Here is a 115343-nt window from a genome sequence, read left to right as displayed (position 1 = left end):
CATCTCGATCCATATAGTCAGCGATCTGTAGGTCAACCAGATTTTTGAATTTACGACCATTTTTCAAATGATCGACGACCAGAATGTCTGTGATACCGCGCTCATTAAGCGCTTTGATAATGTTGCTGCCAATCATGCCAGCGCCGCCAGTTACGATAATCATTATGAATTCCTATAGATGCGAACAGTTGCACGCATTATAGCCCGTCATTCTAATGCTGTAATCACAAAATCTATCTCGTCTCTTTCCAAAGCTCGCCCGTCACAGCGTTTTGGTTTAGACTCGTGCAATGAAAATTCGTCGATCACGCTATTGGGAGCATTACCCAAGGGCGGTAGCGTTCCTGTAAATGTGTATGCAGACGCATCGTAATAAGCCTCTAACAAAAAATGGACGTAGAATGAAGATATTAGTTACAGGTGGCGCCGGTTTTATTGGCTCTGCTGTTGTTCGTCATATCATCCAGAACACTCAAGACAGTGTCGTAAACTTAGATAAATTGACTTATGCAGGCAATTTAGAATCTTTAGCGTCAGTGGCTGGTAGCGAACGTTATGCTTTTGAGCAAATCGATATCTGTGACCGTGCCGAGCTAGACCGTATTTTTGCAGAGTATCAACCCGATGCGGTTATGCACTTAGCGGCTGAATCTCATGTTGACCGCTCTATTGATGGTCCAGCTGCCTTTATCGAAACCAATATTATTGGCACCTATACCCTCCTCGAAGCGGCTCGTCATTACTGGAGCCATTTAGAGAGTGAACGTAAAGCCGCGTTTCGTTTTCATCACATTTCAACCGATGAGGTGTATGGCGATTTAGAAGGTACGGACGACCTCTTTACCGAAACGACCGCCTATGAACCAAGTAGTCCTTATTCTGCTTCCAAAGCATCCAGTGACCACTTGGTGCGCGCTTGGCTACGTACTTATGGTTTACCCACTATAGTCACCAACTGCTCAAACAACTACGGCCCCTATCATTTTCCAGAAAAGCTCATTCCATTGATGATTTTGAATGCACTGGAAGGAAAAGCCCTGCCTGTGTATGGCGATGGTATGCAAATTCGTGATTGGCTGTTTGTCGAAGACCACGCACGAGCACTGTATAAAGTGGTGACCGAAGGTCTGGTGGGGGAAACCTACAACATTGGTGGACACAATGAAAAAGCCAATATTGAAGTCGTCAACACGCTCTGTGCATTACTTGAAGAGTTGGTACCGAATAAGCCCGTGGGTATTGCCCATTACGCCGACCTCATTACTTACGTGAAAGACCGCCCAGGGCATGATGTTCGCTACGCGATTGATGCGTCGAAAATCGAGCGAGAGCTGGGCTGGAAGCCAGAAGAGACCTTTGAATCCGGCATTCGCAAAACTGTAGAGTGGTATTTACATCACCGTGAATGGTGGAGCCGAGTGTTGGACGGCTCATACAGCCGTGAGCGTTTAGGAGAAGGAGAATAAGATGAAAGGTATTATTCTAGCTGGTGGTTCAGGTACACGTTTATATCCGATTACGCGTGGTGTCTCGAAACAGTTATTACCTGTTTACGATAAGCCAATGATTTACTATCCACTATCAACGCTGATGCTGGCAGGAATTAAAGATATATTAATTATTACTACGCAAGAAGATAATGACAGCTTTAAGCGTCTACTGGGCGATGGTAGTGATTTTGGTATTCACCTTCAATATGCAGTTCAACCTAGTCCAGATGGTTTAGCTCAGGCTTTTCTTATCGGTGAAGAGTTTATAGGTGAAGAATCTGTGTGTTTGGTTCTTGGTGATAATATCTTCTGGGGACAGGGATTTTCACCTAAGTTGCTTAACGCAGCTAGAAAAACAGAAGGTGCAACAGTCTTTGGCTATGAAGTTAAAGATCCTGAGCGTTTTGGTGTCGTTGAATTTGATGAGAATATGCGAGCTGTTTCAATTGAAGAGAAACCTGCTCATCCTAAATCTAATTTCGCTGTGACAGGTCTGTATTTTTATGACAATCGAGTAGTGGAGCTTGCTAAACAGGTGAAACCATCGCATCGTGGTGAACTGGAAATTACGACCTTAAATGAAATGTATCTAAACGATGGTTCTTTGACAGTTGAATTGTTAGGGCGCGGATTTGCCTGGTTGGATACAGGGACTCACGATAGTCTACTTGAAGCAGCTACGTTTGTTGAAACAATTGAGAAAAGGCAAGGATTTAAGATCGCCTGCTTGGAAGAAATTGCATGGCGTAATAAGTGGCTTAGTGATCAGGAAATCGCTGAGCTGGGATCGAATATGTCGAAAAACAGCTATGGACAGTATTTATTATCATTGCTGAAGGGTGAACGATGAGCCTAGTTAAGCTTATCAAATTTAAATCGCTAGGTGATGCCCGTGGCGAGCTTGTTGCTTTGGAATCAAATAAAGACATTCCTTTTGACGTAAAACGTGTCTACTACGTTTATGGTACGCATCCAGAAGCTGTCAGAGGGTTGCATGCTCATCGAGAACTCAAACAAGTTGCGATAGCTATACATGGTTCCTGCCGTTTTATTTTGGATGACGGCGCAACTCGAGAGGATGTAGTGCTTAATAAGCCAGATGAAGGATTATTGATCGATTCTTGTTTATGGCGGGAGATGCACGATTTTAGTCACGATTGTGTATTGGTGGTTCTAGCGAGCGAACACTATATGGAATCTGATTACATTAGAAATTACGACGATTTTGTGAAGGAAGTAAAATGACAACTATTCATCCCACAGCAATTATATCTAATAAAGCTGAAATCGGCGAAAACGTTTCTGTTGGTGCCTTTACAGTTATCCATGACAACGTGGTAATTAAGGCAAATTCGGTGATCGAGTCCTATTGTGAGTTGGGGGTTGCGAACCACTTATCGCAAGGTGAGAAATTGGTTATTGGTGAAAACTCCCACATTCGTTCTCGAAGTACCTTCTATGAAGGTTCTACATTTGGTCCGCGTTTGGTGACAGGTCATAATGTGACAGTAAGAGAGAAAACAATAGCTGGCGAAAATTTCCAACTAGGTACACTTAGCGATATTCAGGGTCACTGTAAGATTGGCGACTTTGTTAGAACACACAGTAATGTACACATTGGTCAGAAGAGTGAGATTGGTAATTTTGTATGGCTTTTTCCATATGTGGTTTTAACTAATGATCCTCATCCACCAAGTAATGTTATGCAAGGTGTTACTATTGCAGACTTTGCTGTTATCGCAACGATGTCTGTGGTTTTACCTGGTACTGTTATTGAGAAGGGTGTATTTGTTGGTGCTCATTCTTCTATTGGTGGTAAGACAGAAAAAGATATGCTTTATGCTGGTTCACCAGCTAAAAAAATTGGTCCAGCAGCAAAAATCAGACTTAAAGATGGTACAAGAAGACCTGCTTATCCTTGGAGAAAGCATTTCCACCGTGGTTATCCTGAAAATGTGGTCACAGAATGGGTTTTAGAGGTGTCAGAGAATGTATGATATTGGTGATCTTGAAATTGGAATGAGTGCATCCTATTCACAAACGATAACAGATGCGGATATAAAACAATTTGCTGGCTTATCAGGGGATCGTAACCCAGTGCATCTAGATGAAAACTATGCGAATCAGTCTAGGTTTAAAAAACGTATTGCTCATGGAATGATAAGTTCAAGTTTTTTTTTCTGCTTTATTCGGGACGAAACTGCCTGGAGAGGGCTGTGTCTATGTATCGCAATCTTTAAAATTCAGAAAGCCAGTATATATCGATGATACTGTTGTCGCGACAGTTGTCGTCAATAGTATTGATAAAGAGAAAAGAAGAGTTTATTTCGATACTTATTGTAAAGTTGGTAAGCAAAAAGTTATTACTGGCCAAGCTGAAATATATATTCCTGAGAAAATATGATGATTTCTTTTTTAGATTTAAAACAAATTAATAACCAATATCAGAAAGAGTTGAAAGAAGCTTGTGCACGAGTCATCGATTCTGGTTGGTATATTCAGGGAAAAGAGCTGGAAAGCTTTGAAACAATGTTTGCTGAGTATTGCGGTGTTCAATATGCAGTAGGCGTTGCAAATGGTCTCGATGCTCTGATTTTAGTTTTACGGGCTTGGAAAGAGTTAGGTAAGTTGCAAGATGGTGATGAAGTCATTGTTCAGGCAAATACATATATTGCTTCTATACTGGCTATCACAAACAATAATCTGGTTCCTGTGCTGGTTGAGCCAGATGAAAATACGTTTAACTTATCTTCAGAAACATTGGAACAGTATATTACAGCTAAAACTAAAGCGATTTTACCTGTACACCTTTACGGACAAATCTCAGATATGAAAGGGATTATGGCTGTTGCAGAAAAATACAACTTACTGGTTTTGGAAGATAGTGCTCAAGCTCATGGCGCAGAGTTAGAGGGTAAGAGAACGGGTAACTGGGGACATGCAGCTGGATTTAGCTTCTATCCTGGTAAAAATCTGGGGGCTCTTGGTGATGCAGGTATGATAACAACCAATGATGCCGAACTTTACCAAGTTCTGAAAGCGTTGAGTAATTATGGTTCCCACAAAAAATATCAGAATGAGTATCAGGGGACTAACAGTCGTTTAGATGAAATTCAGGCTGCGATGCTGTCTGTAAAACTTAAGTATCTACCTAGAGAAACTCAAGTCAGACAGAGCATAGCAAGCAAATATCTCACGGGCATTGATAACCCTCTTGTGACTCTACCGCAGAATAAAGTGGTTGCAGAACATGTTTGGCATTTATTTGTGATAAAGACACAACACCGTGATGCGTTAATCAGACACCTGGCGGACGCAGGTATTGCGACGTTGGTTCATTATCCGATCCCACCACATAAGCAGATTGCATATAAAGAATTTAATCATCTGTCACTGCCCACTACGGAGAAGATTCATGAACAAGTATTGAGTTTACCCATAAGCCCAGTGATGACCAGTGATGAAGTTGAGTCTGTAATTGAGGCAGTCAACCGTTTCCAGGTAAATTAATATGGCCAAGGTTCTGCTTTCTTTCTCATCACATTTGTTTGTTAATGGCGAGTTCAAACTAATTAGTTACTACGAAGGTCTGATAAAAGCACTGGAAAAGAGTGGCAATCAAGTGATGGTTGTTAACTGTGCTGAGTTTCTACTTAAATCTTGGAATAGTAATAACCAAGAATCTAGTTTTGTAGATTCGGATAAATTGAAGGCTGATATTAAAGACTTTCGTCCAGACTTAGTTATTAGCTTTAACAATACGAAGCCCTCGTTTATTGAAGATCAGTTTGATTGTCCTATTGTAATTTGGGAAGCTGATTCGTTTACATTCTACAATGATAAAGAAAAGATCCTTGCTAATCCTGAGAGGTATCACTTTTTTTGTTTGTCCAATGATGCAAGGGAGCAAATAAAATCGAATGGGGTCTCTGAAAATTACATTCATATGATCAATTCTGGTACTGCGGTGGAAGCCGAGCCAATCGATAAGTTGCATAATATCAGTTTTATTGGCAGTAATTTTAAAGGACCGCATGGTCTGAATACGCTATTACAAGCTCATAATACGCCAGATGTTAAACGAGCGGTACAATACCTATCGGAAAACTTTTATGCCGATCCAGAAGCATATCTGAAGGAGAAGAATCTAAGTTTTATTCTTGATTATCTTAAGCCTCAGGATTTTGGTGCGATCAGTAGTGCACAAAACCGTATTTGTACATTGAGTTTAATGTCTGATTTAGGTTTAGCTCTTTTTGGAACTAGCAGTTGGTTGGATACTGTAGAGGCTTGCCCGAATTTGGCGATGGCATTTCATCCACAGGCTGTTTACAGCCTTCGCCATAATCAAGACATTTACAATCGTAGTCACCTTTGCTTAAGTGTTTCTCATGCGCAGGCGGTTGATGGATTCCCTTGGCGAATCATGGATATTATGGCGTCAAATGGATGTTTAATATCGAGTTATAACTCTGGTATTGAAAGGTTCACAAAGGGGTATGTTGATATCCCAATGTTCCGTTCATCAGCAGAAGCATATGATATAGCAAGAAAATTGCTGAAAGATGATGCTCATCGAGCGGAAATTATCGCTGGTTCACAAGCCTGTATTCAAGCCAAAGGCCGTTGGGAACATCGTTTTCAGGAAATTGAGGACGCTTTGGGAATCTGTTTAATTAATCTTGAGTCACATGGTTCTGCTATGATGCTCAGTCGAAAAAGTTACTTGAAAGCCTATTATACGCTGTATGCTAACACGATTGGCTTTACGGCAAGTATGCTTCCTAAAGCTGCACGTAGGCCATTATATTTTTTGGCGACGAAGCTTGGTTTCAGTATTGATTATAATTTGGTTAAGTCAGTTATGGAAAAAAAGTAGGGCATGTTTAAACTTTTTTTTGAATTTGTAGAAAAATACGGCTCTGATTTCAAGTTTCGAATGGTATTGGTGCTGCTCTCCGCAGTGGTATCCGCGTCATTTGAGGTTATGGGAGTAGCACTGTTATATCCCTTGGTTACTATTTCGATGAACCCCGATATTGTTACTGATAATGGGGCAATAAAACAAGTATATGATACTTTGGGATTCTCTGATACTCGAACTTTTGTAATATTTATCGCCGTTTGTGTTGGCATGTCTTTTATTATCAAGAACATTTACATGCTATTTCAGCAGAAGTTCCAGTTTGATATGGTTAGAGATTGGCGCAATGATATTTGTAAAAATCTTATGTCCGGGTATATCCACGCGCCGATGACTTATCATTTGACTAAAAATTCATCTAACATTATCAATAATCTGACTGCAGTCGTCAGTAGGGTTGTAAATTCTTATCTTATCCAGTGCATAATGTTTATATCTAACGCTATGGTCTGTTTTTCTTTGATTATGATATTAATGATGAAATATTCAGGTATATCTATGATTACAGCTATAGTGGTTGGTGGATTGTTATGGATTCAAATGAAAGTAATAAGACGTGTTACGCATGAAATTAATGCTAAATATGTTAAGGCTAATCAAGAAAATATTTCAATTTTGACAATGTCACTAGCTGGAATTAAAGATACCAAATTGATTGGTAAAGAAAAAGTATTTTTAGATAAATATGATAGTTCTAATAGAAAAGTAAGCGAAATAGATAAAAAAAACATGCTAGTTCAATATATACCTGTATATTTGAGTGAAGCAATTCTAATGTTCGGGATTGTTATTTTTATTTGCTATATCTTAATTACATCATCAGATCCTTCAGAAGGAATTGCGAGCATTACTTTGCTGGCAGCTATTGCTATTCGTCTTGCTCCAATGATGAACAGGCTCTTGTATTGTTACTCTCAAATTAAATCATCCAGTAATGCAGTTGAAACAATTATTGAAGAGTTTCAGTCCTTGGAAAAAAATAACGATAACATATCGAAAAAATTGACATTCAGCGATAGTATTGATTTTAGAAATGTTAATTTCTCTTATCTTGGCAAAGAAGGCAAAGGAATTAAAAATATAAATATTAAAGTTAATAGAGGGGAGTTTATAGGAATCGTAGGTACTTCTGGTGCAGGTAAAACTACCTTCGCTGATGTGTTATCTGGGCTGCTTCCTATAGATTCTGGTGAAATTATGATTGATGGTAAAGCAATTTCTTTAAATGAGTATAAAGGTATTCGCAACAGCATCAGTTATGTAAGTCAGGCTCCTTTTATTCTTCATGGGTCGCTTCGCGAGAATGTCGCATTTGGCGTAAATTCGACCGAAATTGATGATCTGATCGTTATCGATGCTTTGAGTAAAGCTGGATTATCTGACCTTTGTAATGAACGTGGTATAGATTTTAATCTTGGGGAAAATGGTAAGAATTTATCCGGCGGGCAACGGCAGAGGGTAGTAATTGCCAGAGCGTTGTATTTTAACCGAGAAATTATTGTCTTAGATGAAGCTACCTCAGCTCTGGATGCCACGACCGAACATGATATATCTAATGTGATTACATCTCTCAAAGGAGATAGAACGATTATAGTGATCGCTCATCGTCTTTCTACGCTAAAAAATGCTGACCGATTGATCATTTTTGATCATGGAACTGTCACGGATAATGGAAGTTTTAATGATCTACTTACCCGTAACGATGGATTCCGTAAGATGGTGGAGTTATCTAGGTACTAAAAGATATGACTGAACAACCCAAAGTAGCAGTATTAATTGGCTGTTACAACCACGAAAATTTTATTATACCGTGTCTAGAGTCAGTTCTGAGTCAAACATATTCTAAAGTTGATATTTATATTGCAGATGATGACTCATCAGATAAAACAAGAGATGTAATTCGGAATTATATTCAAAAAAAAGGTCTAAGGCTTCACATCATTTTTAACAAGGAAAATAAAGGCATATCTGATAATTATAATTCTTTGATTGAAAAAGCTCTTAAAGATAGTGAAGTTGAATATATTATTCCATTTGCAGGTGATGACATGATGAGGGAGGATAAGATAGAACGGCAGGTAAGAGCATTGCAGGCTCAACCTGAAGTTCAACTTTGTTACTCTAATATGATATGGTTTGATAGTTGCACAGGGAAAAAAATAATCAATCATTTTAATTTTATATTTAAACCTACTTTGTCGATTGATGAGATTATATCTGATGCGATAATTCCTACTCCTACTCTTTGTATCCGAAGAAAAGCTCTAGAAATTGTACGTTATAATAATGCCTTAAAATATATTAACGATTATTTACTGTCAGTTGAACTAGGTATTCTTGGAAATGGTGTTATTTATATTGATGAAACATTAGTTTTTTATAGAAAGCATGGTTCAAGCATAATGGACACCAAAACTTTCTCTGAAGAACGTAGATTAGCAGCTAGAATTATTATTGAAAAGTATGGTTACATCCAGGCTGCAAATCGATTCTCAAGGACAGCACTATACGATGAAATATTAGAGTCTATTTATAAAAAAGAGATTACTATCTTTTTAAAAAAAATAATCTTTATTTTCCCATATTTCTTTTCATCAAAAAAATGGTTTTTTAGGTTTTTGAAATTATTTTTTCTAATTAATAGAACTTTCATAACTAAAAAACAAAAATGTTAATCTAATCTATATTAATTAACTGATTTTTAAATGATTTAAAAATATGAATTTTAAATTATAATATCCGGATGTCAATATGATTAAATTAATAAAGAGATATATTCCAAAAGGAATTAAAATCAAAATAATAAAATTTAACCAAATTCTGTCAAATCCTACGTTTATTTATTTAAGATTTAAAAATAGTATTTTTTCCAAATTAGAGGAAATGGCTTTTTTTTATCAATTAAAAAGAATGATATATATCTACTCTATACGGAGTAAACATAAAGAATTTTTAAAGAAAATAGAGAAAAAAAGTAAGGTTAAAATTGTTTTCTTAGTTACGCACAGGAGTGTATGGAAAGTAGATTCAGTTTTTAGGAAGATGTTACTAGACCCGTTTTTTGAGCCAATAATTTTAGTTTGTCCATATATACAGTATGGTAGAGATAAAATGTTGGAGGAATTAAACCTAGCATATGAATATTTTGAAAATAAAAAATACCCAGTAATAAATTCTTATGACGAGTTAAATGACTCCTGGATAAAAATAAAAGATCTTAAACCGGATCTTATTTTATTTACTAACCATCATAATATAACTAAACCTGAGTATTATACAGAAATATATGAGAAATATTTAAGCTTTTATATTCCATACTATTATATGGCAACAGATCACGCTGGTGATAAAAATGAAATATATAATTCAAAATTTATATTAGAGATGTTCAAAGTTTTTTGGCCGGATAGTTACCATTTAAAATGTCAGAATAAAGTAGCAGGATATCATATAAAGAATGGTTTCGCTCTGGGTTACCCTGCTTCAGAAATTTTTATTAATGATAATTTTAAGTATTTTAATGTGTGGAAACCGCAAAAAGTCTTAAAAAAGAAAATAATATTCGCTCCCCACCATACTATCGAGAAAAATAATAATTCCTTATCTTCTTTTTTAGTGTTGGCAGATTTTATAAAAAAGTTAGCTATTAAATATTCCGACAGTGCTCAATGGAGTTTTAAACCACATCCTATATTAAAGTCAAAATTGTACGAACATGAGGATTGGGGGGTTGATAAAACCAATGATTATTATAATTTTTGGAAAATGAATGACTTTACACAATTAGATGAAGGTGAATATGAAAGTCTCTTTTACTATTCAGACGCTATAATTCATGATAGTAGTTCATTCCTTGCTGAGTATGTTTTTACTAATAAGCCAGCACTTTATTTGATGAATCCTGAAAAGATTAACTCACTGGTAAATGATTTTGGTAAGATTTTCATTTCATATTATATTATAAGTGATAAAAAAGAAGTAATTAGCAAGTTTGTGCATGATGTGATAGAAGGTAATGTGTTGATAAAGAAAAATAAAGAGCTAAGAAAATATATACAGCAATACTACGCTGATAAAAAACCTTCAGATTTAATTGTTGAAGAAATAAAAAAATCTCTCACGGTCTCTTTATGAAAAAAATAGTAATCTTAGCAGCAGGTTTACCTCACTTAGGAATTGATCCTACTCTGTCAAAAGTTGTAAATGGTACCACAGTTTTAGACTGGCAACTCAATAGCCTCAGATCACTATCAGCAGATGTTGACGTTGTTCTTGGATTTAAAGCAAATGAAATAAAGCATGATTTTCATCTCCCAGTGAATTTTTTGGAAAATAAGGATTGGGAAAAGACTAAAAGTGCAGGTTCATTACTAATGGTTGATTTAGCACAAGTAGATGAGTTATGGATAAGTTATGGTGACGTTTTATATCATTCTCACATAGTGGATATTCTCTCTAGAATGGGTATTGAAACCGCTATTGCCTATGATAGTGATTGGCGAACTCGCTACTTGGCTCGAGAGCAGAAAGATATTAATGAATCAGAAAAAGTTATTGTTTCAGAAAATAGAGTACAGAGTTTAGGTAGTAATATAGAGCTCGATTGGGCTACAGGTGAATTTGTTGGGCTAGTATGTATGCGAGGTAAAGCCCTGAATCTCTTAAAATCAATTCAATCTGAAAACAATAAAATTTATAAAAATTTTACTTTACCGGATCTTCTTGAGTTAATTCGAACGAAAGGTATCGATCTAATAGGGGTTGATGTAAAGGGGCAATGGGCAGAATTGAATGAACCGCGTGATTTAGCTCATTTTGTAATGGGTACTAAAGCAGAAACCCTCGCCCGATTGAGAATGATGTTAAAGACTGCCGTTATACAAGATCAAGTATCGTTTAGTGTTGCTGACTGGAAATGTAAGAAAAATATTTTTATCAATAAAATACAGTTAATGTTCAAGTGTGAGAATTTAGTCGTCCGCTCTAGTGCGTGTAGTGAAGATTCATTTAGTCAATCAAATGCAGGAGCATATACGAGTTTATTAAATGTTAAAAATGATGCAAAGAGCTTAGATAGTGCAATAGAGGCTGTTATTGCTTCGTATCATAATTTGCAAGATGAAGATCAGGTTCTAATACAGCCAATGTTGACTGATGTAATCATGAGTGGTGTTGTTTTTACACGTACCTTAGAACATGGCTCTCCATATTTAGTTATTAATTATGAAGAGTCTGGTTCTACAGAAGGTATTACATCAGGAAAAGTAACTAAAAATACTGTCTTTTATTTTTATAAAAAAACAAATATTGATTTAGTTTCATGTGCAAAAATTAAAAAGTTACTTATTGCAATCCAAGAAATAGAAGCATTATTAGGTTACGATGCGCTTGATATTGAATTTGCAATTGATAATCAAAATGATGTGCATATTTTTCAGGTTAGGCCTATTACTTTAAGTCAAGAGTTTTCTGAACATTTAGATATTCGTGTGACTGAAAAAATTAAACAAGCCCGTGATTATTATTGCCATTTACAAGTTTCTGATTCTTCCCTATTAGGTAGTAAAATTATTTTTGGAAACATGCCAGATTGGAACCCGGCAGAGATAATTGGTACCAATCCTGGAGAGCTTGCATATTCACTATATAAGTATCTAATTCTAGATGATATATGGGCTGAACAACGTTTTGAATATGGCTACCGAGATGTGCGTCCCTATGGCTTGCTCAAACGTTTTGCTGGTAAACCATATATTGATGTTCGAGCCAGTTTTAATTCCTTTATTCCTCAAATATTACCTAATGAACTCGCTACTCGATTAGTTGACTTCTATATAGATTGGCTTGTGACTCACCCGCATTTGCATGATAAAATTGAGTTTGATGTTATACCAACATGTCTTAGCTTGAATTTTGGACGTTGGGAGAAACGCTTAATCGAACAAGGTGAATTTTCATTAAAAGATGTCAAGTTGCTCAAACAAGGTTTGATTAATATAACGAATAATGGAATTTTGAGAGTTGAATCTGATCTTAATAAAATAGAACTACTCTCTAGTAAGCTTAATTACCTATTCTTGACTGAAACCACCTCACTTGACCAGATTAAAGCCTTACTAGATGATTGTAAGCGTTTGGGCACTTTACCATTTTCTCACTTAGCGCGAGCTGGCTTTATTGCCGTAAATTTTCTAAAAGATGCAGTGTCAATTGGCTTAATCACACTAAGAGCTCAGGAAGAGTTTCTATTATCGCTCAATACGGTTTCACATACACTATCTGAAGATGCTAATAAGGTTCTTCATAAACAACTCTTGTGGAGTGAGTTTGTAAAAAAATATGGTCACTTAAGACCTGGAACATATGATATTACCTCACAAGCTTATCATGAAGATCCTACTAGTTTTCTAGCTCCTATAGTTGAGCATACGTCTTTATCATCCCAGAAAAAAGCTAGCACACATTTTTGGGATAAAGAAAAGATTCCATTTTTTAATGAATTGCGTAAGCTAGGCATTAATGGTTCAGACAAACAATTAGAAAGTTTTATGCGTTCAGCGATTGAAGGTCGAGAGAAAGCAAAGTTTATCTTCAGCCGAAGTCTGTCTAAAGCGCTGGATGGGATTGTGATTTGGGGAGAAAAAAATAAATTATCGCGACAAGAGTTAGCAGAGTTACCAATTACATATTTACTGAGTTTCCTTGATCAGAAAATAATGTCGTATGAACAGTCGGACATACTACGTAGTCAAGCAAAATTAAATAAATCTGAAAGAATGCTTAGCCAAGCTTGTGAACTGCCGCCTTTAATTACTTCTGAACAAGATTTTTTATTTTTTACTCTAAATGAAAGCCATCCTAATTATATAAGTTCAAAAAAAGTTTGTGCTCTAGTTTTAAATTTGAAAAATCATACTAAAGAATTAAATGTCAAAGATAAAATAGTGATGATTCCTCAAGCAGATCCTGGGTATGATTGGTTATTTGGTCAAGGAATAGCAGGTCTTATTACAATGTATGGTGGAGCAAATTCTCATATGGCAATTCGTTCTGCTGAATTTGGCCTACCTGCTGCGATAGGGATTGGTGAGAATTTGTATAGGAGATTATCTCAAGCACATAAGCTAGAATTAGACCCTTCCAACTCATTAATCAGAGTGATTTATTAATTATGAAGCGAATAGGAATAACACAACGACGAGATATTATTTTGGGTGGTAAGGAAGTGAGAGATGCGCTAGATGTTAATTGGGCATCTTTATTGTATAAAATAGGATTGTTACCGATTCCCCTTTGTAGTGAGATAGAAAATCACACTCATTATTTTCAGGCATTGGGGTTAGATGGTTTCATTCTTTCTGGGGGCAATGATATTGGAGAAATGCCCAAGCGCGATGAATTAGAACTGGCCATACTCGAGTACTCCAAACAAAATAGTCTTCCTGTTTTAGGTGTATGTAGAGGTATGCAATATATTAATAACTATCAAGATGGCTTATTAGTTAAAGTTTCAGGGCATGTTGCTATTGATCATACTTTATTAATTGGGCTGTTGCCTGTACAACTGGGTATTACTAAGATAAATAGCTTTCATAACTTTGCAATAAAAATAGAAGGGCTAGGCAAAGATTTGATACCACTAATGGAAACAGAAGATGGTGTTATTGAAGCGATTAAACATAAAATATATCCATGGCTTGGTATTATGTGGCATCCTGAGCGAAAAAGTACACCCGATAGTTGGGACGTACAAATTATAAAATCCCATTTTTTATTGGAGGCAAAATGAAAATTATCATTCTAGCCGCAGGTCAGGGTACTCGGCTTCGTCCTTATACAAACGACAGGCCTAAGTGTATGGTCGAGTTAAGTGGAAAACCATTATTACACCATCAGTTAGATATCATGTGTATGTTAGGCATAGACAATAAGGATATAGCTTTAGTTGGTGGTTATCTGCAAGATAAAATTATTGCTCCCAGTATCAAACAATATCGCAATGAAAATTTTGCAGAAACTAATATGGTGGAAACTCTATTTTGTGCTGAGAGTTTCATGAAAGATGATGAAGACTTAGTCATCGTCTATGGTGACATAGTCTATAAGTTAGAAGTGTTACAATCCTTACTCAATACATCCGGTGATGTAGTTATTACAGCTGATTTAGATTGGGAAAAACTATGGTCACTCAGGATGGAAAATCCATTAGATGATGCAGAAACTTTTAAAACAAACAGTATGGGATTTGTCTGTCAGCTAGGGAAAAAGGCCAAGTCTAAAGATGAAATTCAAGCTCAATATATAGGCCTTGTCAAAGTCTCTGCCGGAAAAATTAAGGATTTTATAAATTTCTATCATTCGTTAGAACGTGCGAAAGTCTATGATGGAAAAAATTTTGAAAACATGTATATGACTAGTTTTATTCAAGCTCTAATTGACAATGGCTGGAATGTTAAACCTGATTTTATTAATAATGGATGGGTAGAGGTAGACACAGTGGATGAGTTAAAACTGTATGAAAGAATGGGTCTTTTTAAGAATTAATTATGTTCTTTGTAAGCATAAAAATACAAATGGGAGTTGAGTGTTATTAATTTTCTCTCTTGATTATTCTAATCTTAAAATGAACCCTTAAATAAAGCAATAGTTTCCATAACATTCCTTATAAAGGTTTGATTATATTTAAGAGCTTGGATTGATTTTTGGAATGGCGTTAATGTTTGTTATGAAAATCATTTGTTTTTTTGATTTTTATGGAAAATTGTATGAGTTATTTTAAATGTGATGATAAATACCAAATACTTTTGGTCTTGATTTTTTTTATCCTTTACTTTGTTTGTGTTTTAGGGAATGTAAGTTCTGTTGAGTTTATGGGAGTTGATGAACATTCCATTATAGATTCTATTAACGGTCTGACATCACATTCATACTACAATATGAATGCTAATTACCATTCACAATACTATGGATGGACTTACTTTTCTCTAAACTTCTTTATTGTAGGTTTTGCGAAAATAGTTGGAGTTTCTGAACCTGTTGCTATTAACATTATTGTAAGAGCAACTCACTTTATTATTGGATTGTTTTGTGCGATATCGATGCTATTTTTAAGCAGGAAAATATTTGATTCTTTCTTTATCGCCTTTATCATAACTGTTGCATTTATAACAAATCCAATGTTGTCTCATTTTCTTAATGAGATTCATCCAGAATCGTTGGGTCTATTTTTACAGATTGTCTCAATTCTATTATTTGTCGATATTTACCAATCAAAGTCGATAGGTGGTAATAAATTTATTTTGGCAATTATATTTTTATCATTGTCTAGTTTATGTAAACAGGCATTTATTATTTCCAATTTCTTCGTTGGTATAAATTTCTTGTTTTTATACTTTATTTCTATATATGAAGTCGAGAGGAAAATTGGATTTTTTGAAGTAAGAAAATCGATTATAAAGGCATTTGTTACTTTCTTTGTCGTTTTTTTTATTGTACATCCTTTTGCTTTTATTCAACCAGAAAGGTTTTTATCGGCTCAAGCTTATATAAGCGATGAGCATTCTAGTAAAGCATTCTCAGATGTATTTCCTCTTTGGATGGACGTGTTATCTAACAATCCTATTGTTGTATTGAATGCACTGTTGGTTTTTTTTGTGCCATTTTTTTTTAAAAAGCATAGTATTTTAGCACTTAGTCTGATATTTTCGAATTTAGTTAGCGCTATCTATATTTATAAGGCGAGGCTTTGGATTGCTGACACCTATTTATTGCCAGTCTTTCTTTTTTCATTTTTAAATGTAGCCTATTTTTTTAGCGAATTCATATTTGTTAAGTTATCGAAGACTTTTTATTTTATTAAGGTTTTTGTGCTGGTAATAATATTGTTAATTCTTTGTAATAATATTGCATTCTCAATTTATAAGCAACAGTCTAGATATTTCAAAGAAGAATTAAGAACGAAAAATTTAAGTTGGAACTTTCTTGATAAATTTAATCAAGGCATTAAAGTGGCTTACTCACCAAATGTAGCAATGCCAGATAAGTTGAAGAAGACAGGATGCCATGCCTGGCAAGGATGTAATGATATTGATAGCTTAACTAAATATTCTCCGGATTTAGTTGTGATGAGCCCTGATTATCCCCATTATAATCGCTCTGATTATGAGCGCTTTGTTCGTGAGAATGGCTATAATTTAGTTCAAGTTTTTGATAAAGAACCGATTGAAAGGACTGTATGTGCAATACCAAATTATAATGAAAAAAGATTATATATTCTTGCTGTCTTAGATATTTTTAACTCAACAATAAATTGTGTTAATGCTTATCTTGAGATGTTGGATGATTACAAAAAAAATCGAATTATTGATGGTGAGAAAATTTTAATTTATGCCAAGCCTGAGTGATTAGAATATGTCTATTAGTGTATCTATTGTTGTTCCGGTTTACGCCGGAGAAAAATACCTAGATTCTCTCGTTTATGAAATAGAACAAATTAGAAAGAAATGGATATCAGAAGAATTCCCTTGTTATATTTCTGAATTGATTTTCGTCGATGATGATTCTAAGGATGGTTCATGTGAGGTTTTAAAAAAATACGAACAAGTCGAATGGATTCATATTATTACGCTAGCTAGAAACTATGGTCAGCATCCAGCGACTGCTGCAGGCATTTCTTATTCGTCTGGTGATTGGATTGTCACCTTGGACGAAGATTTGCAGCATCACCCCAAGCATATTTTAAATATGCTGAAGCTGGCAGTCGCTGAATCGGCAGATGTTGTTTATACCAATTCTACTGAAGCGATACACAAATCTCCCTATCGAGATTTGTCGTCTAAATATTATAAGAAATTGATGATGTATCTGACAAAGAATAGGTATATTGGTAATTTCAATAGTTTCCGATTAATTCGTGGTAGTGTTGGTCGCTCTGCCGCAGCAGTGTGTAGCCATGATGGCTATCTTGACATTGTGATTTCTTGGTTCACAAATAAAGTATCTGTTTATAAAACGACTATGCTTGATAAGCGATATGTTGAAACTGGTACTTCTGGTTACAATCTAAGTCGCTTAGTTTCTCATGCAAGACGGCTAGTCATGACGTCTGATGCTAAATTATTACGTTTTGCGGCTATTTTTGGTCTAGTTATGCTTGTTGTTAGTGTGTTGATGGCTTTCTATATTTTGTTGAATAAAGCTTTTGATCCCGAAAGTATTGGTGTTACAGGATGGACATCTCAAATTGTGACTACGTTATTCATTGGTTCGGGCCTTGCGATTACATTGAGTGTTATTGCGGAATATCTGGCAGTAATTGTTCAACATATTCACGGTAAACCGACTTACTCTGTTGTTGACCGTTCTAAAGATGAAATAATTCGTGAGTTCTTCAAGGAATTGTAATCGTGTATTTCATGTTTTCAGAAAATCGAAATAGTGCAGTTATTTTGGTAGGAAAAGGCCTAGTTGGTGATTCTATTTATACTAATCTTATACAACAGGGGTATTATCTTGAAGAATCTCATAGGTTAGACTGGTCTAAAACGGAATGTATCAAGCTTATTTCAGCATTCATCAGTCATAAAATATCTATTATTGATAGGGAGTGTCAGTTGACCGTATTATGGTCAGCAGGCAAGCTAGGATTCAGTGCTACTAATGATGAAATAGTGTCAGAACAGAATGTTTTCATGAATTTGTGTCAGTCATTGTCTAGGTTGAATTTTGTAGAAAAAGTAAAACCTCGGTTTGTTCTCTTCAGTTCTATTGGTGGTTTGTTTGAGGGACAAAGTGCTATCAGTGATTGTTCTTCACCAAATCCTCTTCGTCCTTATGGCGTCCTTAAACTTTATCAGGAAGAAACCGCGCAACGAGTGATGACAAACTTCCATGTTATCGTGTTACGGTTATCTTCGGTGTATGGCCCTATACGTAAGAACTTACGTATGGGATTGATACAGGTACTGATTTTAAACGGACTACAGCGAAGTAACTCGATGATTTTTGGTACACTAGACACGTTGCGGGATTATGTATTTGTCGATGATATTGCCCGCTTTACTGTTGATCTCGTAGGTCGTCGTTATTTTGAAGGAAAAGTGTTTCATCTGGTGTCTGGGAAACCTAGCTCAATATTGCAGATCCAGTATATTGTTGAGCGTCTGATCTGCAGGCCATTGTTGCTATCCTTTTCTAAGGAGAAGCAAAATGCTTTGGATATTCCTTGTGTCAAGAACAGCTATGCAGGCCTATGGCTACCTTCTTCACTGGAGGTTAATATTAAGAAGATTTACGTTGAATGGTTAAGTCACAATGATTAGTATCGAGAGTAAATTTATAAGATTTGTCATTGTTGGGATTACAAATACAGCGATATCTTATGTTTCATTTCTTTTATTAAATATGATATTTGACTATCAGGTGTCTTATGCACTTTCTTATGGTTTAGGTCTGATATCATCTTACATATTGAATGGTAAATGGACATTTTCAGCTAGGTTAGGTTATTTAGCTTTGCTATGCTATCCATTAGCTTATCTGTGCCAATTCTTTGTGGGATTTTTTTCTATGAAGTTAGGGGTGGAAAGCTATTCTTTGCCTGAATGGTTGGCATACGGTATTTCATTGTTAACTTCAGTTCCGATTGGTTTTATTATTACCAAATACTATTTTAAAGTGGCAAATAATTGGTTTAAGTTTTGATATGTATCGTAAAAAAATACTAATTACAGGGGCTAGTGGATATATTGGTTCTCATCTAGTTGAGCATCTCAAAGCTCGTGCCAATGTTATTGCAGCATATCGTCAGGCACCTGACAATATGGAAGGTGGATCTTTTGTTGTGGGTAATATTTCAGGGAGTACTAATTGGGGGACAGCTCTTGAAGGGGTTGAATCAATTGTGCATTTGGCTGCCTTAGCTCATAACAGGCTACCTAAAACTTTGGATTGCACGAAGTTGCTCATGGAAGTGAATGTTAATGCTGTGGTTAATCTATTTAAGCAATCTGAAAAGGCAGGAGTAAAGCGTTTTATCTTTGTTAGTTCAATTGGTGTTATTGGAAATCAGACAAAAGATATTCCATTTGATGAAGAATCAGAATGTAATCCAAATGAACCTTATGCGTGTTCTAAATATGAGGCTGAGAAAGTATTAAGGAAACTAGCTTCTGAGTCTACTACAGAACTTGTTATTGTTCGACCTCCATTAGTTTATTCACCTTCAGCACCTGGAAATATCGCTAAGTTGACTAGGTTTATGAAGATTTTTCCAATACTGCCGTTTGGCTCTGTAAATAACAAAAAAAGTTTTGTATCGATCGAAAATCTTATTACCTTTCTTGAACTATGTATTTTCAAGCCTGAAGCCGCTGGACAGATTTTTGTCATTTCTGATAATAGAGTTTGGAGCACAAAACAGTTGATTCAGGAATTAGCGCATGCCCATGGAAGAATGGTTATTTTAATCCCTGTCCCGGTAGCTTTACTGCGTATAGGATTGAACATTATTGGTAGAAAATATCTTTCTAATCAAATTCTTGGAGACTTATTGGTAAATAACGCTAAAGCTCGTACAGTATTATCATGGATGCCGCTTGAATGAAGTGACTCGATAAAGTGCTTACATTCTAGTAGGTGCTTTATTTATTAGATAAAGTTATATAGCCTGTGGGAGCTTCTAGAATCACTTTTTTAATTCCATCTAGGTCAAACTTGTGGCAATAATCTTCCAACTGCGATAGTACTATTTTCATCTCTTCCCAGTTTAATTTTTCTTCACATGCCGTCATTATTTTTGGATGAGACGTTCCTTGTACGTTGCCTCCAATTAATAATTCCTCATAGAGTTTTTCACCGGGACGAAGACCTGTGAATTTAATCTCGATATCACCCTCATCACCTTTTCCATCATAAAACTCTTTCATACCCATTAGATGGATCATACGTTTCGCGAGATCAATAATTTTAATTGGCTCTCCCATGTCTAGAACGAATACTTGTCCATTTTGCCCCATAGCACTTGCTTGGATAACGAGTTGGGCTGCTTCCGGAATTAGCATAAAGTAACGAGTTATATCAGGATGAGTCACCGTAACTGGGCCACCGTCTCGAATTTGTTTTTTAAAGAGGGGTACAACGGAGCCTGATGAACCCAAAACGTTACCAAAGCGTACCATTGTAAAATTTGTATCCGTTTTATTTTCCGCTAGAGCTTGGAGCACTAGCTCAGCCAGCCTTTTGCTAGCTCCCATAATATTAGTGGGACGAACTGCTTTATCAGTTGAAATTAAAGTGAAATTTTTTACGCCTGCATCAATAGCTGCATAGGCACAAGCATACGTACCAAATACATTATTCTGTATTCCTTCGATGATGTTGTCTTCTACAATCGGTACATGTTTATAGGCTGCTGCATGGTATAGCGTTTCTACGTTATAGGTAATAAGTAACTTATGTACTCTATGTTTCTGCTGCACGGATCCTAAGGCCGCAATGATATGCGTATCAAGTTTCAGACTTTGCTTAATTTTGGCTAATTCTTGGTCGATTGTATAAAGATTAAATTCATTTAATTCAAACAAGACAAGAGTCTGTGGCCGCTGAAGAATGATTTGGCGACATAGCTCTGAACCAATTGAACCGCCAGCTCCTGTGACCATCACAGATTTTCCTGTGATATTTTTCTGTAGAAGTTGAATGTCAGGATCGATAGGAGCTCGACCAAGTAGATCTGCTACATCTAAATCTTGTACATCAGTTGCTTTTGCTCGTCCAGCAGCAATGTCTTCAACCGATGGGACAGACTGAATTTCAATTGGCCAGTGTGAAATTCGCTCAAGCAGTTTCAAACGAGAACTTTTTCTAATGTTATTTATTGCTATTAGCAGTTTTACTGGTTCATAAAGATTTCTGAGAGAGTCAAACTCACGGCTGTGATGTACTCGAACACCAAAAATAATTTGTCCCGCTTTAGCTGGATCATCATCAAGGAAAATCACAGGATGATACTCGTCACCTTGTATTAAGGCATAGGCTAAATCGCGCCCTGTGGCTCCAGCACCATATATAAATACGTTGGGTTTTTGTCGTTTATAATGGTGGTAGTAAATAGTGCGGATAAAAATCCGTGGCCCGCCTAAAGTCAGTGTAGCCAGTCCAGCATAAATAAACGGGACACTACGAGGAATGAATGCCTGAAAGAAAAAACCGCTAAGTGCAAGAGTTACTGCCGAGATAATAACTGATAAGAAGATATAACCGATTGCAGGAAGCATCATGTAACGCAATATCGCTCGATACATGCCTAGTTTTATAAAACAGTATAAAGTAACACATATAGTGGTCGCCATGCTAAGTAATTCAGGCCAACCAAAAACAAGTGATAAAGTGTCTAGGCGTAATGCAAAGGCAGCATAAAGGGAAAACATCAGTGCGAGTACATCGTAAAGTAGAGTAATTATACGCTTATGATGACGTTGGGCATTTAAGAGTAATTGAATCGGAGTAAACATTGCGTTGCAGCTTGCCTTATAAACCTGCCAACCCAGTAGGTTGATCTTGTTTGGTGTTATATTATATTGTGCGAATTGTAGTTTGCTTGCGAGACGTTTACCAGACTCATGATGTCGTGCGTTGACGTAGCTCTGTAAAATTGGTGGTTATTGTATGGTTCATGATGTGTTGCCATCACCCCAAAGCTGCAGGGGAGATTTTTTAAGTTTCAGATAACCACGACGTTTCTTTGACCACTCTTCTTAGAACTATCGCCCAAGCAATGCAGATTCGACCCCGATTATTACCCATTCCACAAATCGGACTGCAGTGGTTACTGAGGCTATTGGGTAAGCCAGAGCTGGGGCAGCGCTTATGCGATAACCTACAACTGGATATCACTCATACCCAAAAAACACTACACTGGTCGCCACCTGTGAGTTTCGAACAGGGCATAGCGCGCACGGTAAATTTCTACTTATCTCAATCATCTAAGTGATAAAGACATGGTTATTCGATTTCTTGATTTTATTTTTGCTCTAGTTGGGCTGTTGTTACTCTGGCCTGTGTTACTGATTGTGTGCATTTTGGGCTACTTTGATACTGGCTCCCCTATTTTCTGCCAACAGCGAGTCGGTAAGAATCAGCGCCCATTTACCCTCATTAAATTTCGAACCATGCCAAAGAATACGGCGTCGGTGGCAACCCATTTGGTTGGCGCTTCTTCTGTGACTAGGCTTGGTCAGTTTCTGCGCAAAACCAAGCTTGATGAGCTTCCACAATTGATCAATGTGCTTAAGGGGGAAATGAGCTTAGTTGGGCCTCGACCTTGCTTGTTTAATCAACAAGATCTGATTGTTGAACGAGAATCCCGTGGGGTGTTTACCGTTCTCCCTGGCATTACGGGGCTGGCTCAAGTAAACGAAGTGGATATGTCGACACCGGTAAAGCTTGCAGAGCTTGATCAACAGATGATTCAAACGCTGAATTTAAAAAACTACTTTACGTATATCATTCAGACCGTTTTAGGCAAGGGAGCGGGTGATCGTGTTAAACCATAACAATCAAGCCGTCCAGTTGGACGGCTTGGATATCGAGATGCGGTTCGGTTACTCTTGAACAGAAAGAGGCGATGGGGTTGTTTTTGCGAGTTGCTCCGTGTCATCCCCTCCCTCTAACCGCCACGTCAACCTTTGGTTTTGTCCGCCGTAATATTGATTGACGGCGTTATCTAGCCATCCTCGGACATAGTTAATGGAAATAAACAGGCTGAGTCTATCGTAAGGAAGAGCCTCACCGTTGACTAAGCGAGTGCTGTCTTTATCAGCCATCGCAGCGATAATGCCTACCAAGTCACCGCGGTTATTAAATGTGCCACCACCGCTCATGCCTGCTTGTACGGGAGCGTCCATTACACTCGCAGGGCAGTCTTTAAAATATCGGTAATTTACAAAATTTAAGTCCATACGATAGTGGCCATAGCCAGAAACCACAGCACCACTGCCGTTTACTCCGTAAGTCGTGACTGGCTGATCTTGATAAACTAACCCCATTTTAGGAAAGTTCTTTCCGCGGTTATCGGATTCTACCAAGGCGATATCACAGGTGGGGTGATAGGCGATCACGCGGTCATAATTAAGTTTGGCGACATGAGCTGCAGTTAAGCTTAGGTTTTCTGTGATTGGTACACTCGATCCATAGCCAAAGTAGATGAGTGGTATCCCTGTCATTTCGAAATCAATTGCAGGCGCTTTGTTGTGCTCTGTTACCTGCAATGGACCATTACTGGAGGCGCAACCCGACAGCGATAATATTGTCGCAAGAGTAACGATAAATTTGGATAAAAATGGTTTTGATGAAAACGCATCAAGATTGAGAAGGTGCATAAAGCCCTCCTGAAAATTCTCATTGTGATAGTGAGATCAAGATGCGCATTCAAGATCGATTTTTACTGCTCCTTAATGAGTATAGATTTCCTTTTGTTAGTTGCATAATGTCACACTTTTGTTTTGTTTTATTGATTTTATGGTCATTTAATTGTCAATTAATAACCCTATGAAATAAAGATAAAATTATTAGTTACATGTCATAAAAATGACGGTTTTTGTCGCAAAAAAAATCTTAGTTTTAAGGTAATAAAAAGCCCCGCTTGAAAGCAGGGCTTAAAACATCAGGGTTTAGGCTTACTCGGCAATCGGCTGAATAGGGCGGGTAAACCAAGGTGCGCGAGCATCGGTCATATCAAACAGAGTATGTTGACGTCCTAACATCTGTCCGCCATCGCGTTGCAGTGGCAGCCAAGAAATGTTCACGCGCTCAGTACTTGGGCGAATGGTCATCAAATCCAACGGAATTGAAATATAGAACCCTTTGGAGAAACTCCCTTCACCAAACTCTTCAGCGGAGAGATCCGTCTTAGTCGCAAAGGCTCCTGCTACGACACCGCTGGCGAACTGCTTAGAGAAATCGATCGTAAAGCCGATATCCTCTGTCAAATACCGTCCCGCACTCAGTTTAAGCAAGGTGTTATCCAGCAATGACCAAAATTGTGGCTGCCAGTAGAGGGTCGCATGTCCAGTCACCGTACCCGTTTGCACTCGATAATAGCGGCCAGTTTGTGGATCGTACTGACGCTCTTGCTCATACAGACCAAAAGTCGAGCTAGGATCGCGCTGCTTAACATAGTTACCGTCCACTCCGATCGCCCAATTCTTACCAAGTGGACGATACAAAATCTCGCTACCTACACCAGCAAACATGGTTTCCAGATAGCCGGCATACGCCTGACCATAGAATTGGTTCCATTGGTCAAAGTAAGTCAGTTGCAAATTATCCACCCGTACCACTTCTTCATAGTATTGGCGCGACAAGGTACGCACACGTTTCACATTAGTACCATCGGGTGGCACCGTGTATTTGTACTTGTCGTAGTTATCGGTCAGGTTGCCATAAAGCGTGCCTGAAAATAGCCAGTGATCGCCGGCTTTATAACGGGCATTCGCATTCACCCCAATCGCGTAGAGGTAGAAATCTTCTGAACCACCGAACGACTGCTGTAACACAGGAGAAAAACCAAAACTCCAACGCTCGATTTGCGCGGCTTTTAGGTCACCCGAAATCGGGGCTGGGTTACCGGTCTGTTTGGCATCATCCAATTTGGCATCCGGATAATCGCGATCAGCAATGCGCTTGAAGGAGGTGCTGTTTAAGCGAGTCTCAGTTAATGGCTGATCTTCACCCGTTTCAATAATGCGATAAGTTCTGGCATCAATCCCCGTATTGGCAATCAAAGTGGCGGCTCTTTGCTCTGCCTCTTGGCGGTCACGGTATTTCACCTGTGCCCCTTTCACCGTAACGCTATCTGCCGCTTGATACACTTCCACCGATTGATAGCCAGCTACCGTCGCCAAATCTTGGCTTAAGCGTTGCCATTCTTCATCCGTGAGTTCGGTTTTGCTTGGTGCAGGCTGGTAAGCTGGCGCGGGAGAATCGACCCATGTGGGGGTGAGAGCTGCGACGTTAGTACCGAAAGTCACCCCCGCAGTAAACGTATTGCCGCGTTCATAACTCAGGCGCAAATCTGCCCAGTCAGTGAGCGCGTAAACCACCCCAAAGTTCCAAGGTGTATCGACGGGCATCGACTGCTTATTTTTTGCATTAGAAGCGCGCGTGACCGGAAAATCACTGCGGTAGTCATTGCCATCGTATTCCACCTTTAGGCGTAGCGGTTCAAAAGGTGTTTGATATTCCACGCCACCAAACAGCGCAGTACACCCCGTAAACATTCGGCCGAGATCAAACATCCCGCCTTTGCCGCCGTAGCTACCATCACGCCCACAGTCGGGTGTTTTGGATTTATCGCCGGTTAGATTGGCGCGATTACCTAAATAACCCCAGCCAACACCCAAAGTAAAATCGAGCGAGCCAAAATTCTTACTTGCCACCAAGTACTCGCCATCAAACAGGCCAGTACCGCCGACATCGCGCAGACCCAGCGAAATCTCAGGTAGCCAGTAGCTCTCTTCCCATAGGCGCAATTTGGCATCAATCGATTTATCCGTGTACTCAGTGTCACCGCTAAACCCTGAATCTCCACTGTACAGCAGCTCATGCACTTGGGTGTAACGTACCGTTGTTTCTAGCCACGGGAACAGTTGCAGCGAAACTGCGTAGTGAATGTAATCATCATTGTTGGTCACCGCGAGGCTCAGTTCGCCTTCGGGCATCATGCGCGCACTCGGCATTTGAATCAGCCCCGCGCCGCCAAAATCTGTTTGCGAATGACGCAGTTGTGGATAGCTGAATTCATCGGCGTTGGCATACCTTGGCACCAACAACGCACTGCTGACCACAACGGCAAGCAGTGAGAGAGAAGTATTAAGTTGAGGACAGCGGCCAGTTTTCATAGCGGTAATCTATTTCTCAGCAGTTCGATCACTAACTGATTAGCGTCAGTGCTTGGAGTATCAGGATAAAAAGAAGAGTCGTGCAGCGGCATGGGCACGTACACAATGGCCCCGGGAGCAACCTCAGCAAAGGTCATATTCCAATACGCCACCGAATGTTTTTGCACCACGCCATCGGGTTGAATCACCACAATTTCGCTGATCTGCTCATCGACTAAACCGGCGGCTTGCGCATAATCCTTAGCCGATTGACGACCTCGCCACGTGACATCTCCGGGCTTTTTCACTGCCCCGTAAACGGAAACTTCCGCCACTCTCGGATTGAGCGTTAATAACCACTGACCGTTTAGGCGCGGGTTATCTTGCGCGGCTAGCCGTGTCCAATCAGGATCGATAGGGGTAAAAATACGCTTTGCAAACGCAGAAAGGCGTAATTGATCGCGCAGCGTTTCCCATAACACTTTTTGCGCCATGGGCGCGGCAGATTGCTGATGCGCTAACACCAACAGCACATGCTGCTTAAACGAGAACGGATGACTTAAATCGAACAGCCCAGCGCTTGACCACTCCACATCCAACGTGCTGAGTTGATAATGTTCCAGCGTTTGCATGACCGCTTGATCAAGGCGAATCGGCTCCTCAAAGCGCAACAGAGTGGCGTTGCCAGCAAAACGAGTTTCTAGCGTAGTCGCCAAAGGTGCGGCAAACAGTGAGTGAGCACAGAGTCCGCCGACCAAAGTAATCAAGGTTACCCAACGTTTCAGCATTAGATGCCTCCTTGATTCAAATAAGATTTACCCACCGCGAGGGCATAACGGTTCAAGCCCGGAGCCAATTGCTGCTCGGTGGCGACGACCGCCCCTGAAGTCGGGTCGATCCAGTAATAGTTGTGATACTGCTGATCCAGCGCTGCAATCGTAATCTGCTCATTGAACAGCAGCAGAGAGCGAGATTCGCCATTGGGCAACTGCTTGATTTGCTCGCCTTCACTCACAAAACGAGATTGCGCCAAATAGTGAAAGTGATAGCCGGGTTGCCAGCTCAAATAGAACTCCCAATAGCGCGGCGTACTCGCGTTATGTAGCCCTAATAGCAAAGGATCGACAGAGTGAGATTCAATATTGACTAAATTCCCACCACCTAAATTAAGGGTTTTGGTAATTCGCCCCCCTTCAGTCACCACCATTTCTTGCCCAGCCGAGATCCATTTCAACGCGGTATGTGTATTATTTTTTGCTGGTTCAGCCCAAGCTAAAACCATTAAAGCCAGCGGGTTATCATTTTGCTGAATATAGATACTTGCGTAAGGAATACTGGCGACTTTTTCTGCAGAAATAACCGATTGTTCTGGTCCGAAAATGGCGAGTTGCAAAGAGTCAGATAAATGCTGCGCATTCTTTGCACATCCGGAAAGAAGGAATAACTGACAAAAAAATAAATAATATATTTTGCGCATGAGAGGTTGGTCTAAAAGTTTATAAGAAAACAACCGCAATATGCGGTTGTTTTAAAGGTCAGATTACTGCGCCGCTGTAACAGTGGTCGTAGTGGCTGTACCTGAGTTGCTTGATGCTACTGCTGCGACTGCAACAGCTGCAGCAGTGATACCCACTGCGGTTGCTGTTACTGTACCGACTGCCGCTGCACCAGCAGCACCGCCGCCTGCTGCAGAGGTAGTTGCTGCAGTGGTAGTCGTAGAAGTGCTAGAAGTTGTCGCTGCCGCTTCTTCTGTTGCTGCTACTGCTACACCACTAAATGCAAACATCCCCAACAACACAAGTGCTGTTTTTTTCATAGTCTTCTCCATGAAAGATATTAATTACATCGATGTATATCCGCGTTAATCGCGGACGACGCAAAAGATAAACAGAATTGCTTTTAATGTAAACAAAATAAAGGAGTCTACAGTGAAAGATATTAATAATAACGATGTAATTTGCGAGTAGAAATGAACTAGTAAATTGACAAAATATAAGCTTCACAATCCTAGACAACCTCTGTATGATTCCGCGTCAAATTAGGTCATTAAGATGACATTTCGACTCGTTCGAAAAATTATATTTTGCTGATGTTTTAATCATTAATTGAGGCTTTTTGTGAAATTGCTCGCAATAAATAGGCCAGACTCATAAAAATAAGGAATAGCCGCGTTGGGAGGAACGACACCTCAGGGCGGTAGCATAGGAAAAAGCTGCAAACAGCTTCAAGTTATTAAAATCGGAATCGCAAGGTTGTTCGCGTGTCAAAGAAGTCCCTACTTTTACTCATTCTCTCTGCTGGGCTAACCGGTTGTAGCATTCCCGGCGCTCATCTTCCTACGGGCGATAAAAATGTTGCTTGGGAAGCGGAAGAGCAGGAGTCGCTCTCGGCGTTAGTTAACGTTTATCCGGTCACACCGACGCTGATCAAAGAGCTTAAATACCAACAACAAGCTGTGGCCACTCAACCTAACCTCACTTTAGAGCAAGATATTGCCCACTACGAATACCGTATTGGTGCGGGTGATGTACTGAACGTCACGATTTGGGATCACCCAGAGCTGACCATTCCTGCTGGTTCATACCGCAGTTCTGCTGAAGCCGGTAACTGGGTACACGCTGATGGCACCATCTTCTATCCCTACATTGGCCAAGTCAGTGTTGCGGGGAAAACCGTGACCGAAGTTCGTACCATGCTGGCGGAAAAACTCGCCAAATTTATTGAAGCGCCGCAAGTGGATGTCAACGTGGCGGCTTTTCGCTCACAAAAATCCTACATCACAGGTGAAGTGACAAGCCCAGGCCAGCAGCCAATCTCCAACATTCCGCTGACTTTACTCGATGCCGTTAACCGTGCTGGTGGCATCACGAAAGATGCTGATTGGCGTAACGTCACCTTGACTCGTAACGGCGTGGAAGAACAAATTTCACTGTACGCATTGATTCAAAAGGGTGACTTAACCCAAAACCGTTTACTGCGTGATGGCGATATCGTGCATATTCCACGTAACGATGCGCAAAAAGTATTTGTTATGGGCGAAGTGAAACAGCCACAAATGCTCAAGATTGACCGCACTGGCATGAGCTTAACCGAAGCCCTAAGCACAGTAGGCGGCATCAATGAAGCGGAAGCCGATGCTACGGGTATTTTTGTTATCCGTAGTAACCAAGAGCGCAGCAATCAAAACGGTATCGCGATGGGGCAAGACGAGCCAATCGCCAGCATTTACCAACTCAACATTCAAGATGCGACCGCGCTAGTAATGGGCACCGAGTTTGAACTGCGTCCTTATGATGTGGTGTACGTGACTGCTGCGCCAATTTCACGTTGGAACCGCTTGGTGCGTCAGCTAATCCCAACCATCAGTGGCTTCAATGAAATCACCGAAGGTGCGCTACGCGTTAAAAACTGGCCTTAATCTCTTTAGGTAGGTTACTTAGGTCCCTCCCCTTCTAGGGGAGGGGAAAGCATGCACAGGTATCAAAAAATCGCGGTGTGGCGGTTGAGAAAATAACAAACACAATTAGACTCAACAGCCCAATTTGTTCACAAAACCCAAGAAACACGATGTTCAACAACATATTAGTCGTCTGCGTTGGCAATATCTGCCGTTCACCGATAGGTGAACGATTACTAAAACAACAACTGCCTCATAAAAATATCGCTTCTGCTGGTCTCGCCTCTGAAAAAAGCCGACTTGTCGGCAAATCGGCTGATGATATGGCAATCCAAGTTGCACAAGAACACGGTGTCTCGCTGGATGGCCATCAATCACAACAGCTTACCCCACAGCTTTGCAGTCAATTTGATCTCATCCTCGTGATGGAAAAAGGGCACATTAACGCCCTGAGTGACATCGCGCCCGAAGCGCGTGGTAAAACCATGCTTTTCGGACAATGGATTGGTCAACGCGACATTCCCGATCCGTACCGCCAAAGTAAAGAAGCGTTTGATCACGCCTACGCGCTGATCGAACAAGCGGCCGCGGCTTGGGTAAAAAAACTCTAACCGAACGGGATACTTAACCTGCTCATTTACACCCTTTGTTGGGTGTAGCGGCGTTTTGACCCGAAAACAGACAACCCTAAACAGAAACTCCCTAAAAACAGCAAAAACTATGACAGCACAAACATCAAAGCGCACCATCGACTCCGCCTCTGACGAAATCGATCTGGGCAAACTTTTTGGCTTACTGCTTGACGGAAAATGGATCATCCTCGTTACCACAATGGTTTTTGCCGTTTTTGGGGTCGCGTTTGCCATTCTTTCCACTCCCATTTATAAGGCGGATGCCTTAATCCAGATCGAAGCCAAAAAAGGCGGCGGCATCTCATCACTGGTAGGCGGAGATATGGGCGAACTGTTCAGTTCGGACTCCACCGCGACCACGGAAATTGAAATCATCAAATCGCGGATGATTTTGGGCGACACCGTTGAAAAATTTAACCTCACCACCCTTGTCACGCCGGATTATTTCCCCGTCATCGGTAAAGGCATAGCCCGTTTAAGCGGTCGAGTGAATCAACTGCAAGTCAGCCGTTTTGAACTGCCGGATTTTGCGACTACCTTAGAACACCAAATCCTGGTGCAAGATGCCGAGCAAGGCACTTACCAGCTGGTGCGTGGTGATGGCAAAGTGATTTTGCAAGGCGTAGCGGGTGAGCTGGCAGAGCAAGATGACTACCGCCTGTTTGTCACGGGGATGGAAGCAGAAAGCGGTTTTGCGTTCAATATTGCCAAAATCAATGAACTGGATGCGATTAACGAACTCAAGCAAAACCTCTCGATTACCGAAAAAGGCAAACAGACAGGTATTGTGGAGCTGTCACTGACCGGTGAAAACCCAGCGCAAATCCGTACGCTGCTGGATAACATCAGCCAAAACTACTTTTTGCAAAACGTAAAACGTAACTCGGCCGAAGCTGAAAAAAGCCTGAGCTTTTTACAAAGCCACCTACCGGATATCAAAACCGATTTGGACAGTTCGGAAGATGTACTGAACCGCTATCGTCAAGACAACGAATCGATTGACCTAAGCCTAGAAGCGAAAGCCACGCTGGATGTGATGGTTAAGCTAGAAGCTCAACTTAATGAACTGACCTTTAAAGAGAGTGAAATCAGTCAGCGTTTTACCACGGATCACCCTGCTTACAAATCGCTGCTGGATAAGCGCCAAGTGCTGCTGAAAGAGCGTGAGCGTATTAACCAGCAAGTACAAAAGCTACCGAAAACCCAGCGCGAAATCCTACGCATGACGCGTGATGTGGAAGTCAACCAACAAATTTACGTTCAGCTACTCAACAAAGTACAAGAGCTGAATGTGATTAAGGCGGGCACGGTTGGTAATGTGCGCATTTTGGATAACGCACAAGCCTATGCCCAACCGGTCAAACCGAAAAAACCGCTGATCGCTGTATTAGCGACCTTATTGGGCGCGATGGCGAGTGTCGGTTTTGTACTGGTGAAAGCGGCGTTGCACCGCGGCGTTGAAAACCCGGATGATATTGAAGCGTTAGGGCTTTCGGTGTATGCCAGTGTCCCGAAATCAGAAATGCAGCAAGGTTTTGACAAGCTGATGAAGCGTCGGAAAAAGGATGAGATCACACTATTGGCCGAATACAACCCAGCCGATCTCTCGATTGAAGCGCTGCGTGGCCTTCGCACCAGTTTGCACTTTGCGATGATGGAAGCGAAAAACAATATCCTGATGATTTCTGGCCCAGCGCCGGGTATTGGTAAATCGTTCGTTTCGACCAACTTTGCTGCGGTCGCCGCGAAAACTGGCCAAAAAGTGCTGTTGATTGATGCTGATATGCGTAAAGGCTACCTACAAAAGCCGTTTGGTTTGCAGTGGGAAAATGGCCTTTCTGATTACCTTGCCGGCAAGTTAGCCCTAGAAAGCTGCATTAAAACCAGCCCAGTGGAAAACCTAGCGATTATCACCCGTGGCCAAGTGCCGCCCAACCCTTCAGAACTGCTGATGCATAAGCGCATGGAAGAGTTACTGCAATGGGCCTCTGAGCATTATGACTTGGTGATTGTGGATACCCCGCCGGTATTGGCCGTAACCGATCCAAGTATTGTGGGTGCCCACGCCGGCACGACTTTAATGGTGGCGCGTTTTGGCCAAAATACCGCGAAAGAGATTGATGTGGCCCGTCACCGCTTTGAGCAATCCGGCATTGAAGTAAAAGGCGTAATTTTTAACGCCGTTGAGAAGAAAGCATCAAGTACCTATGGCTATGGGTATTACAACTATCGCTACTCAAATGATAACTAACGATAACTGATTTGTGACTTAACTATCTTGCTTTGGCGGTATGTTAGGGTAGGAGAGCTGAATTGTGCTATTACATCTTGTATTAGCTTTGTTGCGTAAAAGGATAATCCGCTTCGCTTGTTATTCCTCAATCGGTGATAAGTTCACTAAAGTCTTATCACTTGGTAGATACCAGAAGTGGACTAATATTTTTATTCTGAAATTAGATATCGATTCTTCGTTAATTCAATATTGCACAATAATACCGTAAAATATGAGATTAGATTATGATGGATAATGTAAAATATCTTCCTAGTGCAATGTTGTTTTTTTTATTTGGTTTTTTTTATTATTTAATCTTACCTGTGGTATCTATTCACTTTCTTGGTGATAATCGCCAAGTTGAAATTGTTCAGACTTATGTTGATAGTGCTCTATATGGTGAAGAATACTATATGGTTTCAATTTTTGGTCTTTTGTTTTTTTATTTTTTCTTAAAGTTTGGCGAGAAGATAAAATTCAGGGCTGTATCAATCGGGCAAGATGTTTGTCATTATAAATTAACTCCAATAATTATTTCTTTAATTCTATTGTTCATATTGTTTGTATCAACAATAAAAGGTGTTATGGATGGGGTGGTGTTATTTTCTGGATATTCAGACTACAATATTTCCATTCTTGGTCCATATGCGACCACGGTGTTTTGTTCAGTGATTTTTGTGAATTATTTCGAGAGTAGAAAAAATAAGTTTATCTTTTTAAGTATTTTTTTAATATCAAGTGTCCTTCTTCTTGGTTTGGGTTCTAGAATGTTCTTTCTCCTTGGGGCTATATCTTTGCTACTTAACATTATATGTGTTAATCCAAGGGTTATAAGGAGTCCATTATTTATTTTTAGTATTTTTAGTATTTTTATCCTAGTTTTGGTTGTCGGTGGTTGGAGAAGTAAAAGTGATATTAATCTAGATGGAATAGTTGGTATATTTATCGCTGAGCCATTATTTACGTCAGTTAGTAGTGTTAATTATTTTAAAAGTATTGATGACTTTTTTGTGTTTAAATTTCCCTATGATATTATAGCTTCAATATTTAACTTTACGCCATCCATACTGATGCCAAATAAAGGGGATCTCGTTGATTCGATAGCGTACGATATAAAAGAATATAGCCCATTTGGTGCAAGTAGCTTACTTGTTAATGTGCATATAAATTTTGGTGTTTTATTTTTTATATATTTTTCGTTAATTGGATTTGTATTTGGTTTTATGAAGAGCTTGGCTAAGAAAAATAAACTTTTCTATGCTATTTATCTTTCTTCATTGCCATTGCTGATGTTCCACTTTTTTAGAGAAGGTTTTATCACTTACATTAAGGTTCAATTTTTTAATGCTATTATTATGCCATTGCTATTAGTATCTATCCTTGGCTTTCTTCTGAGGTCGATTCGTGATTAAAACTATTTTTATATTATTGACGAGTAGCGTTGTTAGCTCATTGGCATCATTTTTGACACAAATGTATATAGCAAAAAGCTTCAGTCCTAATAGTTTTGGTGAGTTTAATTCTGCTATTTCTCTTGTGATGTTATTGACACCATTAATATCTATGGGGGTGGATGGGTATTTACTTAAGTATTACATGGAAAATAAAGGTGAAATTAAATTTTTTAATTTCCAGTCTGTTAGGTATTTTTTTTTAACTCTGGCTCCATGTTACATATTGTATATTCAGCTAAGTTCTAGTTATGGTTTTTTATTTTTTATAATAGTTTTATCTCAGGCTATTATTAATATCGCTGTTGCTCATAGCCAGATAAGGTTTCGTTTTAAAATGGTGTCAGTGCTTTTAGCCGCACAACCAATAGCTAGGTTAATGGGCGTTGTATTATTATTAATATTTAATTTTCTAACGCCTGAAAAAATTTACTATCTATATTCCTTAATTTCTCTATGCTTGTTTTTTCTTTCTTTGGCTTTTTTAATAAGAATAAATAATAATGACATAAGTGGGGCAGAACAGGAAGTTACTCTCTGGACATTTGTTAAAAATGCTTATCCTTTTGGGCTTTCAGTATTTTTTCATTTGATTTATTTTCAGAGTGATATATTTATTTTAAATAAGCTATATTCATCAGAATATGCTGGTTATTACAGTGTGGCATTTACTATATTAATATCTGCTTATATAGTTCCATCTGTGATATATCAAAAATTTCTGCTTCCTAAAGTGCATTATATAAATGTTAATGAACATGGAAAAGAGAGAGGCTTATTTAATAATGGTTTTAAAGTGATGTTTTTACTTGGTTCTATAGGAACATTGTTCTTTTATGGTTTTTCTAGAGATCTTATTATCCTCATTTTTGATGAACAGTATATAAACGCTGTCAATTTTCTTAAAATATTATCTTTTTGTGTGTTTTTTAGATATCTATCTTCAAATGCAGGTGTGTTTCTTGTTACGGAAAATTTGATAAGTATTAAGAATAAATATATGGCACTCTGTGCTGTTTTAAATTTAGTGTTAAATATTATTTTCATACCAAAGTATGGTGCTTATGCTGCTGCGCTTACAACAGTTTTAACTGAGATTGTTTTATGTTTATTATTTCATTATGGAGTTAATAAATATAAATTCAACATATTTAATTAAATGAGTGATATTATGTTATGTAGTAAATTAAAGCCTCTAGGTAGATTGATAAAGTGGTTATGTGGAGCATCATATGATTTTCTTAGATTCATTAAATATGGGGGGTGGAGAAATCAATTATCTTGTGAAAAAAAAAGGAATTACTATTCAGTAAAGGTCTATCATAGTTTAGAGAAAAGCATGAGCTTTTCAAATAGAAATCCTGATTCTGGGTGGGGTAACGCTGCGATTTTAGCTAATATTTTAGAGTCTGCCTTGCATTATAATAATATCGGGTTTCATGATCACTTAGGATTTGATGTTTTAAATAAATTTGTGATTTCTAATAATGGAGTCACAAAGACAAAATTATCTGATAAAGTTAGAAAAAAACTTGAATTAATAAATGCAAGCTGGCCTAAGATAAAAAATCATCAGTATAATGAATCAGGTATTATTAATTTAAGTAGGGATGAACTTTTGTCAGGGGTTCTTGACGAGCCCAAAAAGTTTTTTGAAAGTCGCTATAGTGTTCGTGAATTTTCAAAAGAAAGAATTGAACGTGGTTTATTATTGGAGGCCATTGAACTTTCGCTAAAAACTCCATCAGCGTGTAATAGACAACCATGGCACGTATATTATATCTCAGATAGAAAAAAAAATTGATTTAGCACTAAGTTATCAATCTGGAAATAGAGGATTTACACAAGAAATTCATGATTTACTAATTGTTTGTTCTGATGTCAGAGCATTTAATTCTGGTAGTGAGCGATACCAGCATTGGATTGATGGAGGAATGTATTCCATGTCATTAATATATGCATTGCACTCAAAAGGTATAGCATCATGTTGTTTAAATTGGAGTCAACAAGGGCTTCAAGATAAACACTTTAGAAATGCATTTCAAGTCATCGATAAATCACATACAATCATTATGATGTTGGCAATCGGAAATCCTAAAGCAGATAATAAATTATGTGTTTCTCCTCGTCGCCCAATAGTTGAAGTTTACTCAGAGATATAAAATGAATGTAGGTATTATTACTATTCACAACGTTAGTAATTATGGGGCTGTATTTCAAGCCTATGCATTGAAAGAAATAGTCAAGAAAAAATATGATGTGAATATTATTGATTTCGACAATCGCCATGTTTCAAAAAGTTTGGATTATGTTCGTTTTGGAACAACTATTCATTCTTTTTTAGGAACGGCGAAAGATATTTGCCGAATTTTGCCACGACTGAGAGTTATTCCTAAATTTAAAAAATTTATCAGAGATGAAATGGATATAGTTCCTTATAATTCTGATCAAATTGGTAAATTTGATATATTAATTTCTGGGAGTGATCAAATTTGGAACCCTGCTTGTGTTTCGCAAGACAAACAATTCATACCAGAGTATTTCCTCTCATTTGCAACCGCAAATCAAAAGAAAATTGCATACGCATCAAGTTGTGGATCCTATGAGTATTCTTCTTCGGAAGAAACTATTCTACGTGAATATCTTAGTGACTACGATGCATTGTCAACTCGTGAGAGTAAAGCTAGCAAGTATTTATCTTTATTAACAAAGCTTGATGTTGAACATGTTTTGGACCCAACCCTTCTTTTAACTAAAAATGAGTGGCTAGACCGACTTGGAGACAATAATTTTCGAGAAGATGACTATATTTTACTTTATGTTATAAAAAAGACACCTCTTTTAAAGAAGGTTATCCACAAGTTAAAAGAAGATCTAAAAGTAAAGGTCATATTATGCGAGCAGGGCTTATACTTTGATACTATTGTCGACGAGCACATCAGAGATGCTGGACCAAGAGACTTTATTAGCTTATTTAATAATGCAAAGTTTGTTGTAACAGACTCCTTTCACGGAACAACATTCTCTTTGATCTTTAACAAGCCATTTTTCTCAGTTTCTCCTGGTGCTAATATTAACCGTATTAGTAGCTTACTTGAAGTTGTAGGGCTTGACTCACGAATAATTCACGATGAGAGTTTTTTAAAATCGATTGACTTAAGCAACTATACATTAGACTTTACTGATGTAAACAAGCGTTTGGAAATAGAAAGGAAAAAGTCCAAGGATTACTTGTTCTCAAGCCTAGAGATGTAAGGTTATGCACGTTTTTGTAAGCGCAACTTCTATTGTTAGTGGTGGAGCTCTCAATATATTAAAGCAGTTTATAACAAATTGTAAGTCGAGTATTAATTTTGTGATTGCTATTAATAGCAAACTTAATCTAGAGCTAGAATATATTAATAAGGAAAATGTATCTTTTATTAGAGTTGTTGAAAATAGTCGACTAGACCGTGTGAAATGGGACTTTTGGATGGCAAGAAAAGAAATATCAAAGCTAAAACATAAAATTAGCTTAGTTATTTCTTTACAGAATACAACTTTGAATGTTCGCGGCGTACGGCAGATAGTTTACCTTCATCAAGGTTTGTTTTTACATAAAAGATCTTGGAATCCGTTTTTATCCCGTGAACGAAAATATGCATTCTATAAATATATATACCCAATATTTGTTTTCGCATTTTCCAAGTCTACAACACGATTTGTTGTTCAAACAGAATGGATGAAAAATGCTCTAATTGATAATTTTAGAATATCAAAATCCAATGTGTTTAACATTAAGCCTAATATTACCCCTTGGTCTCGGGATAATTCAATAGTCGAGGGGGGGCAAAAAATAATGAATTAATTTTGTTTTATCCAGCTACAGGTGAGTTATTTAAGAATCACTTGTTACTTTTGGAATCAATTCGAAAGCTACATCTTGATTATTCGGCCTCTAATAGGAAGCTTCAGTTAAAAGCAATATATACTCTTGATGTAAACTCAGAGATTAATACACATATTTATGACTATCTTAGAGACAACCCGAGTATAAAGCAGTATTGTGAGTTCATCGGGACAATTTCTTACGAACAGGTCAAGAACTACTATGACTCATGTGATGTAGTTACCTTTTCAAGCTCTATAGAATCATTTGGTTTGCCTTTGTTAGAAGCTGCAATGCTTGGCAAACATGTACTGTCTTTGGATACAAGCTTTGCACGGGAGGTTTTAGAAGGCTATGAAGGAGTCGACTTCATAGAATATAACCCTAATTTATGGGCTGAACATCTAAATCGACTTTTAGAACATGGCTGTACCTATAACTCACGATTTGTGCCAAAGTATCAAACAAGCTGGTACGACTTTTTTGAATTAATGTAGAAATTAAATATGTTTAAAAATAAAAATTTGCTTATTACAGGTGGTACTGGTTCTTTTGGTAACGCAGTACTACGTCGGTTTTTAGATACTGATATTGGTGAAATTCGTGTTTTTTCTCGTGATGAAAAGAAACAAGATGATATGCGAAAGCACTTTCAGTCTAATAAGCTAAAATTCTATATCGGTGATGTCAGAGACTACCAGAGTGTTGCTAATGCAATGCGTGGTGTTGATTATGTCTATCATGCGGCAGCATTAAAGCAAGTGCCATCTTGTGAGTTTTACCCGCTAGAGGCAGTAAAAACGAATGTGATTGGTACTGAAAATGTTCTTGAAGCAGCAATTAACCACGGCGTTGAGCGCGTGGTTTGTTTAAGCACAGATAAAGCAGTTTACCCAATTAATGCAATGGGCATTTCAAAGGCAATGATGGAAAAGGTTATCGTGGCTAAAAGTCGTAACCTTGAGAGCACTAACACAACTATTAGTACTACCCGTTACGGTAATGTAATGGCTTCACGTGGTTCTGTTATTCCTCTATTTATCCGTCAAATCGCCAATGGTAAGCCTATAACCATTACTGATCCTAATATGACCCGCTTCATGATGACATTAGATGATGCAGTCGATCTTGTATTACATGCCTTCCAAAATGGTACTAATGGCGATATTTTCGTTCAAAAAGCGCCTGCTGCGACAATTGAGGTTTTGGTGAGAGCGATCCTAGAGATTATGGATAAGCCAAGTCATCCAGTAAATATTATTGGTACACGACACGGTGAAAAGCAATTTGAAGCACTCTGTAGCCGTGAAGAAATGTTTGTTGCACAAGACCAAGGAAATTATTATCGAGTTCCTGCTGATAATCGGGATTTAAATTATGCTAAGTACTTTGAAGAAGGCGAAAAAGATCTTTCTTCTGTCGTAGATTATAACTCTCATAATACCGAAAGGCTTGATGTTGAGGGAATGAAGCATTTACTACGTAAATTAGATTTTATCCGTGAGATTGAAGCGGGTAATTTAGTCGTTCCAGAAGGTGTTTAACATGCGAGTATTGATTCTTGGTGCAACAGGGATGCTCGGTTATAGCTTGTTTACGAATTTGTCAAACTACAAAGCACTGAGTGTATTTGGTACTTTGCGCACTCTTAAAGGTAAAGAGAGGTTTTTCCGAGGCTATGAAGAAAAATTGCTCCTTGATGTTGATGTTTATAATATCGCTTCGCTAGAAAAAGTATTCGGAACAATTAGGCCTGATGTTGTTATTAATTGCATTGGACTTATCAAACAACATAGTATTTCAAAGCAACACATTGATGCTATCAAAATCAATTCCTTACTCCCTCATGAGTTGGCCAACCTGTGTGATCGTATTGATGCTCGACTGATCCATTTTTCAACGGATTGTGTTTTTACGGGGAAAAAAGGAGGGTATTCCGAAAATGATCTTCCCGACGCATTAGATTTATACGGTAAATCAAAATGCCTTGGTGAAGTTACCTATGGGAATCACCTTACACTGCGTACATCCATTATTGGTCACGAACTTACGTCATCTGTCAGTCTCGTCGATTGGTTCCTTTCTCAAGAGGGAGTCGCCAATGGCTTTTCAAAAGCGGTTTTTTCAGGATTGCCAACGTGTTATATCGCTAAGCTGCTTGTAGAAATGATTTTGCCAAATTCCAATCTTTCTGGGTTGTATCATCTTTCGGTGGAGCCCATTGACAAGTTCAGCTTGCTTACTCTTGTGGCAGATGTATATGGAAAAAGTATTGAGATTAAAGAGTCTCAAGATTTAGTGATTGATCGCTCCTTAGACTCTTCAAGATTTCGTGAAGCCACTGGGTTTCAGCCACCTTCATGGAATGATCTAATTAAATACATGCATCAAAATTATTTGGAAAGGTATAGCGCATGAATAAGCTTAAAGTTGTAACCGTTGTTGGTACTCGCCCTGAAATTATTCGGCTCTCACGCACTATTGCAAAATTAGATCAGTACTGTGAGCATATATTGGTTCATACTGGCCAAAATTACGACTACGAATTAAATCAAATATTTTTTGATGATCTTGGTATTCGTTCACCTGATAGATTTTTAGAATGTGCAGGTGCTTCCGCAGCTGAAACTATGGCACAGGTTATTAGTAAAGCAGATAAATTATTCGAAGAGATAAAGCCAGATGCAGTTCTGATTTTAGGTGATACGAATAGTGCATTATCCGCGATTCCTGCTAAACGTAAGAAGATTCCAATATTTCACATGGAGGCAGGCAATCGCTGTTTTGATCTGCGCGTTCCAGAAGAAATTAACCGCAAGATTGTTGATCATATTTCTGATGTTAACATGCCATACAGTGATATCGCTCGTGAATATCTACTGAGTGAAGGCATTAAGCCAGATTTGATTGTTAAGACGGGTAGTCCTATGGATGAAGTACTTTCTTTCTATGAAGAAAAAATTGCTGAGTCTACAGTTCTTGAAAGACTTGAACTAATAAAAGAAGAGTATTTCTTAGTCAGTGTGCATAGAGAGGAAAATGTCGATTCAGAAAAAAACATACACAAATATGTGCACGTGCTGAATACATTGGCTGAAAAATATCAATTACCTATTATTGTTTCGACACATCCTCGCACACGTAAAAAAATTGAGTTACTAGATCTTAAGTTTCATAAATTAGTTAATCTCATGAAACCGCTAGGCTTTAGCGATTATGTTAATCTGCAGAACAATGCTAAAGTCGTGTTAAGTGATAGCGGAACGATTACCGAAGAGTCATCGATTCTTAATTTCCCCGCTATTAACATTCGTGATGCTCAAGAGCGTCCCGAAGGTTTTGAAGAAGGTGCTGTAATGTTTACAGGAATGAGTATTGAGCGAATTCTTCAAGCTATTGATATTTTGGCCAATCAAACTCGCGGTGTTGAACGTTCTATCAACAAGGTGAAAGACTATATTGCTCCGAATGTGTCAGATAAAGTATTAAGAACGATATTGAGTTATACCGATTACATAAACCGTGTTGTTTGGAAAAAATATTAATGCGTTTAGCCTTAATTATTGATGACTATTTGCCCCATAGTACACGTGTTGGGGCAAAAATGTTCCATGAACTCGCCTGTCATTACGTTACTTTAGGTCATGAGGTGACTGTTATCACACCAGCTAACGGCCAAAAAAGGCCTTTAGTCAAGGCTCGGATCGATAATGTCAATATTTGGTATTTTTCAAGTGGGGCGATTAAGGATGTTTCTAAGGTTAAACGCGCGATCAATGAGTCGCTCCTTTCAGTGCGTGCTTGGTTCGCCATTCAGTCTGAAGTAAAACCAGATAGTTTTGATGGTGTAGTTTATTATTCACCTTCAATATTCTTCGGTTATCTAGTAGAAAAAATTAAGGCTCGTTGTCATTGTAAATCCTACTTGGTTTTGCGAGATCTCTTCCCTCAGTGGGTGATTGATTCTGGCATGATCAAAAATGGTTCATTGATTGAAAAATATTTCCGTTTCTTTGAGAAATGCTCATATAAACAGGCCGAAACAATAGGTTTAATGTCCGAAAAAAATAAAGAGTTATTTGATTCACTAACGAATGAATCATATCCAACCGAGGTATTAAGAAACTGGGCTCAGTTGCAACCTCATAGTGTTGGATCTGAATATGTCGGAATAAGAGAAAAATTTAACTTGAAAGATAAGCTGATTTTTTTCTACGGTGGTAACATTGGGCACGCCCAAGATATGTCTAATTTAATGCGTCTTGTTAAGTCAATGAAAGAATATGCTAATGCCCATTTTTTGTTTGTGGGGCAAGGTGATGAAGTTAATTTAGTTAATGAACTAGCTCAAAAGTGGGGACTTCATAACTTTACCTATCTGCCTTCTGTGGATCAGGATGAGTTTAAAAATATTCTTTCAGAAGTCGATATCGGTCTTTTCTCTCTTTCGGCAAATCATACAGCTCATAATTTTCCAGGAAAACTATTGGGCTATATGGTTCAATCTATCCCAATTCTTGGTAGTGTTAACGGTGGCAATGATTTACAAGAGATAGTAAACCACAATAGTGCTGGTTATATTTCTATAAATGGTCAAGATGATCTGCTTTTTGAAAATGCTTTAAGACTTTATCAAAACCCACAGTTAAGAAATGAACTTGGTACTAATGCTTACAAACTGCTTGAGAATGAGTTTTCTGTCGCTGCGTCGGCAGAGAATATATTGCGAAAATTATAAATGCTTTTATTTATAATTAAAAAAGGGAATGTTGTATTCCCTTTTTTTGTAGCTGATAAAAACATGAGGTGTTTGTCAAAATTAGAATTGGTTTACAGATTCTTCCACTTGCTCCCCTCGACCAAAGATTCTGCGCAGGAAGCGGGTGATTCGCCAAACGTACGCGAGCAGTAGCGAATACACCAAGAAGCAGAGCATAAAGCTAAAGAACATCACAGGTTCTGGGATCTTTTTCATTTCGCCGTAAATACCAAACGCAGCAAATAAAGCAGCGAACGCACAAATTACCGCTAAGGTTTGGTGTGAGCTTAACCCTAAGCGTTGGAAAATGTGGTGCAGATGTTCGCGATCGGGTTTAAACGGAGAATGTCCGCGGCGAATACGGCGGATCATAATCGCGGCCATATCCATCAGTGGAATCGCAATCAACCATAATGCGGTAATTGGTCGCATGGTATGTTGGTTTTCATTCTGGCTGAGACCGATCAGTAACCAGATTGCGGTAAAACCAATCATCATACTGCCCGCATCTCCCATAAACACTTTGCGTTTACGGCCAAAAATGCCCAAGTTGAACATGATGTAAGGCAGCATAGCGATGACGAGGAGTGTACAGAGTTGGCTAAAGCCGACGCTTCCATTCACAAACGCCAGAATACCAATCCCGCCGAAGGTCACCATTGAAAGGCCGCCAAGCAACCCGTCAATACCGTCCACCATATTAAATGCGTTTATCGCGCCAATTACGGCCAATATGGTGACGACCGCAGCAAACATGCCAAGGTGGATATCACCCATCCCTAAGAGATTGCCAAGGTAGTTTAGATCGATCCCAGTCTGATACATCATCAAAATAGAGAGTAGCGCTTGTACCGTCATGCGGGCTTTAACACTGAGATCGTATTTATCATCTAACGCACCAACCAGAGTCAAAATAATAATCGACATCAGGTAGAGCGCTTGGTGCGGGAATAGATTAGGGTTAAACAGTAAATAAAGGCTCAGTGTGGAGCAGATCGATATTCCGCCGACAAGGGGGATAACGCCTTGATGGAGTTTTCTTGCATTCGGCTTATCAACGAGCCCGATTCTTTTGGCGATTTTTCTCATTACAAAAAGTAAGGTAGTAGAGAGCGCAAAGATGATTGATATTTCCATGAACATCGATTCTGCCAACTGGTTTTTATAAATTTTTAAGTGGCGCGATTTTAGTCTAATGCTTTTGGTTGATAAAGAGTTTTATCATCTATTAGTTATTGATTCTGGTGTCATTTTTGTCAGTTATTTTTGATTAAAATGAGACTATCGCTAAGTTTTTTATTTGAACTCAAGTTTTTTTTATGAACTTGGATTTTTTAGCTCAAAAACTAACCGCTTTGACGGTCGTTTGGTTAGAACCTAGTCTAAATAATGCGATGAATTTCATTGTTTACTGTTGTTTGTACGTAAACTGTTTCAAGATGGAGTCATTAATTGGGAAATTGATTTTGGTGTTATCTGTGTCGAAAGAATGAGCATTTCTATATTTTCAGTATTCTTGAGATTAATTTGTTTGGCTAAAAACTCACCACAACGAATGATTGTTGGTTGATTTCAGTGCTGCTCTACGGATGTTTATGAATGTGGGAATTAATGGGCTTCAAAAATCGAATTTTTAATATTAACGGTTCTAAACTTGCTCGCTACCTCGGTATTCTCGTGTTGGCTGCGGTGTGTTATCTCTCCTTTTCTCCGTCTTTAGTTAAGGTGATCGATGTGCCCTACATTGATAAAGCGGAGCACACTTTGGCTTATTTGGTGCTGACGCTGCTCGGGTGTGCAGGATTATCACGCCGAGTATGGATTGCGCCGCTGCTGCTGTTTGGTTTTGGTGTGGTGGCGGAGTTTGTTCAAGAATCGATTGGGCGTGAGTTCTCATGGGCAGATATGGCCGCCAATGGCGCGGGTGTGCTGTTGGGTGTGGTGATTTACGCACTGTTTTGTCGATGGGCTGTTGCTTATCGCTGAGTTTGTGGTGATTGGCTCGCAGTTTGGTGGCTCGGTGCGTTGCTGAGGCGAGCTAACCACGGCAAGGTGGCGCAAAAAGTGTGGCGCAAAACAGGAGAAACAACATGGAAGTGGTTCATCACGGAGGGAAGGCGAGTGTCACGGGTTCATGTCATGAATTGCGAGCCGATGGGCAAGCGCTGCTGATTGATTGCGGCCTGTTTCAAGGGGCGGATGAACGCCCGTTGGCGGTGGAGTTTGCGCTGGGGCATGTGGATGCTCTGATCTTAACCCATGCGCACATCGACCATATTGGCCGTTTGCCTTGGTTATTGGCAGCCGGTTTTAAGCAGCCGATTTACTGTACGGCGGCAACGGCGGAGCTGGTGCCATTGATGCTGGAAGATGGTTTAAAGCTGCAGTTAGGCATGTCTCCCAAGCAGAGTGAGCGCGTACTTACCGAGGTGCGCCGTTTGCTGCGGGTGCAAGATTACCAGAAGTGGTTTGCTGTGCAGCCTAAACGTGCCGATTCGCTCTGGGTGCGCTTTCAGCCTGCGGGGCATATTTTAGGCTCGGCGTATGTGGAAATTCGGCGTCCGAATGGTGAGGTGGTGGTGTTTTCGGGGGATTTGGGGCCAAGCCATACGCCTTTGTTGCCTGATCCGCAGTCGCCAGAGCGGGCAGATTATCTGTTTATTGAAACCACTTATGGTGATAAGCAGCACGAGGATGTACAGAGCCGAGGGCAGCGGCTGCGCGCGATGATTGAGCGCTCACTGACTGACGGTGGTGCGATTTTGATTCCGGCGTTCAGTGTCGGGCGCACGCAAGAGCTGCTCTTTGATATTGAGCAGCTTATCTTTTCTCAGCAAATCGATGCTAATTTGCCGATTATTCTCGATTCGCCGATGGCGCAGCGGGTGACGCGTTCTTATCGTCGCTTTAAGCAGTTATGGGGACGAGAAGCCAAAGCGCGGCTGCAAATGCATCGGCATCCTTTGGCGTTTGAGCAGTGTATTACGGTGGAAGATCACCGAACCCATGAGCGTTTGGTCAACCGTTTAGCCTCAACCGGAGAGGCCGCGATTGTGGTGGCGGCTTCGGGGATGTGTCAGGGCGGCCGCATTATGGATTATTTAGAAGCGCTGCTGCCGGATAAGCGAACCGACCTGATTTTGGCCGGCTTTCAAGCAGAAGGTACGCTTGGGCGCAGTATTCAAAGTGGTCAACCTTCGGTCTGGATTGAGGGGACTGAAGTGGAAGTCAACGCGCATATTCATACGATGTCCGGTTATTCCGCCCACGCCGATAAGGCCGATTTGCTGCGCTTTATTACTAGCATTCCTGAAAAGCCCAAGCAAGTGCATCTGATCCACGGTGAAGCCTCAGCCAAGCAAGCGTTCGCGGCTGAGCTTACTCAACTCGGATATTCGGTGCTTTGAGTGGGAAGCTTGGTGGGGTATTTGGCGCTTGCGGATGCTTAGGTTGTGTAGCTTCTGTTTGGCTTGGTGTGAAATACCCCCTCCCGCCCTCCCCCTAGAAGGGGGAGGAGCAAGGTTTGATGTTCGCGAAGGGAGGGGAGTAAGAGCAACTGCTCTCGAATGGAGGGCGGTGTTTAGCCTCTCAGAGTGCGAAAGTCATTGCCTGTGGGGGCTTGCGAGACGCGCAGGTCAAACTCGGGCAGTACCGCGTAAATATGATCAAAAATATCAGACTGAATACGCTCATACTCCACCCAAACTGTGGTGCTGGTAAAGCAGTACACCTCTAGCGAAATGCCATCGTGAGTGGGCGCTAACTGACGTACCATCAGCGTCATATCTTGGTGAATATTGGGGTGAGTACGCAGGTAGCGCTCTAAATAAGCGCGGAAACTGCCGATGTTGGTCAGGCGGCGGCCATTGATACGGCAGGCCAAATCCCAATGTTTTTGTTGGTTGTAGCTGCTGATCTCTTGCTCTTTCTCGGCCAAGTACGGCTCAAGCAGTTGCGCTTTTTTCAGCGCTTGTTTCTCTTCTTCTGTTAAAAAATGCACGCTGGTGGCATCAATCAAAATGCTGCGTTTGATGCGGCGACCACCGGACTCTTGCATCCCTTTCCAGTTTTTAAATGAATCTGAAATCAGGGCGTAACTTGGAATGGTGGTGATGGTTTTATCCCAGTTCTGCACTTTGACTGTGGTTAGGCTGATATCAATCACTGAGCCATCTGCGCCATATTTGGGCATTTCCAACCAATCACCGACCGAGAGCATTTTGTTGGCCGAAAGTTGAACCCCCGCAACTAAGCCGAGGATCGGGTCTTTAAACACCAACATAAAGACGGCGGTCATCGCACCTAAGCCGCTGAGCAGAATCACCGGCGATTTACCGATCAAAATTGAGGTGAAAAACAGCGCCGCGATAATAAACACAATCAGCTTGATGCTTTGCAAAATGCCGCGTGTTGGCAGGTTTTTTCCCACTTGGGTTCGGCTGATCAGCAGTTCCAGCACGTTGAGTACGGAATAAGTGGCCAGCATGCCAAACACCACAATCCACAGTGAGGTCAGGGTGTGCAGAACATCGTAAGCAAAGGTGTTAGGGCTTAGCCACAACTGGGTTTGCACCGCAATCACCACACCTTGGATCAGTAAGGCAACGCGGCTAAATAGGTGCTCTTTAAACAGAGCATTGCGCCAAACGCTTTGCTCATGGTGGGTATGGCGTTTGAGCCACAGCAGCACTCCACGGTGTAACACGAGATGAATGGCAATCGAAATGGCCGCGATCAGCCCGAGCGCTTCCGCAAGCTGGATCACGCGTTCAATTTCAATATCAAACTTCTGTAACCACAAGGTTAATGTTTCAAGCATGGCTTACTCCTTAATCAATCTGCGCGCCATACTACCTCAAACCCTAACGGCTTGCTATGTAAGTACTTGCTTCACTCGTTGGCGTAGGTAGGGCACGATATCTTGCTCAAACCAAGGGTGATTTCTCAGCCATAAGGTGTTGCGTGGAGAGGGATGCGGCAGCGGTAAGACCGAAGGCGCCCAGCGTTGCCACTGCTGTACCGTTTCGGTCAAGGTGCTGGGTTTGTCCGATAGATAATAATGCTGTGCATATTGTCCAATCAGGAGAGTGAGTTGCCGATTGGGCAGTTGCTCCAACACTTTGGCATGCCAAAGTGGCGCACACTCTTTACGTGGCGGTAAATCTCCGCTGCGCCCTTTGCCCGGATAGCAAAGCCCCATGGGCATGATGGCGATGTTTTCTTCGCAGTAAAATGCTTCGCGATCTAAACCCAACCACTGACGCAGCCGCTCACCGCTGGCATCATTCCACGGAATTGAAGTGTTGTGCACCTTAGTGCCCGGTGCTTGGCCAATAATTAAAATCTTCGCCGCCGGATGGGCGCGGATCACCGGATTCGCGCCCAAGGGTAAATGGGGTTCACACACTGTGCACTGGCGAATTTCCGTCAGCAGTGACTCAAGCATCAGTAGCCTTTTTCAAAATCAATCTGGTTACGCAGTGGCAAGTTATCGCACCAACGTTGGTAGTTATCGGCGAAGATATCGACCACTTGCTCTGGAAAGCTGACCGCCGCGATGTACGGTGTGATGGTGATCGCCGGATTGTCCCAGAATGGATGATCTTGAGCGAGTGGCTCTTTGATAAACACATCCAAAAACGCGTGGCGAATGTGTCCTGCTGCAATTAAATCCGGCAGATCCTGCTCTACTAACGTTTTGCCACGCCCGACATTAAACAGCAGCGCTTGGTGGCAGTGGCGAAGATTCTCTCGGTTGAGCAGCCCTTCGGTTGCGGGGGTGTTGGGCAGCGTATTCACCAGTAAGTCGGCGCGCATTAAAGCGGCTGGCAGCTCACTGATGTGATAAGTGGCATCAAAATGCCCTTCTTTGGTCGGAATGCCGGTACGATTGACGCCCACCACTCGCAGCCCAAACTGTTTAGCCACATGGGCTAAATGGCTACCAATCGAGCCGGTACCCAAAATCACTAGGGTTTGATTGGCAAGTGAAGAGTAAGGGCGCGGCTGCCAAAGGCGCTCAGCTTGTTGGGTTTGATACAGGCGAAAATCGCGCTGATATTGGATAGCGTAACCCATCACATACTCGGCGATCAGGTGCCCGAAGATGCCTTTGACGTTGGTCAGCAGATAGTTTTTGCGCAGTTTGGGGTCCATCAAGGTATCGACGCCGGCATAGGCGGAATGCAGCCATTGCAGGCGCGGGAACTCATCCAAACGGCGGGCGGCCATCGGCGGTGCGGCCAACAAAATCGTGGCCTTGGCGCGATCTTCGGTCAAGGCGAGCCCTTCCAGTTGGCGCTCAAGGATCAGCTCGCGGTAGTGTTCATCATGTTCAGTCAGAATATACAGCTGGTGGAAATTGTTCATAGGCGCGTCTTTTTTCCCTTATGGTTATCCAGTACACTTCCGCTGTCTTTTTCCGCAACGATTTGAAGTGACTATGTTACAAAACCCTCTACAGCTTCGTCTTGAGAAGTTTGAACCTTGGCAACAGATTACCTTTATGGCCTGTCTGTGTGAACGTATGTATCCGAATTACGCTATGTTCTGTGAGCACACGCAGTTTGCTGAGGCGCGTATCTACCGTGACATTCTCGACAGCGTGTGGGAATTGATGACGGTAAAAAATGCCAAAGTGAACTTTGAGCATCAGCTTGAAAAGCTCGAAGAGCTGATCCCAACTTCGGATGCGTTTGATCTGTACGCCGTGTATCCCGCGATTGATGCCTGTGAAGGCTTGGCAACCCTGCTGCATGGTTTGTTGGATCGTGATGATTTAGCGGAATCTATGATCAAAGTGAGCCAAATTTCGGTACAAACCGTGGCGCAACTGGAAGAAGCACAAACTGGTGAATCGATCACCAATGACAACCAAAAAGAGAATGAAGCGGTGTGTGCGGAGTGGGATGTGCAGTGGGCAATCTTCCGTCCGCTGCGTGAAGCGGTTGAGCGTGATATTGACCTCATCAAAGACCTACGCAAAGAGCTGCGCGAAGAAGGGGTCAGCAATATCGGGGTGGAGTTGTAATTCACCATCTATCCCCTTCCTACTTGAAGCTGCAGCGGTGTTGGCTACGTTCGTTCACCCCAATCACATAGTGTATCTATGCTCATGGGGATGAACTCACTTGCCGCCTACCTGCAACTCCAAGTAGTTTGGGTATATTGCCAAGAGAAACGGGAGCTTAAGCTCCCGTTTTTTATTCCACTTCGTCGCGGCTTTCGATCATGCGATGCTGGCGCTTCCAGTGCTCCCAGCGTTCGGTTGCCAGTTGCTGCATATCGGTTGTGCGGTCGGCTTCATCGATAATCTCTTCGCCGAGCAAGTGCTCGAAGATGTCTTCTAAGGTCAGCAAACCCTGCACTGAGCCGTATTCGTCTACCACAACCGACAGTTGCAAGCGTTTTTGCATCATCTGGTCGAAGGCTTTTGGTAAGCTCAAGGTGTTGAGCACCACATGGATTGGGCGCATCACATCACCCAGTAGCAAGTTTCCTTGGCCATTTTGCTGCTCTTTAAACAACTCAAGGCGGTGCACAAAGCCGACAATGTTGTCTTTCTCTTCGCTGTAAATCAGCGGGCGCGAGAACGGAGTATCGCGGTGCTGCTCGATAAATTCATCAATCGTTAGATCCGCGGAAACGCGAAACAGTACCGGGCGCGGCGTCATAACTTGCGTTACTGGCACATTTTGAATCGCCAGTAAGTTGTTCAGCATTTTTGATTCGCCTTCAGCAAACTCACCGTTTTCATTGGCCAACATCGCCATCGCGGAGATTTCGTCACGTAGCTTTGGCGCTTCGACTTTGCGCGCGAGGCGTTTAGTGATCTGCTCAGAGAACCAGACGAATGGCGTCAGCGCCCATACCATCCAACGCAGCACGAGAGAAGCTTGGGGAGCGAGTTCACGCCAGTAGGTCGCACCTATGGTTTTGGGCACGATTTCCGACAGCACCAGAATGCCTAGGGTGAGCACAGCAGAAAACAGGCCAAGCCACTGGCTACCAAACACCACCGCCGCTTGTGCGCCAGCCGTCGCAGCACCTATGGTGTGCGCAATAGTATTGAGGGTCAGAATCGAGGCGAGTGGGCGGTCGATATCCGCCTTTAGGCCTGCTAGGCGATTAGCCGCAGGGTGGCCTTGTTGGCGCAACTGGGCTAGATAGCTTGGGGTAATACTTAAGAGTACCGCTTCTAAAACTGAACAGATAAACGATACGCCAATCGCGACAGAGATATATATCGCAAGCAGAAACATAAAATTCCTTGGTTTTAAAGTGCACGTTCGAACTCTTTTCTTCTCACAATCTTCGCGGTAAAGGCCGCAAAGCACAGGGAGAATATGAAGAAAAATCGCTTCGCCTGAAGGAGCCGAAAGTGCTTTTTTAGTCACTAAATCGATTGAAATGACAGGCTTCCCAGTCGATTAGCCCTTTTTAAATAAGGTTTCTCTCACTCAATTACAAGTAAACCTGTGGCTGGATTAGTAACAAATTGTGAGTTGTTACTCAGATTACGGTTAAAAGTGCGTCATAAAAGCGAAAGTTGCGCGACAAACCTTTGCCAGAGCGGGCATTTATGTTTTAGAGTGAGCTCGATTCGATAACCTATTGAGAAGGGAAACCTAAATGAACAAGACCCAATTGATCGACTTTATCGCAGAGAAAGCGGACCTGACTAAAGTGCAAGCGAAAGCAGCTCTTGAAGCGACTCTGGGTGCGGTTGAAGGTGCTCTGAAAGACGGCGACCAAGTACAACTGATTGGTTTTGGTACATTCAAAGTTAATCATCGTTCTGCTCGTACTGGCCGTAATCCAAAGACCGGTGAAGAGATCAAAATTGCGGCAGCTAACGTTCCTGCATTCGTAGCAGGTAAAGCGCTGAAAGACGCGATCAAGTAATTGCTTTATACTACGCCGAGATTGAACATCTCGGCGTTTTTGTTTATGAAGCAGCAGTTATCCTTCCTTTTTTTGCTCTCTGGCTTATTGGCCGGGTGCTCGTCTACTCCTAATCCCAATCTTGAGCAGATCAATCAATTTACTGGTGGTAAAACGATTGGTGATGCGACCAGTTTTTACTGGTATACCGAACGCTTTCAAAAACCGAGCTCAGCCTCAGACTACGTGACCTCCGGTGACTACGGCAGTTATCAAACCAGCTATCGCTGGGAAGAGGGACAAGTGCGTGAGATTCGACGTGAAGGTGAGCATCTGGATGGTAAGAAGTTGGTGCCGTTTCGCGTCCATATTCGTTTTAGCAAAGAAGGCGAAGCGGTGTATCAGCAGTATCGGTTGGGCGGAAAAGTACTGCCGATGAATGAAGAGCAACTGGCTCACTACGTTTTGCAAGCCAAAGCGGTGGCCGAGGCGACCAAAGAGCAGGACAAGCAAGGTTTAGAGCTGATCCAAGGCTACTGGAATGGTAAAACCTTCGAGACTTGTCAGGGCGTTGAGTATCAGCGCGTCGAGTTTAATCAAAGTTTGCCCAGCTTTGTGTTTAACCGCCTAGCTTCTATCGAAAGCTATGTGGCGTTTTTAGGCAAGATCCGTAACGGCAAAGTGCATATCGACGAGCTGCTGTTGCTCGATGATGCGGGGCACGATTGTGTGAAAGAGCCGGAGTTGCTTGATTAAATCGGCCCATGTTTGCCAATCCAATCGAATAAAAAAGCGCGAAGTTCGCGCTTTTTTCTATTGATAAGAAGATGGATGCCCGCTTACTTGGCTTGCTCACGCGCAATCGCGCGATAACCGATATCGCGGCGGCAGAACATACCATTCCAACTGATTTGATCCGCCAGTTGGTAAGCGCGTTGCTGCGCTTCTAATACGGTATTACCCAGCGCCGTGGCACACAGTACGCGACCGCCATTAGTCACCACTTGGTCGCCTTGGGTTTCAGTGCCCGCGTGGAACACTTTTTGTCCTGCGCTTTCTTGGGTCGGTAGACCTGAAATCACCTCACCTTTGGCGTAATCGCCTGGGTAGCCGCCAGCGGCAAGCACCACACCGATCGAGGCGCGTGGGTCCCACTTTGATTCCACCTGATCCAGCTTGCCCGCAATTGCTGCTTGGCACAGCTCAACCAGATCCGATTGCAGACGCATCATGATCGGTTGGGTTTCTGGGTCACCAAAGCGGCAGTTGTACTCAATCACTTTCGGTGCGCCAGCGCTATCAATCATCAAACCCGCGTAGAGGAAGCCGGTGTAGGTGTTGCCTTCGGCTGCCATTCCGCGCACGGTTGGGTAAATCACTTCACGCATCACGCGATCATGGATGTCCTGTGTCACCACTGGCGCTGGTGAGTAAGCCCCCATACCGCCCGTGTTCGGGCCAGTATCGGCATCGCCCACGCGTTTGTGATCTTGGCTGGTGGCCATAGGCAGGACGTTTTCACCATCAACCATCACGATAAAGCTCGCTTCCTCTCCATCAAGGAATTCTTCAACCACCACGCGGCTGCCTGCTGAACCAAACGCATTACCAGCCAGCATGTCTTGAATTGCGTCTTCGGCCTCTTGCAGAGTCATGGCAACAATCACGCCTTTGCCCGCCGCTAAACCGTCGGCTTTCACGACAATCGGCGCACCTTTTTCACGTACATACGCCAGTGCTGGCTCAATTTCAGTGAAGTTGGCGTAAGCCGCAGTTGGGATGTTGTGACGCGCGAGGAAATCTTTAGTGAAGGCTTTGGAGCCTTCCAGTTGCGCTGCGCCTTGGGTTGGGCCAAAAATCGGTAAACCTGCAGCGCGAAACGCATCCACCACACCAATCACCAGTGGTGCTTCTGGGCCAACAATGGTCAGCTCAATCGCTTTATCTTGGGCAAAGGCAACCAGTGCTGGAATGTCGGTGATGCCGATGTTGACGTTTTGCACCTTGTGCTCAAGGGCGGTACCCGCATTGCCGGGCGCGACGTAAATGGTGTCAACTTGTGGGTTTTGTGCCACTCTCCACGCCAGTGCGTGTTCGCGACCGCCAGAGCCGATGATGAGAACTTGCATTGTGAAATCCTTACTTAAACAAGATGGGGCGCGTTGCACTCCATACCAATCATGCCAATTAATGACGGAAGTGACGCATACCGGTGAAGATCATCGCCATACCGTGTTCGTTGGCCGCATCAATCACCTCTTGGTCGCGCATTGAGCCACCCGGTTGGATAACACAGGTGATGCCCGCTTCGGCCGCAGCATCAATCCCATCACGGAAGGGGAAGAAGGCATCGGAAGCCATCACGCTGCCTGCCACTTCCAAGCCTTCATCGGCGGCTTTGATTCCGGCGATTTTCGCGGAATAAACCCGGCTCATTTGACCCGCGCCGATACCGATAGTCATGTCGCCTTTGGCGTACACAATCGCGTTGGATTTCACGTATTTCGCCACTTTCCAGCAGAACAGAGCATCTTTCAGCTCAGCGTCGCTGGGTTGACGAGTGGAAACCACTTGCAGGTCATCTTGTGCCACCATGCCTTGGTCACGGTCTTGCACCAATAAGCCGCCATTCACGCGCTTCAAATCAAATCCTGTGGTTTGGCCTTGCCATTCACCACACTCCAGCAAACGTACGTTTTGCTTGGCTGCGACGACGTCGATTGCTGCTTGCGAGACTTTCGGCGCGATGATCACTTCAACAAACTGACGCTCGATGATCGCTTTGGCCGTTTCGCCATCCAGCTCGCGGTTAAAGGCAATGATGCCGCCAAATGCCGAGGTTGGGTCGGTTTGGTAAGCGCGGTTGTAGGCTTGCAGCAGATCGTCGCCCAACGCTACACCACATGGGTTCGCGTGTTTGACAATCACACAGGCAGGCTCACTGAACTCTTTAACGCACTCCAGTGCGGCATCGGTATCCGCAATGTTGTTGTAAGAAAGGGCTTTACCTTGGATTTGGTGCGCGGTGGCCACTGAGGCTTCTTGTGGGTTGGCTTCAACATAGAAAGCGGCCGCTTGGTGGCTGTTTTCGCCGTAACGCATATCTTGCTTTTTGATGAACTGCGCATTGAACGTGCGAGGGAATTTGCTCTCTTCATCCCCTTCTTTATTATCACCATAAGAAGGTACGAGCGTGCCGAAGTAGTTGGCAATCATGCCATCGTACGCGGCGGTATGTTCAAAAGCGGCAATCGCCAGATCAAAACGCGTGGTTAAAGTCAGGGAGTTTTGGTGAGCATCCATTTCGCGGATCACACGCTCGTAATCATGAGCATTCACCACAATGGTCACATCTTTATGGTTTTTCGCTGCAGAACGCACCATAGTCGGTCCGCCGATATCGATGTTTTCCACCGCATCAGCCAGCGTGCAATTTGGATTTGCCACCGTTTGTGCGAAAGGATAGAGGTTCACCACCACCATATCGATCGGCTGGATGCCGTGGGTATTCATCACCGCGTCATCTTGGCCGCGACGGCCTAAAATACCGCCATGCACTTTCGGATGCAGGGTTTTGACGCGCCCGTCCATCATCTCTGGGAAGCCGGTGTAATCGGAGACTTCCGTTACCGCAAGGCCTTGCTCGGCGAGCAGGCGTGCAGTGCCACCGGTTGAGAGCAGCTCAACGCCACGTTCCGCGAGCGCTTTAGCGAACTCAACAATGCCGGTTTTATCTGATACGCTGAGAAGCGCACGGTGAATAGGACGAGCGTTGTTCATGCTTCCATTTTCCTTTAAAAGATATTTGCCGAAAGTGATCTGCTGTGCGCAGTTGGGGAAGCTCGCTTCAAAGCCTCACTGCGCAAAAAACAACAGAGCCGTTTGGGGAAATACCTTATTCGCCGCGATTTGAATGGCGCGTATTCTAACCAAATAATTACAAAAGATCTCGCGCAATCGTTTGGCATGGGGAAAATAATCGCTAAAAACCGGTTTTTCAAGCACAAATTTTAACGAAAGCTTAAATATTCCCAAACTACGCCAAGCAGTAAGGGAGGAGGAGTCGTGATGTTTCAGATTGGGGAGTTAGCCAAACGCTGTGGCGTTTCCACCGATACACTGCGTTTTTATGAAAAAAACGACCTGATTGCTCCGGCAACGCGCACCGAGTCGGGCTATCGCCTGTACGATGAAAAGAACCAGCAACAAGTCACATTTATTTTAAAAGCCAAAGAGTTAGGGCTGAGTCTTGAAGAGATTAAAGAGCTGCTGGAAATTCGTTTGGAAGCGACTGAACACAGCTGCGCTGAAGTGAAAGCGATCACCAGCGCTAAGCTGGCGCTGATCGACCAAAAGATTGAAGAGCTGACTCGTATTCGCAGCGCGCTGAAAAAAATCAATGATGCCTGCTGTGGGCATGTCGAAGATAATGCCAGCCACTGCTCGATTTTAGCCGCGTTAGAGTAGAGAAATAATGCCAAACTTATGTTCTGATTTGTAAGGATAATTTGAATTTTATTGCTGGTCATGTGGTTGTTTGGTGGTTAAACAACCTAAGTTTGCAATTTTTAGCCTTATCAATAGTAGGTGAAATAGGGTAGTGCACTTATAATTTCGTTCTTCATCGGTGTGTGGTGCTCGAGCATATTCTGCCTCTTACCGATGCTATCTTCCTGATACAAAGAGCTATTCTATGATTGGAATCTGTTTTCAAATCAATGACTGGGTTCTGTGCATTGATGAGAATAAGCTGTATCGCCAAGATAGGGAGGTCTCGGCCGAGCCGCGTCTTATTAATTTACTGCATTTTCTTGCGGAGCATGCCGGAGAGGTATTCGGCCGTGAGGAGCTCATTCAACATGTCTGGGACGGGGCGATTGTCACCGACCAAGTGGTCACTCAATCCATTTTTGAGTTGCGTAAGCTATTGCGCGACGGACGCGAAGAAAACCTCAGCTATGTAGTGACGGTGCCTAAGCGTGGCTATAAGTTAGTCGCGAATGTGCAGCGTCTCGATGGCAATCCTTACGTTTCTCGCCAAGAAGAGTCGGCAGCCAGTGATGTCTGTTTGACGGACGATATCGACGACGTGGAAGAAGCCGTTCCCGAGATCGTGTTTCCTGCCGGCCCGTTAACGCGTGCCGTGTGCCAAAGCCAGCAACCAAAAAAATCAAGCAAGCCGAATGTGAGCCGTTGGCGCTTAAACCTGCTCAATGCGATCTGGATTGGCTTAGTGATTGTAGCGATGGGCTTTTTTACTGTGCAGCAGTCTCAAGTGCGCATCACCCAAGTGGTGGATACCCATCTGATTGAATTTAAATTCCAAGACGGTTTTCATGCTCAGGCGCTCACGCATGAGCTTGCCGATGGTATCGCACAAAAGCTGATGGCCGATCTGACCCAAGTGAGTGATTATCGGGTGATTCTCGGTAAAACGGCTTACAGCTCAGGCATTTTGCCCGGTAAGTCAATCATGGTGCGAGTCAATGACAAAGATGGCCATGAGTTTTTAGATCTTGAGCTTAAGAATAACTCTTCCGATGCGGTGCTGTTTAGTCGCCAATATCCGCTCGATAGCCAGCATCTGGCCTCTGTGCTGAAAAGTGCGGAATGGGATGTAATGCAAGCGTTGAAAATCCCGAATGCAGAGCAGCAAGCACAGCGTTTGTTGGTGGATTTTCCGCGTCAACCCGCGGCGTTAGGGCTGTATGTGCGCGCCAATCATTACTTGAATGTTGCCGATCGTCAGCAGTTCCAAAAAGGCATTTATTTATTGGAGCAAGTGCTGAAATTAGAGCCGGATAACCATTATGTCCAAGCCGAATTACTGATTGCCTACCATGTGCAGCAAGCGCTCAGCCCAGATCAGGCGCTCAATCAAGATCGCATGCTGGTGTTGAGTGAGCAGTTGCAGCAGGTGAGTTACTCCCCTCAAGCGGTGGTGCAGCCACGCATTTATGAAGCGTTAGCACTGCAAGCGACAGTCGAAAACCAAGTGGAAGCGGCCACGCGCTATTTGGCGCAAGCTCAGGGTTTGCGGGAATCGGTGCTTTCATATGTGCTGCAAGGCAAGCACGCTGAACTCAAAGGCGATCTGGATGGCGCAAGCGATGCCTACAGTGAAGCGTTTTATATGGACACATCGCTGGAAACTTATCTGCTGTGCGAAAACTTGGTGTTCCACTCCAACTTAAAATCCATTGATTACGCCATGTACCGCTCGGTGCATCCTTCGGTGGTTCGTTTACTGTAACGCTTGTCTACGATCAATCTCATCTCTCTATCCCCAAACGACTTGGAATGACTGGTAAGAAGGGGATAGAGCGAACTTGCGCCTTCTTTCTCCGAACTGGCTTTAGCACGGTTTAGAGGGGAGGGCGCGCCGCTTTATCTCTCGGAATCCTTCTGACTGAAAAACACCGCCAATCACATCGAACGATGTCTATGTACTCACTAGCCGTTTAACTTCTCATCGCAATTCGTTTGAGCCTATTCCCCAAGCCAAATTCAGTGAGCCTCATTGGCATTCTCTGCCGATGGATGTCGCAGAATCGGGCGTCTTGCCAGTTGAGTGACAAATCTTATGGCAAGACCAACAGTTTTGGCGATAAACCTCCCTCCTGATGGCTCCACAGAGCAGCATTTAGCGTGATGTTTTCACCTTGATATTTTTAGTCTTCTCTCCTGATATTTTTAGGTTTTTCATTAAAGATATGAAAGTAAAGAGGTTTATAGGTGGTGTTTATCAGGTTGATATCAAGAAGTTCATGCTTGGCTCATCATTTTATTGATAAGCGGAAGTTTATTTTTTTTCGTTTTTTTGGGCGTAGTCTGCACCTCGAAATTTAGCGAGGTAGCGCAGGTGATTGCACTCATGACATCTCGCTAACCCATTCAGTTTGAGTTTTGTAACTTAAGTATCACCTGGCTACTTGAAGCTGCAGCGGTGTTGGCTACGTTCGTTCCCCCCAATCACATAGTTTATCTATGCTCATGGGGATGAACTCACTTGCCGCCTACCTGCAACTCCAAGTCGTTTGGGGATAGAATCGATTTGGAGATGTTATGTCATCAAATGCAAAAAAAATCGGCCTGATCGCCTGTACGGGTGTGGTGGCTGGCAACATGATGGGCAGTGGTATTGCGCTGCTTCCTTCTACGCTAGCGAGCGTAGGTTCAATTTCCATTTATAGCTGGCTGATCTGCATTGTTGGCGCACTCAGTTTGGCGTTTGTGTTTGCTCGTTTGGCAACCAAAAACCCGCAAGAGGGTGGCCCGATTGCTTATGCAGGGGAAGTGTCACCGGTGTTTGGTTTCCAAACGGGCGTGCTTTACTACCACGCTAACTGGATTGGTAATTTGGCGATTGCGATTACCGGTGTTTCTTACCTTTCGGTGTTCTTCCCGGTGCTGAATAACCCGATCCCTGCTGGTTTAGCGACCATTGCTTCGGTTTGGCTATTTACCTTAGTCAACTTGCTTGGTGGTAGCTGGGTAAGCCGCTTATGTACCATTGGTTTGGTGCTGATTTTGATCCCTGTAGTCGGTACGGCTCTGTTTGGTTGGACGCACTTTGACAGCGCGCTCTACAGCCAAAACTGGAACGTGTCTGCTGGTAGCGATGGCCATGCGGTGATCACCGCAGTGCTGATTTGTCTGTGGTCTTTCGTGGGTGTTGAATCGGCAGCGGTTTCTTCCGGTATGGTCGAAAACCCAAAACGCACTGTGCCACTGGCAACAATGTTAGGTACTGGTCTTGCGGGCCTTATCTATGTGCTATCAACTCAAATGATCAGCGGCATGTTCCCTGCGTCTGAAGTGGCGGCATCCGGTGCACCTTTTGCACTGGCGACCACTGCACTGTTTGGTAGCTGGACTGCGCCATTCGTGTCTGCCTTTACTGCACTAGCGTGTTTCACGTCACTTGGCTCTTGGATGATGCTGGTCGGCGAAGCGGGCAAACGTGCCGCGAACGATGGTAACTTCCCGAAAGTGTTCGGTGAAACCGATCGCAACGGTGTGCCGAAAAAAGGTCTGCTGATTGCTTCCAGCATGATGACATTGCTGATGCTGGTGCTGATGTTCTTCAGCTCAGAAACTGCGCACGCTTCCGATCTGTTTAACCAACTGACCACCGATGCGGTTCTGCTGACCATGCTGCCTTATTTCTACTCCAGCATTAACCTGATCCGCTTCGAAGGCATGACCACTCGCAATACGTTTGTGATGCTGTTCTCCGGTATTGCCAGCCTGTTCTGTATGGTGGCGCTGGCGGGAGCTGAAGGTTCAACCCTGACTGCAACCTTCATCATGTCGCTGATTATTTTGATGTTCTACAGCAAAAAAGCGGGTCTGGATAAATATCTTGAGACTCATCCACAACCAGCTTCGGCTCAGTTCTGATTGACTCTGCTGGCGTCTGCCACGCCAGCTTTCTGAATTCACTATGGCGCTCGTCTTACTCACTGTGCAGTGCACAGAGAGCGCCTTTTTTCGCCTTGGAGATGTCCAAATGAATATTTTCGCTATCTTGAACCACATGGGTGTGTTCTTTAAAGAAGAGCCTGTTCGCCAACTGCATGCAGCATTAGAAAAAGCCGGTTACGACGTGGTTTATCCGGTGGATGACAAAGATCTGATCAAGATGATTGAGATGAACCCACGCATTTGCGGCGTGCTGTTCGACTGGGATAAATACTCGCTAGAGCTGTGTGAGCGCATCAGTAAAGTCAATGAAAAACTGCCAGTGCACGCCTTTGCCAATGAGCAATCGACGTTAGATATTTCGCTAACCGACCTGCGCATCAACGTGCATTTCTTCGAATACGCTCTGGGCATGGCCGACGATATCGCCATCAAGATCAACCAAGCGACTCAAGAGTACAAAGACGCAATCATGCCTCCGTTTACTAAGGCGCTGTTCAAATACGTGGAAGAGGGTAAATACACCTTCTGTACTCCGGGCCATATGGGCGGTACTGCGTTCCAGAAAAGCCCTGTTGGCAGCATTTTCTACGATTTCTACGGTCCAAATACCTTCAAAGCGGACGTATCGATTTCGATGCCAGAACTGGGCTCACTGCTGGATCACTCCGGTCCACACAAAGAAGCGGAAGAGTACATCGCACGCACGTTTAATGCCGATACTTCTTACATCGTGACCAACGGTACATCGACCTCGAACAAGATCGTCGGTATGTTCTCCGCGCCTGCGGGCAGCACAGTGCTGGTGGATCGTAATTGCCATAAATCATTGACTCACTTAATGATGATGACGGACGTGACCCCCATTTACTTCCGTCCAACCCGTAACGCTTACGGCATTCTCGGTGGTATTCCACAGAGCGAATTCAGCCGTGAAGTGATTGCTGAGAAAGTGGCAAACACTCCGGGTGCGAGCGCGCCAAGCTACGCGGTGATCACCAACTCGACTTACGATGGCCTATTGTACAACACCCAGTTCATCAAAGAGTCGCTGGATTGCAAACACATCCACTTCGACAGTGCATGGGTACCTTACACTAACTTCAACCGTATTTATGAAGGCAAGTGCGGCATGAGTGGTGAAGCGATGCCGGGCAAAGTGTTCTACGAAACGCAGTCCACCCACAAACTGCTGGCGGCGTTCTCGCAAGCCTCGATGATTCATGTCAAAGGTGAGTTTGACCGAGAGTCGTTCAACGAAGCCTTTATGATGCACACCTCAACCTCACCGCAGTATGGCATTGTGGCATCGACGGAAACCGCGGCGGCGATGATGCGTGGCAACACCGGCCGTAAGCTGATGCAAGATTCGATTGATCGTGCGATTCGCTTCCGCAAAGAGATCAAACGTCTGAAAGGCGAGAGCGAAGGCTGGTTCTTCGATGTGTGGCAACCCGAGAACATTGAGACCACCGAGTGCTGGAAACTCGACCCAAACCAAGATTGGCACGGCTTCAAGAATCTTGATGACAACCACATGTACCTTGATCCAATTAAAATCACTCTGCTCACTCCGGGAATGAGCAAAGATGGCGAATTGGAGCAGAGCGGTATTCCGGCATCACTGGTCTCTAAATACCTTGATGAACACGGCATCGTGGTTGAGAAAACCGGCCCTTACAACCTGCTGTTCCTGTTCTCTATCGGTATTGATAAGTCAAAAGCGATGCAGTTGCTGCGCGGCTTGACGGAGTTCAAACGCGGTTACGATCTGAACCTGACCATTCGTACCATGCTGCCTTCACTGTACTGTGAAGACCCAGCTTTCTACGAAGGCATGCGTATTCAAGAGTTGGCGCAAGGCATTCACGACTTAACTCGTAAATACCAATTGCCAGAGCTGATGTACAAAGCGTTCGATGTGCTGCCAGAGATGAAAGTGACGCCACACGTGGCATGGCAACAAGAGCTGCGCGGTCAAACCGAAGAGATCCTGCTTAACGAGATGGTGGGTCGCGTGAGCGCCAATATGATCCTGCCTTATCCTCCAGGCGTGCCATTGGTGCTGCCAGGTGAAATGGTGACAGACAGCTCTCGCCCTGTGTTGGATTTCTTGGAAATGCTGTGTGAAATCGGCGCGCATTACCCAGGTTTTGATACTGATATTCACGGTTTGTATCGCCAAAAAGATGGCTCTTACACCGTGAAAGTGCTGAAAGACTAAGCCAGCTTGAATCACCCTATAAAGACAGCGTAATTCCCCAATGGACGCTGATATACAGAGAGAGCCGAACGGCTCTCTCTTTTTGTTCAAAAGCCAAGCATAGCTTGGCTTTGTCGATATGTTGTTTGCGCTAGACTTCACGCACCAGCTTAGCCAGTGCATCCCAGTCGCCTTTGTCCATCAGGTCAGTTGGTACCATCCAAGTGCCGCCACACGCGACAACCGATTTGAGCGCCAGATATTCTTGCGCATTGTTTGGATTGATACCGCCCGTTGGCATAAAGCTCACTGGGTATACCGCGCTCAGCGCTTTCAGCATCGCAATGCCGCCAGATGGCTCGGCCGGGAAGAATTTCAGGGTACGCAGACCCATTTCCATGGCCTGTTCCACCAAACTTGGGTTGTTGACGCCCGGAATGATCGCGATATTGCGCTGCTGACAATATTTCACTGTGGTCGGGTTAAGTCCTGGGCTCACGATGAAATCAGCTCCCGCCGCAATCGCTTCATCCACTTGCGCTGTCGTGAGCACAGTGCCCGCGCCAATCAGCAGGTCTGGATACGCCTCACGCATGATGCGAATCGATTCCGCGGCCGCAGCGGTGCGGAAAGTCACTTCTGCACAAGGCAAACCGTTTTCAACCAGCACTTTGGCCAGTGGCAGTGCGTGGGCGACATCATTAATCGCAATAACAGGGATAATTTTGATCGCTCGTAAGCGTTGTTCAATGGTCATGAGTCCATACCTCTACAGAATAAAGCTGAGTGTTGCCACAATCAGGAAGGCGATACCGCCCAAAAGGGTTTCCATCACAGTCCACGTTTTTAGAGTGGTTTTTTCATCCATCTCCATCAAACGCGACACCAGCCAGAAACCAGAATCGTTAAAGTGTGAAAGCACAGTAGCACCGCCGGCAATCGAAATCACGATAAAGCACAGGTCAAGCTCAGACAGGCCGGTGGTCGCCGCCACCGTCGGTGCAATCAGGGCGGCCGTCGTGGTCAGAGCGACCGTGGCCGAACCTTGCGCGACGCGTAAACAGGTCGCAATCACAAACGCGGCGACCACAACGGGCATACCGGTATCCGACAGCACGCCAGCCAGTGCGCTACCAATGCCGCTCGCGCGCAGTACGCCACCGAACATGCCGCCCGCACCGGTGACTAAAATCACCGCGCAGATGGGGGCAAGCGAGTCGCCACACAGTTTTTCTAGGCGTGCCATGCCGTAATCTTTGGCGAACGCCGCGATACAGACGAGCAGAGTGATCAGCAGAGCAATAGGCGTTTTACCCAGCATACGCAGGAATTCGACTGCGGGAGCTTTACCATCAATCATGCCCGCGACCGCAAGGGTGTTCAAACCGGTATCCATAAAAATCAGCAGCACCGGCAGCACCAGAATGGTCATGACCGTGGCAAATTTTGGTAGCTTGGCTTCATCAATGATTGCATCGGTATTGAAGAAGGCTTTCGACAAAGGAATATCGAATTTCTTACCGGCATACAGACCAAATAGATAAGCGCCCAAGTACCAAGTCGGGATGGCCACGAGTAAGCCAACAATCAGCAGCAAGCCTATGTTTGCGCCGAGCAGTTCTGCCGCTGCAACCGGTCCCGGATGCGGTGGCACAAAGGCGTGCATGACCGCAAACGCACCGGCTGAAGGCAGCGCGTATTTAAGGGGTGAGCCACCAAAGCGTTTCGCGACGCTGAAGATGATCGGCATCATCACAATCAGGCCCGCATCAAAGAAGATGGGGAAGCCAAACAGTAGTGATGCCACACCGAGCGCAAACGGTGCGCGCTGCTCGCCAAAGCGGCCGATCAGCGTGTCTGCCAGCACTTTCGCACCGCCCGTCACTTCCAAGATTTTACCAATCATAGCGCCAAGGCCGACCAGCAAAGCCACCGAGGCCAGCGTGCCACCAAAGCCTGTCATCATGGTTGACACCACTTTGTCAGATGCCACGCCAGTGGCGATCGCAGTGCCTAAACTGACTAAGGTCAGTGAAGCAAAAGCGTGGATTTTAAAACGAATAATCAGCAGCAGTAGCGCAATAATGGCGACCGCCGCCACGGTTAATAGATACGTAGGATCAGAGGTTTGTAGTAAGGGGTCCATGAGTTCACCGTCCAGATTTATAGTTTGTGTTATAGCTCACATTTAGTGAAGTTACCGGTAACATGTTACCCATAACATGAATAAGATAAACCCATATTTCGAAGTGAATTTTAAAAATGCGATCACGCGCAAGTTTGGTTTTAAGGAGTCGTTATGGCCGGTAGTAGCATCATTGTGATGGGGGTTTGTGCTTGCGGTAAAAGCACCATTGGTGAGTTATTGGCAAAGCAGACTGGGCGAAAATTCATTGATGGCGATGATCTTCATCCGCGTGCCAATATTCAGAAAATGGCCTCCGGCCAGCCGCTCAATGATGAAGATCGTAAACCTTGGTTAGAGCGCATTCGCGATGCTGCTTACAGCCTTGAGAGCAAAAATGAACACGGCGTAATTGTGTGTTCGGCACTGAAAAAGCAGTACCGTGACCAGATCCGCGAAGGCAACCAAAACGTGACCTTCTTGTTCTTAGATGGCTCGAAAGAGCTGATCATGGAGCGTATGCGTGCTCGCCAAGGCCATTTCATGAAAGAGAACATGGTCAACAGCCAATTTGAAACCTTAGAGCGCCCTGATGGTGAGCCGCAAACCCTGATCATCCCTATTGATTGTTCAGTGCAGGAAGTGGTGAGCTGTGCGATTCAAGCACTGCAAGAGCAGGAGGGTCTATGATTCATCCTATTTTAGCCAAGGTCACTCAAAACCTGATTGAGCGTAGCCGTGAAGCACGTGCGGCCTTCATTGCACGCAGTCAAGCACAAGAAAAAGCCGGCAAAGGTCGCACCTCACTCTCTTGCGGTAATTTAGCCCACGCAGTGGCGGCCTCTTGCAGCACAGAGAAAAAAGCGATCCTCGATTTTACGCGCAGTAATGTGGCGATTGTGACTTCTTATAACGATATGCTCAGCGCGCATCAGCCTTATCAGCACTATCCAGACCGCATCAAGATGGTGTTAGCCGAGTATGGCCATACCGCGCAGGTCGCCGGTGGCGTACCCGCCATGTGCGATGGCGTGACCCAAGGTCAGCCGGGGATGGATATGTCTCTGTTTTCCCGTGATTTGATTGCGCAGGCGACCGCACTCTCCCTCAGTCACAATGTGTTTGATGCCACTTTACTGCTCGGTATTTGTGACAAAATCGCGCCGGGGCAATTGATGGGCGCGCTTTCTTACGCCCATCTGCCGACTGCGTTTATGCCTGCGGGTTTAATGGCAACCGGCATCAGTAACGAAGAGAAAGTGGATATTCGTCAAAAGTATGCGGCGGGTGAAGTGGGGAAAGAGGCGCTACTGAATATGGAGTGTCAGGCTTACCACGCGCCGGGTACGTGTACTTTCTACGGTACCGCCAACACCAACCAATTGGTGTTTGAAGCCATGGGGCTGATGTTGCCGGGCTCGGCGTTTGTGCATCCTCATTCGGCGCTGCGCCAAGCATTGAACGATGACGCGACGGTAAAAATTGCCAGCATGACCCAAGGTTCAGCGCAGTATCGTCCGCTCTATCAAGTCGTGACCGAGAAAAGTCTGCTCAATGGGATTGTCGCTCTGCTGGCTTCTGGTGGCAGTACGAACCACACCATTCATATGTTGGCGGTGGCACGTGCCGCGGGGATTTTGCTGACCTGGCAGGACATCAGTGATCTGTCGGATGTGGTTCCACTGCTGGCGAAGGTTTACCCGAATGGCCCTGCGGATATGAATGCCTTCCAACAAGCGGGCGGCGTGCCAGCCTTAATGAAGCGTTTGCATGAAGCTAAATTGCTGCACTCGGATGTCACACCGGTATTTGGTGAGTTTAGCGATCAACTGACGCTGCCTGAGTTGGTGGCGGGGGAGCTGCGTTGGATGGCGTGCGAAGGCACGCGTGATGCGCAGGTGATCGCGGCGAGTGGCGAGTGCTTCCAAACCACTGGCGGCACTAAAATGCTGAACGGGAACTTAGGCCGCGCAGTGATCAAAGTCTCGGCGGTGAAAGAAGAACAACGCATCATTGAAGCGCCGGCGGTAGTTTTCCAGTGTCAGCACGAAGTGGAAGCGGCTTACCAGCGTGGTGAACTGAATAAAGACTGCATTGTGGTGGTGACGCACAATGGCCCCGCGGCGAATGGTATGCCTGAATTGCATAAATTAATGCCGATTTTGGGCAACGTGCAAAAGGCTGGATTCAAAGTCGCGCTGGTGACCGATGGTCGTTTGTCGGGCGCGTCAGGTAAAATTCCATCGGCGATTCACGTGTCACCAGAAGCGGTACGCGGCGGTGCGATTGGTTTAGTGCGTGATGGGGATTTGCTGCGCTTGGATTGCACAACAGGCACGCTTGAGAACTTAACCGACATGAGCCATCGCCAAGCTCTCGCCTTAGATACCGAGCGCGATCAGCAAATGTGGGGACGCGAATTGTTTAAAGTGATGCGCCAAGCGGTCTCTTCCGCCGAACAAGGTGCGAGCTTTATTGTTTAACCTTGGGTAAGTTGAAGCATCAAAAAAGGCGGTGTGTACCGCCTTTTTCATCTTTATCATTTGTGGAGTGCTGGTGTTACACACTCTCACCGGCAGTAAATCGATAGCCCATATCGACGACTTGCTGCTCGGCACGTTCACCTTTGAGTGCGGCAATCAGTAGCTCAGCGCTTTTTTCACCAATCGCATAACGTGGCGAATCAACGCTAGTCAGCTTTGGCGTGATGGTGCGGCCGATGTCCAGTGCGTTATAGCCAATCACGGAAAGCTGTTCGGGCACCCGAATCCCACGCTGCTGCGCCACCAATAGAGTACCAATCGCGATGTCATCGTTGGTGCAGAATACACCATCCAGATCGGGGTAACGCGCGAAGGCTTCATCAAGCAACTGAGCGGCGAGAGAGAAACTGGAGTGTGAGCCAGTCAGCACGTGCTTGATAGGCAGTCCGGCTTCTTGCATCGCTTGGTCATAGCCCTGCATACGCAGTTTGGTACGGGTATCGAGCCGTGCGCCGAAATAGGCGATCGAACGTTTACCCGCCGCGATAATTTTTTTCACGGCTTGATATGAGGCTTCAACGTGATCCATACCCACGGCCATATCAATCGGGTTAGCAGGGAGCTCCATGGTTTCGACGACAGGCACGCCAGAGCTGGCAATCATCTGCAAAGTGCGCTGAGTGTGATGACTTTCGGTGAGAATAAGACCATCGACTTGATACGCGAGCAGCGAAGCAATTTTGCGCTCTTCTTCCTCCTCATCGTAACCAAAGTGGGCGAGTAGGGTTTCATAGCCATTGGCTTTGGTCACCGCTTCAATCCCTTGCACAAAAGAGGCAAAAATTTGGTTCGACAAGGAAGGCAGTAAAATACCAATCGCTTTACTGGATGATTTAGAAAGCATCGCGGGGGCGCGATTTTCAATGTATCCCAAAGCCTCAACGGCGAGTGCTATCTTCTCCCGCGTGGCCGCAGCCACGGAATCCGGGCTTCTCAGATAACGCGACACAGTCATTTTTGTTACGCCAACTTGATCCGCCACATCTTGCAATGTCGCGCGCTGTTTTTTTGTCATAGGTTATTGAGTCTTTTATAAAATGTTATGAGTAACATTATGAAGAAGTGACGGAATGCGCACAACCATTGAGTGTGTGGAATACAAGCCAATAAAAAAGCCCTGACAAAGTCAGGGCTTAAAAAAACGTCGGTGAAGATTAGTTCATGCCGTATTTTTTCAGTTTCTTACGAAGAGTGCCGCGGTTGATACCCATCATGGTTGCTGCGCGAGTTTGGTTACCGCGAGTGTATTGCATGATGGTGTCCAGAAGTGGTTGTTCAACTTCAGCTAGAACTAATTCATACAGTTCAGTCACTTCTTGGCCGTTCAGTTGAGCCAAGTAATTTTTAAGAGACGCTTTAACAGAGTCACGCAGTGGCTTTTGCGTGATTTGGTCTTGTGAAGTTACGGTAGTAACGGTTAAAGCTTCTGAAGTCAGATTTTGTTCGAACATATTCGGTCTAGCTCTTCTCTTAATTATGATGCAACGTTATCAAAATACCCTTCGAGCGCATCGAGTTGCTGGTCAGCAGTCTCAATGGCGTTGAAGGTACGGCGAAACGCACTCGCTTGTTCATGCTCTTGCAGGTACCAACTCACGTGTTTGCGCGCAATCCGTGGGCCTAAGTACTCTCCATAAAACTGATGGAGTGCGGTTACATGACCAAGCATGATGTCTTTCACTTCCGAAATCGGAAGTTCTGGCATTGTGGTGCCGTGTTCCAAAAAGTGTTGGATTTCCTGAAAAATCCATGGTCGTCCTTGGGCAGGACGGCCAATCATTAAAGCGTCTGCACCGGTGTACTCCAGTACGTAGCGTGCTTTCTCCGGGCTATCGATATCACCGTTAGCGATAACCGGAATGCTCACAGCCGCTTTGACCGCTTTAATGCTGTCGTATTCCGCCTCACCTTTGTACATGCAGGCACGAGTTCGTCCATGGAGAGCCAGTGCTTGTATGCCGCAGTCTTCGGCTAATTGAGCAATCGAGAGACAGTTTTTATTGTCTGTATCCCAACCCGTTCGGGTTTTGAGTGTGACTGGCACATTCACTGCATTCACTACCGCTTTCAAGATGTCTTCAATCACATCCGGATAGCGCAGCAGTGCAGAGCCCGCGAGCTTTTTATTTACTTTTTTGGCTGGGCAGCCCATGTTGATATCGATGATTTGCGCACCGTTTTCAACGCTGAACTGCGCGGCTTCGGCCATCAGCTGTGGATCGCTGCCCGCAATTTGTACTGAGCGAATGCCCGATTCGCCTTCATGTACCATGCGGTTTTGCGATTTGGCCGTTTTCCACAACGCAGGATTGCACGACATCATTTCACTGACCGCCATTCCTGCCCCGTAGCGTAAACACAACTCTCGAAAGGGTCTGTCGGTGACACCCGCCATTGGGGCGACGATCAGATTGTTCTTAAGTTGATAGTTTCCGATTTTCAAAACGTCTTCACAGCTTCGTACCAGCAAGGGCGCGCATTTTACGCATTTTTTTGATGCCTGAAAAGACTAATATTTGAGCATTGGCAAATTGTTTTGCCAAATAGTCGATTTATCAGTCAATTAGGCCGCAAAGTCTTATCTAGCCTAGCTTGCGGCCAGAAATGCGACACCATTCGCTCTTTTCTGCGATGGGGTCAAGCTCCAGATCGTCACGGTAAAATTCCGCCACGCTTTCGGCTTGCGTATCCAGAATGCCAGACATGGCCAGTTGGCCGCCGGGCTTCAGGAGTCCTTTGATGATCGGAGAAAGCTCACGCAGTGGGCCGGCCAGAATGTTCGCGACCACCACATCGGCCACCAAACCTTCGGGTTGATCTTTTGGCAGGTAAACTTCGATTTGATCTTCCACGCCGTTACGCGCAGCGTTGTCTTTGGACGCCAGTAGTGCTTGTGGATCGATATCAATCCCGATCACTTTCGCGGCACCAAGTTTGATGGCGGCAATCGCCAGAATACCCGAGCCACAACCAAAATCGATCACGGTTTTGCCGCTTAGGTCGAGGTTATCCAGCCACTCTAGGCACAGTGCGGTCGTAGGGTGAGTACCAGTACCAAAAGCTAAGCCTGGGTCGAGCATCACGTTCACCGCTTGTGGGTCTGGCACTTCACGCCAGCTTGGGCAGATCCAGAGGCGACGGCCAAATTGCATTGGGTGGAAGTTATCCATCCATTCGCGTTCCCAGTCCTTGTCTTCCACTTGCTCCACTTTGTGCGCAAAACCTTCCGCGAGCATGTTGCTGGCTTTGATTTGCTGAAGGATCAGCGAGGTATCCATATCCGCTTCGTACAGTGCGACCACATCGGTATCGCCCCATAGGCGGGTTTCGCCCGGTAGAGGTTCAAATACAGGGGTATCTTTGGCATCGAGGAAAGTGACTGACACAGCGCCAGTTTCTTCCATCAGCATATCGCCAATTGCTTCTGCATTGTCGTTGGTCGCATTGAGTTTAATTTGAATCCAAGGCATGGCTTAAGATCTCATCGGGTTTAGATTGGCGCAGAGTGTAGCAGATTTGCCACTGATGTTCAGGCCAGAAAGTGGGCGGATTTAAAAACAAAAAGCCCACCGAAGTGGGCTTCATCCCCTGCCTACTTGAAGTTGCAGCGGTGTTGGCTACGTTCGTTCACCCCAATCACATAGTCTGCCTATGCTCATGGGGATTCACTCACTTGCCGCCTACCTGCAACTCCAAGTAGTTTGGGGAGCGTTGATTGGGTTATGCGCGATGAGAATAAAAACGGCGGCTTACTTGATGCCGAGTTTTTTCTCCAGATAGTGGATGTTGGTACCGCCTTTCTGGAAGTTCTCATCTGCCATGATAGCTTGTTGTAGTGGGATATTGGTTTTGATCCCTTCCACAATCATCTCATTGAGTGCGTTACGCATACGAGCAATCGCCACATCGCGGTTCTCACCGTAAGTGATGAGTTTGCCGATCATCGAGTCGTAATGCGCGGGTACGGTGTAGCCAGAGTAAATGTGTGATTCCCAACGCACACCCATGCCGCCAGGTGCATGGAAGCGTTCAATCTTGCCTGGGCAAGGTAGGAAGCGCTCTGGATCTTCGGCGTTAATACGACACTCAACGGCATGGCCGCGAATTTTGATGTCTTCTTGTTTGAAAGACAGCGGTTGACCCGCGGCGATACGCAACTGCTCTTTGATCAGGTCAACGCCAGTAATCATTTCTGTTACTGGGTGCTCAACCTGAATACGCGTGTTCATCTCAATGAAGTAGAACTCACCGTTTTCGTACAGGAATTCAAAGGTACCAGCGCCGCGGTAGCCGATTTCGATACACGCACGGGTACAACGTTCACCGATGAACTTACGCATTTCTTCAGTGATACCCGGTGCGGGTGCTTCTTCCACCACTTTCTGGTGACGGCGCTGCATTGAACAGTCACGCTCAGCGAGGTGAATTGCATTGCCTTGACCGTCAGCGATCACTTGCACTTCAACGTGACGTGGGTTTTCTAGGAATTTCTCCATGTACACCATGTCGTTGTTGAAGGCGGCTTTCGCTTCCGCACGCGTCATCTGAATAGATTTGGTCAATTCGGCTTCGTTACGCACCACACGCATACCGCGACCACCACCGCCGCCAGAGGCTTTGATAATAACTGGGTAGCCGATGCGTTTGGCGTGCGCTTTGTTTTTCGCTTCGTCGTTATCCAGTGGGCCGTCTGAACCTGGTACACAAGGTACGCCCGCTTTTTTCATCGCGTTGATGGCGGAGACTTTGTCACCCATCAAGCGGATGGTTTCGGCACGAGGGCCGACAAAAATGAAGCCGCTGCGCTCCACTTGCTCAGCAAAATCCGCGTTTTCAGACAAAAAGCCGTAACCCGGGTGGATAGCTACCGCGCCCGTCACTTCCGCCGCAGAGATAATGCGTGGAATGTTCAGGTAACTGTCGATGCTTTTGGCAGGACCGATACAGATAGACTCATCGGCCAGCAGTACGTGTTTTAAGTCGCGGTCAGCCGTGGAGTGCACGGCAACCGTTTTAATGCCTAATTCTTTACAAGCGCGAAGAATACGAAGCGCAATTTCGCCTCGGTTCGCGATGACAACTTTATCTAACATAAAGGTGGCCTCGATTATTCGATAACAACAAGCGGTTGGTCGAATTCAACGGTCTGACCATCTTCAACAAGAATTGCGGTCACAACGCCGGATTTGTCGGCTTCAATCTGGTTCATCATTTTCATCGCTTCAACGATACATAGGGTATCGCCTACGGAAACGCTTTGACCCACTTCGATAAACGCTTTCGCATCTGGGCTTGGTGAACGGTAGAAAGTGCCCACCATTGGAGAAAGCACTTTATGGCCCGCGGGCACTTTCGCGGCTGCTGGTGCTTCTGCTACCGCGGCTGCTTGAGCTACAGGCGCAGGTGCTGCCACTGGTGCTGGAGCGGCTGCGTAGTGCACTTGAGGTGCTGGAGCTGGTTGGCCATAACGACTGATGCGAACTGACTCTTCACCTTCAGAAATTTCCAGTTCTGCGATGCCAGACTCTTCAACTAACTCGATAAGCTTCTTGATTTTGCGGATATCCATGTTTCTTTCTCTTTTATCTTGTGAATAAGACAGCCCAAATGGGCCGCAGAGTGTCTTTATTGCTTGGCCTGCAATGCTCGGATTGCGGCAGACAAAGCGAATTCGTAACCTTGGGCACCTAAACCGCAAATCACCCCTTGTGCTTTGTCAGACAAGTAAGAGTGATGACGGAAGGGTTCGCGTGCATGAACGTTGGACAAATGCACTTCAATAAAAGGAATCGCCACCCCAAGCAGTGCATCGCGTAACGCGACACTGGTATGGGTAAAGGCCGCCGGATTGATAATGATGAAATCCACTTTGCCAAAGGCTTGGTGAATGGCTTCAATCAACTCATATTCGCGGTTAGATTGCCGATGTTCTAACTCAATGCCTGCTTTTTGCGCTTGATCGCGCAACGTCGATACGATCTGCTCTAGTGTTTGTGAGCCGTAGTGGGTAGGTTCACGCAAACCTAATAAATTGAGGTTTGGTCCATTGAGAACAAGAATGCGAGATTTTGCAGTCATTGTGTAGCCATCTTCCTTTATTGTGTGGTGAATAAGCAGTTTCCCACAAATTTACTTATTCGACATAAAGTTTTTGTCAAAAGTTCGCGGATTTTATTAAATTGCCCACGATTATAGCCAATTCATAACAAATGGCAGCAATTTACTGGTCTAATCACCTAGTTTCGGGGCGGAAATGTGCAGCGAAGTTAACAGAATTGGGCGCTTCAGAGGGATCCGTCATAGCCTGATCGGCTTGCACCGGAAAGTTCAGCGCATGTTCTCAGAAGATGGGCGAGAGAAAACAAAAACTCCGGCCATGAGCTGCACCGGAGTTTGAAATCGCAAGCAAAGGTGTATTCCCTTGTGACTTGAGGCTACAACGTCAAGCCACAGGGTTTGTTATTTAAGTTGTGCTTTTTCAGCAATCAGGCGGTCAACCACGCTTGGATCGGCCAGCGTTGAAGTATCCCCCAGGTTACTGGTATCGCCAGTGGCAATTTTACGCAAAATACGGCGCATAATTTTGCCTGAACGGGTTTTTGGTAGCGCATCGGTCCAGTGCAGAACATCCGGTGTCGCGATAGCGCCAATCTCTTTACGTACCCAATCTTTTACTTCTTTATGCAGTTCAGCGCTTGGATACACGCCATCATTGAGTGTGATGTAAGCGTAAATCGCTTGGCCTTTGATGTCGTGTGGAACCCCAACCACGGCGGCTTCTGCAATCTTATTGAATGCCACCAGTGCAGATTCAATTTCTGCCGTACCCATACGGTGACCGGAAACGTTGAGTACGTCATCGACACGACCGGTGATCCAGTAGTAACCGTCTTCATCGCGGCGTGCGCCATCACCGGTAAAGTACATGCCTTTAAAGGTAGAGAAGTAGGTCTGTTCAAAGCGGTCATGATCGCCATACACCGTACGCATTTGGCCCGGCCATGAATCGAGCAGCACCAAGTTGCCTTCGGCGGCACCTTCCACAATTTCGCCCATGTTATCGACTAGCGCTGGCTGCACTCCAAAGAAGGGGCGCGTGGCTGAACCCGGTTTCAACGCCGTTGCGCCCGGCAGTGGCGTGATCAAGATGCCGCCGGTTTCGGTTTGCCACCAAGTATCCACAATCGGCGATTTTTCGTTACCGATCGTGCGGTAGTACCACTCCCACGCTTCTGGGTTAATCGGTTCACCCACAGAGCCCATGATGCGCAAGCTGTCACGGCTAGTGCCTTTAATCGCTTCATCACCTTTGGCCATCAGCGCACGGATCGCCGTTGGCGCAGTGTAAAGGATATTGACCTTATGCTTGTCCACCACCTCGCTCATACGTGCGGTGGTGGGGTAGTTTGGCACACCTTCAAACAGAATGGTTTTTGCGCCATTCGCCAATGGTCCATACACCAGATAGGAGTGACCCGTTATCCAACCCACATCAGCGGTACACCAGAACACTTCATTGGGCTGATAGTCGAATACATATTTGAAGGTCATGGTCGCATAAACCAAATAACCGCCAGTGGTGTGCAATACGCCTTTCGGTTTACCGGTTGAGCCAGAGGTGTAGAGGATAAACAGCGGATCTTCGGCTTTCATCTCTTCTGGTGGGCAGTGGTCAGACGCTTTTGCGGTTGCTTCATGCCACCAAATGTCACGGTGTTCATGCCAAGCGACATTGCCGCCAGTACGCTTAAGAACCATCACTTTACTGATGTTTTTGACTTCTGGATTGCACAGTGCTTCATCGACGTTTTTCTTAAGGGGGACGGCGCGGCCGCCGCGAACACCTTCATCAGCAGTGATCACTAATTTTGCGTTCGAATCGATAATGCGTCCCGCCAGTGCTTCCGGTGAAAAGCCGCCAAAGACGATAGTGTGTACTGCGCCGATGCGAGTACAGGCCAACATAGCAACCGCCGCTTCTGGCACCATAGGCATGTAGATACAGACGACATCACCCTTGCGTACGCCTTGCTCTTTCAGCGCATTGGCAAAACGGCACACTTCTTGGTGCAGTTGCTTATACGTCAGGGTTTTGTCTTGAGTTGGGTCATCGCCTTCCCAAATGATCGCGACTTGGTCGCCACGGGTCGCCAAATGGCGATCAATACAGTTGGCAGAAACGTTTAACGTGCCATCTTCAAACCAGCGGATATCGATGTGCCCTGGGTCAAAAGAGGTGTGCTTCACCTTGGTGAAAGGTTTAATCCAGTCGACGATTTTGCCGTGTTCGCTCCAAAAGCCTTCCGGATCTTTGATGGACTGTTGATACATCGCCAGATAGGTGTCGTTATCGGCATGCGTATGCGCTTTGATGTTCTGTTTGACCGGATAAATATGGGCTTCACTCATTACGGGTTCTCCTTGTGAATTCGGCAAATTTCCTGAAAGGGCGCGTTTCAAACACGAGAGGAGGAAATTCGTTTCGTTTATAACTCTCAGTCAGAGCAGGGATTTCTACAATTAGACTTTAGGATGAAAGCCTGATGGGATGCGTGTGCAAGGCGAATAAGCGGCAAACCAGCGGGAGAGATCTCGCCGCCGACTTTCGGCGTTACACACCCGGTGCAATAAATTGTGGCAGATCGCCTTTGGTTAAACGCACAAACACCAAAGCGGCGGCAATCGCATCTTGCAGCGCATCATGTTTGTCTTGCAGTGGCAGATCCAGATGGCGGCAGATCGCCTCTAAACTGAGATCGAAATAGGCATTGGGCAGGTGTTTTTCCAGTTTATCGTGATAGATCTGGCTCACCTCAATCAGTCGGTTGGGGAGTGGAAACCCGAGATGTTTACGACAGGCGATATCCAAAATCGTTTTATCGTAACGAATGTGGTAGCCCACTAAAGGCCGATTACCAATGAAATCGATGAGTTGGATCAGCGCTTCCTTTTCACTCAGTCCATCTTGCAAATCTTGATGGCGAATTTTATGAATGCGAACCGAGCCCGAGTCGAGCGACTGCGGTGCGCACAGTCGCACTTCAAACGGCTGACTGGTCAATATACGGTTGTCGATAATTTTGGTCGCAGCGATAGTCACCAGCTCGGCACGTTTGGGATCTAAGCTGGTGGTTTCGCAGTCGAGCGAGACGTACTCCTGATGGCGAGCCGTTTCAAACAGCCGTTGATAGGGAGAATCCTTGAGTTTGGCGTGCCAGTAGCGGCGCAATAACCAGTTCATTCCGCACCTCAATCACGTATTTGATAGTGGTAACCGAGCCACTGTTTAAATTTTTTCACCACATGCAGGCTGTGACGCAATAAATCGCGCTCGGTACGGTCGAGCTGCTTGAAGTCGATCTGGTTAGTGCTGTGCTGATTACCAAGTTGCTGGGCTAGGCGCAGTTTCAAAAATAGCTTAAAGGCTTCGCTTAGGTTGTCGCCGGTCTCTTGTTCAAGAACGCGTTTGTGTACGAGGGCTTCAATTCGGTCAAAGGTGTTATTGGCCTCGATGGCGTGCTCCAAACTTAAGGCGCGCACACCATGTACGATGGGGAAAATGCCGCCTTGCTTAATATCAATCCCTTGCTTGCTGCTTTTTACGTTACCAAACAAGGTGAGCGGTACCGAGAAGTTGAGAGCCGGACGGGTGAATTCGGCCAAGATGAGCTCTTGATCGGCCATTAATTGGCGTAAATAGGTTTTCACTGGCGCCAGCAAGGCGCGGTTTCCGGCCACGGCATGGGCATCGGCAAAAATGGCGATGTCCATCACTTGTTCGGGGCGAGCGGCTTTCACCCAATCAGAAAGGGTGCGTTTCCATTCGCTTTGGCTGCGCACCCATTTCGGGTTATTGACCATCACTTTACCGGGGCAGAGTGGATAACCCAGTTGAAGTAAGGTGTGGGTGAAGTTTTCCATGATCGGTTGGCATTGGTGCCATTCCAAACCATCTTGAATGATCAGCGCGTTGTCTTGATCGGTTTTGAGGATCTGCTCGCCACGACCTTCAGAACCAAGTACGACGAGGCAGCACTGATCGTGCAAAGCAGGTGGTACCACTAGTTCAAAGGCTTTTTCGATGATCTGTTCATTGACGGCGGAAATCAGCTCCATCACAAAACGGGTACGCACGCCGCGTGACATGAGATTTTCTACCAATTCACGCTGTTTATTGGCCGCGAGTGCTAACTCATCAATGCTGGCGGCACGGGCAATCGCGAGCGTCAATACATGAGAATGGGTGGAGAATGCACTGAGGATCTGAATCATCGACAGCAACCCCACGGCTTGATTCCCATTACACACCATAACCCGTTTAATGCGTTGGCGCGTCATCATCACCATGGCATTAAACAAAAAATCGCCCTCATCTACGTGCAATACCGGAAAGGTGGCAATTTCACCGACGGGCGTATCCAAAGGGCGGCCTTCGAGCATGACTGCATGCAGCATATTGGTGCGTGTCACAATCGCGTAAGGATGGGCATGGAGGCGATCTAATCTTGGGTCATGCGGCTCAAGAGCGACTAACGCCGCGTCAATGCCCCGCTCTTTCATCAATTGAGTCACGGTGTTGAGCGGCAGATCTGGCGACAAAATGAAAGGCGGATGATAGATGGAGCTATCGACTTTAGTCAGAATGAATTCTGCGATGTTTTTCTGCTGCGCGGCGGCTTCAATTAATTCTTGGCGTTTGGCGAGGTTATTATCGAAATACGCGGCGAACTCGCCATTTTGCTCGTACAGCTGCAAAAAAATCGATTTGGGCAGCAAGTAGGAGAGGGTGTCTTCGAGCGCCATATATTGATGTTTGCTCAGTTCTTCAAACATGGCGCGTACATCAAACAGATCATCATTGGCGTAGTGTGCAAACACCTCTTTGCCGTCGGGGCTGCGTTCCTCAACCGTGCCTTTGATCAGAATATGCAGATGAGTCACAGGGTGCTGCGCATCAATCAACACATCGCGCTGGCGGAAATAGGCGACATCCAAAGCACTGCGCAATTGATGTTGCTGCTCAGCCGTCAGTCGATTAAACGGTGGTGACTGCATATTGAATTTATCAGGCATGAGGTGGCACTCATCATCGGGACAGGTTCACTAAGTGTGACAAATTTCCCCTGCCCCTCCAGACGACTTTGGTCTAATGCAGGCAACAAAGGCTTTTCTACGCTGCGATGATCCGCCGATTGACACCGGCAACTTGACGCTGAATCTGTTGATATAAGCAATCGGGAAACGATGAGTTGCGTAATCTTCCCTTTTTTAGACGCGAATCCACATGCATAATGTGCGCGCTTTATACCTCCCTTTTTGATTAGGAACGATCATGTTTACCCCCACTCCCTACGGTTGGATTTCGCAATATTTCATCGGTTTTTTCTTTGCTTACGGCGTGTATTTGCCATTTTGGTCACTCTGGTTTGAAGACCAAGGCGTTTCAGCGACCGACATAGGTGTCTTGGTTGGGATAGGCTTTGCGACGCGCTGTGTAGCGAATTTGGTGCTGACGCCGCGTTTACACCGTGTTGAGCAACTGATGCCCGCGCTGCGTTGGCTCAGTTTCGCGGCAATGCTGTTTGTCGGTTTTCACTTTTTTACGGGCGGCAGTTTTTGGCTGATGGCGTTGGCCACTGTGCTGTTTAACTTATGCTGTGGCCCTGTGGTGCCGATTTCTGATGCCATGGCCAACTACTATGCCAAGTTGAAAATGCTCGACTACGGGCGTACTCGTTTGTGGGGATCGATCGCGTTTATTGCCGGATCGACTGTGGTCGGATTTTTGGTCGCCAAGTGGGGCAGTTCGATGATTTTGTACACGGCGCTGGTGGGTGTCGCCGTCTCTTGGCTGTTGAGTTTGCGCCAAATTACACCGATGCCAGTCACCGAGCACGAGGCTCATGCGGTGCGCCCGAAGCTGAAGGAGCTTCTTACCGAGTGGCCTGTGGTGAAATTTCTGCTGCTGGTGGCCTTAATCCAAGGCAGTCATGCGGCGTATTACAGTTTCGGCTCGATTTATTGGAAACAAGCGGGTCACTCAGAAGACATCATCGGTTACTTATGGAGCTTAGGTGTGGTCGCGGAAGTCTTGGTGTTTGCTTTCAGTAAGCGCTGGTTCGCGGGCTGGAGTTTGCGCACACTATTCTTCGTAGCGTCGTTGGGGGTTATTGCACGTTGGGGCTTAACCGCCTCCACGACCACCATTCTGGCCTTAGTGGCGATTCAACTGCTGCATGGGGTCACGTTTGCTATCGCGCACATCGCGGCGATTCAGTACATCCAGCATGCGCCGCAGAATAAAATGGTGGCACTGCAAGCTCTGTATAACGCGATTCCACTCGGCGCGGTGATTGCGGCGGTGACCACTCTCAGTGGTTGGGGCTATGAGCATTGGGGCGCAGCCGTATTCTGGGCGATGGCCGCAATGGGCGGATTAGCATTATTGATCCGCGTTGATACTCCGCCTTCAACGGTACAAGATGGCAATGCACTGAAAGCGAAGCCTGAAGCACAGAATTAAGTCGTGCTGATTGAGTTCAAAAAACAACCTCGTTTTAATAGAAGCCTCTCAATCGAGAGGCTTTTTTCATTTCGCAACAGCAAGGATGTCTGATGCAAGGTTGGTTGGTAATTCCCGTTTCGCTCGCGTATCTCGGCGTGCTGTTTTTGATTGCGTGGTATGGTGACAGGCAAACTCGTTGGCTCGCCAATTGGCGGCCGTGGATCTATAGCTTGTCGATTGCGGTTTACTGTACCTCGTGGACGTTTTACGGCACAGTCGGGCAGGCGAGTGTCAATCCTTGGTCGTTTCTGCCTATTTATATCGCTCCGATCTTGATGTTTGTGTTTGGTTGGCGAGTTTTAGCGCGGCTGATTTTGATTGCTAAACGGGAGCATATTACTTCGCTCGCCGATTTTATTGCCGCCCGTTATGGCAAGTCTCAAGGCCTGGCTGTCGTGGTGACGGTGATCGCGGTGTTGGGCATTTTGCCCTATATCGCGCTACAACTGCGCGGCATTACGATGGGATTGAACATTGTCGCCCCCGATTTAATGACGGCGTACGGCTATCAAGAATCACACGTATCTTGGTTTGTGGTGTTGGCACTGGCCCTGTTTACCATGCTGTTTGGTACTCGGCACATTGATAATACCGAGCATCATCGTGGAATGATGATGGCGATCGCGTTTGAATCGATCGTCAAATTGGTGGCCTTTCTCTGCGTTGGGGTGTTTATCGCCTATCTGGCGTGGCGCACCGATGGGTTGGAGCTCTCCGAGATCGCCTCTCGCACCTACCAAGCCCCCAACTGGCCGACCTTATTGATTCATACCTTGCTGACCATGATTGCGATTGTGTGTCTGCCGCGCCAGTTTCATACCATGGTCGTTGAAAACGAGCGCCCGCAAGATCTGCACACTGCGCGCTGGCTCTTCCCCGTTTATCTTCTCTTAATGAGTCTGTTTGTGTTGCCGATTGCTTGGACAGGGCAAGGCTTGCTACCCAACTCTTCGCCAGATACTTTCGTGATCAGTTTGCCAGCACTAGCCGGTGCGCAAAATATCGCGTTACTGGCTTTCTTGGGGGGCACGTCGGCGGCATCGGGGATGGTGATTGTCTCGACTATCGCGCTATCCATTATGGTTTCGAACGATCTGGTGATGCCTTTATTGCTGCGCCGCATGCGCTTGTCGCAGCGCACCCATCGTCATTTCTCAGGATTATTGGTGGTGATCCGCCGCACCTTAATCCTGCTATTACTGTTCGGTGCATGGGGTTTTTATCTGGTACTCGACAGCATTCCTTCGTTATCGGCGATCGGGTTTCTATCGTTTTCGGCGATTACCCAGTTTGCCCCTGCGATATTTGGCGGCATGTACTGGCGAGAAGGCAATCGTAAAGGGGTTTATGTTGGCTTGGCGGTCGGTTTTACCCTGTGGCTTATCACCTTGATGAGCGCCACCGATATGCTGGCGGGCGATGCCAGCAATAACGTCTTGCTGTGGGTGATCACTCCGCCAGATGGGTTGGTGGCTCTAGGGTTAAAAAGTGCGGATTGGGGCATGCTACTGAGCGTGACCCTTAATACCTTGTGCTATATCGGTGTGTCTTTGGTGACGCGCGCCAGCTTAAGTGAGCGTTTGCAAGCCGCGGCGTTTGTCGGTACTCCGCTGCCCGAAAACGAAAACATGAGCCTTTATCAAAGTCGCGTGACCGTGGGTGAGCTTGAAATGTTGGCCTCACGTTTTGTGGGGCGGACTCGGGTACGCAACGCCTTTGCTCAATACTGGAGTCAGCAGCGTGAAACCTTGCTACCGAATCAGCAAGCCTCTTCCGCCTTGATCCGCCATACCGAACGCGTACTGGCTGGGGTATTTGGTGCTTCGTCCGCTAAGTTGGTGCTCACCTCGGCGCTGCAAGGACGTAAAATGCAGCTTGAGGAAGTGGCGACCATAGTCGATGAGGCGTCTGAGCTGTACGATTTCAGCCGCGGCTTGTTGCAAGGGGCGATTGAACACATCGGCCAAGGTATTGCCGTGGTGGATAAACAGTTACGTTTAGTGGCATGGAACCAGCGCTATCTTGAGCTGTTTGAGTTTCCGCCGGGATTGATTCAAGTGGGACGGCCGATTGCGGATGTGATCCGCCATAACGCGCAGCAAGGTTTGTGTGGGCCGGGCGATCCAGAAGATCACGTACGGCGACGGGTCTACCACTTAGAGCAAGGGACAAGTCACACCTCCTCGCGAGTGCGGGCGGATGGGCGAGTGATTGAGGTGCAGGGGAACCCGATGCCCGGCGGTGGGTTTGTGATGAGCTTTACTGACATTACGGTGTTTAGAGAAGCGGAACAAAGCCTGAAAATGGCCAACGAAACGCTGGAAGAGCGTGTACTGCAGCGTACCTTGGAGCTAGAAAAGCTCAATAAACAGTTAGTCACCGCGACCCAGCGTTCGGAGCGCGAGTCGCAATCCAAATCGCGCTTTTTGGCGGCGGTCAGCCATGATTTGATGCAGCCATTGAATGCCGCACGCCTGTTTGCCTCATCCTTATCTGAAGTGGCTAAAGAGGCGGAGGTGCAGAAACTTGCCCATCATATTGAAAGTGCTTTGGGCGCGGCGGAGGATTTGATCAGCGATTTGCTGGATATTTCGCGTTTGGAGTCCGGCAAAATCGATCTGCATCCGCACAGTTTTGCGATTATGGATGTACTTTCCAACCTGAATGCAGAATTCAGTGCGCTTGCGGCTAAACAAGGTGTGCAGTTTAGTATGGTCCCCTCATCACTCTGGGTGCATTCAGATCCCAAATTGCTGCGCCGAGTAATCCAAAATTTCCTGACTAATGCGTTTCGTTATAACCCGAACGGCAAAGTGATTCTTGGGGTGCGCCGAGTCGCCACCGGGCAAGTGCGTATTGATGTGTGGGATAACGGGATTGGTATTGAGCAAGATAAGCAGCAGGAAATTTTTGAGGAGTTTAACCGTGGCGGGCAGATACGTGCCGACCAAGGTCTAGGGCTTGGGCTGGCGATTTCGAAAGGGATTGCCCATGTCCTAGGTCACCAGATTTCGATGCGCTCTTGGCCGGGGCAGGGCAGTGTTTTCTCGATTACTTTAGATCGCGCTCAACCCATGCCGCCGTCGCTCACTCCGACGGTTGTGATGGCCAATGAGCAAGGCTCAGAGCTGCAACATCTGCGTGTGCTGTGTGTCGATAACGAGCCGGATATTTTGGTTGGGATGCGTGATTTGCTGGAGCGTTGGGGGTGTGAAGTCAAAACCGCGATCGATATTCATGGCAGCCTCAAAGCCTTGGAAGGGCAATGGATCCCCGATGTGATTTTGTCTGATTACCGCTTGGATAACGGACGGACAGGGCTTGAAGTGCTGCAGCAGTGCCGCTTGCGTTTGGGGGATTGTTTCGCTGGCGTGATCATCAGTGCCGATCGCAATCCCGATATCTTGGATGGGATTGAATCAAGCGGTTTTCGCTTTATGGCTAAACCGATTAAGCCCCTTAAATTGAGAGCCTTACTGAATAGTCTTTCTTGAGCCGATGGTTTGTTTAAAACAGCTGTCTATACGCTGCCTACTTGCAACTTCAAGTCGTTTGGGAATATTGAAGGTACAGTAAGCATTAAGCCCTCAGATGAGGGCTTAATGCTTATGAGTGCTTAGTGGTATTCAATCGACAGAGGCCAACCGATATCGGTTTGCCGATTGGCTTCTAGCTCTAACTCTGTGCGAGTCAGTGGATTGTTTGCTAGCCATTCACCGTCAAGCGTGAGCGTCAGCTTGTCGTCTTGCGCGCTCAATTCTACCATCGGCTCTAACGCTGGGCTGCGTCGATGGCTTAAGAGGACAGCAAGGCGCAGCAAACGCAGTACGCGTTTACCACTGGTGCCTGACAGTGCATATTGTTCAGGTAAAGAAGTTAACTGTTCGCGATAGCGACGTACGATTTCACCTAAATAATGTTTTTGTGCGCGGGTATAACCCGGCAGATCAAGATGTTGGAGTAGGTAAGCGCTGTGCTCCCCCCCTTTTTTGAAATCGATGGTGAGACCAATTTCATGCAACTTAGCTGCCGTACGCAGCAACATCTCTGCTTGTGGTTCATTGATCCAGGCTTCACCGCCACATTGTGCGAGCAGTTTACTGGCGAGAGTAGCGACTTGATCACCATAAGCGCTATCGAGCTGATAACGGGTTTGTACGCAGCTAATGGTGCGCGCTCGAATATCTTCTTGGCGTAGGTCTTGAACCATCTCATAGACGAGACCTTCACGCAGTGCACCGCCCGCCAGCGTCATCGCTTCGATGTTCAGTGATTCAAAAATCGCAATCAGAATCGATAGGCCACTTGGGAAAACCAGAGCACGTTCCAGCGTTAACCCTTCGATATCCAGCTCTTCGAGATGATCGGCCAGCATGGCTTGCTTTTGTAAACGCTTGAGTTTGGTCAGCGTAATGACTTCATCCATGCCTTGCGCCAGCATGATCTCTTGCAACGCCTGTACCGTACCACTGGCTCCAACACACACATTCCAGCCAAGCTCGGTGTATTGAGTGAGGATCGGATCCAGCATCTGTTTGGCGGCTAAAATGGCGTTATTAAAGTTGGTGGCCGTCAGCTGACGATCTTTGAAATGGCGCTCTAACCAAGTCACACAACCCATTTTCAAGCTGGTGAGGGCTTTGGCTTCAAAACCTTCACCGATAATCAGCTCGGTACTGGCTCCACCAATATCCACTACTAAGCGACGCCCTAAACCCCCCGAAGTGTGTGCGACACCTTTATAGATAGTGGCCGCTTCTTCTTCACCGGAAATAACGTCGATCGGATGGCCTAAAATCTGGTTCGCTTTAGCGATAAATTCACCGGCATTGGTGGCGGTTCGCAGGGTTGCGGTCCCTACAATTCGGATATTCTCTGCGGGAATATCTTGCAGTCGCTCGGCAAAAAGGCTGAGACAATCCCACCCTCTTTGCATCGCATCTAAGCTCAAGGCGTTGTGTTCATCTAGACCGGCCGCCAGACGCACCTTACGTTTGATTTTTGCCATTGTCTGCACACTGCCATCGATATGACGCACGACCAACATGTGAAAACTGTTGGAACCTAAATCAATGGCAGCATACAAGGGTGAAGAAACGGCTTGGCTCATAGCGAAATCAGGCTTCCTTTTTCGGGCGTGGTGCGCGTGGGCGGCGTTGCTGAGGTTTGCGATTGCCACCATTATTGCTATTGCGAGAACCTGCGGTATTGGTGCGGCGCTGTTGTGGCGACGAACGTAGGCTCAGAGGCGCGGGTAAGTCCGTCAGCAGAGCTGAAGGATCGTAGTCTGAGGTTGGAATCGCATGCTCAATGTAGCTTTCGATCGCCGGCAAATTAATCGCGTACTCTTCACACGCAAAGCTTATCGAGTGACCACTTGCGCCCGCACGACCCGTACGGCCAATACGGTGTACATAGTCTTCACAATCGTCAGGCAAATCGTAGTTAAACACGTGAGTCACTTGAGGAATGTGCAAGCCGCGCGCTGCAACGTCGGTCGCAACCAGAATGTCCACATCACCTTGGGTGAACTGCTCTAAAATACGCTCACGTTTTTTCTGCGGTACATCACCAGTCAGTAGGCCAACACGGTGGTTATCGGCCGCCAAATGTGCCCAAATCTGTTCACAGCGGTGCTTAGTGTTAGCAAAAATGATTGCGCGATCTGGCCACTCTTCTTCGATCAGGGTCTGTAGCAGCGCCATCTTATGTTCGTTTGATGGGTAAAACAGCTCTTCTTGAATGCGATGACCGGTTTTTTGCTCAGGCTCTACCACCACATGTTCAGGATTGTTCATGTGTTCAAAAGCCAGCTCTTGCACGCGGTAAGAGAGGGTGGCAGAGAACAGCATGTTGAGGCGATCTTTGGGCTCTGGCATACGACGGAACAAGAAACGAATGTCTTTAATAAAGCCGAGATCAAACATGCGATCTGCTTCATCCAGCACCACAGCTTGAATGTGGTTGAGGTTGAATACACGCTGTTTGTAGAAATCGATAATTCGTCCGGTCGTACCGATCAGAATATCCACGCCACTTTGCAATTTTGCGACTTGCTTATCATAGCTTTCGCCACCGTAAGCCAAAGCTGCTTTCAGACCGGTTGAGGCCAACAAAGGCTCGGCATCATTAAAGATCTGAATCGCCAGTTCGCGAGTCGGGGCCATAATAATGGCGCGTGGCTGAGTTTCTGCTCGGCCTTCAGCGGCTGGTGTGGTCAATAAATGGTTGAAGGTAGCAGTAAGAAACGCGAGCGTTTTACCAGTCCCTGTTTGGGCCTGGCCTGCGATGTCTTGGCCGGAGAGCAGTACCGGCAACGCCAATGCTTGGATAGGGGTACAGTAAACAAACCCCTTTTTTTCCAGTCCATCAATAACTTGTGGCTGTAAACCAAAGTCGGCGAACTTATGCTCTGTGATATGCGTCTTTTTCATGGCTATAGAATATCAGCTTACGCTTGCAATACGGAAGTAAATACATTCCAATAGAGCATCTATTTACTGGTTGAGTTATCACCAGTGCAGAAAATCACATTGGAGTGAAAGATGAGTGACAAAATTTTGCAGCTGACCGATGACGGTTTCGAGAACGATGTAATCAAAGCTGCAGGCCCGGTTCTAGTTGACTTTTGGGCGGAGTGGTGTGGTCCTTGTAAAATGATTGCGCCTATCCTAGATGAAGTGGCTGATGAATACGCAGGCAAACTCACTATCGGCAAACTGAATATTGACCATAACGCAGGAACACCACCTAAGTTTGGTATCCGCGGTATCCCAACGCTGCTTCTGTTTAAAGACGGCAGTGTGGTAGCGACCAAAGTCGGTGCGCTATCAAAAACTCAACTGAAAGAGTTCCTTGACGCGAACCTGTAATCAGTTAAACCGCCAAACCGTACATAGCAATATGTACGGTTTTGTTTTTGGCAAAAAACAATTTCTAGACTAGGCTAATATTTAGTGCTAGTTTATTGCACGTTAATTAGACAGTTATTCACTTCTTGGTCAATCCTTCGACCATATCCATCTTAACTTAACAACGATCCTTTTGACTAACTAAGTATCCACCACAATGAATCTAACAGAACTGAAGAACACCCCTGTGTCTGATCTGGTTAAGCTTGGCGAAAGTCTAGGCCTTGAAAACCTGGCACGCCTACGCAAACAAGACATTATTTTCGCAATCCTTAAAGCACACGCAAAAAGTGGTGAAGACATTTTTGGCGATGGGGTTTTGGAAATTCTTCAAGACGGTTTTGGTTTCTTACGTAGTGCAGACAGTTCATACCTTGCTGGCCCTGACGACATCTATGTGTCACCTAGCCAAATTCGTCGCTTTAACCTACGTACAGGCGACTCAATTGCTGGGAAAATTCGTCCGCCAAAAGAGGGTGAGCGTTACTTTGCCTTGCTTAAAGTGAACACTGTAAACGATGACCGCCCAGACAACGCCCGCAACAAAATCCTTTTCGAGAACTTAACTCCTCTGCATGCCAACGAACGTATGGTGATGGAACGTGGTAATGGTTCTACAGAAGATATTACCGCGCGTGTTCTTGATCTGGCAGCGCCAATTGGTAAAGGTCAACGTGGTCTGATTGTTGCTCCGCCAAAAGCGGGTAAAACCATGCTGCTACAAAACATCGCTCAAAGCATCGCCAGCAATCACCCTGAGTGTGTGCTGATGGTACTGCTGATTGACGAGCGTCCAGAAGAAGTTACTGAGATGCAGCGCCTAGTAAAAGGTGAAGTGGTTGCTTCAACCTTTGATGAGCCAGCATCGCGCCACGTACAAGTGGCAGAAATGGTGATTGAAAAAGCCAAACGTCTGGTTGAACACAAGAAAGACGTGGTGATCCTACTGGATTCGATTACTCGTCTAGCGCGTGCCTACAACACTGTGGTTCCTGCATCAGGTAAAGTACTGACCGGTGGTGTGGATGCGAACGCATTGCATCGTCCTAAGCGTTTCTTCGGCGCAGCACGTAATGTGGAAGAGGGTGGTAGCTTGACCATCATCGCAACCGCGCTGGTCGATACTGGTTCTAAGATGGATGAAGTGATTTACGAAGAGTTCAAAGGTACAGGTAACATGGAACTGCACTTGAACCGTAAGATTGCTGAAAAACGCGTTTTCCCTGCGATCGACTTCAACCGCTCTGGTACTCGTCGTGAAGAGTTACTCACCAAGACGGATGAGCTACAAAAGATGTGGATCCTGCGTAAGATTGTTCACCCAATGGGTGAATCTGATGCGATGGAATTCCTCATTGATAAATTAGCAATGACCAAAACGAACGATGAATTCTTTGACGCGATGCGTCGTCAGTAATCGAGCGTTGTCTCAAACACCACCCTTGCGGTGGTGTTTTTGTTTGCGTTCTAGACCAGTGGTGTCCACACTGATCTGAAATGCACAAGGAGGACTATATGCAACAAGGATGGTTGTGCTTCGTTCTTCTCTTTTTGTTTGGGTTGCCGAATGTCGCTATTGGCAGTGACATTAGTGCTAATCAACGTCAACTTTGGTTAGCAGACCTACCGACTCAGCAGAAAGTCGAAGAGCTTTACCTGCTCGCACTGCACAATGAAGTGGATCGCTTACAGTTCAATTTGCAGCGTATCAGTTATCCCGCACAAGAAGTCGTGCGTTTTCTTCTATTGCAAAAATTTGAACAAGGCCAACTGATCTTAACGGAGGAGCTTGCCGTATTCATTGCTGCTCAAAAATCACAGACACCCAACTATTTGATTGCTGAACGGGGTGACGGTTATGAGTTCTCTGTCCCCGCTTTTGATTATGCGGTGGTTGCACACCGGCTACTAAAACAAGCGCGGCAGCAACAGGATATGTTGATGTTTGTGTTACAAGCAGAAAATGGTGAACTCAATCTACGTGAGTGGCTCTCCGGTTCATCTGCTCAAGCTGAAGCTCGCCAGCGTTTATTACTTGCAGAATTGAATCGCTTATCTCCGCAAGCCATAGAGCGTTTGATTGCGCAGATCACAACGGAGCAAGTAACGAGTTGGTTACCAGCATCGAGTGTTATGGTGCAACTGGCAAGGCATAGTCAAAATCCAGCTTTGTATCAAAAGCTTTGGCTAATGAAAGCCAATGATGAACTGAGGCGTGAAATCACTCGCTTAGCAGAGCAGGCCGATTTCTTTGCCCAACAACAACTGATGGTTGCTGCTGCAAATCCGCGCTTGAAACAAGAGGCGCTGCAAGCTTTAGTTAGTATTCAGCCTATGTCAAATGAGGTAGCGCTTTTTCTGATCGAAAAACTTGGGCAAAGTGAAGAGGCCACACAAGTGGCACACCTGCTTGCTCAATCGGGTTATCAAGGATGGTTGCATGAGCTAGTCAGCTCGAATCGCGCGGTGAAACAACAAGCGATTTTAGCGGTACTGAATCCATAACCAACAAATGTAAGAAAATGGCGCAGAACAATCTTGAGGTTTGTTATACTGCCGCCATCGCTGTCAACGAGTAGTAGACCTATGAATTTTAAGGACTTACGGGATTTTCTTGACTATTTAGAGCAACGTGGGGAGCTAAAACGTATTACCCATCCGATTGATCCGCATTATGAAATGACCGAGATCAGCGACCGGACGTTACGTGCTAAAGGCCCAGCGTTGTTGTTTGAAAATCCGCTAGGTTATGACTTTCCAGTGCTAACTAATTTGTTTGGCACGCCAGAACGCGTTGCGATGGGCATGGGGCGACAGCAGATTCAAGAGCTGCGTGATGTAGGTCAGTGGTTGGCTTATCTTAAAGAACCTGAACCGCCTCGTGGTTTAAAAGAGCTGATTGAAAAGCTGCCCGTTTTTAAACAGGTGCTCAATATGCCAGTTAAGCGCTTGCGTCGTGCTCCTTGCCAAGAAATCGTGTGGCAGGGTGATGAGGTTGATCTCGATAAAATCCCTGTGATGAGCTGCTGGCCAGACGATGTTGCACCACTTTTAACTTGGGGTTTAACCATTACGCGTGGCCCACATAAAAAGCGCCAAAATCTTGGGATCTATCGTCAGCAAAAAATCGCCCGTAATAAAGTCATCATGCGTTGGTTAGCCCATCGCGGAGGGGCATTAGACTTGCGGGATTGGATGGAAAAACATCCCGGAGAGCCTTTTCCTGTCAGTGTGGCGTTTGGTGCCGATCCGGCGACCATTCTCGGTGCGGTGACGCCAGTCCCAGATACCTTATCTGAATACGCGTTTGCTGGACTGTTGCGTGGCAGTCGTACTGAAGTGGTCAAGTCGATCAGTAACGATCTGGAAGTGCCGGCGAGTGCTGAAATCGTGCTCGAGGGCTATATCGATCCTAACGAATTTGCAGATGAAGGTCCCTATGGCGATCACACGGGTTATTACAACGAGGTTGAGCGCCATCATGTGTTCACTGTCACTCATGTGACCATGCGTAATAAGCCGATTTATCACAGCACCTATACAGGGCGTCCGCCCGATGAACCCGCCGTGCTTGGTGTGGCGCTTAACGAAGTCTTCGTACCTATCTTGCAAAAGCAGTTTCCTGAAATTGCCGATTTTTATCTGCCGCCAGAAGGCTGCTCGTATCGCATGGCGATAGTGACACTTAAGAAACAGTATCCGGGACACGCTAAGCGGGTGATGCTGGGTGTGTGGTCATTCCTACGTCAATTTATGTACACCAAGTTTGTGATTGTGTGTGATGAACAAGTGAATGCGCGCGATTGGCCACAAGTGATTGCCGCTATGGTCAATCACATGTCGCCTCTGCGCGATACTCTATTTATTGAGCATACGCCGATTGACTCGCTGGATTTTGCTTCACCAGTGGTGGGTTTAGGCTCAAAAATCGGTTTGGATGCCACCGTCAAATGGCCTGCAGAGCTGGTGCTTTCTAACTCTGACCAAAGTGACAAGACAACGGCACTTTCACTGCAAGAGCTAAAAGCGCGCTTGAGTGATGAAGCGGATGTGTTGGATGTTGCATTACCGGAGGCGGCGAATGGTAAGTTGGTTCTTCTACTTATTAATAAGCAGGAAGCTGGGCAGGCACAGCAACTGTTACAGCGTGTAGTCGATAAACTCAAGGGTGACTCGCCGCTTAAGTTTGTGATCTTGTGCGATGATGACGTGAATATCCATGACTGGAATGATGTGATCTGGGCAATGACCACACGCATGGATCCGGCACGTGATAGCTTACGAATCGTTGGCCAAGATTTGATCTGCTTTGATGCAACCAATAAACTGCCTGACGAAGTCGAACGTGAATGGGGTACTCCGATCCGAAAAGATCCTAAGCTAGTCGCGAAAATCGATTCGTTATGGGAGGAGTTAGGCATTGTATGACCTATACCGTCCGCATCGTGCCTAATGATAGACACTTTATAATTCACTCAGGTGAAACGGTGCTTGATGCTGCGCTCAACCAGCAAATAGCCTTTCCCCACCGCTGCCGAATCGGCGCCTGTGCCGCTTGCTTATGTAAGTTGGTTGAAGGTGAGGTAGAGTATGAACTCGAACCGTTATTGACCGAACAAGAAAAAGCGACAGGGTGGATATTTGCCTGCCAAGCCTGCGCAATTACTGATTTAGTGCTGACTTTTGAAGAGTAAGCCAGAGGAAGTTCAATGATAATTCAATGCCAAGTTAAGTCTGTGCAGCCGCTCGCGACGCATACTTACCAAATCCTATTACAACCCGAGCACGCTGTGGCTTACCAAGCGGGGCAGTATTTAATGGTGGTGATGGGCGAAAAAGATAAGCGACCATTCTCACTTGCCAGTAGTCCTTGCCGTAGCAATGGCGAGCTCGAACTGCATATTGGTGCGGCGGATCACAGCGCCTTTGCCCACCAAGTCGTGGAAAGGTTTCAGCAAGCCCATCTTAATCAGACATGGGTTGAAGTGGATGTACCACATGGCAATGCCGCATTACAAGAGAGTGAGCGACCTCTACTCTTAATCGCTGGCGGGACCGGCTTTAGCTATGTGCGTTCCATCTTAGATCATTGCCTCTCGCAAGGTAAAATTCAGCCTATCTACCTGTATTGGGGAGCGCGTGATGCAGCTCAGCTGTACGCACTGAATGAGTTGCAAGAGCTGGCCAACCAACATGCTCATTTGCAGGTTGTTCCAGTGGTCGAGCAAGCACAAGATGGCTGGACTGGAAAGGTTGGCAATGTACTGCAAGCGATTAACAACGACTTTGCAAGTTTAGAAGCGTTTGATATCTATATAGCAGGTCGCTTTGAGATGGCTGGAGCCGCACGTGAGCAATTCACTCAAAACAAACAAGCTCGACGCGATCGAATGTTTGCCGATGCTTACGCCTTTATTTAACGGGCAGCTATAAACAAGATACAAGACAAAGCCCAACGCTAAATCGTTGGGCTTTTTTATGACTTTCTCTTTATAGATAGACTAGAACAAAAGCTTAAAAAGAATAACTCTGTGGATAAGTTGTCATCAAGGTCTGAGTAAAGTGGGATAAATAAGCCCTTGCGCGCAAATGCAGCGGTTAAGCGTTATTTCTATAAATTTTCTCAAAAAACACTTGCCAGTGTGAAGCGGATCTCTATAATGCGCCCTCGTTGACGCAGCAAGGGCTCACAGCCAAATCGATGCTTCAACAGGCCAGAAAAGAAAATTGAAAAAAGTGTTTGACACAAAATCGATTCTCGCTAAAATGGCCGCCTCTTCTGAAGCAGACCGCCAAGAAGAACGCTCTTTAACAATATAAACCAATCAATCTGTGTGGGCACTCGTTGATGATAATCAAAAAAGATTTATCAATGAACTGAGTGACCATTTGAATGAGCAATCATTCAGCACAGTCAATTCAACATTACTTCGCTTTTTATTAAGCAAAGAATGTAATCAGTATTCATTGAGCCGAAGCGAAAGCTTCACAAAACTTTTAATTGAAGAGTTTGATCATGGCTCAGATTGAACGCTGGCGGCAGGCCTAACACATGCAAGTCGAGCGGCAGCACAGAGGAACTTGTTCCTTGGGTGGCGAGCGGCGGACGGGTGAGTAATGCCTGGGAAATTGCCCGGTAGAGGGGGATAACCATTGGAAACGATGGCTAATACCGCATAACCTCGTAAGAGCAAAGCAGGGGACCTTCGGGCCTTGCGCTACCGGATATGCCCAGGTGGGATTAGCTAGTTGGTGAGGTAAGGGCTCACCAAGGCGACGATCCCTAGCTGGTCTGAGAGGATGATCAGCCACACTGGAACTGAGACACGGTCCAGACTCCTACGGGAGGCAGCAGTGGGGAATATTGCACAATGGGCGCAAGCCTGATGCAGCCATGCCGCGTGTATGAAGAAGGCCTTCGGGTTGTAAAGTACTTTCAGTAGGGAGGAAGGTGGTTAAGTTAATACCTTAATCATTTGACGTTACCTACAGAAGAAGCACCGGCTAACTCCGTGCCAGCAGCCGCGGTAATACGGAGGGTGCAAGCGTTAATCGGAATTACTGGGCGTAAAGCGCATGCAGGTGGTTTGTTAAGTCAGATGTGAAAGCCCTGGGCTCAACCTAGGAATCGCATTTGAAACTGACAAGCTAGAGTACTGTAGAGGGGGGTAGAATTTCAGGTGTAGCGGTGAAATGCGTAGAGATCTGAAGGAATACCGGTGGCGAAGGCGGCCCCCTGGACAGATACTGACACTCAGATGCGAAAGCGTGGGGAGCAAACAGGATTAGATACCCTGGTAGTCCACGCCGTAAACGATGTCTACTTGGAGGTTGTGACCTAGAGTCGTGGCTTTCGGAGCTAACGCGTTAAGTAGACCGCCTGGGGAGTACGGTCGCAAGATTAAAACTCAAATGAATTGACGGGGGCCCGCACAAGCGGTGGAGCATGTGGTTTAATTCGATGCAACGCGAAGAACCTTACCTACTCTTGACATCCTCAGAAGAGACTGGAGACAGTCTTGTGCCTTCGGGAACTGAGAGACAGGTGCTGCATGGCTGTCGTCAGCTCGTGTTGTGAAATGTTGGGTTAAGTCCCGCAACGAGCGCAACCCTTATCCTTGTTTGCCAGCACGTAATGGTGGGAACTCCAGGGAGACTGCCGGTGATAAACCGGAGGAAGGTGGGGACGACGTCAAGTCATCATGGCCCTTACGAGTAGGGCTACACACGTGCTACAATGGCGTATACAGAGGGCAGCGATACCGCGAGGTGGAGCGAATCTCACAAAGTACGTCGTAGTCCGGATTGGAGTCTGCAACTCGACTCCATGAAGTCGGAATCGCTAGTAATCGCAAATCAGAATGTTGCGGTGAATACGTTCCCGGGCCTTGTACACACCGCCCGTCACACCATGGGAGTGGGCTGCAAAAGAAGCAGGTAGTTTAACCTTCGGGAGGACGCTTGCCACTTTGTGGTTCATGACTGGGGTGAAGTCGTAACAAGGTAGCGCTAGGGGAACCTGGCGCTGGATCACCTCCTTACACAATGGTTATCGTGATGAGTGTCCACACAGATTGATTCGGTTTAGATTTGAGCATTAAGTGGGTCTGTAGCTCAGGTGGTTAGAGCGTACGCCTGATAAGCGTAAGGTCGGTGGTTCGAGTCCACTCAGACCCACCACTAACGATGGGGTTATAGCTCAGCTGGGAGAGCGCCTGCCTTGCACGCAGGAGGTCTGCGGTTCGATCCCGCATAACTCCACCATCTTTAAGCGTTTTCGCTGAGAATGTTTAAAAATGGTTTTCATTAGAAAATCTTGCTCTTTAACAATTTGGAAAGCTGACAAAACAACAAATTATTGTTGTTTGTAAAGTTCTCAATGTTTATCGAAAGATAAACACCAACAACACATTCAAGTGTGCTTGGTATCGAATAAGACTTCGGTCTTGTTCAAAATTTGAGTCCGGCAAAATCTGTCTCGCACTCATGTAAATTAAACGCGAGACAACTTAGGTTGTTTAAACAACAACCCGAAACTCCTTCGGGTTGTATGGTTAAGTGACTAAGCGTACACGGTGGATGCCTGGGCAGTCAGAGGCGATGAAGGACGTACTAACTTGCGATAAGCGCAGATAAGGCAGTAAGAGCCGTTTGAGTCTGCGATTTCCGAATGGGGAAACCCAACTGCATAAGCAGTTACTGTTAACTGAATCCATAGGTTAACAGAGCAAACCGGGGGAACTGAAACATCTAAGTACCCCGAGGAGAAGAAATCAACCGAGATTCCGGTAGTAGCGGCGAGCGAACCTGGATTAGCCCTTAAGCGCTCGGTGAAGTAGGTGAACAAGCTGGAAAGCTTGGCGATACAGGGTGATAGCCCCGTAACCGACGCTTCATCGAGCGTGAAATCGAGTAGGGCGGGACACGTGATATCCTGTCTGAATATGGGGGGACCATCCTCCAAGGCTAAATACTCCTGACTGACCGATAGTGAACCAGTACCGTGAGGGAAAGGCGAAAAGAACCCCTGTGAGGGGAGTGAAATAGAACCTGAAACCGTGTACGTACAAGCAGTAGGAGCACCTTCGTGGTGTGACTGCGTACCTTTTGTATAATGGGTCAGCGACTTATATTCAGTGGCAAGGTTAACCGTATAGGGGAGCCGTAGCGAAAGCGAGTCTTAACTGGGCGCTCAGTCTCTGGATATAGACCCGAAACCGGGTGATCTAGCCATGGGCAGGTTGAAGGTTGAGTAACATCAACTGGAGGACCGAACCGACTAATGTTGAAAAATTAGCGGATGACTTGTGGCTAGGGGTGAAAGGCCAATCAAACTCGGAGATAGCTGGTTCTCCCCGAAAGCTATTTAGGTAGCGCCTCGGACGAATACTACTGGGGGTAGAGCACTGTTAAGGCTAGGGGGTCATCCCGACTTACCAACCCTTTGCAAACTCCGAATACCAGTAAGTACTATCCGGGAGACACACGGCGGGTGCTAACGTCCGTCGTGGAGAGGGAAACAACCCAGACCGCCAGCTAAGGTCCCAAAGTATTGCTAAGTGGGAAACGATGTGGGAAGGCTCAGACAGCTAGGATGTTGGCTTAGAAGCAGCCATCATTTAAAGAAAGCGTAATAGCTCACTAGTCGAGTCGGCCTGCGCGGAAGATGTAACGGGGCTAAGCAATACACCGAAGCTGCGGCAATATCTTTTAGATATTGGGTAGGGGAGCGTTCTGTAAGCCGTTGAAGGTGAATCGTAAGGTTTGCTGGAGGTATCAGAAGTGCGAATGCTGACATGAGTAACGACAAGGGGGGTGAAAAACCTCCCCGCCGGAAGACCAAGGGTTCCTGTCCAACGTTAATCGGGGCAGGGTGAGTCGACCCCTAAGGTGAGGCCGAAAGGCGTAATCGATGGGAAACGGGTTAATATTCCCGTACTTCTGACTATTGCGATGGGGGGACGGAGAAGGCTAGGTGGGCCAGGCGACGGTTGTCCTGGTTCAAGTGCGTAGGCTTGAGAGTTAGGTAAATCCGGCTCTCTTTAAGGCTGAGACACGACGTCGAGCTGCTACGGCAGTGAAGTCATTGATGCCATGCTTCCAGGAAAAGCCTCTAAGCTTCAGATAGTCAGGAATCGTACCCCAAACCGACACAGGTGGTCGGGTAGAGAATACCAAGGCGCTTGAGAGAACTCGGGTGAAGGAACTAGGCAAAATGGTACCGTAACTTCGGGAGAAGGTACGCTCTTGATGGTGAAGTCCCTCGCGGATGGAGCTGACGAGAGTCGCAGATACCAGGTGGCTGCAACTGTTTATTAAAAACACAGCACTGTGCAAAATCGCAAGATGACGTATACGGTGTGACGCCTGCCCGGTGCCGGAAGGTTAATTGATGGGGTTAGCGCAAGCGAAGCTCTTGATCGAAGCCCCGGTAAACGGCGGCCGTAACTATAACGGTCCTAAGGTAGCGAAATTCCTTGTCGGGTAAGTTCCGACCTGCACGAATGGCGTAATGATGGCCACGCTGTCTCCACCCGAGACTCAGTGAAATTGAAATCGCTGTGAAGATGCAGTGTACCCGCGGCTAGACGGAAAGACCCCGTGAACCTTTACTACAGCTTGGCACTGAACATTGAACCTACATGTGTAGGATAGGTGGGAGGCTATGAAGACGTGACGCCAGTTGCGTTGGAGCCGTCCTTGAAATACCACCCTTGTATGTTTGATGTTCTAACTTAGACCCATTATCTGGGTTGAGGACAGTGCCTGGTGGGTAGTTTGACTGGGGCGGTCTCCTCCCAAAGAGTAACGGAGGAGCACGAAGGTGGGCTAATCACGGTTGGACATCGTGAGGTTAGTGCAATGGCATAAGCCCGCTTAACTGCGAGAATGACGGTTCGAGCAGGTGCGAAAGCAGGTCATAGTGATCCGGTGGTTCTGTATGGAAGGGCCATCGCTCAACGGATAAAAGGTACTCCGGGGATAACAGGCTGATACCGCCCAAGAGTTCATATCGACGGCGGTGTTTGGCACCTCGATGTCGGCTCATCACATCCTGGGGCTGAAGTCGGTCCCAAGGGTATGGCTGTTCGCCATTTAAAGTGGTACGCGAGCTGGGTTTAGAACGTCGTGAGACAGTTCGGTCCCTATCTGCCGTGGGCGTTGGAAGATTGAAGGGGGCTGCTCCTAGTACGAGAGGACCGGAGTGGACGAACCTCTGGTGTTCGGGTTGTGTCGCCAGACGCATTGCCCGGTAGCTAAGTTCGGAATTGATAAGCGCTGAAAGCATCTAAGCGCGAAGCGAGCCCTGAGATGAGTCTTCCCTGACGGTTTAACCGTCCTAAAGGGTTGTTCGAGACTAGAACGTTGATAGGCAGGGTGTGTAAGCGTTGTGAGGCGTTGAGCTAACCTGTACTAATTGCCCGTGAGGCTTAACCATACAACACCCAAGGGGTTTTGTAGTGGACTCAAAGTTAAGCGCATAAGAATGTGTTGAGAACGAAGACAGCTTTCCAGAATTGTTGGTTATCACTTTTTAAGAAAAAGTGAAATCAAAAACAGAATTTTGCTTGGCGGCCATAGCGTTTTGGACCCACCTGATCCCATCCCGAACTCAGAAGTGAAACGAAACAGCGTCGATGGTAGTGTGGGGTCTCCCCATGTGAGAGTAGAACATCGCCAGGCTTTAACTTGTTGTTTTTAGATTTTAAGAAAAATCTAAAGGCAAAAAAAAGTAGACGAAACGTCTAACCAGACAGCGGAGCGGTAGTTCAGTCGGTTAGAATACCGGCCTGTCACGCCGGGGGTCGCGGGTTCGAGTCCCGTCCGCTCCGCCACTTATTTGAGAAACCCAGTCTTAGGACTGGGTTTTTTGCTTTCTGGAAATCATTGAAAGCCAGATTTTAATCACCGCTTATCGCCTATCCCAGTATTCATCCTCTGCGATGTTGAATTATCCCAAACTGTCCAACTCTTCTTACTGCTCTCTTTTTGTCTTTGCGTCTTTTTGCGTTTATCCAACGAGTGTGCTTTATCCACTTTATCGTTGAGATTATCCATCGGAATTTCTCAATAAAGCCTCAGTCAGTGCATAGTCGGTTCGGATGGCTATAGAGCAATAAAAAAGCCGATGCGGGTGCATCGGCTGGTAGCGTTAGACTTGATTATAAGATTTGTTTGAGGACACGATCGGCTTTAAGACGCATGATTCGGCGTACTAAGCGTTGTACTTTTTCTGGGTAGTGCTCGGGTTTTTCAATTTGTTTATAAGTGCAGATTAGCTGGGTATGCTGCAAAATATTGTCAATTTCGGCTTCAAATTTGGCGGTGAGGTGATGGTAATCATCACGAATTAAAATCGCGTTTTCGAGGTCGAGCTTCCAAGCGCGTGGATTGAGGTTATTTCCTGTGATGAGCATATAGCGTTTATCAACCCAAATTCCTTTGAGGTGGTAGCTATGATTCTCATGCTTCCAGAGATGGATTGAGAGCTTGCGGCTGGCAATATGCGCTTCATTGGCTTTTGCAAAGCGGCGCAGATTAAGTTCATACAAGTAAGGTAAGCCACCAATGGTCTTGAATGGCTCTTCTGGTGCAATGTAGAAATCATTCGCGGTTTTATCACCAATCACGATATGCACTTTCACGCCACGCCGCAGAGCCTTTTTCACCTCTTTAGCGATGCTAGGTGGGAAGTTAAAATATGGCGTGCAGATAAACACTTCATCTTTAGCAGAGGCTAACAGATGGATAATGCTTTGGTTCAGTCGATTTCTACGTCGACCAAGCCCAACCAAGGGTGTGACAGCGACTTGGCTTTCATTCACTTTCTGTTCGGAAAATTGATAATTGGCTTGAGCAAGTGAAGCTCGGAATTGGCGGATATCAGACTTAATCTCTTTTGTGGTGGGCTTGCTACCGCAAGCGAGATTATTGACGGCTGGGTGAGCCAGCATTTCTTGTTGGATAAAATGCACCATGCTGTCGGCAAGTTCAGCATTTTCTAAGGTATGGTAGCGATCAAAACGATAGCGACCATGAAATTGGAGATAGACATTATTGAGGCTCGCACCGCTATAGATCACTTGATCATCAATAATGAAGCCTTTTAGATGCAGAACGCCAAAGACTTCCCTGCCTCGAACAGGTATGCCATAGACAGGAATACAGTGTTCATGTTGCTGAGCAAAGTCACGATACATGGCGGCGTTGCCTTCGGATTCTGCTGCACCGATCAAGCCACGCTGAGCACGGTGCCAGTCAACACAAATATGTATCTCGAGTCCTGGGTTACGCTGCTTGGCGGCATAGAGTTCAGTAAGAATTTCACGGCCAGCATCGTCATTTTCTAAATAAAGTGCAACGAGGTAGATACGTTTGCGTGCCTGACGAATCGATTCAACCAAATGAGTTCGAAATTCTGCAGCCGAGAGCAGTACGCCAAATTTGTCAGGATCTTGCGCAATCGCTGGTAGTTGTTCGATTGGGTTTCTTCGAGCAATCATTGGGATGCATTACCTTGTTGTGTGCAAAATTGCGAGCAGTGGATATTACCAAAACTGGTTAAGAAAAGGCTAGAAATGGCGACCATTCTTGACATTACTTCGCTTGATATTGCATCGGAATGAGATCCTTACCAGATCTCGAGTAACGCTCAAAGAGTATATGGAGCTCGGCGGGTAAAGCATGAGGTGCAATTTGAATAAAATGGCCTTGCTGATAGAAATGTTCGAGATGGGTATAAGCAAAACAAAAGGTTGCTGGATTGAGCCATTGCTTTTGGCAGTAGTCGAGCAGTTGCTTTCCAATCCCTTGTTGACGGCTCTGGGTTTCCACTGCCATGCCAGTCAGTAGGCGATATTGACCAATCATACGAAAACGTACCACGCCCACAATCTCACGATCCTTGAGAGCAACAATCACCTGTTCATCACTTTTGGGTTTGCTCCCCGGATAGTGGTTTTTATAAAAGCGTTTGATAAGCGGGAGCTTAATGGGGTCAAATTGCTGAAACTCTAACATTGGTCTTTCGTGCTTGTCGGCCATCTGAGGTAGAATATGGCCAGTTTAAGTTATCCAAAGACGACCATGCAAATTCAACTCGGTGCGAACCTCAAACCCTACCACACCTTTGGTATTGAACAGTCAGCTGCTCAATTGGTCGTGGCGGAATCGATTGACGATCTTAAGGCGCTCTATTGCTCTGCTGAATGGGCTAGCCTACCTAAGCTTATTATAGGCAAAGGCAGTAATATGCTTTTTACTTGTCACTATACCGGTATGGTAGTGATTAATCGCCTCAATGGTATAGAGCATCAACAAGATGATGATTACCATCGGCTGCATGTGGCCGGTGGTGAAGATTGGCCTTCACTGGTAAGTTGGTGTGTGGAGCAGCGGATTGGCGGTTTAGAGAATCTTGCTTTGATCCCTGGTTGTGCTGGCTCTGCACCAATCCAAAATATTGGCGCGTATGGCGTTGAGTTTAAAGATGTCTGTGATTACGTCGATTACTTATGCCTAGAGACTGGCACAGTGAAGCGTTTGACGGTGGAAGAGTGCCAATTTGGGTACCGTGACTCCATTTTCAAACATCAGCTTTATCAAAAAGCGGTCGTGACGGCTGTGGGGTTAAAATTCGCTAAAGCTTGGCAGCCGATTATCCAGTACGGTCCACTGAAAGATTTGTCCTCGGACTGTGCTATTCATGATGTGTATCAGAGAGTTTGTGCTACGCGAATGGAAAAACTGCCTGATCCTGCTGTGATGGGGAATGCGGGCAGTTTCTTTAAAAACCCTGTGATCAGTCGGCAAGCCTTTGCTCGACTGCAAATTGAGCATCCTGATGTGGTGGCATATCCGGCTGAACAAGGGGTCAAGGTGGCGGCCGGATGGTTGATTGATCAAGCGGGTTTGAAAGGTCACCAAATCGGAGGAGCGAAAGTTCACCCTAAACAAGCTCTGGTGATCGTTAATACGGGTGACGCGAGTGCGCAAGATGTACTCATGCTGGCGGCTGATATTCAGCAGCGCGTGTTCAACTGCTATGGCATTGAACTTGAACATGAAGTGCGATTTATTGGCGAAAGTGAAGAAACCAATTTAAAGCAATGGATGAGTGAGCAAGCATGAAAGAGCACAGCGCTAAACTAGCCATACTCAAACAGTTAGCCGATGGCGATTTTCACTCCGGTGAAGTCTTGGGTGCTCAGCTTGGGATCACGCGAGCAGCCATCAGTAAGCATATTCAAGGCATCCGCGACTGGGGTGTGGATGTGTTTCGTGTACAGGGTAAAGGGTATCAACTTGCTCAAGCGATGAGCTTGCTCGATCAATCGGTAATCCAATCGCAAGTGAATAATCCTGTTGAGCTGCATCCGATTATTGGCTCGACCAATCAATATCTGCTCGATCATGTCGAGACGCTGGCATCGGGTACGGTCTGTTTAGCAGAATATCAAGCCAGTGGTCGTGGCCGGCGTGGTCGGCATTGGGTTTCTCCATTTGGCGCTAATCTTTATCTCTCGATCTATTGGCGTTTAGATGCCGGTATGGCCGCCGCGATGGGGCTGAGTTTAGTCGTTGGTGTGGCCATTGTTGAAGCGCTGGAAGCCATGGGAGTGGATGGCGTTAAACTCAAATGGCCAAACGATCTCTATTATCAAGACAAAAAGTTGGCGGGCATTTTAGTGGAAATGTCTGGTCAAGCCGGTGCGGCAGCACATTTAGTGATCGGCATGGGGATCAACCTCACTATGCGTGATAACGAAGGTATTATAGATCAGCCCTGGGTAAGCCTTGCGGAAGTCACTGGTCAAAATCGGATTGATCGTAATGCTTTAGCGATTAACCTGATTGCTGTCTTAGATCGTACCTTACGCCAGTATGAAATTTCAGGCATGCAAAACTTTGTCGAGCGTTGGAATCGTTGGGATAACTTCATCGGCCGCCCAGTTAAACTGCTGATGGGGGCGAATGAGGTGCGCGGTATTGAGCGTGGGATTGATGAACACGGCGGCGTATTATTAGAAACCGACGCGGGCTTGAAAAGTTTTATTGGTGGCGAGATATCCCTACGTAAAAACGACTAGAGCAGAATTAAAGCCAAAAAGAGGCGTAAGCCTCTTTCTGTTGAGCATTATTTACGGAGCAGAACTTCTTCTACCGTATGGTTAAGGCCCTTGCGTAAAATCAAATGTGCACGACCTTTGGTCGGCAAGATGTTCTCAACCAGATTTTTACCGTTGATGGTTTCCCAAATGGAACGCGCCTTCTGTTCAGCTTGGGCTTCAGTGAGTGCAGTGTAGTGGCTGAAATAGGAGCCGGGCTTTTTAAATGCACCTTGGCGAAATTTCATAAAGCGCTCGATATACCACTTTTCTATCAGTTGACTATCGGCATCGACATAAATCGAAAAATCGAGGAAATCAGAGATAAACACGCGGTGTGGGTCATGAGGGTAGTCCATACCACTTTGCAGTACGTTCAAACCTTCAATAATCAGCACATCCGGTCTGTCGACCACTTTCATTTCATCCGTAATATCATAAGTGAGATGTGAATAAACGGGTGCGGCCACATTGGGCTGGCCAGCTTTAACCTCAGAAACAAATTCCACCAAACGGCGAATATCATAAGATTCAGGAAAGCCCTTCTTATGCATAATGCCACGCTCAGTCAGTACCTTATTGGGGTATAGGAAGCCGTCTGTGGTGATCAGTTCGACCTTCGGATGATTCTCCCAACGTGATAAGAGAGCTTTCAGTAAGCGAGCCGTTGTACTTTTTCCGACGGCAACGCTGCCCGCAATGCCAATCACAAAAGGGGGTGCTGATTCGGTGTTACCCAAAAACTGATGTAGCACACCATTACGACGTTGACGCGCGGCCACATACAAATTCAGTAGACGAGCGAGAGGAAGGTAGATTTCAACCGCTTCGGTCATCGATAAATGGTCATTGATGCCCTGTAACTCTTTAAGATCGCCTTCAGAGAGCGTCATAGGTACTGAGTTGCGCAATTGGGCCCAGTGTTGGCGATCAAAGGTTAAATATGGGCTCATAATCGGTTCAATCATGCGGTTGAGAATAAGGAAAGCGAAAATACAATAAGCACAAGATAAAACAAAATAGAAAGATGCGAGAATTAGCGATTGCGCTCTAATTTGACTGAAAAAACAACGAACAAGCAAAATCCTTTGAAAATTGAGTTTTTTTTCAAGATAAGGGTTGCAACCCCCAAGATCATTCACTAGAATGCGCACCACTTATGCCGACTTAGCTCAGTAGGTAGAGCAACTGACTTGTAATCAGTAGGTCACCAGTTCGATTCCGGTAGTCGGCACCATTTTCTCCACTAGCAGTGAAAATGGTCAAAAATTTGGAGGGGTTCCCGAGTGGCCAAAGGGAGCAGACTGTAAATCTGCCGGCTCCGCCTTCGATGGTTCGAATCCGTCCCCCTCCACCATATTCTTAAGGAAATAGCTCTCAGAGTTACGTGTTGCGGGCATCGTATAATGGCTATTACCTCAGCCTTCCAAGCTGATGATGCGGGTTCGATTCCCGCTGCCCGCTCCACTCATTTTAGAGTGCTGATATAGCTCAGATGGTAGAGCGCATCCTTGGTAAGGATGAGGTCGGCAGTTCGATTCTGCCTATCAGCACCAGCTCTAAGCCTCTAAGCAAAGTTTTCCTTTTGATATATACTTTACTACCGATATTTTTTGGTTGCGTGGTCATCTCAAAAGCCACCTAAATCCGTACCTAGAGGGACAACTCATGTCTAAAGAGAAATTTGAACGTACGAAACCGCACGTAAACGTTGGTACTATCGGCCACGTTGACCACGGTAAAACAACTCTAACTGCAGCTATCTGTACTGTACTTGCAAAAGTATATGGCGGTAAAGCTCGTGACTTCGCGTCAATCGACAACGCACCAGAAGAGCGTGAGCGTGGTATTACAATCAATACTTCTCACGTAGAGTACGATACTCCAAACCGTCACTACGCACACGTAGACTGTCCAGGACACGCGGATTATGTTAAGAACATGATCACCGGTGCAGCACAGATGGACGGCGGTATCCTAGTTGTAGCGGCAACTGACGGTCCAATGCCACAAACTCGTGAGCACATCCTGCTGGGTCGCCAAGTAGGTATTCCTTACATCATCGTATTCATGAACAAGTGTGACATGGTTGACGATGAAGAGCTTCTAGAGCTGGTTGAAATGGAAGTTCGTGAGCTGCTGTCTGAGTACGATTTCCCAGGTGATGACCTGCCAGTAATCCAAGGTTCAGCACTAGGCGCGCTAAACGGCGAAGCACAGTGGGAAGCGAAGATTGTTGAGCTAGCAGAAGCACTGGATTCATACATTCCAGAGCCAGAGCGTGCAGTAGACATGGCATTCCTGATGCCAATCGAAGACGTATTCTCAATCCAAGGTCGTGGTACAGTAGTAACTGGTCGTATCGAGCGCGGCATCCTGAAAGTGGGTGACGAAGTTGCGATCGTAGGTATCAAAGACACAGTAAAAACTACTTGTACAGGTGTAGAGATGTTCCGTAAGCTGCTTGACGAAGGTCGTGCAGGTGAGAACGTAGGTGCACTACTACGTGGTACTAAGCGTGAAGAAGTAGAGCGTGGTCAAGTACTGGCGAAGCCAGGTTCAATCACACCACACACTAAGTTCGAATCAGAAGTATACGTACTGTCAAAAGACGAAGGTGGCCGTCATACACCATTCTTCAAAGGTTACCGTCCACAGTTCTACTTCCGTACAACTGACGTAACAGGCAGCATCGAGCTTCCAGAAGGCGTAGAAATGGTAATGCCAGGCGACAACATCAAGATGGTTGTAGACCTGATTGCCCCAATCGCGATGGACGAAGGTCTACGCTTCGCTATCCGTGAAGGTGGCCGTACTGTAGGTGCTGGTGTTGTAGCTAAGATCATCGCTTAATTATTTGACTAAGCACTACTAAAAAGGGCATCATTTGATGCCCTTTTTCTGCGCTGCGCAATAATGTGTCGATTTCTTGATCAAACGCAGCCAAAATTTAGGGTTAAGAGAGTATTTTCTCGCTCTTTAGTATGGAATCAGCGCATTGCGTTGACCGAATGGATTTGCCCTGCAACAGCGGGGCCGTTGTCGTCTAGAAGTCAGATATGTGACAGGTTGGTTTATGAAAGCAAACAACGCTGAAGCTCCTGATAGCTCAAATGCAGCAGACACTCTAAAGTGGGTAGCCACTTTTGTTCTGCTGGTTGCCGCTGTTGTGGGTAATTACCTGTATGGTGAACTGTCTGTGGTAGCTCGCGCCGCAGGTGTAATTGTGTTGATTGCTGCAGCACTTGGTGTTGCTGTGACAACAACAAAAGGCAAAGAAGCGATCGTTTTTGCTCGCGAATCTCGTATGGAAGTTCGCAAAGTGGTTTGGCCAACACGCCAAGAAACTATGCAAACCACACTGATCGTTTTAGCAGTAAGTATTGTAATGGCTCTGGCACTTTGGGGTATTGACGGCATTATGGTTCGTCTAGTGGCCTTTGTGACCGGAGTATAGTAGAGGGTTTAATACATGAGTGAAGCTCCCAAAAAACGCTGGTATGTAGTTCAAGCCTTCTCGGGATTTGAAGGACGTGTTGCTCAGTCACTTCGTGAACATATCAAAATGCATGGTATGGAAGAGCTGTTTGGTGAAGTGTTAGTACCAACAGAAGAAGTGGTCGAAATGCGCGCTGGCCAACGCCGCAAAAGTGAACGTAAATTCTTCCCAGGTTATGTGCTAGTGCAGATGATCATGAATGATGAATCTTGGCACTTGGTACGTAGCGTACCTCGCGTGATGGGATTCATCGGTGGTACATCAGATCGCCCTGCTCCTATCACAGATAAGGAAGCAGATGCGATTCTGAATCGTCTTGAGAAAGCCAGCGAAGCACCACGTCCTAAAACCATGTTTGAAGCGGGTGAAGTCGTGCGTGTTAACGACGGTCCATTTGCTGACTTCAACGGTACCGTTGAAGAGGTGGATTACGAGAAAAGCCGCTTGAAAGTGTCGGTTTCGATCTTTGGTCGTGCAACACCTGTTGAACTCGAATTTGGTCAAGTGGAAAAGCTTGATTAAAAAAGCATCTCTTTAGGCTTGTCTGGGGCGTGGATTATGACTATAATTTCGCGCCTTTTTACAGGTTCTTTATGAAAACCGGGGAGCTGATCAATCGATTAGCGTTTGCACCCATAATCTAGGAAATATCATGGCTAAGAAAGTTGAAGCTTATGTAAAGCTGCAAGTTGCAGCTGGCATGGCAAACCCAAGTCCACCAGTTGGTCCTGCTCTAGGTCAACGCGGTGTTAACATCATGGAATTCTGTAAAGCGTTCAACGCACGTACAGAATCTCTAGAGAAAGGTCTACCAATCCCAGTAGTTATTACTGTGTACAGCGACCGTTCTTTCACGTTCGAAACTAAGACTCCACCAGCATCTGTTCTTCTGAAGAAAGCAGCTGGCATCAAGTCTGGTTCTGCACGTCCTAACACTGCTAAAGTGGGCACAATCACTGACGCTCAAATCCAAGAAATCGCTGCTACTAAAGCAGCTGACATGACTGGTGCTGATATCGAAGCGATGAAGCGTTCTATCGCAGGTACTGCTCGCTCAATGGGCCTAGTGGTTGAGGGTTAATACAATGGCAAAACTAACTAAGCGTATGCGTACTATCCGCGCAAAAGTGGATGTAACTAAAGAGTACGACATCAACGAAGCTGTTGCTCTGCTGAAAGAGCTGGCAACTGCGAAATTCGTTGAATCAGTTGACGTTGCTGTTAACCTGGGTATCGATGCTCGTAAATCTGACCAAAACGTTCGTGGCGCAACGGTACTGCCACACGGTACTGGCCGTGACATCCGCGTAGCGGTATTCACTCAAGGTGCTAACGCTGAAGCAGCTAAAGCAGCTGGTGCAGAACTGGTTGGTATGGAAGATCTGGCTGATCTCGTGAAAAAAGGCGAAATGAACTTCGACGTAGTTATCGCATCTCCAGATGCAATGCGCGTTGTTGGTCAACTAGGTACTATCCTAGGTCCACGTGGTCTGATGCCAAACCCGAAAGTTGGTACTGTAACTCCTAACGTTGCTGAAGCGGTTAAGAACGCTAAAGCAGGTCAGGTTCGTTACCGTAACGACAAGAACGGTATCATCCATACCACTATCGGTAAGGTGACGTTCGAAGCAGACCAACTGAAAGAGAACTTAGAAGCTCTGCTGGTTGCTCTGAAGAAAGCAAAACCATCTTCTGCGAAAGGCGTTTTCGTGAAGAAGGTAAGCATCTCTACTACTATGGGTGCTGGCGTTGCTGTCGATCAGAATACTCTGAGCGCACAAGTTTAATGCATTTGCTTAGGCGCAGAATTTGTGTATAATTCTGCGCCTAATATTTGTGGTTGGGGCTGAACTTTTACCTCGTGGTGAAAACCCAGTCTCCGTCCAAGACCGTAGGCGTTATCCTCGGATAACTTAATAAAACCTACGTAGATGGTGCCCGAACTGACAGAAAGATCTACTTTTTAAGTTACCTTTCTTCTGGGACTGCACCAAAAAAGCTCTCACTGTTGTTGATAATAGTGAGCGGTGTAACGACAACCAGGAGTTAATCCAAGATGGCTTTAAATCTTCAAGACAAAAAAGCAATTGTTGCTGAAGTCAACGAAGCGGCCAGTGGTGCACTTTCTGCAGTTGTTGCTGACTCTCGTGGTGTTCAAGTTGCTGCGATGACTAATCTGCGTAAACAAGCTCGTGAAGCGGGCGTTTACCTGAAAGTTGTTCGTAACACACTGGCACGTCGCGCAGTAGAAGGCACAGCTTACGAATGTCTGAAAGACGTATTCGTAGGCCCTACTTTGATCGGCTTCTCTAACGAGCACCCAGGTGCTGCAGCGCGTCTTTTCAAAGACTTCGCTAAAGAGAACAAAGCATTCGAGATCAAAGCAGCTGCATTTGAAGGTGTACTGACTGACCCTGAAGTACTAGCGACACTACCAACTTACAACGAAGCGATTGCACGCCTGATGATGTGCATGAAAGAAGCTTCTGCTGGCAAGCTGGTTCGTACAATCGCTGCTGTCCGCGATCAAAAAGAAGCTGCATAAGCAAAACTGCTTTTGCTTTTTACTGGTTGCTAAATAAACTTATTGTTGACTTAAAAGAGAATTGTTATGTCTATTACTAACGAGCAAATCCTAGACGCTATTGCAGAAATGTCTGTAATGCAAGTTGTTGAACTGATCTCTGCTATGGAAGAGAAGTTCGGTGTTTCTGCTGCTGCTGCAGTTGTTGCTGGTCCAGCTGCTGCTGCTGCTGTTGAAGAGCAAACTGAATTCAACGTAATTCTGTCTGCTGCAGGCGCGAACAAAGTTGCTGTTATCAAAGCAGTACGTGGCGCAACTGGTCTAGGTCTGAAAGAAGCTAAAGCTCTTGTAGACGGCGCTCCAGCTGCTGTTAAAGAAGCGGTATCTAAAGAAGAAGCAGAAGCACTGAAGAAAGAGCTTGAAGAAGCTGGTGCAACTGTTGAAGTTAAGTAATTCCTACTTAATTTCTTAGCCGAAAGGCTAATGGCTGGTGGTTTAATAACCACCGGCCTTTTTGCGCTGTAGGGTATGGACGAATTTTCCCGCTGTTTAAGCGTTCCATATTCATGCAAATGAGTTCATTTCAACGCAATGAATTCACACTACAGTAAACAGCGATTAGTCACTGTCCTCGCCCTTTTTAACCTGAAAGGCGGACAGTTTGGGTCACTTATCAGCGAGCTGAGGAACCCCATGGTTTACTCTTATACCGAGAAAAAGCGCATCCGTAAGGACTTTGGTACTCGTCCACAAGTGTTGGACATTCCATACCTGCTATCGATCCAGCTCGATTCGTTCGAAAAGTTCATCGAACAGGATCCTGAAGGACAATACGGTCTTGAAGCCGCTTTTCGTTCTGTATTTCCAATTCAGAGCTATAACGGCAATTCAGAGCTGCAATACGTTAGCTACCGTCTTGGTGAGCCAGTTTTTGACGTTAAAGAATGTCAAATCCGTGGTGTAACTTATTCAAAACCGCTACGCGTGAAACTACGCCTAGTGATCTTTGATAAAGACGCGCCAGCAGGTACTGTCAAAGATATTAAAGAACAAGAAGTCTACATGGGCGAAATTCCGCTCATGACAGAAAATGGTACCTTCGTAATCAATGGTACCGAAAGGGTTATCGTATCCCAGCTGCACCGAAGCCCAGGCGTGTTCTTCGACAGCGATAAGGGTAAGACCCACTCTTCAGGTAAGGTTCTGTATAACGCACGTATCATTCCGTACCGTGGTTCATGGCTTGATTTTGAGTTCGATCCAAAAGACAACCTGTACGTACGTATTGACCGTCGTCGTAAGCTGCCTGCATCGATCATCCTGCGTGCACTAGGTAAAACTAGCGCTGAGATCCTGGACATCTTCTTCGAAAAAGTGAATTTCGAAGTGAAAGATCAAACTCTAATGATGGAGTTGGTTCCAGAGCGTCTGCGTGGTGAAACTGCGACCTTCGATATCGAAGCGGATGGCAAGGTTTACGTAGAGAAAGGCCGTCGTGTGACTGCACGTCACATCCGTCAACTTGAAAAAGATGGCGTGAACTTTATTGAAGTTCCGGTTGAGTACATCGTAGGTAAAGTATCTGCGAAAGATTACGTGAATGAAGCGACTGGCGAACTGATCATTACCGCGAACCAGGAAATCAGCCTGGAAGCGCTAGCGAACCTGTCTCAAGCAGGTTACAAAAAGCTAGAAGTTCTGTTTACCAATGATCTGGACCACGGTCCGTTCATGTCAGAAACCCTGCGTGTTGATAGTACGACAGATCGCATCTCTGCACTGGTAGAAATCTACCGCATGATGCGCCCTGGCGAGCCACCAACGAAAGAAGCAGCGGAATCGCTGTTTGAAAGCTTATTCTTCTCTGCAGAGCGTTACGATCTGTCGACTGTTGGCCGTATGAAGTTCAACAGCTCAATCGGTCGTGAAGATGCGGAAGAGCAAGGCACGCTGGATGAAGTTGACATCATCGAAGTGATGAAAAAGCTGATCTCGATTCGTAACGGTAAAGGCGAAGTGGACGATATCGACCACCTTGGCAACCGTCGTATCCGTAGTGTCGGCGAAATGGCAGAGAACCAATTCCGTGTTGGTCTGGTACGTGTTGAACGCGCAGTGAAAGAACGCCTAAGCTTGGGCGATCTGGACAACGTGATGCCACAAGACCTGATCAACGCGAAACCAATTTCTGCTGCTGTAAAAGAATTCTTTGGTTCTTCTCAGCTGTCTCAGTTTATGGATCAGAACAACCCGTTGTCAGAAGTGACGCATAAGCGTCGTATTTCTGCATTGGGCCCTGGCGGTCTGACTCGTGAGCGTGCTGGCTTCGAAGTACGTGACGTACACGTAACTCACTACGGTCGTCTATGTCCTATCGAAACACCTGAAGGTCCAAACATCGGTTTGATCAACTCGCTGTCTGCGTTTGCACGCTGCAACGAGTACGGTTTCCTTGAAACCCCTTACCGTCGCGTAGTCAACGGTGTTGTGACTGACGAAGTGGATTACCTCTCTGCGATTGAAGAAGGTCAATTCGTTATCGCTCAGGCGAACGCTAAGCTGACGGAAGAAGGCGGTTTTGCTGATGAACTGGTTACCGCACGTCAAAAAGGCGAGTCAGGTCTTCACCCACGTGAACACGTTGACTACATGGACGTTGCGACAAACCAAGTGGTATCGATCGCGGCATCGCTGATCCCGTTCCTAGAACACGACGATGCGAACCGTGCTTTGATGGGTGCGAACATGCAACGTCAGGCGGTTCCAACTCTGCGTTCAGAGAAACCACTGGTTGGTACGGGTATCGAGCGTAACGTAGCGGTTGACTCTGGTGTAACAGCCGTGGCGAAACGTGGCGGTATGGTCCAGTCGGTTGATGCTTCTCGTATCGTAGTTAAAGTAAATGAAGAAGAGTTGATCCCTGGCGAAGCGGGTATCGACATCTACAACCTGACTAAGTACACCCGTTCGAACCAGAATACTTGTATCAACCAGCGTCCATGTGTGATGCCGGGTGAACCTGTAGCTCGTGGCGATGTACTGGCAGACGGTCCTTCCACTGACCTTGGCGAACTGGCTCTTGGCCAAAACATGCGTATCGCATTCATGCCTTGGAACGGTTACAACTTCGAAGACTCGATCTTAGTGTCTGAGCGCGTAGTTCAAGACGACCGCTTTACCACTATCCACATCCAAGAGCTTTCTTGTGTGGCGCGTGATACTAAACTGGGCGCAGAAGAGATCACGGCGGATATCCCTAACGTGGGTGAAGCGGCTCTGTCTAAGCTTGACGAATCTGGCATCGTGTACATCGGTGCAGAAGTGAAAGGCGGCGACATTCTGGTTGGTAAAGTGACACCGAAAGGTGAAACTCAGCTGACTCCAGAAGAGAAACTGCTGCGTGCGATCTTCGGTGAGAAAGCCTCGGACGTGAAAGATACGTCTCTGCGTGTACCGAACTCAGTAGCAGGTACGGTTATCGACGTACAAGTCTTTACTCGCGATGGCGTAGAAAAAGACAAGCGTGCGCTTGAAATCGAACAGATGCAGCTGAAAGAAGCGAAGAAAGACCTGACGGAAGAGTTCCAAATTCTGGAAGGCGGTCTTCTGGCGCGTGTTCGCTCTGTACTGCTGGCGGGTGGTTACACTGAAGCGAAACTGGGTTCAATCGAACGTAAGAAATGGTTAGAGCAGACGCTTGAAAATGAAGACCTGCAAAACCAGCTCGAGCAACTGGCAGAACAGTACGACGAACTGAAAGCAGACTTCGATAAGAAGTTTGAAGCGAAGCGTCGTAAGATCACCCAAGGCGATGATCTGGCTCCTGGCGTACTGAAGATTGTTAAGGTTTACCTAGCAGTGAAACGTCGCATCCAGCCGGGTGATAAGATGGCGGGTCGTCACGGTAACAAGGGTGTTATCTCTAAGATCAACCCTGTTGAAGACATGCCATACGATGAAAACGGTCAGCCGGTTGACATCGTACTGAACCCACTGGGCGTACCATCGCGTATGAACATCGGTCAGATCCTTGAAGTTCACTTAGGTCTGGCGGCAAAAGGTATCGGTGACAAGATCAACCAAATGATCAAGGAACAACAAGAGCTGGCGAAGCTGCGTGAGTTCCTGCAGAAGGTTTATGATCTGGGCGATACTCGTCAACGCGTTGATATCTCAGAACTCAGTGATGACGATGTACGTACACTGGCACAAAACCTGCGTGCAGGTCTACCAGTCGCAACACCAGTATTCGATGGTGCTCCTGAATCGTCTATCAAAGCCATGTTAGAACTGGCGGATCTGCCAGCTTCTGGTCAGTTGACTCTGTTCGATGGCCGCACGGGTGACGCGTTTGAGCGTCCAGTTACCGTGGGTTACATGTACATGCTGAAACTGAACCACTTGGTTGACGACAAGATGCACGCTCGTTCTACAGGCTCTTACAGTCTGGTTACTCAGCAACCTCTGGGCGGTAAAGCTCAGTTCGGTGGTCAGCGCTTCGGTGAGATGGAAGTGTGGGCACTGGAAGCATACGGTGCTGCGTATACTCTGCAAGAGATGTTGACCGTGAAATCGGACGACGTGAACGGCCGTACTAAGATGTATAAGAACATCGTAGATGGCAACCACGCGATGGAACCTGGTATGCCAGAATCGTTCAACGTACTGTTGAAAGAGATTCGCTCGCTGGGTATCAACATCGAGCTAGAAGACGAATAATAAACCCTAAGGTTTCCCCGCAAGGGGGAGCCTACCGGTTTTCGGTAGGAAGGTGCTCGTTGCCAATCGCAGCGAGTCCCTTTTAACTCCTTACAGGAGCTGAATGTGAAAGACTTATTAAACTTTCTAAAAGCACAGCATAAGACCGAAGAATTTGATGCGATCAAAATCGGTCTGGCTTCACCGGACATGATCCGTTCATGGTCTTTTGGTGAAGTGAAAAAACCTGAAACCATCAACTATCGTACGTTCAAACCTGAGCGTGATGGTCTGTTCTGTGCGCGTATTTTTGGCCCGGTAAAAGACTACGAATGTCTTTGTGGCAAATATAAGCGTCTGAAACACCGTGGTGTGATTTGTGAGAAGTGTGGCGTTGAAGTCACCCAAACTAAAGTTCGTCGTGACCGTATGGGCCACATCGAGCTGGCTTCTCCAGTTGCGCACATCTGGTTCCTGAAGTCTCTGCCATCTCGTATCGGTCTGTTGATGGACATGCCTCTGCGTGACATCGAACGCGTACTGTACTTTGAAATGTACGTCGTGACTGAGCCAGGCATGACTGACCTTGAACGTGGTCAAATGCTGACTGAGGAAGAGTACCTCGACCGTTTGGAAGAGTGGGGCGATGAGTTCACCGCAAAAATGGGTGCTGAAGCGATCAAAGATCTGCTGGCATCGATGGATCTGCCTGCGGAAGCCGAGCAGATGCGTGAAGAGCTGAATACCACTAACTCTGAAACCAAACGTAAGAAACTGACTAAGCGTCTGAAGCTGGTTGAAGCGTTCGTTGCTTCAGGTAACAAACCTGAGTGGATGATCCTGACTGTTCTGCCAGTTCTGCCGCCTGATCTACGTCCACTGGTTCCACTGGATGGCGGTCGTTTCGCAACGTCGGATCTGAACGATCTGTACCGTCGCGTCATCAACCGTAACAACCGTTTGAAGCGTCTGCTTGAACTGGCTGCACCAGATATCATCGTACGTAACGAAAAACGTATGCTGCAAGAGTCTGTGGATGCGCTGCTGGATAACGGCCGTCGTGGTCGTGCGATCACGGGCTCGAACAAGCGTCCGCTCAAGTCTCTGGCTGACATGATCAAAGGTAAGCAAGGTCGTTTCCGTCAGAACCTGCTGGGTAAACGTGTTGACTACTCAGGCCGTTCGGTTATCACCGTAGGTCCATACCTGCGTCTGCACCAGTGTGGTCTGCCAAAGAAAATGGCTCTTGAGCTGTTCAAACCATTCATCTACAGCAAGCTGGAAACTCGTGGCCTAGCAACGACGATCAAAGCTGCGAAGAAAATGGTTGAGCGCGAAGAAGCGGTGGTATGGGATATCTTGGATGAAGTGATCCGTGAACACCCAGTGCTGCTGAACCGTGCACCAACACTTCACCGTTTGGGTATCCAAGCGTTTGAACCGGTTCTGATCGAAGGTAAAGCGATCCAACTGCACCCACTGGTGTGTGCGGCGTATAACGCGGACTTCGACGGTGACCAAATGGCGGTACACGTTCCTCTGACGCTTGAAGCGCAGTTGGAAGCTCGTACCCTAATGATGTCAACCAACAACATTCTGTCGCCAGCGTCAGGTGATCCAATCATCGTACCGTCTCAGGACGTGGTACTGGGTCTGTACTACATGACCCGTGAAAAGATCAACGCGAAAGGCGAAGGTATGTACCTGACTGGCCCTGCTGAGGCTGAGAAGGCGTACCGTACTAAGACCGCTGAGCTGCATGCTCGCGTTAAAGTACGTATTACCGAAACCATCAAGCATGAAAACGGTAAGTTGACCACGGAAACCAAGATGATTGACACGACCGTTGGCCGTGCCATGTTGTGGCAAATCGTACCGAAAGGTCTGCCATACAGCTTGGTGAACCAGAAGCTAGGTAAGAAGCAAATTTCTAACCTGCTCAACGAGGCGTACCGTAAGCTGGGTCTGAAAGACACGGTTGTTTTCGCTGACCAAATCATGTACACCGGTTTCGCTTACGCGGCACTCTCTGGTGTATCGGTTGGTATCGACGATATGGTAGTACCAGCGGCTAAGTACACGGAAATTGCTGAAGCGGAAGAAGAAGTACGCGAAATTCAAGAGCAGTTCCAGTCAGGTCTGGTGACTGCTGGCGAACGCTACAACAAAGTGATCGATATTTGGGCATCAACCAACGATCGCGTAGCGAAAGCGATGATGGAAAACCTCTCTTCTGAGCAGGTGATTAACCGTCAAGGCGAACAAGAAAAACAAGAGTCGTTCAACAGCATCTATATGATGGCCGACTCAGGTGCTCGTGGTTCTGCTGCTCAGATCCGTCAGTTGGCGGGTATGCGTGGTCTGATGGCGCGTCCAGATGGCTCGATCATCGAAACGCCAATCACGGCAAACTTTAAAGAAGGTCTAAACGTTCTTCAGTACTTTATCTCAACGCACGGTGCTCGTAAGGGTCTGGCGGATACGGCACTGAAAACAGCGAACTCCGGTTACCTGACTCGTCGTCTGGTAGACGTTGCGCAAGACGTTGTGGTGACTGAACATGACTGTGGCACCTTAGAAGGCGTGGTGATGACACCGCACATCGAAGGTGGTGACGTTAAAGTCGCACTGACTGAACTGGCACTGGGCCGTGTGGTATCGGAAGATATCCTCAAGCCAGGTACAGACGA

Annotated in this window: 95 protein-coding genes, 7 tRNA genes, 3 rRNA genes and 1 pseudogene (2 of these 106 cut by a window edge); 74 read left to right on the top strand and 32 right to left on the bottom strand. The window is 45.5% G+C overall.

Annotated features, from left to right (window positions below; translation table 11 throughout):
- Nucleotides 1–163, bottom strand: partial view of an ADP-glyceromanno-heptose 6-epimerase gene (gene rfaD, locus CEQ48_RS17920; protein WP_089072145.1) — the start only. It extends 782 nt beyond the left edge of the window; 163 of the gene's 945 nt are visible here — the first part of the coding sequence; its start codon is at nucleotides 161–163; its stop codon lies beyond the left edge, outside the window.
- A gap of 238 nt (nucleotides 164–401) precedes the next feature.
- Here rfaD and rffG point away from each other — a divergent pair, with 238 nt between their 5' ends.
- The 18 genes from rffG to CEQ48_RS17830 all read left to right on the top strand — a co-directional run bounded on the left by rffG (nucleotide 402) and on the right by CEQ48_RS17830 (nucleotide 20017).
- Nucleotides 402–1466, top strand: coding sequence for a dTDP-glucose 4,6-dehydratase (gene rffG / locus CEQ48_RS17915; protein WP_089072144.1), 1065 nt, complete (start codon nucleotides 402–404; stop codon nucleotides 1464–1466).
- 1 nt (nucleotide 1467) lies between these two features.
- Nucleotides 1468–2340, top strand: a complete 873-nt coding sequence (gene rfbA / locus CEQ48_RS17910; protein WP_089072143.1) for a glucose-1-phosphate thymidylyltransferase RfbA — start codon at nucleotides 1468–1470, stop codon at nucleotides 2338–2340.
- Entirely contained in the window at nucleotides 2337–2735 is a 399-nt protein-coding gene (locus CEQ48_RS17905; RefSeq protein ID WP_089072142.1) for a sugar 3,4-ketoisomerase, read from the top strand. The genes rfbA and CEQ48_RS17905 overlap by 4 nt, the downstream gene beginning before the upstream one ends.
- Entirely contained in the window at nucleotides 2732–3487 is a 756-nt protein-coding gene (locus tag CEQ48_RS17900) for an N-acetyltransferase (protein ID WP_089072141.1), read from the top strand. The genes CEQ48_RS17905 and CEQ48_RS17900 overlap by 4 nt, the downstream gene beginning before the upstream one ends.
- Nucleotides 3480–3758 (top strand): MaoC/PaaZ C-terminal domain-containing protein, encoded by a 279-nt coding sequence (locus tag CEQ48_RS17895; RefSeq protein WP_232477863.1) that lies wholly within the window; start codon nucleotides 3480–3482, stop codon nucleotides 3756–3758. Before CEQ48_RS17900 ends, CEQ48_RS17895 begins: the two co-directional genes overlap by 8 nt.
- Before the next feature lie 135 nt (nucleotides 3759–3893).
- On the top strand, nucleotides 3894–5000 hold the full coding sequence (locus tag CEQ48_RS17890; protein WP_089072393.1) for a DegT/DnrJ/EryC1/StrS family aminotransferase: 1107 nt from the start codon (nucleotides 3894–3896) through the stop codon (nucleotides 4998–5000).
- Between the two features lies 1 nt (nucleotide 5001).
- Nucleotides 5002–6369, top strand: a complete 1368-nt coding sequence (locus tag CEQ48_RS17885; protein WP_089072140.1) for a glycosyltransferase family protein — start codon at nucleotides 5002–5004, stop codon at nucleotides 6367–6369.
- A gap of 3 nt (nucleotides 6370–6372) precedes the next feature.
- A complete protein-coding gene (locus CEQ48_RS17880) occupies nucleotides 6373–8154 on the top strand; it encodes an ABC transporter ATP-binding protein (protein ID WP_089072139.1) in 1782 nt (593 codons plus the stop codon).
- Nucleotides 8155–8159: 5 nt separating this feature from the next.
- Nucleotides 8160–9089 (top strand): glycosyltransferase, encoded by a 930-nt coding sequence (locus CEQ48_RS17875; protein WP_089072138.1) that lies wholly within the window; start codon nucleotides 8160–8162, stop codon nucleotides 9087–9089.
- Nucleotides 9090–9165: 76 nt separating this feature from the next.
- Complete coding sequence (locus tag CEQ48_RS17870; protein ID WP_089072137.1) at nucleotides 9166–10548, top strand: hypothetical protein; 1383 nt, start codon at nucleotides 9166–9168, stop codon at nucleotides 10546–10548.
- Nucleotides 10545–13583 (top strand): PEP/pyruvate-binding domain-containing protein, encoded by a 3039-nt coding sequence (locus tag CEQ48_RS17865; protein WP_089072136.1) that lies wholly within the window; start codon nucleotides 10545–10547, stop codon nucleotides 13581–13583. Before CEQ48_RS17870 ends, CEQ48_RS17865 begins: the two co-directional genes overlap by 4 nt.
- A 2-nt stretch (nucleotides 13584–13585) precedes the next feature.
- Entirely contained in the window at nucleotides 13586–14203 is a 618-nt protein-coding gene (locus tag CEQ48_RS17860; RefSeq protein WP_089072135.1) for a gamma-glutamyl-gamma-aminobutyrate hydrolase family protein, read from the top strand.
- A complete protein-coding gene (locus tag CEQ48_RS17855; protein ID WP_089072134.1) occupies nucleotides 14200–14958 on the top strand; it encodes a phosphocholine cytidylyltransferase family protein in 759 nt (252 codons plus the stop codon). The genes CEQ48_RS17860 and CEQ48_RS17855 overlap by 4 nt, the downstream gene beginning before the upstream one ends.
- 221 nt (nucleotides 14959–15179) lie before the next feature.
- A complete protein-coding gene (locus CEQ48_RS17850) occupies nucleotides 15180–16817 on the top strand; it encodes a DUF6541 family protein (protein WP_089072133.1) in 1638 nt (545 codons plus the stop codon).
- Between the two features lie 7 nt (nucleotides 16818–16824).
- Complete coding sequence (locus CEQ48_RS17845; RefSeq protein ID WP_089072132.1) at nucleotides 16825–17817, top strand: glycosyltransferase; 993 nt, start codon at nucleotides 16825–16827, stop codon at nucleotides 17815–17817.
- 11 nt (nucleotides 17818–17828) lie between these two features.
- Entirely contained in the window at nucleotides 17829–18734 is a 906-nt protein-coding gene (locus CEQ48_RS17840; protein WP_146779277.1) for an NAD-dependent epimerase/dehydratase family protein, read from the top strand.
- The gene (locus tag CEQ48_RS17835) at nucleotides 18727–19116 is read left to right on the top strand and encodes a GtrA family protein (protein WP_089072130.1); all 390 of its coding nucleotides are present in this window, start codon (nucleotides 18727–18729) and stop codon (nucleotides 19114–19116) included. The genes CEQ48_RS17840 and CEQ48_RS17835 overlap by 8 nt, the downstream gene beginning before the upstream one ends.
- Nucleotide 19117: 1 nt before the next feature.
- The gene (locus tag CEQ48_RS17830; protein ID WP_089072129.1) at nucleotides 19118–20017 is read left to right on the top strand and encodes an NAD-dependent epimerase/dehydratase family protein; all 900 of its coding nucleotides are present in this window, start codon (nucleotides 19118–19120) and stop codon (nucleotides 20015–20017) included.
- A 37-nt stretch (nucleotides 20018–20054) separates the two neighbouring features.
- Here CEQ48_RS17830 and CEQ48_RS17825 read toward each other — a convergent pair whose 3' ends face one another.
- Entirely contained in the window at nucleotides 20055–21926 is a 1872-nt protein-coding gene (locus CEQ48_RS17825; RefSeq protein ID WP_089072128.1) for a polysaccharide biosynthesis protein, read from the bottom strand.
- 161 nt (nucleotides 21927–22087) lie between these two features.
- Here CEQ48_RS17825 and CEQ48_RS17820 point away from each other — a divergent pair.
- Together CEQ48_RS17820 and CEQ48_RS17815 are read left to right on the top strand one after the other, a co-directional pair.
- Nucleotides 22088–22405 (top strand): annotated as a pseudogene (locus tag CEQ48_RS17820) (UDP-glucose 4-epimerase); the annotation flags it as partial.
- A 7-nt stretch (nucleotides 22406–22412) separates the two neighbouring features.
- On the top strand, nucleotides 22413–22967 hold the full coding sequence (locus CEQ48_RS17815) for a sugar transferase (protein ID WP_000236732.1): 555 nt from the start codon (nucleotides 22413–22415) through the stop codon (nucleotides 22965–22967).
- 48 nt (nucleotides 22968–23015) lie between these two features.
- On the opposite strand, the gene CEQ48_RS17810 is transcribed toward CEQ48_RS17815, so the two are convergent.
- The 5 genes from CEQ48_RS17810 to CEQ48_RS17790 all read right to left on the bottom strand — a co-directional run bounded on the left by CEQ48_RS17810 (nucleotide 23016) and on the right by CEQ48_RS17790 (nucleotide 28107).
- Nucleotides 23016–23792, bottom strand: a complete 777-nt coding sequence (locus CEQ48_RS17810; RefSeq protein WP_089072127.1) for a S1 family serine peptidase — start codon at nucleotides 23790–23792, stop codon at nucleotides 23016–23018.
- Between the two features lie 297 nt (nucleotides 23793–24089).
- Entirely contained in the window at nucleotides 24090–26312 is a 2223-nt protein-coding gene (locus CEQ48_RS17805; protein ID WP_089072126.1) for a YjbH domain-containing protein, read from the bottom strand.
- Nucleotides 26309–27079 carry a capsule biosynthesis GfcC family protein gene (locus CEQ48_RS17800; protein WP_089072125.1) on the bottom strand — a complete coding sequence of 257 codons (771 nt, stop codon included), beginning with the start codon at nucleotides 27077–27079 and terminating at the stop codon, nucleotides 26309–26311. The genes CEQ48_RS17805 and CEQ48_RS17800 overlap by 4 nt, the downstream gene beginning before the upstream one ends.
- On the bottom strand, nucleotides 27079–27768 hold the full coding sequence (locus CEQ48_RS17795; RefSeq protein ID WP_089072124.1) for a YjbF family lipoprotein: 690 nt from the start codon (nucleotides 27766–27768) through the stop codon (nucleotides 27079–27081). The genes CEQ48_RS17800 and CEQ48_RS17795 overlap by 1 nt, the downstream gene beginning before the upstream one ends.
- A 63-nt stretch (nucleotides 27769–27831) precedes the next feature.
- Complete coding sequence (locus tag CEQ48_RS17790; protein ID WP_089072123.1) at nucleotides 27832–28107, bottom strand: hypothetical protein; 276 nt, start codon at nucleotides 28105–28107, stop codon at nucleotides 27832–27834.
- A 444-nt stretch (nucleotides 28108–28551) separates the two neighbouring features.
- Here CEQ48_RS17790 and CEQ48_RS17785 point away from each other — a divergent pair, with 444 nt between their 5' ends.
- The 14 genes from CEQ48_RS17785 to CEQ48_RS17725 all read left to right on the top strand — a co-directional run bounded on the left by CEQ48_RS17785 (nucleotide 28552) and on the right by CEQ48_RS17725 (nucleotide 42649).
- Nucleotides 28552–29709, top strand: a complete 1158-nt coding sequence (locus tag CEQ48_RS17785; protein WP_089072122.1) for a polysaccharide export protein — start codon at nucleotides 28552–28554, stop codon at nucleotides 29707–29709.
- A 149-nt stretch (nucleotides 29710–29858) separates the two neighbouring features.
- A complete protein-coding gene (locus CEQ48_RS17780) occupies nucleotides 29859–30299 on the top strand; it encodes an arsenate reductase/protein-tyrosine-phosphatase family protein (RefSeq protein WP_000482885.1) in 441 nt (146 codons plus the stop codon).
- Between the two features lie 109 nt (nucleotides 30300–30408).
- Complete coding sequence (locus CEQ48_RS17775; RefSeq protein WP_089072121.1) at nucleotides 30409–32571, top strand: polysaccharide biosynthesis tyrosine autokinase; 2163 nt, start codon at nucleotides 30409–30411, stop codon at nucleotides 32569–32571.
- A 266-nt stretch (nucleotides 32572–32837) separates the two neighbouring features.
- Nucleotides 32838–34004, top strand: a complete 1167-nt coding sequence (locus CEQ48_RS17770; protein ID WP_089072120.1) for an O-antigen polymerase — start codon at nucleotides 32838–32840, stop codon at nucleotides 34002–34004.
- Complete coding sequence (locus tag CEQ48_RS17765) at nucleotides 33997–35202, top strand: oligosaccharide flippase family protein (RefSeq protein ID WP_089072119.1); 1206 nt, start codon at nucleotides 33997–33999, stop codon at nucleotides 35200–35202. Before CEQ48_RS17770 ends, CEQ48_RS17765 begins: the two co-directional genes overlap by 8 nt.
- Before the next feature lie 12 nt (nucleotides 35203–35214).
- The gene (locus tag CEQ48_RS17760) at nucleotides 35215–35847 is read left to right on the top strand and encodes a nitroreductase family protein (protein WP_157724703.1); all 633 of its coding nucleotides are present in this window, start codon (nucleotides 35215–35217) and stop codon (nucleotides 35845–35847) included.
- 139 nt (nucleotides 35848–35986) lie between these two features.
- Nucleotides 35987–36205, top strand: coding sequence for a nitroreductase family protein (locus CEQ48_RS19985; RefSeq protein ID WP_157724702.1), 219 nt, complete (start codon nucleotides 35987–35989; stop codon nucleotides 36203–36205).
- A gap of 1 nt (nucleotide 36206) precedes the next feature.
- A complete protein-coding gene (locus tag CEQ48_RS17755; protein WP_089072117.1) occupies nucleotides 36207–37298 on the top strand; it encodes a polysaccharide pyruvyl transferase family protein in 1092 nt (363 codons plus the stop codon).
- Nucleotides 37299–37302: 4 nt separating this feature from the next.
- Entirely contained in the window at nucleotides 37303–37890 is a 588-nt protein-coding gene (locus CEQ48_RS17750; protein WP_089072116.1) for a glycosyltransferase family protein, read from the top strand.
- A gap of 2 nt (nucleotides 37891–37892) precedes the next feature.
- Entirely contained in the window at nucleotides 37893–38408 is a 516-nt protein-coding gene (locus CEQ48_RS17745; RefSeq protein WP_157724701.1) for a glycosyltransferase, read from the top strand.
- Nucleotides 38409–38417: 9 nt separating this feature from the next.
- Complete coding sequence (locus CEQ48_RS17740; RefSeq protein WP_089072114.1) at nucleotides 38418–39455, top strand: nucleoside-diphosphate sugar epimerase/dehydratase; 1038 nt, start codon at nucleotides 38418–38420, stop codon at nucleotides 39453–39455.
- Between the two features lies 1 nt (nucleotide 39456).
- Nucleotides 39457–40329: a dTDP-4-dehydrorhamnose reductase family protein gene (locus CEQ48_RS17735; RefSeq protein WP_089072113.1), complete on the top strand. Its 873-nt coding sequence runs from the start codon at nucleotides 39457–39459 to the stop codon at nucleotides 40327–40329.
- A complete protein-coding gene (wecB, locus tag CEQ48_RS17730) occupies nucleotides 40326–41456 on the top strand; it encodes a non-hydrolyzing UDP-N-acetylglucosamine 2-epimerase (RefSeq protein ID WP_089072112.1) in 1131 nt (376 codons plus the stop codon). The genes CEQ48_RS17735 and wecB overlap by 4 nt, the downstream gene beginning before the upstream one ends.
- Nucleotides 41456–42649: a glycosyltransferase family 4 protein gene (locus CEQ48_RS17725; protein WP_089072111.1), complete on the top strand. Its 1194-nt coding sequence runs from the start codon at nucleotides 41456–41458 to the stop codon at nucleotides 42647–42649. Before wecB ends, CEQ48_RS17725 begins: the two co-directional genes overlap by 1 nt.
- 81 nt (nucleotides 42650–42730) lie before the next feature.
- On the opposite strand, the gene wecA is transcribed toward CEQ48_RS17725, so the two are convergent.
- Entirely contained in the window at nucleotides 42731–43813 is a 1083-nt protein-coding gene (gene wecA / locus CEQ48_RS17720) for a UDP-N-acetylglucosamine--undecaprenyl-phosphate N-acetylglucosaminephosphotransferase (protein WP_089072110.1), read from the bottom strand.
- 468 nt (nucleotides 43814–44281) lie between these two features.
- Here wecA and CEQ48_RS17715 point away from each other — a divergent pair, with 468 nt between their 5' ends.
- Both CEQ48_RS17715 and CEQ48_RS17710 read left to right on the top strand, forming a co-directional pair.
- Complete coding sequence (locus CEQ48_RS17715; RefSeq protein WP_089072392.1) at nucleotides 44282–44656, top strand: VanZ family protein; 375 nt, start codon at nucleotides 44282–44284, stop codon at nucleotides 44654–44656.
- Between the two features lie 104 nt (nucleotides 44657–44760).
- Nucleotides 44761–46077 carry an MBL fold metallo-hydrolase gene (locus tag CEQ48_RS17710; protein ID WP_198301195.1) on the top strand — a complete coding sequence of 439 codons (1317 nt, stop codon included), beginning with the start codon at nucleotides 44761–44763 and terminating at the stop codon, nucleotides 46075–46077.
- A gap of 173 nt (nucleotides 46078–46250) precedes the next feature.
- On the opposite strand, the gene CEQ48_RS17705 is transcribed toward CEQ48_RS17710, so the two are convergent.
- Genes CEQ48_RS17705 through CEQ48_RS17695 form a run of 3 tightly spaced genes read right to left on the bottom strand, consistent with a single transcriptional unit; the run spans nucleotide 46251 to nucleotide 49039 of the window.
- Nucleotides 46251–47489 carry a mechanosensitive ion channel family protein gene (locus CEQ48_RS17705; protein WP_089072108.1) on the bottom strand — a complete coding sequence of 413 codons (1239 nt, stop codon included), beginning with the start codon at nucleotides 47487–47489 and terminating at the stop codon, nucleotides 46251–46253.
- Nucleotides 47490–47543: 54 nt separating this feature from the next.
- Nucleotides 47544–48116: a uracil-DNA glycosylase family protein gene (locus CEQ48_RS17700; protein ID WP_001960725.1), complete on the bottom strand. Its 573-nt coding sequence runs from the start codon at nucleotides 48114–48116 to the stop codon at nucleotides 47544–47546.
- Nucleotides 48116–49039: a D-2-hydroxyacid dehydrogenase gene (locus CEQ48_RS17695; protein ID WP_089072107.1), complete on the bottom strand. Its 924-nt coding sequence runs from the start codon at nucleotides 49037–49039 to the stop codon at nucleotides 48116–48118. Before CEQ48_RS17695 ends, CEQ48_RS17700 begins: the two co-directional genes overlap by 1 nt.
- 73 nt (nucleotides 49040–49112) lie before the next feature.
- Between CEQ48_RS17695 and CEQ48_RS17690 the strand changes: the two genes are divergently transcribed.
- Nucleotides 49113–49700, top strand: a complete 588-nt coding sequence (locus CEQ48_RS17690; protein ID WP_089072106.1) for a YjaG family protein — start codon at nucleotides 49113–49115, stop codon at nucleotides 49698–49700.
- A gap of 172 nt (nucleotides 49701–49872) precedes the next feature.
- Here the strand turns inward: CEQ48_RS17690 and CEQ48_RS17680 are convergent, their stop codons facing one another.
- Nucleotides 49873–50931 (bottom strand): CNNM domain-containing protein, encoded by a 1059-nt coding sequence (locus CEQ48_RS17680; RefSeq protein ID WP_000479230.1) that lies wholly within the window; start codon nucleotides 50929–50931, stop codon nucleotides 49873–49875.
- 370 nt (nucleotides 50932–51301) lie between these two features.
- On the opposite strand from CEQ48_RS17680, the gene hupA reads away from it, so the two are divergent.
- Complete coding sequence (gene hupA, locus CEQ48_RS17675) at nucleotides 51302–51574, top strand: nucleoid-associated protein HU-alpha (RefSeq protein ID WP_001044507.1); 273 nt, start codon at nucleotides 51302–51304, stop codon at nucleotides 51572–51574.
- Between the two features lie 45 nt (nucleotides 51575–51619).
- Entirely contained in the window at nucleotides 51620–52309 is a 690-nt protein-coding gene (locus CEQ48_RS17670) for a DUF1481 domain-containing protein (RefSeq protein ID WP_000813297.1), read from the top strand.
- An 83-nt stretch (nucleotides 52310–52392) separates the two neighbouring features.
- On the opposite strand, the gene purD is transcribed toward CEQ48_RS17670, so the two are convergent.
- The 3 genes from purD to CEQ48_RS17655 all read right to left on the bottom strand — a co-directional run bounded on the left by purD (nucleotide 52393) and on the right by CEQ48_RS17655 (nucleotide 55588).
- A complete protein-coding gene (gene purD / locus CEQ48_RS17665; RefSeq protein WP_089072105.1) occupies nucleotides 52393–53682 on the bottom strand; it encodes a phosphoribosylamine--glycine ligase in 1290 nt (429 codons plus the stop codon).
- A 58-nt stretch (nucleotides 53683–53740) separates the two neighbouring features.
- Nucleotides 53741–55333, bottom strand: a complete 1593-nt coding sequence (gene purH / locus CEQ48_RS17660; protein ID WP_001057879.1) for a bifunctional phosphoribosylaminoimidazolecarboxamide formyltransferase/IMP cyclohydrolase — start codon at nucleotides 55331–55333, stop codon at nucleotides 53741–53743.
- Between the two features lie 75 nt (nucleotides 55334–55408).
- Nucleotides 55409–55588, bottom strand: coding sequence for a phosphoribosylamine--glycine ligase (locus tag CEQ48_RS17655; protein WP_089072104.1), 180 nt, complete (start codon nucleotides 55586–55588; stop codon nucleotides 55409–55411).
- Nucleotides 55589–55621: 33 nt separating this feature from the next.
- On the opposite strand from CEQ48_RS17655, the gene zntR reads away from it, so the two are divergent.
- From zntR to CEQ48_RS17635, 4 genes are all read left to right on the top strand, one after another.
- Nucleotides 55622–56020, top strand: a complete 399-nt coding sequence (zntR, locus tag CEQ48_RS17650) for a Zn(2+)-responsive transcriptional regulator (RefSeq protein ID WP_198301194.1) — start codon at nucleotides 55622–55624, stop codon at nucleotides 56018–56020.
- A 226-nt stretch (nucleotides 56021–56246) separates the two neighbouring features.
- Complete coding sequence (cadC, locus tag CEQ48_RS17645) at nucleotides 56247–57806, top strand: lysine decarboxylation/transport transcriptional activator CadC (protein WP_055034211.1); 1560 nt, start codon at nucleotides 56247–56249, stop codon at nucleotides 57804–57806.
- Between the two features lie 812 nt (nucleotides 57807–58618).
- Complete coding sequence (gene cadB / locus CEQ48_RS17640) at nucleotides 58619–59956, top strand: cadaverine/lysine antiporter (protein WP_000097428.1); 1338 nt, start codon at nucleotides 58619–58621, stop codon at nucleotides 59954–59956.
- Nucleotides 59957–60065: 109 nt separating this feature from the next.
- Nucleotides 60066–62201, top strand: a complete 2136-nt coding sequence (locus tag CEQ48_RS17635; RefSeq protein ID WP_089072391.1) for a lysine decarboxylase CadA — start codon at nucleotides 60066–60068, stop codon at nucleotides 62199–62201.
- 130 nt (nucleotides 62202–62331) lie between these two features.
- Here CEQ48_RS17635 and CEQ48_RS17630 read toward each other — a convergent pair whose 3' ends face one another.
- Together CEQ48_RS17630 and CEQ48_RS17625 are read right to left on the bottom strand one after the other, a co-directional pair.
- A complete protein-coding gene (locus CEQ48_RS17630) occupies nucleotides 62332–62937 on the bottom strand; it encodes a bifunctional 4-hydroxy-2-oxoglutarate aldolase/2-dehydro-3-deoxy-phosphogluconate aldolase (RefSeq protein ID WP_089072102.1) in 606 nt (201 codons plus the stop codon).
- 12 nt (nucleotides 62938–62949) lie between these two features.
- A complete protein-coding gene (locus CEQ48_RS17625; protein ID WP_000371414.1) occupies nucleotides 62950–64326 on the bottom strand; it encodes a GntP family permease in 1377 nt (458 codons plus the stop codon).
- A 153-nt stretch (nucleotides 64327–64479) separates the two neighbouring features.
- Here CEQ48_RS17625 and CEQ48_RS17620 point away from each other — a divergent pair, with 153 nt between their 5' ends.
- Together CEQ48_RS17620 and edd are read left to right on the top strand one after the other, a co-directional pair.
- Entirely contained in the window at nucleotides 64480–64995 is a 516-nt protein-coding gene (locus tag CEQ48_RS17620; RefSeq protein ID WP_000919108.1) for a gluconokinase, read from the top strand.
- Complete coding sequence (gene edd, locus CEQ48_RS17615; protein ID WP_089072101.1) at nucleotides 64992–66788, top strand: phosphogluconate dehydratase; 1797 nt, start codon at nucleotides 64992–64994, stop codon at nucleotides 66786–66788. The genes CEQ48_RS17620 and edd overlap by 4 nt, the downstream gene beginning before the upstream one ends.
- Before the next feature lie 76 nt (nucleotides 66789–66864).
- On the opposite strand, the gene CEQ48_RS17610 is transcribed toward edd, so the two are convergent.
- From CEQ48_RS17610 to CEQ48_RS17565, 10 genes are all read right to left on the bottom strand, one after another.
- On the bottom strand, nucleotides 66865–67863 hold the full coding sequence (locus tag CEQ48_RS17610; protein ID WP_000163081.1) for a LacI family DNA-binding transcriptional regulator: 999 nt from the start codon (nucleotides 67861–67863) through the stop codon (nucleotides 66865–66867).
- A 139-nt stretch (nucleotides 67864–68002) separates the two neighbouring features.
- On the bottom strand, nucleotides 68003–68299 hold the full coding sequence (fis, locus tag CEQ48_RS17605; protein ID WP_000462885.1) for a DNA-binding transcriptional regulator Fis: 297 nt from the start codon (nucleotides 68297–68299) through the stop codon (nucleotides 68003–68005).
- Between the two features lie 23 nt (nucleotides 68300–68322).
- Entirely contained in the window at nucleotides 68323–69291 is a 969-nt protein-coding gene (gene dusB, locus CEQ48_RS17600; protein WP_001905559.1) for a tRNA dihydrouridine synthase DusB, read from the bottom strand.
- 139 nt (nucleotides 69292–69430) lie between these two features.
- Nucleotides 69431–70318, bottom strand: coding sequence for a 50S ribosomal protein L11 methyltransferase (gene prmA / locus CEQ48_RS17595; protein ID WP_001145803.1), 888 nt, complete (start codon nucleotides 70316–70318; stop codon nucleotides 69431–69433).
- Between the two features lie 279 nt (nucleotides 70319–70597).
- Complete coding sequence (gene accC / locus CEQ48_RS17590) at nucleotides 70598–71941, bottom strand: acetyl-CoA carboxylase biotin carboxylase subunit (RefSeq protein WP_000884888.1); 1344 nt, start codon at nucleotides 71939–71941, stop codon at nucleotides 70598–70600.
- Nucleotides 71942–71955: 14 nt separating this feature from the next.
- Nucleotides 71956–72417, bottom strand: coding sequence for an acetyl-CoA carboxylase biotin carboxyl carrier protein (gene accB, locus CEQ48_RS17585; RefSeq protein WP_000354613.1), 462 nt, complete (start codon nucleotides 72415–72417; stop codon nucleotides 71956–71958).
- 56 nt (nucleotides 72418–72473) lie between these two features.
- Nucleotides 72474–72926 (bottom strand): type II 3-dehydroquinate dehydratase, encoded by a 453-nt coding sequence (gene aroQ, locus CEQ48_RS17580; RefSeq protein WP_089072100.1) that lies wholly within the window; start codon nucleotides 72924–72926, stop codon nucleotides 72474–72476.
- Between the two features lie 381 nt (nucleotides 72927–73307).
- Complete coding sequence (acs, locus tag CEQ48_RS17575; RefSeq protein WP_089072099.1) at nucleotides 73308–75257, bottom strand: acetate--CoA ligase; 1950 nt, start codon at nucleotides 75255–75257, stop codon at nucleotides 73308–73310.
- Nucleotides 75258–75459: 202 nt separating this feature from the next.
- A complete protein-coding gene (locus tag CEQ48_RS17570) occupies nucleotides 75460–76089 on the bottom strand; it encodes a 3'-5' exonuclease (protein ID WP_089072098.1) in 630 nt (209 codons plus the stop codon).
- An 8-nt stretch (nucleotides 76090–76097) separates the two neighbouring features.
- Nucleotides 76098–77921: a CBS domain-containing protein gene (locus CEQ48_RS17565; protein ID WP_089072097.1), complete on the bottom strand. Its 1824-nt coding sequence runs from the start codon at nucleotides 77919–77921 to the stop codon at nucleotides 76098–76100.
- Between the two features lie 259 nt (nucleotides 77922–78180).
- On the opposite strand from CEQ48_RS17565, the gene CEQ48_RS17555 reads away from it, so the two are divergent.
- Nucleotides 78181–79371 (top strand): 3-phenylpropionate MFS transporter, encoded by a 1191-nt coding sequence (locus CEQ48_RS17555; protein ID WP_089072096.1) that lies wholly within the window; start codon nucleotides 78181–78183, stop codon nucleotides 79369–79371.
- A gap of 92 nt (nucleotides 79372–79463) precedes the next feature.
- The gene (locus CEQ48_RS17550; RefSeq protein ID WP_089072095.1) at nucleotides 79464–82907 is read left to right on the top strand and encodes a hybrid sensor histidine kinase/response regulator; all 3444 of its coding nucleotides are present in this window, start codon (nucleotides 79464–79466) and stop codon (nucleotides 82905–82907) included.
- Nucleotides 82908–83029: 122 nt separating this feature from the next.
- Here the strand turns inward: CEQ48_RS17550 and gppA are convergent, their stop codons facing one another.
- Complete coding sequence (gene gppA, locus CEQ48_RS17545; protein ID WP_089072094.1) at nucleotides 83030–84523, bottom strand: guanosine-5'-triphosphate,3'-diphosphate diphosphatase; 1494 nt, start codon at nucleotides 84521–84523, stop codon at nucleotides 83030–83032.
- Between the two features lie 7 nt (nucleotides 84524–84530).
- Nucleotides 84531–85847, bottom strand: a complete 1317-nt coding sequence (gene rhlB, locus CEQ48_RS17540; RefSeq protein ID WP_089072093.1) for an ATP-dependent RNA helicase RhlB — start codon at nucleotides 85845–85847, stop codon at nucleotides 84531–84533.
- A 111-nt stretch (nucleotides 85848–85958) separates the two neighbouring features.
- On the opposite strand from rhlB, the gene trxA reads away from it, so the two are divergent.
- The 12 genes from trxA to CEQ48_RS17480 all read left to right on the top strand — a co-directional run bounded on the left by trxA (nucleotide 85959) and on the right by CEQ48_RS17480 (nucleotide 97660).
- Nucleotides 85959–86285, top strand: a complete 327-nt coding sequence (trxA, locus tag CEQ48_RS17535) for a thioredoxin TrxA (protein ID WP_001280783.1) — start codon at nucleotides 85959–85961, stop codon at nucleotides 86283–86285.
- A gap of 196 nt (nucleotides 86286–86481) precedes the next feature.
- A complete protein-coding gene (gene rho, locus CEQ48_RS17530; RefSeq protein WP_002030702.1) occupies nucleotides 86482–87741 on the top strand; it encodes a transcription termination factor Rho in 1260 nt (419 codons plus the stop codon).
- Nucleotides 87742–87839: 98 nt separating this feature from the next.
- Nucleotides 87840–88829: a hypothetical protein gene (locus CEQ48_RS17525; RefSeq protein ID WP_089072092.1), complete on the top strand. Its 990-nt coding sequence runs from the start codon at nucleotides 87840–87842 to the stop codon at nucleotides 88827–88829.
- Nucleotides 88830–88910: 81 nt separating this feature from the next.
- A complete protein-coding gene (gene ubiD / locus CEQ48_RS17520; RefSeq protein ID WP_089072091.1) occupies nucleotides 88911–90752 on the top strand; it encodes a 4-hydroxy-3-polyprenylbenzoate decarboxylase in 1842 nt (613 codons plus the stop codon).
- Nucleotides 90749–91018, top strand: a complete 270-nt coding sequence (locus CEQ48_RS17515) for a 2Fe-2S iron-sulfur cluster-binding protein (RefSeq protein ID WP_000222787.1) — start codon at nucleotides 90749–90751, stop codon at nucleotides 91016–91018. Before ubiD ends, CEQ48_RS17515 begins: the two co-directional genes overlap by 4 nt.
- A gap of 15 nt (nucleotides 91019–91033) precedes the next feature.
- Nucleotides 91034–91744 (top strand): NAD(P)H-flavin reductase, encoded by a 711-nt coding sequence (gene fre, locus CEQ48_RS17510; protein WP_055031677.1) that lies wholly within the window; start codon nucleotides 91034–91036, stop codon nucleotides 91742–91744.
- Nucleotides 91745–92322: 578 nt separating this feature from the next.
- A 16S ribosomal RNA gene (locus CEQ48_RS17505) occupies nucleotides 92323–93865 on the top strand.
- A 62-nt stretch (nucleotides 93866–93927) separates the two neighbouring features.
- Nucleotides 93928–94004: transfer RNA gene (locus CEQ48_RS17500), tRNA-Ile, on the top strand.
- An 8-nt stretch (nucleotides 94005–94012) separates the two neighbouring features.
- Nucleotides 94013–94088: transfer RNA gene (locus CEQ48_RS17495), tRNA-Ala, on the top strand.
- A 288-nt stretch (nucleotides 94089–94376) separates the two neighbouring features.
- Nucleotides 94377–97263, top strand: a 23S ribosomal RNA gene (locus CEQ48_RS17490).
- Nucleotides 97264–97392: 129 nt separating this feature from the next.
- Nucleotides 97393–97508: ribosomal RNA gene (gene rrf, locus CEQ48_RS17485) — 5S ribosomal RNA — on the top strand.
- Together the 16S, 23S and 5S rRNA genes with 3 tRNA genes alongside form the textbook arrangement of a ribosomal RNA operon.
- Before the next feature lie 75 nt (nucleotides 97509–97583).
- Nucleotides 97584–97660: transfer RNA gene (locus CEQ48_RS17480), tRNA-Asp, on the top strand.
- A gap of 327 nt (nucleotides 97661–97987) precedes the next feature.
- On the opposite strand, the gene pssA is transcribed toward CEQ48_RS17480, so the two are convergent.
- Together pssA and CEQ48_RS17470 are read right to left on the bottom strand one after the other, a co-directional pair.
- A complete protein-coding gene (gene pssA / locus CEQ48_RS17475) occupies nucleotides 97988–99328 on the bottom strand; it encodes a CDP-diacylglycerol--serine O-phosphatidyltransferase (protein WP_089072090.1) in 1341 nt (446 codons plus the stop codon).
- Between the two features lie 94 nt (nucleotides 99329–99422).
- Nucleotides 99423–99845, bottom strand: a complete 423-nt coding sequence (locus CEQ48_RS17470) for a GNAT family N-acetyltransferase (protein ID WP_198301193.1) — start codon at nucleotides 99843–99845, stop codon at nucleotides 99423–99425.
- A gap of 36 nt (nucleotides 99846–99881) precedes the next feature.
- Between CEQ48_RS17470 and murB the strand changes: the two genes are divergently transcribed.
- Complete coding sequence (gene murB, locus CEQ48_RS17465; protein ID WP_089072088.1) at nucleotides 99882–100955, top strand: UDP-N-acetylmuramate dehydrogenase; 1074 nt, start codon at nucleotides 99882–99884, stop codon at nucleotides 100953–100955.
- Entirely contained in the window at nucleotides 100952–101914 is a 963-nt protein-coding gene (gene birA, locus CEQ48_RS17460) for a bifunctional biotin--[acetyl-CoA-carboxylase] ligase/biotin operon repressor BirA (RefSeq protein WP_089072087.1), read from the top strand. Before murB ends, birA begins: the two co-directional genes overlap by 4 nt.
- 47 nt (nucleotides 101915–101961) lie before the next feature.
- On the opposite strand, the gene coaA is transcribed toward birA, so the two are convergent.
- Nucleotides 101962–102885 (bottom strand): type I pantothenate kinase, encoded by a 924-nt coding sequence (gene coaA, locus CEQ48_RS17455; RefSeq protein WP_232477861.1) that lies wholly within the window; start codon nucleotides 102883–102885, stop codon nucleotides 101962–101964.
- Between the two features lie 208 nt (nucleotides 102886–103093).
- Between coaA and CEQ48_RS17450 the strand changes: the two genes are divergently transcribed.
- The 13 genes from CEQ48_RS17450 to rpoC all read left to right on the top strand — a co-directional run.
- A tRNA-Thr gene (locus CEQ48_RS17450) sits at nucleotides 103094–103169 on the top strand.
- A gap of 35 nt (nucleotides 103170–103204) precedes the next feature.
- Nucleotides 103205–103289, top strand: a tRNA-Tyr gene (locus CEQ48_RS17445).
- A gap of 35 nt (nucleotides 103290–103324) precedes the next feature.
- Nucleotides 103325–103399 (top strand) — tRNA-Gly (locus CEQ48_RS17440).
- Nucleotides 103400–103412: 13 nt separating this feature from the next.
- Nucleotides 103413–103488: transfer RNA gene (locus tag CEQ48_RS17435), tRNA-Thr, on the top strand.
- Nucleotides 103489–103600: 112 nt separating this feature from the next.
- Entirely contained in the window at nucleotides 103601–104785 is a 1185-nt protein-coding gene (gene tuf, locus CEQ48_RS17430) for an elongation factor Tu (RefSeq protein WP_000031640.1), read from the top strand.
- 223 nt (nucleotides 104786–105008) lie between these two features.
- Nucleotides 105009–105389 (top strand): preprotein translocase subunit SecE, encoded by a 381-nt coding sequence (secE, locus tag CEQ48_RS17425; protein WP_089072085.1) that lies wholly within the window; start codon nucleotides 105009–105011, stop codon nucleotides 105387–105389.
- 15 nt (nucleotides 105390–105404) lie between these two features.
- Nucleotides 105405–105953, top strand: coding sequence for a transcription termination/antitermination protein NusG (gene nusG / locus CEQ48_RS17420; RefSeq protein WP_001287510.1), 549 nt, complete (start codon nucleotides 105405–105407; stop codon nucleotides 105951–105953).
- A 130-nt stretch (nucleotides 105954–106083) separates the two neighbouring features.
- Complete coding sequence (rplK, locus tag CEQ48_RS17415) at nucleotides 106084–106512, top strand: 50S ribosomal protein L11 (RefSeq protein ID WP_001085796.1); 429 nt, start codon at nucleotides 106084–106086, stop codon at nucleotides 106510–106512.
- 4 nt (nucleotides 106513–106516) lie between these two features.
- Complete coding sequence (rplA, locus tag CEQ48_RS17410) at nucleotides 106517–107218, top strand: 50S ribosomal protein L1 (RefSeq protein WP_001096669.1); 702 nt, start codon at nucleotides 106517–106519, stop codon at nucleotides 107216–107218.
- 269 nt (nucleotides 107219–107487) lie between these two features.
- Complete coding sequence (gene rplJ / locus CEQ48_RS17405) at nucleotides 107488–107976, top strand: 50S ribosomal protein L10 (protein ID WP_089072084.1); 489 nt, start codon at nucleotides 107488–107490, stop codon at nucleotides 107974–107976.
- A gap of 66 nt (nucleotides 107977–108042) precedes the next feature.
- Nucleotides 108043–108408, top strand: a complete 366-nt coding sequence (gene rplL, locus CEQ48_RS17400) for a 50S ribosomal protein L7/L12 (protein WP_089072083.1) — start codon at nucleotides 108043–108045, stop codon at nucleotides 108406–108408.
- Nucleotides 108409–108648: 240 nt separating this feature from the next.
- Entirely contained in the window at nucleotides 108649–112674 is a 4026-nt protein-coding gene (gene rpoB / locus CEQ48_RS17395; RefSeq protein ID WP_089072082.1) for a DNA-directed RNA polymerase subunit beta, read from the top strand.
- 105 nt (nucleotides 112675–112779) lie between these two features.
- Nucleotides 112780–115343: the 5' portion of a DNA-directed RNA polymerase subunit beta' gene (gene rpoC / locus CEQ48_RS17390; protein ID WP_089072081.1), read on the top strand. The gene runs 1642 nt beyond the window's last position; the window shows 2564 of its 4206 coding nt (coding positions 1–2564); it begins with the start codon at nucleotides 112780–112782; its stop codon lies off the right edge, out of view.

It is taken from the genome of Vibrio tarriae, assembly GCF_002216685.1.
Classification (GTDB): domain Bacteria; phylum Pseudomonadota; class Gammaproteobacteria; order Enterobacterales; family Vibrionaceae; genus Vibrio; species Vibrio tarriae.
Note: the sequence above shows the minus strand (reverse complement) of the source record. Positions and strands in the feature narration are given on the sequence as shown.

What these genes read in the sequence shown, in the direction of transcription:
- rhlB (WP_089072093.1), bottom strand. Translation starts at nt 85,847, where the DNA reads ATGAAAAAGACGCATATCACAGAGCATAAGTTCGCCGACTTTGGTTTA.
- tuf (WP_000031640.1), top strand. Translation starts at nt 103,601, where the DNA reads ATGTCTAAAGAGAAATTTGAACGTACGAAACCGCACGTAAACGTTGGT.
- secE (WP_089072085.1), top strand. Translation starts at nt 105,009, where the DNA reads ATGAAAGCAAACAACGCTGAAGCTCCTGATAGCTCAAATGCAGCAGAC.
- CEQ48_RS17690 (WP_089072106.1), top strand. Translation starts at nt 49,113, where the DNA reads ATGTTACAAAACCCTCTACAGCTTCGTCTTGAGAAGTTTGAACCTTGG.
- coaA (WP_232477861.1), bottom strand. Translation starts at nt 102,885, where the DNA reads ATGAGCCCATATTTAACCTTTGATCGCCAACACTGGGCCCAATTGCGC.
- CEQ48_RS17515 (WP_000222787.1), top strand. Translation starts at nt 90,749, where the DNA reads ATGACCTATACCGTCCGCATCGTGCCTAATGATAGACACTTTATAATT.
- CEQ48_RS17850 (WP_089072133.1), top strand. Translation starts at nt 15,180, where the DNA reads ATGAGTTATTTTAAATGTGATGATAAATACCAAATACTTTTGGTCTTG.
- CEQ48_RS17555 (WP_089072096.1), top strand. Translation starts at nt 78,181, where the DNA reads ATGTTTACCCCCACTCCCTACGGTTGGATTTCGCAATATTTCATCGGT.
- rfbA (WP_089072143.1), top strand. Translation starts at nt 1,468, where the DNA reads ATGAAAGGTATTATTCTAGCTGGTGGTTCAGGTACACGTTTATATCCG.
- rpoB (WP_089072082.1), top strand. Translation starts at nt 108,649, where the DNA reads ATGGTTTACTCTTATACCGAGAAAAAGCGCATCCGTAAGGACTTTGGT.
- CEQ48_RS17855 (WP_089072134.1), top strand. Translation starts at nt 14,200, where the DNA reads ATGAAAATTATCATTCTAGCCGCAGGTCAGGGTACTCGGCTTCGTCCT.
- gppA (WP_089072094.1), bottom strand. Translation starts at nt 84,523, where the DNA reads ATGAGCCAAGCCGTTTCTTCACCCTTGTATGCTGCCATTGATTTAGGT.
- rho (WP_002030702.1), top strand. Translation starts at nt 86,482, where the DNA reads ATGAATCTAACAGAACTGAAGAACACCCCTGTGTCTGATCTGGTTAAG.
- CEQ48_RS17800 (WP_089072125.1), bottom strand. Translation starts at nt 27,079, where the DNA reads ATGCTGAAACGTTGGGTAACCTTGATTACTTTGGTCGGCGGACTCTGT.
- CEQ48_RS17880 (WP_089072139.1), top strand. Translation starts at nt 6,373, where the DNA reads ATGTTTAAACTTTTTTTTGAATTTGTAGAAAAATACGGCTCTGATTTC.
- fre (WP_055031677.1), top strand. Translation starts at nt 91,034, where the DNA reads ATGATAATTCAATGCCAAGTTAAGTCTGTGCAGCCGCTCGCGACGCAT.
- CEQ48_RS17750 (WP_089072116.1), top strand. Translation starts at nt 37,303, where the DNA reads ATGCACGTTTTTGTAAGCGCAACTTCTATTGTTAGTGGTGGAGCTCTC.
- accB (WP_000354613.1), bottom strand. Translation starts at nt 72,417, where the DNA reads ATGGATATCCGCAAAATCAAGAAGCTTATCGAGTTAGTTGAAGAGTCT.
- CEQ48_RS17695 (WP_089072107.1), bottom strand. Translation starts at nt 49,039, where the DNA reads ATGAACAATTTCCACCAGCTGTATATTCTGACTGAACATGATGAACAC.
- CEQ48_RS17740 (WP_089072114.1), top strand. Translation starts at nt 38,418, where the DNA reads ATGTTTAAAAATAAAAATTTGCTTATTACAGGTGGTACTGGTTCTTTT.
- CEQ48_RS17635 (WP_089072391.1), top strand. Translation starts at nt 60,066, where the DNA reads ATGAATATTTTCGCTATCTTGAACCACATGGGTGTGTTCTTTAAAGAA.
- CEQ48_RS17470 (WP_198301193.1), bottom strand. Translation starts at nt 99,845, where the DNA reads ATGTTAGAGTTTCAGCAATTTGACCCCATTAAGCTCCCGCTTATCAAA.
- CEQ48_RS17865 (WP_089072136.1), top strand. Translation starts at nt 10,545, where the DNA reads ATGAAAAAAATAGTAATCTTAGCAGCAGGTTTACCTCACTTAGGAATT.
- CEQ48_RS17705 (WP_089072108.1), bottom strand. Translation starts at nt 47,489, where the DNA reads ATGCTTGAAACATTAACCTTGTGGTTACAGAAGTTTGATATTGAAATT.
- CEQ48_RS17870 (WP_089072137.1), top strand. Translation starts at nt 9,166, where the DNA reads ATGATTAAATTAATAAAGAGATATATTCCAAAAGGAATTAAAATCAAA.
- CEQ48_RS17875 (WP_089072138.1), top strand. Translation starts at nt 8,160, where the DNA reads ATGACTGAACAACCCAAAGTAGCAGTATTAATTGGCTGTTACAACCAC.
- cadB (WP_000097428.1), top strand. Translation starts at nt 58,619, where the DNA reads ATGTCATCAAATGCAAAAAAAATCGGCCTGATCGCCTGTACGGGTGTG.
- CEQ48_RS17610 (WP_000163081.1), bottom strand. Translation starts at nt 67,863, where the DNA reads ATGACAAAAAAACAGCGCGCGACATTGCAAGATGTGGCGGATCAAGTT.
- CEQ48_RS17890 (WP_089072393.1), top strand. Translation starts at nt 3,894, where the DNA reads ATGATTTCTTTTTTAGATTTAAAACAAATTAATAACCAATATCAGAAA.
- CEQ48_RS17715 (WP_089072392.1), top strand. Translation starts at nt 44,282, where the DNA reads ATGGGCTTCAAAAATCGAATTTTTAATATTAACGGTTCTAAACTTGCT.
- rffG (WP_089072144.1), top strand. Translation starts at nt 402, where the DNA reads ATGAAGATATTAGTTACAGGTGGCGCCGGTTTTATTGGCTCTGCTGTT.
- CEQ48_RS17725 (WP_089072111.1), top strand. Translation starts at nt 41,456, where the DNA reads ATGCGTTTAGCCTTAATTATTGATGACTATTTGCCCCATAGTACACGT.
- pssA (WP_089072090.1), bottom strand. Translation starts at nt 99,328, where the DNA reads ATGATTGCTCGAAGAAACCCAATCGAACAACTACCAGCGATTGCGCAA.
- CEQ48_RS17900 (WP_089072141.1), top strand. Translation starts at nt 2,732, where the DNA reads ATGACAACTATTCATCCCACAGCAATTATATCTAATAAAGCTGAAATC.
- birA (WP_089072087.1), top strand. Translation starts at nt 100,952, where the DNA reads ATGAAAGAGCACAGCGCTAAACTAGCCATACTCAAACAGTTAGCCGAT.
- CEQ48_RS17860 (WP_089072135.1), top strand. Translation starts at nt 13,586, where the DNA reads ATGAAGCGAATAGGAATAACACAACGACGAGATATTATTTTGGGTGGT.
- purH (WP_001057879.1), bottom strand. Translation starts at nt 55,333, where the DNA reads ATGAACAACGCTCGTCCTATTCACCGTGCGCTTCTCAGCGTATCAGAT.
- CEQ48_RS17895 (WP_232477863.1), top strand. Translation starts at nt 3,480, where the DNA reads ATGTATGATATTGGTGATCTTGAAATTGGAATGAGTGCATCCTATTCA.
- CEQ48_RS17565 (WP_089072097.1), bottom strand. Translation starts at nt 77,921, where the DNA reads ATGCCTGATAAATTCAATATGCAGTCACCACCGTTTAATCGACTGACG.
- CEQ48_RS19985 (WP_157724702.1), top strand. Translation starts at nt 35,987, where the DNA reads ATGTCATTAATATATGCATTGCACTCAAAAGGTATAGCATCATGTTGT.
- cadC (WP_055034211.1), top strand. Translation starts at nt 56,247, where the DNA reads ATGATTGGAATCTGTTTTCAAATCAATGACTGGGTTCTGTGCATTGAT.
- wecA (WP_089072110.1), bottom strand. Translation starts at nt 43,813, where the DNA reads ATGTTCATGGAAATATCAATCATCTTTGCGCTCTCTACTACCTTACTT.
- rplJ (WP_089072084.1), top strand. Translation starts at nt 107,488, where the DNA reads ATGGCTTTAAATCTTCAAGACAAAAAAGCAATTGTTGCTGAAGTCAAC.
- CEQ48_RS17830 (WP_089072129.1), top strand. Translation starts at nt 19,118, where the DNA reads ATGTATCGTAAAAAAATACTAATTACAGGGGCTAGTGGATATATTGGT.
- CEQ48_RS17790 (WP_089072123.1), bottom strand. Translation starts at nt 28,107, where the DNA reads ATGAAAAAAACAGCACTTGTGTTGTTGGGGATGTTTGCATTTAGTGGT.
- wecB (WP_089072112.1), top strand. Translation starts at nt 40,326, where the DNA reads ATGAATAAGCTTAAAGTTGTAACCGTTGTTGGTACTCGCCCTGAAATT.
- ubiD (WP_089072091.1), top strand. Translation starts at nt 88,911, where the DNA reads ATGAATTTTAAGGACTTACGGGATTTTCTTGACTATTTAGAGCAACGT.
- zntR (WP_198301194.1), top strand. Translation starts at nt 55,622, where the DNA reads ATGTTTCAGATTGGGGAGTTAGCCAAACGCTGTGGCGTTTCCACCGAT.
- nusG (WP_001287510.1), top strand. Translation starts at nt 105,405, where the DNA reads ATGAGTGAAGCTCCCAAAAAACGCTGGTATGTAGTTCAAGCCTTCTCG.
- CEQ48_RS17905 (WP_089072142.1), top strand. Translation starts at nt 2,337, where the DNA reads ATGAGCCTAGTTAAGCTTATCAAATTTAAATCGCTAGGTGATGCCCGT.
- CEQ48_RS17680 (WP_000479230.1), bottom strand. Translation starts at nt 50,931, where the DNA reads ATGTTTCTGCTTGCGATATATATCTCTGTCGCGATTGGCGTATCGTTT.
- acs (WP_089072099.1), bottom strand. Translation starts at nt 75,257, where the DNA reads ATGAGTGAAGCCCATATTTATCCGGTCAAACAGAACATCAAAGCGCAT.
- aroQ (WP_089072100.1), bottom strand. Translation starts at nt 72,926, where the DNA reads ATGACTGCAAAATCTCGCATTCTTGTTCTCAATGGACCAAACCTCAAT.
- rplK (WP_001085796.1), top strand. Translation starts at nt 106,084, where the DNA reads ATGGCTAAGAAAGTTGAAGCTTATGTAAAGCTGCAAGTTGCAGCTGGC.
- trxA (WP_001280783.1), top strand. Translation starts at nt 85,959, where the DNA reads ATGAGTGACAAAATTTTGCAGCTGACCGATGACGGTTTCGAGAACGAT.
- CEQ48_RS17770 (WP_089072120.1), top strand. Translation starts at nt 32,838, where the DNA reads ATGATGGATAATGTAAAATATCTTCCTAGTGCAATGTTGTTTTTTTTA.
- CEQ48_RS17525 (WP_089072092.1), top strand. Translation starts at nt 87,840, where the DNA reads ATGCAACAAGGATGGTTGTGCTTCGTTCTTCTCTTTTTGTTTGGGTTG.
- CEQ48_RS17700 (WP_001960725.1), bottom strand. Translation starts at nt 48,116, where the DNA reads ATGCTTGAGTCACTGCTGACGGAAATTCGCCAGTGCACAGTGTGTGAA.
- accC (WP_000884888.1), bottom strand. Translation starts at nt 71,941, where the DNA reads ATGTTAGATAAAGTTGTCATCGCGAACCGAGGCGAAATTGCGCTTCGT.
- CEQ48_RS17815 (WP_000236732.1), top strand. Translation starts at nt 22,413, where the DNA reads ATGGTTATTCGATTTCTTGATTTTATTTTTGCTCTAGTTGGGCTGTTG.
- hupA (WP_001044507.1), top strand. Translation starts at nt 51,302, where the DNA reads ATGAACAAGACCCAATTGATCGACTTTATCGCAGAGAAAGCGGACCTG.
- CEQ48_RS17810 (WP_089072127.1), bottom strand. Translation starts at nt 23,792, where the DNA reads ATGCACCTTCTCAATCTTGATGCGTTTTCATCAAAACCATTTTTATCC.
- CEQ48_RS17710 (WP_198301195.1), top strand. Translation starts at nt 44,761, where the DNA reads ATGGAAGTGGTTCATCACGGAGGGAAGGCGAGTGTCACGGGTTCATGT.
- CEQ48_RS17620 (WP_000919108.1), top strand. Translation starts at nt 64,480, where the DNA reads ATGGCCGGTAGTAGCATCATTGTGATGGGGGTTTGTGCTTGCGGTAAA.
- CEQ48_RS17570 (WP_089072098.1), bottom strand. Translation starts at nt 76,089, where the DNA reads ATGAACTGGTTATTGCGCCGCTACTGGCACGCCAAACTCAAGGATTCT.
- CEQ48_RS17795 (WP_089072124.1), bottom strand. Translation starts at nt 27,768, where the DNA reads ATGCGCAAAATATATTATTTATTTTTTTGTCAGTTATTCCTTCTTTCC.
- CEQ48_RS17735 (WP_089072113.1), top strand. Translation starts at nt 39,457, where the DNA reads ATGCGAGTATTGATTCTTGGTGCAACAGGGATGCTCGGTTATAGCTTG.
- prmA (WP_001145803.1), bottom strand. Translation starts at nt 70,318, where the DNA reads ATGCCTTGGATTCAAATTAAACTCAATGCGACCAACGACAATGCAGAA.
- CEQ48_RS17840 (WP_146779277.1), top strand. Translation starts at nt 17,829, where the DNA reads ATGTTTTCAGAAAATCGAAATAGTGCAGTTATTTTGGTAGGAAAAGGC.
- CEQ48_RS17835 (WP_089072130.1), top strand. Translation starts at nt 18,727, where the DNA reads ATGATTAGTATCGAGAGTAAATTTATAAGATTTGTCATTGTTGGGATT.
- CEQ48_RS17775 (WP_089072121.1), top strand. Translation starts at nt 30,409, where the DNA reads ATGACAGCACAAACATCAAAGCGCACCATCGACTCCGCCTCTGACGAA.
- murB (WP_089072088.1), top strand. Translation starts at nt 99,882, where the DNA reads ATGGCCAGTTTAAGTTATCCAAAGACGACCATGCAAATTCAACTCGGT.
- CEQ48_RS17780 (WP_000482885.1), top strand. Translation starts at nt 29,859, where the DNA reads ATGTTCAACAACATATTAGTCGTCTGCGTTGGCAATATCTGCCGTTCA.
- CEQ48_RS17760 (WP_157724703.1), top strand. Translation starts at nt 35,215, where the DNA reads ATGTTATGTAGTAAATTAAAGCCTCTAGGTAGATTGATAAAGTGGTTA.
- fis (WP_000462885.1), bottom strand. Translation starts at nt 68,299, where the DNA reads ATGTTCGAACAAAATCTGACTTCAGAAGCTTTAACCGTTACTACCGTA.
- CEQ48_RS17845 (WP_089072132.1), top strand. Translation starts at nt 16,825, where the DNA reads ATGTCTATTAGTGTATCTATTGTTGTTCCGGTTTACGCCGGAGAAAAA.
- rplL (WP_089072083.1), top strand. Translation starts at nt 108,043, where the DNA reads ATGTCTATTACTAACGAGCAAATCCTAGACGCTATTGCAGAAATGTCT.
- CEQ48_RS17550 (WP_089072095.1), top strand. Translation starts at nt 79,464, where the DNA reads ATGCAAGGTTGGTTGGTAATTCCCGTTTCGCTCGCGTATCTCGGCGTG.
- CEQ48_RS17825 (WP_089072128.1), bottom strand. Translation starts at nt 21,926, where the DNA reads ATGTTTACTCCGATTCAATTACTCTTAAATGCCCAACGTCATCATAAG.
- edd (WP_089072101.1), top strand. Translation starts at nt 64,992, where the DNA reads ATGATTCATCCTATTTTAGCCAAGGTCACTCAAAACCTGATTGAGCGT.
- CEQ48_RS17805 (WP_089072126.1), bottom strand. Translation starts at nt 26,312, where the DNA reads ATGAAAACTGGCCGCTGTCCTCAACTTAATACTTCTCTCTCACTGCTT.
- CEQ48_RS17885 (WP_089072140.1), top strand. Translation starts at nt 5,002, where the DNA reads ATGGCCAAGGTTCTGCTTTCTTTCTCATCACATTTGTTTGTTAATGGC.
- CEQ48_RS17755 (WP_089072117.1), top strand. Translation starts at nt 36,207, where the DNA reads ATGAATGTAGGTATTATTACTATTCACAACGTTAGTAATTATGGGGCT.
- CEQ48_RS17670 (WP_000813297.1), top strand. Translation starts at nt 51,620, where the DNA reads ATGAAGCAGCAGTTATCCTTCCTTTTTTTGCTCTCTGGCTTATTGGCC.
- purD (WP_089072105.1), bottom strand. Translation starts at nt 53,682, where the DNA reads ATGCAAGTTCTCATCATCGGCTCTGGCGGTCGCGAACACGCACTGGCG.
- rplA (WP_001096669.1), top strand. Translation starts at nt 106,517, where the DNA reads ATGGCAAAACTAACTAAGCGTATGCGTACTATCCGCGCAAAAGTGGAT.
- CEQ48_RS17630 (WP_089072102.1), bottom strand. Translation starts at nt 62,937, where the DNA reads ATGACCATTGAACAACGCTTACGAGCGATCAAAATTATCCCTGTTATT.
- CEQ48_RS17625 (WP_000371414.1), bottom strand. Translation starts at nt 64,326, where the DNA reads ATGGACCCCTTACTACAAACCTCTGATCCTACGTATCTATTAACCGTG.